This window comes from Pseudoalteromonas sp. CR1 (genome assembly GCF_019392235.1).
GTDB lineage: Bacteria > Pseudomonadota > Gammaproteobacteria > Enterobacterales > Alteromonadaceae > Pseudoalteromonas.
The window spans coordinates 115,344-230,686 of record NZ_JAHXRM010000003.1; the positions used below are offsets into that span (position 1 = coordinate 115,344).

115 protein-coding genes and 4 pseudogenes (2 of these 119 cut by a window edge) are annotated in these 115,343 nt (G+C 38.8%); 60 read left to right on the forward strand and 59 right to left on the reverse strand.

Features of this window, described 5'->3' with window-relative positions:
- Positions 1-647 carry the 5' portion of an alpha/beta fold hydrolase gene (locus tag KZZ04_RS04630; protein ID WP_219421971.1) on the reverse strand. Its footprint begins 121 nt before the window's first position, so 647 of the gene's 768 nt are visible here — the first part of the coding sequence; the start codon lies at positions 645-647; its stop codon lies beyond the left edge, outside the window.
- Positions 648-891: 244 nt separating this feature from the next.
- Here KZZ04_RS04630 and seqA point away from each other — a divergent pair, with 244 nt between their 5' ends.
- From seqA to KZZ04_RS04665, 7 genes are all read left to right on the forward strand, one after another.
- Entirely contained in the window at positions 892-1,485 is a 594-nt protein-coding gene (gene seqA / locus KZZ04_RS04635; protein ID WP_138529166.1) for a replication initiation negative regulator SeqA, read from the forward strand.
- 9 nt (positions 1,486-1,494) lie between these two features.
- Entirely contained in the window at positions 1,495-3,132 is a 1,638-nt protein-coding gene (gene pgm / locus KZZ04_RS04640; RefSeq protein WP_219421972.1) for a phosphoglucomutase (alpha-D-glucose-1,6-bisphosphate-dependent), read from the forward strand.
- 76 nt (positions 3,133-3,208) lie between these two features.
- Entirely contained in the window at positions 3,209-4,261 is a 1,053-nt protein-coding gene (astE, locus tag KZZ04_RS04645) for a succinylglutamate desuccinylase (RefSeq protein ID WP_219421973.1), read from the forward strand.
- Positions 4,262-4,527: 266 nt separating this feature from the next.
- A complete protein-coding gene (locus KZZ04_RS04650) occupies positions 4,528-5,742 on the forward strand; it encodes a thiamine pyrophosphate-dependent dehydrogenase E1 component subunit alpha (protein ID WP_058405574.1) in 1,215 nt (404 codons plus the stop codon).
- Positions 5,742-6,719: an alpha-ketoacid dehydrogenase subunit beta gene (locus tag KZZ04_RS04655; protein WP_219421974.1), complete on the forward strand. Its 978-nt coding sequence runs from the start codon at positions 5,742-5,744 to the stop codon at positions 6,717-6,719. The genes KZZ04_RS04650 and KZZ04_RS04655 overlap by 1 nt, the downstream gene beginning before the upstream one ends.
- A gap of 8 nt (positions 6,720-6,727) precedes the next feature.
- Positions 6,728-8,293 (forward strand): dihydrolipoyllysine-residue acetyltransferase, encoded by a 1,566-nt coding sequence (locus tag KZZ04_RS04660; RefSeq protein WP_219421975.1) that lies wholly within the window; start codon positions 6,728-6,730, stop codon positions 8,291-8,293.
- Between the two features lie 140 nt (positions 8,294-8,433).
- Positions 8,434-8,799, forward strand: a complete 366-nt coding sequence (locus KZZ04_RS04665) for a DUF805 domain-containing protein (protein WP_058405577.1) — start codon at positions 8,434-8,436, stop codon at positions 8,797-8,799.
- Positions 8,800-8,856: 57 nt separating this feature from the next.
- Here the strand turns inward: KZZ04_RS04665 and KZZ04_RS04670 are convergent, their stop codons facing one another.
- Both KZZ04_RS04670 and KZZ04_RS04675 read right to left on the reverse strand, forming a co-directional pair.
- Positions 8,857-10,029, reverse strand: coding sequence for a putative manganese transporter (locus KZZ04_RS04670; RefSeq protein ID WP_219421976.1), 1,173 nt, complete (start codon positions 10,027-10,029; stop codon positions 8,857-8,859).
- A 119-nt stretch (positions 10,030-10,148) separates the two neighbouring features.
- Positions 10,149-11,774, reverse strand: a complete 1,626-nt coding sequence (locus KZZ04_RS04675; protein ID WP_219421977.1) for a M28 family metallopeptidase — start codon at positions 11,772-11,774, stop codon at positions 10,149-10,151.
- Positions 11,775-11,892: 118 nt separating this feature from the next.
- Here KZZ04_RS04675 and KZZ04_RS04680 point away from each other — a divergent pair, with 118 nt between their 5' ends.
- The 3 genes from KZZ04_RS04680 to KZZ04_RS04690 are packed head-to-tail and all read left to right on the forward strand — an operon-like array spanning position 11,893 to position 14,691.
- On the forward strand, positions 11,893-12,705 hold the full coding sequence (locus KZZ04_RS04680; protein WP_219421978.1) for a DUF3025 domain-containing protein: 813 nt from the start codon (positions 11,893-11,895) through the stop codon (positions 12,703-12,705).
- Positions 12,702-13,490 (forward strand): ABC transporter ATP-binding protein, encoded by a 789-nt coding sequence (locus KZZ04_RS04685; protein WP_058405581.1) that lies wholly within the window; start codon positions 12,702-12,704, stop codon positions 13,488-13,490. The genes KZZ04_RS04680 and KZZ04_RS04685 overlap by 4 nt, the downstream gene beginning before the upstream one ends.
- Positions 13,483-14,691, forward strand: coding sequence for an ABC transporter permease (locus tag KZZ04_RS04690; protein ID WP_219421979.1), 1,209 nt, complete (start codon positions 13,483-13,485; stop codon positions 14,689-14,691). The genes KZZ04_RS04685 and KZZ04_RS04690 overlap by 8 nt, the downstream gene beginning before the upstream one ends.
- Positions 14,692-14,790: 99 nt before the next feature.
- Here the strand turns inward: KZZ04_RS04690 and KZZ04_RS04695 are convergent, their stop codons facing one another.
- The 6 genes from KZZ04_RS04695 to KZZ04_RS04720 all read right to left on the reverse strand — a co-directional run bounded on the left by KZZ04_RS04695 (position 14,791) and on the right by KZZ04_RS04720 (position 21,520).
- A complete protein-coding gene (locus KZZ04_RS04695; protein ID WP_219421980.1) occupies positions 14,791-15,630 on the reverse strand; it encodes a UDP-2,3-diacylglucosamine diphosphatase in 840 nt (279 codons plus the stop codon).
- A gap of 160 nt (positions 15,631-15,790) precedes the next feature.
- On the reverse strand, positions 15,791-17,515 hold the full coding sequence (locus tag KZZ04_RS04700; protein WP_219421981.1) for a proline--tRNA ligase: 1,725 nt from the start codon (positions 17,513-17,515) through the stop codon (positions 15,791-15,793).
- Between the two features lie 88 nt (positions 17,516-17,603).
- Positions 17,604-18,308, reverse strand: coding sequence for a tRNA (N6-threonylcarbamoyladenosine(37)-N6)-methyltransferase TrmO (tsaA, locus tag KZZ04_RS04705; protein WP_219421982.1), 705 nt, complete (start codon positions 18,306-18,308; stop codon positions 17,604-17,606).
- Between the two features lie 178 nt (positions 18,309-18,486).
- Positions 18,487-19,056 carry an outer membrane beta-barrel protein gene (locus KZZ04_RS04710; RefSeq protein WP_058405586.1) on the reverse strand — a complete coding sequence of 190 codons (570 nt, stop codon included), beginning with the start codon at positions 19,054-19,056 and terminating at the stop codon, positions 18,487-18,489.
- A 251-nt stretch (positions 19,057-19,307) separates the two neighbouring features.
- Positions 19,308-19,772: an acyl-CoA thioesterase gene (locus KZZ04_RS04715; protein WP_058553217.1), complete on the reverse strand. Its 465-nt coding sequence runs from the start codon at positions 19,770-19,772 to the stop codon at positions 19,308-19,310.
- A 101-nt stretch (positions 19,773-19,873) separates the two neighbouring features.
- On the reverse strand, positions 19,874-21,520 hold the full coding sequence (locus KZZ04_RS04720) for an electron transfer flavoprotein-ubiquinone oxidoreductase (protein ID WP_219421983.1): 1,647 nt from the start codon (positions 21,518-21,520) through the stop codon (positions 19,874-19,876).
- Between the two features lie 220 nt (positions 21,521-21,740).
- Between KZZ04_RS04720 and KZZ04_RS04725 the strand changes: the two genes are divergently transcribed.
- Together KZZ04_RS04725 and KZZ04_RS04730 are read left to right on the forward strand one after the other, a co-directional pair.
- The gene (locus tag KZZ04_RS04725) at positions 21,741-22,490 is read left to right on the forward strand and encodes an electron transfer flavoprotein subunit beta/FixA family protein (protein ID WP_058405589.1); all 750 of its coding nucleotides are present in this window, start codon (positions 21,741-21,743) and stop codon (positions 22,488-22,490) included.
- Complete coding sequence (locus tag KZZ04_RS04730) at positions 22,491-23,417, forward strand: electron transfer flavoprotein subunit alpha/FixB family protein (protein WP_219421984.1); 927 nt, start codon at positions 22,491-22,493, stop codon at positions 23,415-23,417.
- A 139-nt stretch (positions 23,418-23,556) separates the two neighbouring features.
- Here the strand turns inward: KZZ04_RS04730 and asnS are convergent, their stop codons facing one another.
- Positions 23,557-24,954 (reverse strand): asparagine--tRNA ligase, encoded by a 1,398-nt coding sequence (gene asnS / locus KZZ04_RS04735; RefSeq protein ID WP_058405591.1) that lies wholly within the window; start codon positions 24,952-24,954, stop codon positions 23,557-23,559.
- 297 nt (positions 24,955-25,251) lie between these two features.
- Here asnS and KZZ04_RS04740 point away from each other — a divergent pair, with 297 nt between their 5' ends.
- Positions 25,252-25,686, forward strand: a complete 435-nt coding sequence (locus KZZ04_RS04740) for an ATP-binding protein (RefSeq protein WP_008131176.1) — start codon at positions 25,252-25,254, stop codon at positions 25,684-25,686.
- 2 nt (positions 25,687-25,688) lie between these two features.
- On the opposite strand, the gene KZZ04_RS04745 is transcribed toward KZZ04_RS04740, so the two are convergent.
- The 6 genes from KZZ04_RS04745 to bioA form a co-directional block, all read right to left on the reverse strand.
- Positions 25,689-26,318: a Vat family streptogramin A O-acetyltransferase gene (locus tag KZZ04_RS04745; protein WP_058405592.1), complete on the reverse strand. Its 630-nt coding sequence runs from the start codon at positions 26,316-26,318 to the stop codon at positions 25,689-25,691.
- Between the two features lie 30 nt (positions 26,319-26,348).
- Positions 26,349-27,359, reverse strand: coding sequence for an ABC transporter ATP-binding protein (locus KZZ04_RS04750; protein WP_219421985.1), 1,011 nt, complete (start codon positions 27,357-27,359; stop codon positions 26,349-26,351).
- Between the two features lie 13 nt (positions 27,360-27,372).
- Positions 27,373-28,872: an iron ABC transporter permease gene (locus KZZ04_RS04755; protein ID WP_219421986.1), complete on the reverse strand. Its 1,500-nt coding sequence runs from the start codon at positions 28,870-28,872 to the stop codon at positions 27,373-27,375.
- Complete coding sequence (locus KZZ04_RS04760) at positions 28,872-29,912, reverse strand: extracellular solute-binding protein (RefSeq protein WP_219421987.1); 1,041 nt, start codon at positions 29,910-29,912, stop codon at positions 28,872-28,874. Before KZZ04_RS04760 ends, KZZ04_RS04755 begins: the two co-directional genes overlap by 1 nt.
- A complete protein-coding gene (locus KZZ04_RS04765; protein ID WP_219421988.1) occupies positions 29,912-30,724 on the reverse strand; it encodes a hypothetical protein in 813 nt (270 codons plus the stop codon). Before KZZ04_RS04765 ends, KZZ04_RS04760 begins: the two co-directional genes overlap by 1 nt.
- Positions 30,725-30,911: 187 nt before the next feature.
- Positions 30,912-32,222 (reverse strand): adenosylmethionine--8-amino-7-oxononanoate transaminase, encoded by a 1,311-nt coding sequence (gene bioA / locus KZZ04_RS04770; protein WP_219421989.1) that lies wholly within the window; start codon positions 32,220-32,222, stop codon positions 30,912-30,914.
- A 95-nt stretch (positions 32,223-32,317) separates the two neighbouring features.
- On the opposite strand from bioA, the gene bioB reads away from it, so the two are divergent.
- From bioB to htpX, 5 genes are all read left to right on the forward strand, one after another.
- Positions 32,318-33,358, forward strand: coding sequence for a biotin synthase BioB (gene bioB / locus KZZ04_RS04775; RefSeq protein ID WP_219421990.1), 1,041 nt, complete (start codon positions 32,318-32,320; stop codon positions 33,356-33,358).
- 13 nt (positions 33,359-33,371) lie between these two features.
- On the forward strand, positions 33,372-34,523 hold the full coding sequence (locus KZZ04_RS04780) for an 8-amino-7-oxononanoate synthase (protein ID WP_219421991.1): 1,152 nt from the start codon (positions 33,372-33,374) through the stop codon (positions 34,521-34,523).
- Complete coding sequence (locus tag KZZ04_RS04785) at positions 34,520-35,353, forward strand: methyltransferase domain-containing protein (protein ID WP_219421992.1); 834 nt, start codon at positions 34,520-34,522, stop codon at positions 35,351-35,353. The genes KZZ04_RS04780 and KZZ04_RS04785 overlap by 4 nt, the downstream gene beginning before the upstream one ends.
- A gap of 26 nt (positions 35,354-35,379) precedes the next feature.
- A complete protein-coding gene (gene bioD / locus KZZ04_RS04790) occupies positions 35,380-36,063 on the forward strand; it encodes a dethiobiotin synthase (protein ID WP_219421993.1) in 684 nt (227 codons plus the stop codon).
- 141 nt (positions 36,064-36,204) lie between these two features.
- Positions 36,205-37,068 carry a protease HtpX gene (gene htpX / locus KZZ04_RS04795; RefSeq protein WP_219421994.1) on the forward strand — a complete coding sequence of 288 codons (864 nt, stop codon included), beginning with the start codon at positions 36,205-36,207 and terminating at the stop codon, positions 37,066-37,068.
- A 72-nt stretch (positions 37,069-37,140) separates the two neighbouring features.
- Here htpX and gloA read toward each other — a convergent pair whose 3' ends face one another.
- Entirely contained in the window at positions 37,141-37,668 is a 528-nt protein-coding gene (gene gloA / locus KZZ04_RS04800; RefSeq protein WP_219421995.1) for a lactoylglutathione lyase, read from the reverse strand.
- Between the two features lie 379 nt (positions 37,669-38,047).
- Here gloA and KZZ04_RS04805 point away from each other — a divergent pair, with 379 nt between their 5' ends.
- The 11 genes from KZZ04_RS04805 to KZZ04_RS04850 all read left to right on the forward strand — a co-directional run bounded on the left by KZZ04_RS04805 (position 38,048) and on the right by KZZ04_RS04850 (position 44,051).
- Positions 38,048-38,653 carry a hypothetical protein gene (locus KZZ04_RS04805; RefSeq protein WP_219421996.1) on the forward strand — a complete coding sequence of 202 codons (606 nt, stop codon included), beginning with the start codon at positions 38,048-38,050 and terminating at the stop codon, positions 38,651-38,653.
- Positions 38,654-38,754: 101 nt separating this feature from the next.
- Positions 38,755-39,225, forward strand: a complete 471-nt coding sequence (locus KZZ04_RS04810; RefSeq protein WP_219421997.1) for a hypothetical protein — start codon at positions 38,755-38,757, stop codon at positions 39,223-39,225.
- Between the two features lie 79 nt (positions 39,226-39,304).
- Positions 39,305-39,634 (forward strand): hypothetical protein, encoded by a 330-nt coding sequence (locus KZZ04_RS04815; RefSeq protein ID WP_219421998.1) that lies wholly within the window; start codon positions 39,305-39,307, stop codon positions 39,632-39,634.
- 754 nt (positions 39,635-40,388) lie between these two features.
- Positions 40,389-40,607: a hypothetical protein gene (locus tag KZZ04_RS04820; protein ID WP_219421999.1), complete on the forward strand. Its 219-nt coding sequence runs from the start codon at positions 40,389-40,391 to the stop codon at positions 40,605-40,607.
- A 99-nt stretch (positions 40,608-40,706) separates the two neighbouring features.
- Positions 40,707-41,117 (forward strand): cytochrome c oxidase assembly factor Coa1 family protein, encoded by a 411-nt coding sequence (locus KZZ04_RS04825; RefSeq protein WP_219422000.1) that lies wholly within the window; start codon positions 40,707-40,709, stop codon positions 41,115-41,117.
- 62 nt (positions 41,118-41,179) lie between these two features.
- Complete coding sequence (locus KZZ04_RS04830; RefSeq protein ID WP_219422001.1) at positions 41,180-41,578, forward strand: hypothetical protein; 399 nt, start codon at positions 41,180-41,182, stop codon at positions 41,576-41,578.
- 248 nt (positions 41,579-41,826) lie between these two features.
- A complete protein-coding gene (locus KZZ04_RS04835) occupies positions 41,827-42,138 on the forward strand; it encodes a hypothetical protein (RefSeq protein ID WP_219422002.1) in 312 nt (103 codons plus the stop codon).
- 164 nt (positions 42,139-42,302) lie between these two features.
- The gene (locus KZZ04_RS04840) at positions 42,303-42,656 is read left to right on the forward strand and encodes a hypothetical protein (RefSeq protein ID WP_368735883.1); all 354 of its coding nucleotides are present in this window, start codon (positions 42,303-42,305) and stop codon (positions 42,654-42,656) included.
- 21 nt (positions 42,657-42,677) lie between these two features.
- Positions 42,678-43,232: a GNAT family N-acetyltransferase gene (locus KZZ04_RS04845; RefSeq protein WP_219422003.1), complete on the forward strand. Its 555-nt coding sequence runs from the start codon at positions 42,678-42,680 to the stop codon at positions 43,230-43,232.
- A 35-nt stretch (positions 43,233-43,267) separates the two neighbouring features.
- Positions 43,268-43,396, forward strand: coding sequence for a hypothetical protein (locus tag KZZ04_RS21170; RefSeq protein WP_257903546.1), 129 nt, complete (start codon positions 43,268-43,270; stop codon positions 43,394-43,396).
- Positions 43,397-43,742: 346 nt separating this feature from the next.
- Positions 43,743-44,051, forward strand: coding sequence for a DUF6419 family natural product biosynthesis protein (locus tag KZZ04_RS04850; RefSeq protein WP_219422004.1), 309 nt, complete (start codon positions 43,743-43,745; stop codon positions 44,049-44,051).
- Between the two features lie 214 nt (positions 44,052-44,265).
- Here the strand turns inward: KZZ04_RS04850 and bktB are convergent, their stop codons facing one another.
- The 4 genes from bktB to KZZ04_RS21175 all read right to left on the reverse strand — a co-directional run bounded on the left by bktB (position 44,266) and on the right by KZZ04_RS21175 (position 47,979).
- Complete coding sequence (bktB, locus tag KZZ04_RS04855; protein ID WP_219422005.1) at positions 44,266-45,456, reverse strand: beta-ketothiolase BktB; 1,191 nt, start codon at positions 45,454-45,456, stop codon at positions 44,266-44,268.
- Between the two features lie 367 nt (positions 45,457-45,823).
- The gene (locus KZZ04_RS04860; protein ID WP_219422006.1) at positions 45,824-46,447 is read right to left on the reverse strand and encodes a thiamine biosynthesis protein ThiC; all 624 of its coding nucleotides are present in this window, start codon (positions 46,445-46,447) and stop codon (positions 45,824-45,826) included.
- Between the two features lie 200 nt (positions 46,448-46,647).
- Positions 46,648-47,349: a metal-dependent hydrolase gene (locus KZZ04_RS04865; protein ID WP_219422007.1), complete on the reverse strand. Its 702-nt coding sequence runs from the start codon at positions 47,347-47,349 to the stop codon at positions 46,648-46,650.
- Between the two features lie 75 nt (positions 47,350-47,424).
- Positions 47,425-47,979 carry a diguanylate cyclase gene (locus KZZ04_RS21175; protein ID WP_368735884.1) on the reverse strand — a complete coding sequence of 185 codons (555 nt, stop codon included), beginning with the start codon at positions 47,977-47,979 and terminating at the stop codon, positions 47,425-47,427.
- Between the two features lie 155 nt (positions 47,980-48,134).
- Here KZZ04_RS21175 and KZZ04_RS04875 point away from each other — a divergent pair.
- A pseudogene (locus KZZ04_RS04875) lies at positions 48,135-48,485 on the forward strand (TonB-dependent siderophore receptor); the annotation flags it as partial.
- A 68-nt stretch (positions 48,486-48,553) separates the two neighbouring features.
- Here KZZ04_RS04875 and KZZ04_RS04880 read toward each other — a convergent pair.
- The 3 genes and pseudogenes from KZZ04_RS04880 to msrA all read right to left on the reverse strand — a co-directional run bounded on the left by KZZ04_RS04880 (position 48,554) and on the right by msrA (position 51,141).
- The gene (locus KZZ04_RS04880; RefSeq protein WP_219422008.1) at positions 48,554-49,297 is read right to left on the reverse strand and encodes an ABC transporter substrate-binding protein; all 744 of its coding nucleotides are present in this window, start codon (positions 49,295-49,297) and stop codon (positions 48,554-48,556) included.
- Positions 49,298-49,451: 154 nt separating this feature from the next.
- Positions 49,452-50,365, reverse strand: a pseudogene (locus KZZ04_RS04885) (2OG-Fe(II) oxygenase family protein).
- A gap of 176 nt (positions 50,366-50,541) precedes the next feature.
- Positions 50,542-51,141, reverse strand: a complete 600-nt coding sequence (msrA, locus tag KZZ04_RS04890; RefSeq protein WP_138527629.1) for a peptide-methionine (S)-S-oxide reductase MsrA — start codon at positions 51,139-51,141, stop codon at positions 50,542-50,544.
- A 214-nt stretch (positions 51,142-51,355) separates the two neighbouring features.
- Between msrA and KZZ04_RS04895 the strand changes: the two genes are divergently transcribed.
- Positions 51,356-51,550, forward strand: a complete 195-nt coding sequence (locus KZZ04_RS04895; RefSeq protein WP_058404027.1) for a CPXCG motif-containing cysteine-rich protein — start codon at positions 51,356-51,358, stop codon at positions 51,548-51,550.
- Between the two features lie 57 nt (positions 51,551-51,607).
- On the opposite strand, the gene KZZ04_RS04900 is transcribed toward KZZ04_RS04895, so the two are convergent.
- Complete coding sequence (locus KZZ04_RS04900; RefSeq protein ID WP_008133044.1) at positions 51,608-51,808, reverse strand: hypothetical protein; 201 nt, start codon at positions 51,806-51,808, stop codon at positions 51,608-51,610.
- A 91-nt stretch (positions 51,809-51,899) separates the two neighbouring features.
- Here KZZ04_RS04900 and KZZ04_RS04905 point away from each other — a divergent pair, with 91 nt between their 5' ends.
- Both KZZ04_RS04905 and KZZ04_RS04910 read left to right on the forward strand, forming a co-directional pair.
- A complete protein-coding gene (locus tag KZZ04_RS04905; RefSeq protein ID WP_219422009.1) occupies positions 51,900-52,394 on the forward strand; it encodes a GNAT family N-acetyltransferase in 495 nt (164 codons plus the stop codon).
- Between the two features lie 8 nt (positions 52,395-52,402).
- Positions 52,403-53,284: an alpha/beta hydrolase gene (locus KZZ04_RS04910; protein WP_219422010.1), complete on the forward strand. Its 882-nt coding sequence runs from the start codon at positions 52,403-52,405 to the stop codon at positions 53,282-53,284.
- 213 nt (positions 53,285-53,497) lie between these two features.
- Here KZZ04_RS04910 and KZZ04_RS04915 read toward each other — a convergent pair whose 3' ends face one another.
- A complete protein-coding gene (locus KZZ04_RS04915) occupies positions 53,498-54,706 on the reverse strand; it encodes a porin (RefSeq protein WP_219422011.1) in 1,209 nt (402 codons plus the stop codon).
- A gap of 518 nt (positions 54,707-55,224) precedes the next feature.
- Here KZZ04_RS04915 and KZZ04_RS04920 point away from each other — a divergent pair.
- The 5 genes from KZZ04_RS04920 (at position 55,225) to KZZ04_RS04940 (ending at position 62,652) form a co-directional block, all read left to right on the forward strand.
- A complete protein-coding gene (locus KZZ04_RS04920) occupies positions 55,225-56,814 on the forward strand; it encodes an ABC-F family ATPase (protein WP_082653593.1) in 1,590 nt (529 codons plus the stop codon).
- A 204-nt stretch (positions 56,815-57,018) separates the two neighbouring features.
- Positions 57,019-57,501 (forward strand): 5-(carboxyamino)imidazole ribonucleotide mutase, encoded by a 483-nt coding sequence (gene purE / locus KZZ04_RS04925; protein WP_058404023.1) that lies wholly within the window; start codon positions 57,019-57,021, stop codon positions 57,499-57,501.
- Between the two features lie 2 nt (positions 57,502-57,503).
- Positions 57,504-58,652, forward strand: a complete 1,149-nt coding sequence (locus tag KZZ04_RS04930; protein WP_058404022.1) for a 5-(carboxyamino)imidazole ribonucleotide synthase — start codon at positions 57,504-57,506, stop codon at positions 58,650-58,652.
- Positions 58,653-58,870: 218 nt separating this feature from the next.
- Positions 58,871-60,031 carry an endonuclease/exonuclease/phosphatase family protein gene (locus KZZ04_RS04935; RefSeq protein ID WP_058404021.1) on the forward strand — a complete coding sequence of 387 codons (1,161 nt, stop codon included), beginning with the start codon at positions 58,871-58,873 and terminating at the stop codon, positions 60,029-60,031.
- A 119-nt stretch (positions 60,032-60,150) separates the two neighbouring features.
- Positions 60,151-62,652: a prolyl oligopeptidase family serine peptidase gene (locus KZZ04_RS04940; RefSeq protein ID WP_219422012.1), complete on the forward strand. Its 2,502-nt coding sequence runs from the start codon at positions 60,151-60,153 to the stop codon at positions 62,650-62,652.
- Positions 62,653-62,726: 74 nt separating this feature from the next.
- Here KZZ04_RS04940 and rrtA read toward each other — a convergent pair whose 3' ends face one another.
- Complete coding sequence (gene rrtA, locus KZZ04_RS04945) at positions 62,727-63,311, reverse strand: rhombosortase (RefSeq protein ID WP_219422052.1); 585 nt, start codon at positions 63,309-63,311, stop codon at positions 62,727-62,729.
- A gap of 96 nt (positions 63,312-63,407) precedes the next feature.
- Here rrtA and ggt point away from each other — a divergent pair, with 96 nt between their 5' ends.
- From ggt to KZZ04_RS04960, 3 genes are all read left to right on the forward strand, one after another.
- The gene (gene ggt, locus KZZ04_RS04950; RefSeq protein WP_138527646.1) at positions 63,408-65,186 is read left to right on the forward strand and encodes a gamma-glutamyltransferase; all 1,779 of its coding nucleotides are present in this window, start codon (positions 63,408-63,410) and stop codon (positions 65,184-65,186) included.
- 137 nt (positions 65,187-65,323) lie between these two features.
- The gene (locus tag KZZ04_RS04955; protein WP_058404018.1) at positions 65,324-67,018 is read left to right on the forward strand and encodes an NAD-dependent malic enzyme; all 1,695 of its coding nucleotides are present in this window, start codon (positions 65,324-65,326) and stop codon (positions 67,016-67,018) included.
- A 153-nt stretch (positions 67,019-67,171) separates the two neighbouring features.
- Positions 67,172-67,900, forward strand: a complete 729-nt coding sequence (locus KZZ04_RS04960; RefSeq protein WP_219422013.1) for an SIMPL domain-containing protein — start codon at positions 67,172-67,174, stop codon at positions 67,898-67,900.
- Between the two features lie 27 nt (positions 67,901-67,927).
- Here the strand turns inward: KZZ04_RS04960 and KZZ04_RS04965 are convergent, their stop codons facing one another.
- A complete protein-coding gene (locus KZZ04_RS04965) occupies positions 67,928-69,280 on the reverse strand; it encodes a DUF2254 domain-containing protein (protein ID WP_219422014.1) in 1,353 nt (450 codons plus the stop codon).
- Between the two features lie 159 nt (positions 69,281-69,439).
- Between KZZ04_RS04965 and KZZ04_RS04970 the strand changes: the two genes are divergently transcribed.
- From KZZ04_RS04970 to KZZ04_RS04985, 4 genes are all read left to right on the forward strand, one after another.
- Entirely contained in the window at positions 69,440-69,814 is a 375-nt protein-coding gene (locus KZZ04_RS04970; protein WP_058551958.1) for an MAPEG family protein, read from the forward strand.
- Positions 69,815-70,444: a sulfotransferase gene (locus KZZ04_RS04975; protein WP_058404014.1), complete on the forward strand. Its 630-nt coding sequence runs from the start codon at positions 69,815-69,817 to the stop codon at positions 70,442-70,444.
- A 75-nt stretch (positions 70,445-70,519) separates the two neighbouring features.
- Positions 70,520-71,092: a tRNA-(ms[2]io[6]A)-hydroxylase gene (locus KZZ04_RS04980; protein ID WP_138527656.1), complete on the forward strand. Its 573-nt coding sequence runs from the start codon at positions 70,520-70,522 to the stop codon at positions 71,090-71,092.
- Between the two features lie 276 nt (positions 71,093-71,368).
- Positions 71,369-72,145 (forward strand): DNA/RNA non-specific endonuclease, encoded by a 777-nt coding sequence (locus KZZ04_RS04985; protein ID WP_058404012.1) that lies wholly within the window; start codon positions 71,369-71,371, stop codon positions 72,143-72,145.
- Positions 72,146-72,425: 280 nt separating this feature from the next.
- On the opposite strand, the gene KZZ04_RS04990 is transcribed toward KZZ04_RS04985, so the two are convergent.
- The 6 genes from KZZ04_RS04990 to KZZ04_RS05015 form a co-directional block, all read right to left on the reverse strand.
- Positions 72,426-73,385 (reverse strand): sugar-binding transcriptional regulator, encoded by a 960-nt coding sequence (locus KZZ04_RS04990; protein ID WP_058404011.1) that lies wholly within the window; start codon positions 73,383-73,385, stop codon positions 72,426-72,428.
- Between the two features lie 169 nt (positions 73,386-73,554).
- Positions 73,555-74,565, reverse strand: a complete 1,011-nt coding sequence (locus KZZ04_RS04995; protein ID WP_219422015.1) for an ABC transporter ATP-binding protein — start codon at positions 74,563-74,565, stop codon at positions 73,555-73,557.
- Positions 74,566-74,575: 10 nt separating this feature from the next.
- On the reverse strand, positions 74,576-75,406 hold the full coding sequence (locus KZZ04_RS05000) for a carbohydrate ABC transporter permease (protein WP_219422016.1): 831 nt from the start codon (positions 75,404-75,406) through the stop codon (positions 74,576-74,578).
- Between the two features lie 2 nt (positions 75,407-75,408).
- Complete coding sequence (locus KZZ04_RS05005) at positions 75,409-76,281, reverse strand: carbohydrate ABC transporter permease (RefSeq protein WP_219422017.1); 873 nt, start codon at positions 76,279-76,281, stop codon at positions 75,409-75,411.
- Between the two features lie 139 nt (positions 76,282-76,420).
- A complete protein-coding gene (locus KZZ04_RS05010; protein ID WP_219422018.1) occupies positions 76,421-77,728 on the reverse strand; it encodes a sugar ABC transporter substrate-binding protein in 1,308 nt (435 codons plus the stop codon).
- A gap of 93 nt (positions 77,729-77,821) precedes the next feature.
- A complete protein-coding gene (locus KZZ04_RS05015) occupies positions 77,822-79,150 on the reverse strand; it encodes a hypothetical protein (RefSeq protein ID WP_219422019.1) in 1,329 nt (442 codons plus the stop codon).
- Between the two features lie 664 nt (positions 79,151-79,814).
- Here KZZ04_RS05015 and KZZ04_RS05020 point away from each other — a divergent pair.
- Genes KZZ04_RS05020 through KZZ04_RS05040 form a run of 5 tightly spaced genes read left to right on the forward strand, consistent with a single transcriptional unit; the run spans position 79,815 to position 85,405 of the window.
- Positions 79,815-80,198 (forward strand): response regulator, encoded by a 384-nt coding sequence (locus KZZ04_RS05020; RefSeq protein ID WP_058404006.1) that lies wholly within the window; start codon positions 79,815-79,817, stop codon positions 80,196-80,198.
- Between the two features lie 12 nt (positions 80,199-80,210).
- The gene (locus KZZ04_RS05025) at positions 80,211-81,116 is read left to right on the forward strand and encodes a MoxR family ATPase (protein ID WP_058404005.1); all 906 of its coding nucleotides are present in this window, start codon (positions 80,211-80,213) and stop codon (positions 81,114-81,116) included.
- Positions 81,117-81,121: 5 nt separating this feature from the next.
- Complete coding sequence (locus tag KZZ04_RS05030) at positions 81,122-82,114, forward strand: DUF58 domain-containing protein (protein ID WP_219422020.1); 993 nt, start codon at positions 81,122-81,124, stop codon at positions 82,112-82,114.
- Complete coding sequence (locus KZZ04_RS05035; protein ID WP_219422021.1) at positions 82,107-84,083, forward strand: DUF3488 and transglutaminase-like domain-containing protein; 1,977 nt, start codon at positions 82,107-82,109, stop codon at positions 84,081-84,083. The genes KZZ04_RS05030 and KZZ04_RS05035 overlap by 8 nt, the downstream gene beginning before the upstream one ends.
- Positions 84,084-84,091: 8 nt before the next feature.
- Complete coding sequence (locus KZZ04_RS05040; RefSeq protein WP_219422022.1) at positions 84,092-85,405, forward strand: Na+/H+ antiporter family protein; 1,314 nt, start codon at positions 84,092-84,094, stop codon at positions 85,403-85,405.
- A 176-nt stretch (positions 85,406-85,581) separates the two neighbouring features.
- On the opposite strand, the gene KZZ04_RS05045 is transcribed toward KZZ04_RS05040, so the two are convergent.
- The 3 genes from KZZ04_RS05045 to KZZ04_RS05055 are packed head-to-tail and all read right to left on the reverse strand — an operon-like array spanning position 85,582 to position 87,687.
- Positions 85,582-86,013, reverse strand: coding sequence for an acyl-CoA thioesterase (locus KZZ04_RS05045; protein ID WP_058404001.1), 432 nt, complete (start codon positions 86,011-86,013; stop codon positions 85,582-85,584).
- 5 nt (positions 86,014-86,018) lie between these two features.
- Positions 86,019-86,837 (reverse strand): M23 family metallopeptidase, encoded by an 819-nt coding sequence (locus KZZ04_RS05050; RefSeq protein ID WP_219422023.1) that lies wholly within the window; start codon positions 86,835-86,837, stop codon positions 86,019-86,021.
- Positions 86,830-87,687, reverse strand: a complete 858-nt coding sequence (locus tag KZZ04_RS05055) for a 6-carboxytetrahydropterin synthase (RefSeq protein ID WP_219422024.1) — start codon at positions 87,685-87,687, stop codon at positions 86,830-86,832. Before KZZ04_RS05055 ends, KZZ04_RS05050 begins: the two co-directional genes overlap by 8 nt.
- A gap of 203 nt (positions 87,688-87,890) precedes the next feature.
- Between KZZ04_RS05055 and fabA the strand changes: the two genes are divergently transcribed.
- Positions 87,891-88,406, forward strand: coding sequence for a bifunctional 3-hydroxydecanoyl-ACP dehydratase/trans-2-decenoyl-ACP isomerase (fabA, locus tag KZZ04_RS05060; protein WP_058403998.1), 516 nt, complete (start codon positions 87,891-87,893; stop codon positions 88,404-88,406).
- Positions 88,407-88,492: 86 nt separating this feature from the next.
- Here fabA and rmf read toward each other — a convergent pair whose 3' ends face one another.
- Positions 88,493-88,663 (reverse strand): ribosome modulation factor, encoded by a 171-nt coding sequence (gene rmf, locus KZZ04_RS05065; protein WP_004586522.1) that lies wholly within the window; start codon positions 88,661-88,663, stop codon positions 88,493-88,495.
- 399 nt (positions 88,664-89,062) lie between these two features.
- Here rmf and KZZ04_RS05070 point away from each other — a divergent pair, with 399 nt between their 5' ends.
- The 3 genes from KZZ04_RS05070 (at position 89,063) to KZZ04_RS05080 (ending at position 91,226) form a co-directional block, all read left to right on the forward strand.
- Entirely contained in the window at positions 89,063-89,695 is a 633-nt protein-coding gene (locus KZZ04_RS05070) for a TetR/AcrR family transcriptional regulator (RefSeq protein WP_058403997.1), read from the forward strand.
- Between the two features lie 49 nt (positions 89,696-89,744).
- The gene (locus tag KZZ04_RS05075; protein WP_219422025.1) at positions 89,745-90,737 is read left to right on the forward strand and encodes an MDR family oxidoreductase; all 993 of its coding nucleotides are present in this window, start codon (positions 89,745-89,747) and stop codon (positions 90,735-90,737) included.
- Between the two features lie 72 nt (positions 90,738-90,809).
- Positions 90,810-91,226: a VF530 family DNA-binding protein gene (locus KZZ04_RS05080; protein WP_219422026.1), complete on the forward strand. Its 417-nt coding sequence runs from the start codon at positions 90,810-90,812 to the stop codon at positions 91,224-91,226.
- 157 nt (positions 91,227-91,383) lie between these two features.
- Here the strand turns inward: KZZ04_RS05080 and KZZ04_RS05085 are convergent, their stop codons facing one another.
- Positions 91,384-91,815: a DUF3859 domain-containing protein gene (locus KZZ04_RS05085; protein ID WP_219422027.1), complete on the reverse strand. Its 432-nt coding sequence runs from the start codon at positions 91,813-91,815 to the stop codon at positions 91,384-91,386.
- Between the two features lie 162 nt (positions 91,816-91,977).
- On the opposite strand from KZZ04_RS05085, the gene KZZ04_RS05090 reads away from it, so the two are divergent.
- Positions 91,978-92,982 (forward strand): YHYH protein, encoded by a 1,005-nt coding sequence (locus KZZ04_RS05090; RefSeq protein WP_219422028.1) that lies wholly within the window; start codon positions 91,978-91,980, stop codon positions 92,980-92,982.
- A 3-nt stretch (positions 92,983-92,985) separates the two neighbouring features.
- Positions 92,986-93,507 (forward strand): hypothetical protein, encoded by a 522-nt coding sequence (locus KZZ04_RS05095; RefSeq protein WP_219422029.1) that lies wholly within the window; start codon positions 92,986-92,988, stop codon positions 93,505-93,507.
- A gap of 6 nt (positions 93,508-93,513) precedes the next feature.
- Here KZZ04_RS05095 and KZZ04_RS05100 read toward each other — a convergent pair whose 3' ends face one another.
- On the reverse strand, positions 93,514-95,325 hold the full coding sequence (locus tag KZZ04_RS05100; protein ID WP_219422030.1) for a phosphotransferase: 1,812 nt from the start codon (positions 95,323-95,325) through the stop codon (positions 93,514-93,516).
- Between the two features lie 223 nt (positions 95,326-95,548).
- Here KZZ04_RS05100 and KZZ04_RS05105 point away from each other — a divergent pair, with 223 nt between their 5' ends.
- Complete coding sequence (locus tag KZZ04_RS05105; RefSeq protein ID WP_219422031.1) at positions 95,549-97,564, forward strand: TonB-dependent receptor; 2,016 nt, start codon at positions 95,549-95,551, stop codon at positions 97,562-97,564.
- A gap of 142 nt (positions 97,565-97,706) precedes the next feature.
- On the opposite strand, the gene KZZ04_RS05110 is transcribed toward KZZ04_RS05105, so the two are convergent.
- Positions 97,707-98,381, reverse strand: a complete 675-nt coding sequence (locus KZZ04_RS05110) for an NADPH-dependent FMN reductase (RefSeq protein ID WP_219422032.1) — start codon at positions 98,379-98,381, stop codon at positions 97,707-97,709.
- A gap of 182 nt (positions 98,382-98,563) precedes the next feature.
- Here KZZ04_RS05110 and KZZ04_RS05115 point away from each other — a divergent pair, with 182 nt between their 5' ends.
- Positions 98,564-100,081, forward strand: a complete 1,518-nt coding sequence (locus KZZ04_RS05115) for a leucyl aminopeptidase (RefSeq protein ID WP_219422033.1) — start codon at positions 98,564-98,566, stop codon at positions 100,079-100,081.
- Positions 100,082-100,125: 44 nt separating this feature from the next.
- Here KZZ04_RS05115 and KZZ04_RS05120 read toward each other — a convergent pair whose 3' ends face one another.
- From KZZ04_RS05120 to KZZ04_RS05165, 11 genes are all read right to left on the reverse strand, one after another.
- A complete protein-coding gene (locus KZZ04_RS05120; RefSeq protein WP_219422034.1) occupies positions 100,126-100,710 on the reverse strand; it encodes a lipoyl domain-containing protein in 585 nt (194 codons plus the stop codon).
- A 136-nt stretch (positions 100,711-100,846) separates the two neighbouring features.
- Positions 100,847-101,860: a DUF5924 family protein gene (locus KZZ04_RS05125; RefSeq protein ID WP_219422035.1), complete on the reverse strand. Its 1,014-nt coding sequence runs from the start codon at positions 101,858-101,860 to the stop codon at positions 100,847-100,849.
- Positions 101,861-102,182: 322 nt separating this feature from the next.
- Positions 102,183-102,356: a hypothetical protein gene (locus KZZ04_RS05130; protein ID WP_219422036.1), complete on the reverse strand. Its 174-nt coding sequence runs from the start codon at positions 102,354-102,356 to the stop codon at positions 102,183-102,185.
- A gap of 253 nt (positions 102,357-102,609) precedes the next feature.
- Entirely contained in the window at positions 102,610-103,038 is a 429-nt protein-coding gene (locus tag KZZ04_RS05135) for an Imm63 family immunity protein (protein ID WP_138527700.1), read from the reverse strand.
- Between the two features lie 121 nt (positions 103,039-103,159).
- Positions 103,160-103,528, reverse strand: coding sequence for a helix-turn-helix domain-containing protein (locus KZZ04_RS05140; protein ID WP_219422037.1), 369 nt, complete (start codon positions 103,526-103,528; stop codon positions 103,160-103,162).
- Positions 103,529-103,744: 216 nt separating this feature from the next.
- Entirely contained in the window at positions 103,745-104,011 is a 267-nt protein-coding gene (locus KZZ04_RS05145) for a hypothetical protein (protein ID WP_138527704.1), read from the reverse strand.
- Between the two features lie 377 nt (positions 104,012-104,388).
- On the reverse strand, positions 104,389-104,556 hold the full coding sequence (locus KZZ04_RS21405) for a transposase (protein WP_349303968.1): 168 nt from the start codon (positions 104,554-104,556) through the stop codon (positions 104,389-104,391).
- A 115-nt stretch (positions 104,557-104,671) separates the two neighbouring features.
- On the reverse strand, positions 104,672-104,965 hold the full coding sequence (locus KZZ04_RS21180; protein ID WP_257903548.1) for a transposase: 294 nt from the start codon (positions 104,963-104,965) through the stop codon (positions 104,672-104,674).
- 29 nt (positions 104,966-104,994) lie between these two features.
- On the reverse strand, positions 104,995-105,510 hold the full coding sequence (locus KZZ04_RS05155) for a hypothetical protein (RefSeq protein ID WP_219422038.1): 516 nt from the start codon (positions 105,508-105,510) through the stop codon (positions 104,995-104,997).
- A gap of 118 nt (positions 105,511-105,628) precedes the next feature.
- Positions 105,629-106,021 (reverse strand): hypothetical protein, encoded by a 393-nt coding sequence (locus KZZ04_RS05160; RefSeq protein ID WP_257903549.1) that lies wholly within the window; start codon positions 106,019-106,021, stop codon positions 105,629-105,631.
- 176 nt (positions 106,022-106,197) lie between these two features.
- Entirely contained in the window at positions 106,198-106,572 is a 375-nt protein-coding gene (locus KZZ04_RS05165) for a TonB family protein (RefSeq protein ID WP_219422040.1), read from the reverse strand.
- A 275-nt stretch (positions 106,573-106,847) separates the two neighbouring features.
- Here KZZ04_RS05165 and KZZ04_RS05170 point away from each other — a divergent pair.
- Positions 106,848-107,506, forward strand: a pseudogene (locus KZZ04_RS05170) (integron integrase); the annotation flags it as partial.
- A 267-nt stretch (positions 107,507-107,773) separates the two neighbouring features.
- Positions 107,774-108,019, forward strand: a pseudogene (locus tag KZZ04_RS05175) (tyrosine-type recombinase/integrase); the annotation flags it as partial.
- A 283-nt stretch (positions 108,020-108,302) separates the two neighbouring features.
- Here the strand turns inward: KZZ04_RS05175 and KZZ04_RS05180 are convergent.
- From KZZ04_RS05180 to KZZ04_RS05210, 7 genes are all read right to left on the reverse strand, one after another.
- Positions 108,303-109,073, reverse strand: a complete 771-nt coding sequence (locus KZZ04_RS05180) for an SDR family oxidoreductase (protein ID WP_138527712.1) — start codon at positions 109,071-109,073, stop codon at positions 108,303-108,305.
- Positions 109,074-109,082: 9 nt separating this feature from the next.
- Positions 109,083-109,982, reverse strand: coding sequence for a 3-hydroxyisobutyrate dehydrogenase (gene mmsB / locus KZZ04_RS05185; protein WP_219422041.1), 900 nt, complete (start codon positions 109,980-109,982; stop codon positions 109,083-109,085).
- A gap of 10 nt (positions 109,983-109,992) precedes the next feature.
- On the reverse strand, positions 109,993-111,144 hold the full coding sequence (locus KZZ04_RS05190; protein ID WP_219422042.1) for an enoyl-CoA hydratase/isomerase family protein: 1,152 nt from the start codon (positions 111,142-111,144) through the stop codon (positions 109,993-109,995).
- Entirely contained in the window at positions 111,144-111,929 is a 786-nt protein-coding gene (locus KZZ04_RS05195) for an enoyl-CoA hydratase (protein ID WP_219422043.1), read from the reverse strand. Before KZZ04_RS05195 ends, KZZ04_RS05190 begins: the two co-directional genes overlap by 1 nt.
- Before the next feature lie 10 nt (positions 111,930-111,939).
- Complete coding sequence (locus KZZ04_RS05200; RefSeq protein WP_219422044.1) at positions 111,940-113,097, reverse strand: acyl-CoA dehydrogenase family protein; 1,158 nt, start codon at positions 113,095-113,097, stop codon at positions 111,940-111,942.
- A gap of 136 nt (positions 113,098-113,233) precedes the next feature.
- Positions 113,234-114,724, reverse strand: coding sequence for a CoA-acylating methylmalonate-semialdehyde dehydrogenase (locus tag KZZ04_RS05205; RefSeq protein WP_058403980.1), 1,491 nt, complete (start codon positions 114,722-114,724; stop codon positions 113,234-113,236).
- 91 nt (positions 114,725-114,815) lie between these two features.
- Positions 114,816-115,343 carry the end of an acetyl-CoA C-acyltransferase gene (locus KZZ04_RS05210; RefSeq protein ID WP_058403979.1) on the reverse strand. The gene runs 654 nt beyond the window's last position, so 528 of the gene's 1,182 nt are visible here — the last part of the coding sequence; its start codon lies off the right edge, out of view; it ends in the stop codon at positions 114,816-114,818.

The following is a 115,343-nucleotide window of genomic DNA, read 5'->3' on the forward strand; positions in this document are numbered from 1 at the left end:
GCTGTACGGTGCTCGGGTAAAATATAGTCAGAGTCATTTCCTTTAATGAAAAGAGTATTACATAAACAAGAATTGTTTTCATTAACGTTTGAGAGTATTTCTGAATATTTTTTATCAATAACAGGTAAGTTAAATCGCCACGTCAAGTTTCCGGCTGTATTTTTAGCTAAGCTTTTTAGTAAAAACTGACGAACTCCTAGCTCATCTATAAAAGGCTGCATTATTACATCTGCATGCTTTCTGTCTTCAATATTTTCAGAGGCAACTGCGTTAAGTGCCTTCAATATCTCAGTATGTCGTGGCGGGTAGGTAACGGGTGCAATATCCAGTACAACTAATTTTTCAATCAATTGCGGTTGAGTTAATGCAAGTTCCATTGCCACTTTACCCCCCATCGAATGGCCAATTATATGTGCTTTGTCTATATTTAAGTGTTGTAGTAACTCCACAATGTCTTTTGCCATAGCAGGGTAATTCATCTCGTCACTGTGAGGTGATAGGCCATGATTACGCAAATCTACATTAGTGACTGTAAAGTTTTCACTTAAAGGCTTAGCAATTACGTTGAGGTTTTCTAAAGAACCAAAAAGTCCATGTATTAAAATAACATTTGGACCTTGCCCAAGTTGCTTATAATTTAGCTTCATACATTGCTCCTACAAATATTGACTTAGTTTGCCGAGCTATACATAAAAAAGCAAAAAATAGTGCCTTTTAAACCAATTTATCAGATAGATCTGCTAAAACTTAACCTATCGATCTAGTAAAACAGGCTTAATCGGGTATGTATGCTTGAAATGATTGGGAGTGCTTGTTGTAACTCGCATTTATTATTGGATTGGGTATAATCAGGCGTGAGAAAAAAATGTGACCCGTAATGACAGGAAGACCATGAAACAAATCGACATAGACGACGAGTTATATCAATACATTGCCAGCAACACGCAAAGTATTGGTGAAAGTGCATCCACAATTTTGCGTCGTTTATTAAATATGAGCGGCGAAAAACAATTAACCGCCGACGTAGAAATAATAAAAAATCAACAATTAACCACTGCATCTGCGGCATCTTCAGTATCTGTTGAGCCAGAGCTTCAACAAGCGGACACTGAGACCCCCAAAACTGTCACACCAGTGAAGCAAAAAAATGCTAACGTTTTTAATGTACTAAATAAAGAAGAACTGGCAATGCAGAAAGGCGTTGTGGGTCGTTTTTTGTTTATTTTAAGTGCATTTTATCGCACTCATAAATCTGATTTTTCGGCTGTGCTTGATATTAAAGGCCGCGACCGTGTTTACTTTGCAACAAGTAAAGAAGATTTAGTAAATAGTGGAAGTAGCATGAATCCAAAAAATATCACCGACAGTGAATATTGGGTTATGACTAACTCTAATACAACACGCAAAAAGATGATGCTTCACGAAGTTGCGCTTTGCCTAGGATACAGTGCAGAGCAAGCTGAAAAAATTCGCGATTACCTGTAAGGAAATATAATGGCTATTCACTCAGGCGCAGGCAAAACTGCACCACAATCGGCACTTGTTAATGTTCCTAAATTAGTTTCGGCCTACTATTTAAATGAGCCAGATTTAGAGCAAAACCCAGAGCATTGTGTTGCCTTTGGTACATCTGGACACCGCGGTTGCTCATATGATGTGAAATTTAATGAATCCCATATTTTAGCAATTACCCAAGCAATTTGTGATTACCGTAAGCAAAACGATATTTTTGGACCGTTATTTTTAGGTAAAGATACACATGCGCTTAGTGAAGCTGCGTTCAACTCTGCAATAGAAGTGCTTGTGGCTAACGAAGTACAGGTAATTACTCAGCAAGACGGCGACTTTACACCCACTCCTGTTATTAGCCACGCGATAGTTTGCCATAACAAACTTAATCCAAATGAATTGGCTGATGGTATTGTTGTTACGCCTTCGCATAATCCTCCTGAAGATGGTGGCTTTAAATATAACCCACCTAACGGCGGGCCTGCTGATACAGACGTAACAAACTGGATTGAAGACAGGGCTAACAAATTATTACTTGAAGATTTAGTTGAGGTTGAATTATTTCCATTTGCTAAAGCTTCTCGTTCAGGTTTTATTCGCTACGAAGATTTAATGACGCCGTATATTAACGATTTAGAAAATATCGTTAATCTTAAAGCGATTAGTGATGCAGGAATTAAAGTGGGCATTGACCCACTAGGTGGTTCAGGAATTAATTTTTGGCCTGTAATTGCACAAAAATACAATTTAGATTTAACCGTAGTAAACGACAGTGTCGATCCGCGTTTTGCATTTATGCCACTTGATAAAGATGGCAAAATCCGTATGGATTGCTCATCACCTTACTCAATGGCTAACTTAATTAAATTGAAAGATGATTTTGATATAGCGATTGGCAACGACCCTGATTACGACCGCCACGGCATTGTTACTCCAGATGGTTTAATGAACCCTAATCACTTCTTAGCTGTCGCTATTGATTACTTATTAAAACACCGCGAGTGGGATAGCAGTGTAGAAATAGGTAAAACACTCGTTTCGAGCTCGATGATTGATCGTGTCGTTGCGCGTAATGCGCGTAAAGTAAAAGAGGTGCCAGTAGGCTTTAAATGGTTTGTTGAAGGCCTTAACAAAGGAAATCTTGCTTTTGGTGGCGAAGAAAGTGCAGGCGCTGCGTTTTTACGTTTTGATGGCAGCGTATGGTGTACCGACAAAGACGGATTTATCATGGGGCTACTTGCAGCTGAAATACTTGCAGTAACCGGTAAAACACCATCAGCGCTTTATAAAGAGTTAGAGCAAGAGTTTGGTTCCCCACTTTATAAGCGTTTAGATGCACCAGCAAGCAGCGCCCAAAAATCGCGCTTAAAAGCATTAAGTGCAGACGATGTAAAAGCCGATACATTAGCTGGCGAGCCTATTTTACAAAAGCTAACTCATGCTCCTGGTAACAACGCAGCGATTGGCGGCTTAAAAGTTGTTACAGAAAACGGCTGGTTTGCTGCTCGCCCATCGGGTACTGAAGATATTTATAAAATATACCTAGAATCGTTTAAAGGCGAAGCACATTTAGCCCTTTTAGAAAAAGAAGCTAAAAAGTTAGTTGACTCAGTAATTAGCTGATACCGATTAAACTATGTAAAAACGGCTGAATTATTCAGCCGTTTTTTTGTCTCTCACACTATAAAGGGCTTTTATTATGTCAGCCACACCCGATTATTTAAATTTATTACAATCAACCGGTGATTTTCTAACCATTAGCCGAAATAACGAATGGCATTTAGCGCCTAGCCACTTTACGCTTAACAATGGTACCCAAGTTAATGTTCACGATACGGGCGTTATTGAGTTTCAGCCTGCGCTCACTACATCAAAAGATATTGTGTTATCAAGTGCCGTACACGGTAACGAAACAGCGCCTATTGAAATTTGTGATGAGCTAATAAAACAAATTATTTTGCAAAAGCTTGAGCTTAAACAAAGAGTGCTTTTTATATACGGTAACCCTAAATCTATTAATATTGGTTTGCGTTTTGTAGAAGAAAACCTTAACCGTTTATTTAATGGCCACCACACAGTTGAAGGTATTGAAATGAACGACGAACGTGTTCGAGCGGCAAAACTTGAAGGTTATGTAAGTGACTTTTTTGCTAGAGGCGAAAAGGGCAGTGAGCGTAGTCATTACGATTTGCATACGGCTATACGCGGGTCTAAAAATGAAAAGTTTGCCGTGTATCCATTTTTGCATGGTAAACCATGGAAAAAATCACAGCTACAGTTTTTATTAAGCTGTGGTGTAAATACCGTTTTAATGATGAAGTCGCCAGCAACCACATTTAGTTATTATTCATCGTTTGTACATGGTGCAGATTCGTTCACAGTTGAGCTTGGGCAAGTAAAACCATTTGGGCAAAACGACATGACTCGTTTTGAAAAAACCAAAAAAACGTTAATTGCATTAATTAGTCAAAGTGAAGTTGAATATCCGCAATTTAATGCAAAAGACTTTGAGCTGTTCGCTGTTCACCGTACAATTAATCGCACTCAAGATGATTTTAGTTTCCCTTTTTCTGATGATGCAGAGAACTTTACTGGTTTTGCCAAAGGAGAACTCCTCGCAACAGACGGTGATACTCCCTATTATGCAGACGTTGAAGGCGAGGCTATTATATTCCCAAATGCAAAAGTAGCATTAAGACAACGTGCATTATTAACAGTTGTTCCAATGGAAATAGACAGTAACTTTGTATAATTAAACTCATTAGACCTCTTTAAGCCGCAAGTTAACTCACTGATTACTATAAATTTAAGTAGCTGTATTGTTAACTTGCCACATATTTAACCAATATTTACTTTTGTTTCGTCACAGATTTGTTGAATAACACTTTACGTTAACGTAAAGTGTTGGCAGCTTTAATTAAATATAGTGCAGATATTGCAAAGTTTATTCAGCAATAATCACCCATAATAATAATGTAATAGGGGCACTATGTTACTGACAACAACAGAAGGTAGGTTATGAGTAATCCAAATAACGTATCGCTGAATATTAACCATACGCTTGAATTTATTGACGGCAATGCGCTTAATATTCCAACCCTTAGTATTTTAACTGAGGATGGCGACATTCACCCAAGTGCGACAGCACCCGCTATTTCAAAACATACTGCAATTAAACTTTATGAAACTATGCGTTTTATACGTTTATTAGATGAGCGTATGCAAGGTGCTCAACGTCAAGGGCGTGTAAGCTTTTATATGCAATGCTTAGGCGAAGAAGCTGCCGTTACGGCATCTGCTGCTGCGCTTGATCAAGAAGACATGATAATGGCGCAATACCGTGAGCAAGCTGCACTTCATTACCGCGGTTTTACGCTAGACCAATTTATGAACCAAATGTTTTCAAATGAATTAGATTTAGGCAAAGGTCGTCAAATGCCAATTCATTATGGTTCTAACGAATTAAATTATATGACAATTTCTTCTCCACTTGGCACACAAATACCACAAGCGACAGGGTATGCATATGGACAAAAAGTAAAGCATATAGATGCAAAAACAGGCGAACTTGCAAGCACCATTGACAACGTGACTATTTGTTACTTTGGCGAAGGCGCTGCATCTGAAGGTGACTTTCATGCCGGATTAAACATGGCTGCAGTGCATAAAGCACCCGTGATATTTTTTGCACGTAACAACGGTTATGCTATTTCGACCCCAGCAGATGAGCAATTTAAAGGTGATGGTATTGCTTCGCGTGGCGTGGGTTATGGCATAAAAACAATTAGGGTAGATGGTACAGACGCACTAGCTGTGTTTGCAGCAACGCAAAAAGCCCGTGAAATTGCCTCTACACAAGGCGAACCTGTTTTAATTGAATCAATAGCTTATCGTTTAGGTGCGCACTCTACGTCAGATGATCCAAGTGGCTATCGTTCAAAAGACGAAGAAGCGAATTATAAAACCTGCCCAATAGAAAAATTTAGAAAGTGGCTAGTAAAACAAGAGTGGCTTAACGAAGAAGACGATTTAAAAGCGAAAGAGTCTATACGTGAAGATATTTTAGCCGCCCTAAAGCGTGCAGAAGTAGTACAAAAGCCTGCTTTAGAGGAATTGGTGTCAGATGTTTACGACACACCTATCCCATCACTTGTTCGTCAATATAATGAACTAAAAGAACATATACAAAAGCACCCAGATGCTTACCCAGTTACTGCAGGGAGAATTAAGTAATGGCTAAAATGAACATGCTACATGCAATTAATTCTGCTCTTGATATAACCATGAATGAACACCCGCAAGCGTGTATATTTGGCGAGGATGTCGGGTATTTTGGCGGTGTATTTAGAGCAACCTCAGGTTTACAAGAAAAATACGGTAAACACCGTGTATTCAACACGCCTCTAACAGAGCAAGGTATATTGGGTTTTGCCAATGGTTTAGCAGCTTTTGGTGCACCAGCACTAGCAGAAATTCAATTTGCAGATTATATCTTTCCAGCATTTGACCAAATAGTAAACGAGTCGGCTAAGTTTAGATATAGAAGCGGAAACGAGTTTAATGTTGGTAACTTAACTATACGTACCCCATATGGTGGTGGTATTGCAGGTGGTTTGTATCATTCGCAATCACCAGAAGCTTACTTTGCACATACGCCTGGTTTAAAAATAGTCGTACCACGTAATCCATATCAAGCTAAGGGATTACTGCGTGCAAGTATTAAAGATGATAATCCGGTTATATTTTTTGAGCCCAAACGTTTGTACCGTGCATCGACGGGTGAAGTACCTGAAGAAGATTATTCAATAGAGTTAGGTAAAGCTGAAGTTGTGCAAGAAGGCACTGACATTACAGTCCTTGCTTGGGGTGCTCAAATGGAAATTATTGAAGACGCTGCAAAACAAGCAAGCGAGCAAGGCATACGTTGTGAGGTTATAGATTTACGTAGTATTTTGCCGTGGGATATAGATACGATTGCTAAATCAGTGACTAAGACAGGTCGTTTGGTAATAAGCCATGAGGCACCTATTACAAATGGGTTTGGCGCAGAGATTGCAGCTTCAATTCAACAAGCATGCTTCCTTCATTTAGAGTCGCCTATTCTACGTGTGTGTGGTTTAGATACACCATACCCACTGGCACTAGAGAAAGAGTATGTGCCTGATGCGCTCAAAGTGTTAGCCGCAATTAAACAATCAATGGATTTTTAGGGGATACCATGGCTAAAGATTTTATATTACCCGATATTGGTGAAGGCATTGTTGAGTGTGAAGTGGTTGAATGGCTGGTACAAGAGGGTGATAGCGTTTGTGAAGATCAACCTATTTGCGATGTAATGACTGATAAAGCACTGGTACAAATACCTGCTGTGCACGATGGAGTAATTACAAAGCTCTACCATCAAAAAGGCGAAATTGCCAAAGTACATGCACCCTTGTTTGCAATGAATGTAGCTGGCGAAGAGGCCAGTGTTGAAAAACAACAGCCCAGTAATGCACCACAAAGCAACAATGGTACAACTGAGCAATTAGAAGATTTTATTTTACCAGATATTGGCGAAGGGATTGTCGAATGTGAAATAGTCGACTGGTTAGTCGCCGAAGGCGATGAAATTGAAGAAGATCAGGCTGTTTGTGATGTAATGACTGATAAAGCCCTTGTGCAAATACCAGCAAAATACACAGGTACTGTTCAAAAGCTGTATTATCAAAAAGGTGAAATAGCTAAAGTACATAGCCCATTGTTTCAGATGACTATTGCTGGAACTGCACCTAAACAAAATATAGATGTAAACCAAGCCGTAGTAAAAGCGCAAACAAATGCAGCAGAGCAAGCAGCACCAGTAAAAGTGAATAAACCAGCAAAAGTGGTCAACACAAAAGCGGTTGCATCACCGGCTGTTAGACGTAAAGCCCGTGAGCTTGATGTTGATTTAACACAAGTACCGGGTAGTGGTAAAAATGGACGTATCTATAAGCAAGATATAGAAGAGTTTATTAAAGGTGAAGTACCAAACAGTATTGATACCTCACCACTTAATGTCAGTGTAGTAAACACACGAAGTAAAACGCAGACCTCTGGTGTGCGTGTCGAGCCAATTAAAGGCATAAAAGCGGCGATGGCAAAACAAATGGTTGCTTCTGTTTCAACGATTCCACATTTTACATTTTGTGATGAAATAGATTTAACAGACCTTATTGCACTAAGATCTTCAATGAAGGAGCAGTATAAAGCACAAGGCGTTAAACTCACTATGATGCCTTTCTTTGTTAAAGCCCTTTCGCTTGCGATGAAAGAATTCCCCGTTCTTAATTCTAAAGTAAATGAAGATTGCTCAGAACTTACTTATTTTGACGATCATAATATTGGTATAGCCGTCGATTCTAAAATTGGCTTGCTGGTACCAAATATTAAGTCGTGTCAAAGTAAAAATATTGTTGATGTGGCCAATGAGCTTACACGGCTAACTGAGTCTGCTCGCGAAGGGCGAGTACCACCTGAAGACTTAAAAGGCGGTACTATTAGCATTTCAAACATAGGTGCAATAGGCGGCACAATTGCCACGCCAATTATTAATAAACCTGAAGTTGCCATTGTAGCGCTTGGGAAATTGCAACACCTACCACGCTTTGATAAAAACGGCCATGTTGTAAGTAAGGCAATAATGCAAGTTAGTTGGTCTGGCGACCATCGCGTTATTGATGGCGGAACAATTGCTCGCTTTAATAACCTATGGAAATCGTACTTAGAAAATCCGTCGGCAATGATGATGGCAATGAGTTAAAAATTAAACTTATAAAAAACCAGCAGTTTGCTGGTTTTTTGTTTTAAAAGAGCCTGTTTTTATTTAAGATACAAGTGTTACTAAAAAGTAATAAAACTAACCCCGTTAGGGAATATAAAAAATAACACTAAGGAAATATTATGGAACATTATATGAATGCACTGCGTAGCTACGCAGATTTTTCAGGACGTAACCGCCGCAAAGCATTTTGGATGTTTTACTTAATCAACCTTTTGATATCTATAGCTCTGGGCCTGGTTGATGAGCTGATGGGCGTAGCTGTGATTGGCACTATTTATAGCCTAGCATTGTTAATACCTCAATTAAGTGCTGGCGCACGTCGTTTACACGATACTGGTCGCTCTGGCTGGTGGCAGTTACTTTGGTTAGTGCCAATCATAGGTTGGATTGTATTAATTGTATTCCTTGCACAAGACTCACATGAAGGCGAGAACGATTATGGCCCTAATCCAAAAGAGTTAGCTGCAGAACCTGCTGCTGTATAAAGTAAAGTTTTAACCTAAAAAAGCTCAGTGTTCGCTGAGCTTTTTTATGCCTAAAATTTAATACGAAATAAAATATAAACCATAGCCAACCCCCAGAGCAGGAAGTGCTGTATATAAAGTGGCTATTATTGCGGCTTTTGGGGCTAACGCAATTGCAGGAAATAACGCATCTCCGTCGTTTGAAATTGCATTGGCTGTTAAAGCACTAAATGGAATGATGCCCTGTATATAAAGCGTGGTGACAATTATTTGCAGCCCACAACCTGGTAAAAAACCAATGAATACAGCAATCAGCGGTGCTAAATAAGCGTAATGGGCAAACCATGTTTTTAAATCAAGTCCGGCTACATTTACGAGTATTTCAAATAACATAAATGATGCTACTACCCATGCAGTCACAAAGTGTGTGTCTTGGAGCACTTTAATCACTTTAGAGGGTGGATTACACTCATCCTCCTCACTGGTAATTTGTTTATATGTTTCGCCTTTAGACGAGTAAGCCCATACCGTGACAATAAACAGAGCCATGCCCGCACCAAAAAAATGTATACCAGTGTTTGTGTACTCTCCAAATTGATTAAAGTCCACGTTAAATGCGATTAAAAACGCGATGATTAAACTTGGAAAAATCGCCAACATCCAAATAGGCTTACTGACTCTGATAATGTGGGTAGGCAATATTTTAACTTGGCGCGTTTGTTCTGTTAAAGAAGGGCGTAAAAAGTCGTGTTTATGAACTGTATTAACAACAGCACCACATATTGTTCCAACAACTAATCCTATAGTCATTATTACAGCGCCCTCAGAAGGGCGTGTAGCTAAAAGTAAAAATGCAGCATCGCCCATTGTCGCTGTTAGTACGGCAACAATTGCACCAAAGCTTGCTTGGCCTTTGGTAAATTGTGTAACCACTATTATAGCGCCCCCGCAGCCGGGTAAGGCACCTAGTAAAGCCGCAAAAAAGACCTCTAATGCCGGTGACTTGGCACTTAGATAACTAAGCTCCAATTGAGGTAAACGCTCAATAGCGAAGTAATAAATCAGTAACGTAGCAGCAACAAATACACTGACTTGAAAAAACGCGTCGCTTAGTGCGGTAATGGCAATATCACGAAGTGATGGCACAGCAAAGCATACCAACAAAAAAAGAGGGAGTAATAAACGTTTATTTTGGCTAACAAAGCGTTTTGAAGCGGGCGTAATTAGTCCTATTTGTACTATCGAGGTCATACAGTGTTACCAATTTAATAAACTGGGTAACACTGTATATTTTTAGTAAATGATAATCAATATCATTTGCTTATTTAAATCGATTACTCACTTTGAGTTTTTCGATGTTAAATTTTAGGCTATTTGCGTTGAAATTCTGAGTTTGTATTCCAAGTAGGCCATTGCTTTTGCTCAGAAATATCAAAACCGACTTTATAAAATAATTGTAAGTCTTGAACAGCGCCCGATAAATCCCACTCATCGCGGTAACGGTCACAAGGCTGGTGGTAACAGCCGCGTAATACTAAGCTCATTCGTTTACGATAATTGGCTGTTTCTTCATCCGCTGCTTGTGTACCACCACCAGCGTACATTGCAGGTATGCCCATGTTAGCAAACGCAAAATGATCAGAACGGTAATAACCACCCGACGATGGTTTAGGATCGCCTGATAAAGTTCTGCCTTGATCTTTTGCTGCATTAGCTAAAAACTCATCCATTTGAGATTTACCAATGCCTACCACACTCATATCTTTTACTTTGCCTAATAAATTTAAGCTGTCCATATTAATGTTAGCAACCGTCTTGTTTGCGGCAATAACAGGATTTGCGGCGTAATACTTAGAGCCAAGTAACCCTTGCTCTTCTGCGGTTACTGCTAAAAATGTCATCGAGCGGCTAGGGTGCTTAGGTAATTTAGTAAATGCCTCTGCAACTTCTATTAAGCCTGCAGTACCCGTTGCGTTATCGTGAGCACCGTTATAAATTTGGTCACCTTTTCGGCTTGTATCTGTGCCTAAGTGATCCCAATGCGCTGAATATATTACATGCTCATCTGGCATTTCGCTGCCCGGTAATGTCGCAATAAAGTTGTAAGACACTGACGTTTTAATTGTATTGCTCACATTAACAGATGCGGTTAAATTACCCATATCAACATTATAAGCACCTTTAGCAGCATTTTGTTTAACGGTATCAAAATCTAAACCAGCTTTACTGAAAAGCTCTTTAGCTACATCAGTTGTTACCCAGCCTTCAACAGCAACGCGATCCATATTGTTGTTTTCTTTTTGAAAACCAAATTGCTCGCCACTCCACGAGTTCTCTACAACCGACCAAGGGTATGAAGCGGGGGCTGTTTCGTGAATAATAATAGCGCCTGCAGCACCTTGGCGACTTGCCTCTTCATATTTGTATGTCCAACGACCATAATAAGTCATGGCATCGCCGGTAAATAAAGCCGGATTCTTAGTTGCAAAACCAGGGTCGTTCACAAGCATGACGACGGTCTTACCTTTCACGTCAATCCCTTCGTAGTCGTTCCAGTTATACTCTGGTGCATTAACGCCGTAGCCTACAAACACAAGCTCAGAGTTTTCAATGCCTTCTTTTTCACTAATGCGGCTACTGCCCATAACCATGTCTTTTTTGTATTGGTAATCTTTGCCACCAATTGATAAAACCATATTTGAATCAGCTTCAAGTGATACAAGTGGTACTTCTTGTAAAAAGCTATCGCCATTGCCAGGCTCAAAACCCAATGCTTTAAATTGATTTGTTAAATAATCTAATGTTAGCTTTTCGCCCGGTGAAGAAGGTGCACGACCACCAAATTCGTCTGATGCCAATACTTTTATGTGTTTTGCTAACTCATCGGCTTTAATACTGTTATAGCCATTGGTAACATCTGATGGAGTAATGCTTGTTGCTGCACAGCCAGCTAAAGCAGCGCCAGCAAGGAGTGTAAGAGAAAAATTGCGTTTCATATTAACTCGATTATTGTTTTAAGATTAAATTAGTATATTAACTTCTATTAAGTAGGGCTAGTTTTTGCGGTAAACTGTTACAAAATTAAAGGCCTATACAAGTTAGAAAGTTATAATAATGAAGCGTTTTACTCCTCCTGAACAATGGCAACCCAATTGCCTAAGAACGGGTGCATTTGATCACCTAAACAGCTTGTTTAAACTTAGCGAGCAAACTCAATGGCCTTCACCAAAATGGTTTACTCCTTATTTAAACGCAACGAACGAAAATAATTTACCCATACAGTTTGTTGACGACGCCAAAATAGACTTTGCAGATCGCTACTACGAACAAGTTATTTTTGAAACCGGTGAAGTCCCCACTCGTACAGAAAATTGGCACGACCTATTTGGTGGATTTATTTGGTGCTTATTTCCTAAAACCAAATCACTTATAAACCAACGGCATGTTCAAGACATTGCCGAATATGGTTTAACTAAGCGCACAAAACATCGAAACGCACTAACTCTATTTGATGAATGTGGTGTTGTACTTGCCATTAGCAACAGTAAGTGGCAAACCTGGCTACGTGCCCACGAATGGCAAAAAGCATTTGTAGAGCACCGCCACGAGTGGGGGCAGTCAATTCAGGCTTTTATGTTTGGTCACGCAAATTACGAAATGCTTACTCGGCCCTATATTGGGCTTACAGGAAAAGCATTGTTTATAAATGTGCCCGATGAAATATTTTGTAAAGATTTAGCAACGCAATACCAGTACCTTGATCAAGTACTTTATGAGAAGATTAAAGTAGATCATTGCCTAGCCGATAACTCACAGCTTTCGCCATTACCATTGTTAGGTGTACCTGGCTGGCATGAAGACAATGAAAACGACACATTTTACAATAATACGGATTACTTTAGACCCAAACGAAGGACATGCGCATGATAGAAGTTGCCGGGCTTAAAAAACGTTTTAAGCTAACCAAAGACCATAAAAAAAATAAAGTAGATGATATCGATCCGCGTGAAGATAAAGACTACTTTCATTCAGTCCGAGACGTGAGCTTTCGCTGTGCTGAAGGCGAAGTATTAGGGTTGTTAGGCCCTAATGGCGCAGGTAAAACAACCACGTTAAGAATGATCTCAACGGCGTTAAAGCCTGATGAAGGCTCTATTACTATTGCTGGCAACGACATTGTTAAAAAACCTCTTTTAGGACGCAAGTCTATCGGCTTTTTATCAGGCTCTACCGGTTTATACGGGCGTTTAACTGTAAAAGAAAATATTGAATATTTTGCTAAACTCCACGGGATGAAAAAAAGCGATATAGCCTCACGTTGTGATGAGCTTTTCACGTTACTTGATATGCATAAATTTATAGATAAACGTGCTGAAAATTTATCAACAGGTATGAAACAAAAAGCAAATATAGCCCGTGCAGTTGTTCATCGCCCAGCGGTGGTTGTGCTCGATGAACCTACAACAGGTCTAGACATCATGACCACACAAACAGTGATCGAATTTATCAAAGGTTTAAAAGCACAAGGTACACCGGTGATTTTCTCAACTCATCATTTAGATGAAGTTGCATTGTTATGTGACCGCGTAGCGGTAATTAACGAAGGCATAAGCTGCTTTGATGGCACCGTTGAAGCGTTTAAACAAGCCGGAAACAGTGAAGAGTTAAACCAAGCGTTTATGAACATATTAACGGAGAAGCATAATGTTTGAAGTATATAAAAAGGAATTAAAAGAGCTCCTTCGCGACAAGAAAACGCTGATGTTTGTTGTGTTATTGCCAGTACTTATTTTTCCAGTCATTTTTGCTATTGTAGCATTTATTGGTACGCAAGCAGCTCTTGATGCCGATCAAAAAGTGAATACATACGTAATTATTAACGGCGAATACGCACAAGAATTTACCGACAAAGTGTTTTACCACAAAAGCTTTGAACTTTATAAAGGCAGTAAAACCTTTAATACAATAGAAGAGCTCAAAGCAGGTGTTACTGCCGGTGACATAGATATGGGTATTTACTTGCCAAGTAATGCCGTAAAAACGCTCGACAGCGGCGAGCAAAGTAAATGGCAAGTTGTATTTAACGACGCTAAATCAATAAACTTTTTATTTGATCGGGTCAAAGAGCTAGTGCAAGAATACAGCGACGTATTGCAAGCCGAAAAATTAAAAAGCTTTGGGATAGAAGAGTCTGCGCATAAATCTATTCTTAACCCTATTGAAGTTGTGAAAGTAGATACAGCGGATAAACGTGAAAACTTAGGCGAAAAAATAGGTGCCTATTTACCTTATTTACTTATCCCATTGGTTTTAATGGGAGCTACTTACCCAGCAATTGACCTAGGGGCAGGTGAAAAAGAGCGCGGAACATTAGAAACATTGTTACTTACACCCATAACACGCACAGAGCTAGTACTTGGTAAGTTTATTACATTACTGACTACCTCTATTGCATCAACCACTATTACGGTTGTGAGTATGGGGTGTTGGGTTGCAGTGGCACTGGCGTTTGCAGACTTAGACTTTATTAAAACGGCCTTTAGTACCTTGGCGGTAACTGATTTACTGATGATTTTTGTATTATTACTTCCACTGGCTGCCATATTTTCTTCTTTAGCGTTAGCTATCTCAATTTATGCGCGAACGTTTAAAGAAGCACAAAATTATATGGCTCCGTTAAGTATGGGTGTGTTTTTCCCTATCATTATTTCAATAATGCCAAATATGGAATTGACAGCTAAAACCGCATTTATCCCGGTCACTAACGTTGCATTAGCAATTAAAGACATCATTAAAGGCACAGTTGACTACACCTTTGTAGGGCTAATATTTTTAGCAACCGTACTTATTGCAGGGGCGCTACTCGCATTTTGTGTTAAATGGTTTAACCGAGAAGATGTACTATTTAGATAGTGTTTCTGTTTGTAAAAAAGCATCACTTAAGTGGTGCTTTTTTGTTTTAGAATCAAGGTAAGGATTAAAACGTATTACGTGTACTAAAGTCAGCAGTTATTATGCTGCTGACTTATTGGATTTTGACGTGTTATCACTCATTAGTGGCGATGATATGTTAGAGATGTCGGCGCTGTCTAAAATTGCATGTGTGTCTGACCAGTGAAGTAGTTCTATTTTACCGTCAGCTTGTTCTACTAATGCAGTGCAGTTTTCTATCCAGTCTCCGTCGTTGCAATACACTATGCCGTCGCACACTTTTATTTTAGGGTGGTGTATATGCCCACAAATAATACCATCTACATTTTGCTTTTTAGCTTCATGAATAGCGGCGTCCTCAAACGCATTTATTGCTTCACGAGCTTTATGAACCCGTGCTTTTATCCACGACGCTAACGACCAGTAATTACCCCCAAACAACTTTCTTATTTTATTGCTCCAACGATTTAAAAATAAAAGTAAATCGTAGCCTGCATCGCCTGCAATGCTAATAATTTTGTTATAGCGAGTTGCGCTATCAAAATCATCTCCGTGGACAAGTAAAAAGCGTTTATTGGCTTGAGTTACATGAATATACTGCTGGTGGACTTCTATGCCTAACAAGGTTTGATTTATATAATTTCTAAACGTTTCGTCGTGGTTTCCCGGTATATATATTACCTGTGTTCCGTTGGCTGCTTTTTGTTGAATGCAATTAAGTACTTGATTGTGAGAAGGGTGCCAATAAAAATGGCGCTTCATTGACCATAAATCAATAATGTCACCCACTAAATATAAAACATCAGTGTCGACAGAGTTGAGAAAGTTGAGTAAATAATCAGCTTTACAATCTTTATAGCCAAGGTGAACATCTGATATCCATATAGCAGGGTACTTAGCTTGTTGTTCAGCGCCTTTCATAGTGTCCCTCATTAGTTTTGTTAACTAGAAATTACTTTAGAGAGAAAAAATGACAGTTACACGACACTTTTAGTAAAGCTATATGACACAAAATTCAGCCATAAAAAAACCGCTAAAAAAGCGGTTTTTATATTAACGTTATTGAATGACGAGTAAGTATTTAGGCCTGCATAGCCGCTTTAATGCTTTCGATTGCGGTATCTATGTCGATCATAAGTTTTTCACCTGTGCGACGGTTTTTAAGCTCTACTTTATTTTCGTCTAGGTTACGCTCGCCAATTACGAGCGTGAAAGGCACGCCTACAAGTTCCATGTCGTTAAACATAACACCAGGTCGCTCTTTACGGTCGTCAAATAATACATCTACACCAGCATCTTTCAAACCTTGATAAAGGTTGTTAGCAATATCAGGAATACGATGCGATTTATGCATGTTCATTGGTACAATTGCTAGATCGAATGGCGCAATAGACTGCGGCCAAATAATACCGTACTTATCGTTGTTTTGCTCAATAGCAGCAGCCACAATTCGCGATACACCCACACCGTAACAACCCATGGTCATTACTTGGTTTTTGCCATCTTCGTTTAATACGCCTGCTTTCATGGCGTCTGAGTATTTAGTACCAAGTTGAAATATATGGCCTACTTCAACACCACGTTTAATTTGTAATGTGCCTTGGCCGCAAGGGCTAGGGTCGCCTTCTACGATGTTTCGAATATCAGCAACGTCGTAGTTTGTTACATCGCGGTCCCAGTTAATACCACTAAAGTGTTCATCGTCTTTGTTGGCGCCGGCGACAAAATCAGCCATTACGTTGGCTGTGCGGTCAACAATAATTGGCATTGTTAATCCTACAGGGCCCAGTGAGCCTGGTTTTGCACCAATTGCAGCAATAATATCTGCTTCTTTTGCCATTTCAAGGGGTGAGTCAACGAGAGGGTGCTTTTCTGCTTTTAATTCGTTTAACTCATGATCGCCACGGATAACAAGCGCAACTAAACCACGTTGTTCGTTTTCATCTGGCGCACCATAAACAATTAAAGTTTTAACACTACGATGTGGTTTAACACCGTAATGCTTTTTAAGCTCTTCAATTGTTTTAGCATCTGAAGTAGGGAACGCTTTTAACTCTTTTGTCGCATCAGCACGTGGCTCTGTTGGCGCAAGGGCTTCGGCTTTTTCAATGTTAGCCGCATAATCGCTACCATCACTAAATGCGATAGCGTCTTCGCCTGATTCGGCTAAAACATGGAATTCGTGAGATACACTGCCACCAATAGAGCCTGTATCGGCAATTACAGGGCGATAATCTAGGCCTAAACGTTCAAAAATATTACAGTATGCTTTGTGCATTGCTTGGTAAGTATTATTTAAACATTCTTCGCTTAAATGAAACGAATAAGCATCTTTCATGGTGAATTCACGTGCGCGCATTACACCAAAGCGAGGGCGTCGTTCGTCACGTACTTTAGTTTGTACTTGGTATAAAGTAAGCGGTAACTGCTTGTAGCTATTCACTTCTTTACGAACAAAATCAGTGATCACTTCTTCATGTGTTGGACCAAGGGCAAATTCACGATTATGACGGTCTGTAAAGCGCATGAGCTCTGGACCAAATTCGCTCCAACGCCCCGACTCTTCCCATAAATCAGCAGGTTGAATAACAGGCATCAGCATTTCTATTGCGCCTGCTTTGTCCATTTCTTCACGAACAATGTTTTCAACTTTACGCAAAACGCGTAAACCAGAGGGTAACCAAGTGTATAAACCCGAAGCGACGCGGCGGATCATACCGGCTCTAAGCATTAACTGATGCGATACAATTTCAGCATCTGAAGGCGTTTCTTTAAGTGTTGCGAGTATATATTGACTGGTACGCATTATTTTTCCGAAATAGAGTAATATGTTCTTTTAATAGAGCTTAAGTTTACCAGCGGTTGCTTTTACACAAAAGCGCTAAGTGAGTTATTTAGCTTTTTTCTATATTTGTTACAAGGTTGTGCTCGCCATTAACGTGCCAGCGAATATTGTAATCATACAATGTCATTCCATAGCTCTGCTCGCCGTCTTTTTGTTTTTTGTAAGCAGGGCGTGGGTCTTGTTTTAAAACATTACTAATAAAATTCAATAAATCAGGGTATTGAGTTTGCTGCTCAATGAATAAAGTCACCTCGGGGGTAAACTCTACACTCATTTGTGTTTCTGGGCGTGTATCTGCAAAGCCAGCACTAGCGTCAAGCATGGCATCTGAGTAAGGCAAGTAGGGCTTTATGTCGATTATGGGCGTGCCATCAAGTAGGTCTATTCCGGCAAGTAATAAACTTAGTTGGCCATTTTTATATTCTATACCCTCAAGCTTTACTGCGCTCATACCAATGGCGTTTGGTCTGAAAGTAGCGCGGGTTGCAAATACACCTTTGCGTTCATTACCGCCTAAACGAGGTGGTCGCACCATGGCTGAGTAGCCTTTATCTGCGGTTTCATGAAAGCGAAACAATAACCAAATGTGTGTAAATTCATCAATGCCGCGTACAAATTCTTCGCGATTAAAGTCGGGCGCAAAAATAAGTTTGGCTTTAGCTTCAGGCACTAAACGCGGCTGTCTTGGAATGGCAAACTTTTGTTTATAGGGAGATTGTATATGGCCAACGGCCGAAATGCTGTAGTCGCTCATGTCACTCAAGTACAAATAGAATAGAGATTTATTCTACCTGTATTTAGATGCTATCGCATTAATACAAAGAATTTTATTTAGACCCAGTGGTTTAAAAACGCTTTTAGACAGAGCGGTTTATATTTAATGAAAAAAAGGTAAGCTTTAGCTTACCTTTGTTAACTATAGTGTTTACAGTTTAAAACATGTATTGCAACGATACAGATGCTACATCCATATCAGGATCAATATCGTCGTCTAATTTGTAACGTTCGTATTCTAAACGCATTTGTACATTGCTTGAAAAGGCAAACTCTAAACCTGCACCATAAAATGCATCACCACCATCTTGCGATGTAGAGATGCTTCCAATTGGGAGTTCTTGTTTTATATCAGCATCCCATTCTAACCAACCACCTTTAGCGTACACCGAAAAGCTTTCAGTTAGGGGAATACCCAAGCGCGCGGCCAATGACACACCATCAATCTCTGCTTTACTGTCAATGTCGCTAACTTCATCAAAATTTTGATAAGCCAGCTCTACACTCAAATACTCATTAAATTGTGTACCAATGTATCCTTTTAGCATTTGCGCATCATCATCAAAGTCAGTATCGTTTTCACTGTCTTCAAATTCAAAAGAATATTGTCCGTAGCCTATACCGGTATAAATACGCGGAGAATCAAAATCGGAAATATCTGCTTGTGCTGCAGAATTAAAACCAAGCGTTGCAAGCGCTAGTGCTGAAAGAGAAAGTGATTTAATCATTAAATAGCTCCTTTAAAAAAATAATATGGTTTGATTTATTCAAACTTCAATTACTTAGTTGCAGTGAACATGCCAATGATTAAATAGACCAATAAACCAGCAGGGCTAGTTGTTTAGTATTAGGTTCTTGGGTCGGTTAGGTTTTTTATTAAACAAATCGCTAAATAGTGACACTTAGCGATTTTAAATAAATTGTATTTTTTACAATGCATTAGGATTTTTTTACAGTACAAAAATTAGCTAACGCGTAACTATACTTGATGAAGTAAGTTTTCTGTTTCTATCGCAATTTCTTTCATCTTAATTGCGTAATTTTCTAATTTTATATCTTCATTGGTAATCGCTTTAAACTCTGGCACTGCAACGGGGTAACCCGTTTCATCCATGGCGACAAAGCTTATTACACAATGGTTGGTTTCAACCATGTTTTGTGTTTTTGGGTCGCCGCATCGAACTTGTATAAATATTTGCATACTTGTTTTACCGGTATGCGCTATTTTTGCTTCTACTTCTACTATTTGCCCAACCAAAATAGGGCGTCTGAATTTAACACCCGCCACCGATACGGTTACACAATAATGACCACTCCAGCCAGCGGCACAGGCATAGCCAGCTTGGTCAATCCACTTCATAACCACACCACCATGCACTTTTCCTCCAAAATTAACATCGGTGGGCTCTGCTAAAAAACGAAAAACAACATTTGACGACGGCATAAACTTTACTCTTTTTATTAATTATATAATCAGCATAGCGCAAAAAAGGGGCCGAAGCCCCTGCAATTTAGGATATGTTTATAATTTATATGTAAAATATATTACATATTGGGATAATTTGGACCGCCAGCACCTTCAGGTGTAACCCATGTTATGTTTTGGCTTGGATCTTTAATGTCACAGGTTTTACAGTGCACACAGTTTTGTGCATTAATGACAAACTCGTTTTTACCTTCTATTTCTTGAACTTCATACACACCTGCTGGGCAATAGCGCTGTGCGGGTTCATCATATTTTACAAGATTAACGTGTATTGGTATTGCTGCGTTTTTAAGTTTTAGATGACAAGGTTGAGACTCTTCATGGTTAGTATTTGATAAAAACACACTTGAAAGTTTATCAAAACTCAGTGACCCATCAGGCTTGGGGTAATGTATTTTTTCAGCAATGTTAGCATCAACAAGAGTAGAGTAGTCTGGTACGTTGTCTTTAAAGGTAAACGGTAAAGCACCATTAAATACATTCTGATCGAGTGTGTTATATGCACCCCCTAAAAACTTACCTAGTTTATGCATTACCGGGCCAAAGTTACGCGACTGGTAAAGTTCTTTATAGGCCCAAGATTGTTCAAATCGTATGCGGTAATTTTTTAAGTCAGTATTTGCTTGTTCATTTTGAAGTGCTTCAAAAATGACTTCAGCAGCCACCATACCTGATTTCATTGCTGTGTGATTTCCTTTAATTTTTGCAAAATTTAAAGTACCAGCATCACAGCCTACTAATAACCCCCCAGGAAAATGCATTTTAGGTAAAGAATGCAATCCACCTTTTGCAATAGCACGCGCCCCATAAGCAATTCGCTCACCGCCTTCAAGCACCTGTTTAAAAACAGGGTGATGTTTCATTCGCTGAAATTCATCAAACGGGCTTAAGTGTGGGTTTGCGTAATTTAAATCAACAATTAAGCCAACAACGACCTGATTATTTTCGCTATGATACATAAATGCACCACCACTTGTATCACCATTTAACGGCCAACCCGTGCCATGGACCACTGTACCTTCTTGGTGTTTCGATTCATCTACTTGCCATATTTCCTTAAAACCTAAACCGTAATGTTGAGGCGATGAATCAGCATCAAGCGCAAATTGGTTTATAAGTTGTTTGCCTAAATGTCCACGGCAACCTTCAGCAAAAATAGTGTATTTAGCTCTTAGTTCCATGCCTGGCATGTAACCGTCTTTTTCGTTTCCGTCTTTATCAACACCCATGTCTCCTGTAATAATGCCTTTTACAGTGTCGTCTTCAATAATAAGTGAATGTGCACTAAAGCCTGGAAATATTTCTACGCCCAAACTTTCAGCTTGCTCTGCAAGCCAACGGCATACGTTACCCATTGATACAATATAGTTGCCATTATTATGAAACGTTTTAGGTGTAGCAAAGTGGGGGATTGACGTTGCTTTTTCTTCATTATTAAACCAATAAATTTCATCATTGGTTACTTTTGTAGTGACTGGTGCGCCTTGCTCTTGCCATTTGGGCAGTAACTCATCTAAAGCTTTGGTTTCAAAAACAGCACCCGACAGAACATGTGCACCCACTTCAGAGCCTTTTTCAACAACACAAATCATGCATTCTTGTTGTTTTTCTTGTGCAAGTTGTGCGAGTTTTATTGCACTGGCAAGTCCTGCAGGTCCAGCGCCTACAACAACTACATCAAATTCCATGGTTTCACGTTCGACCATAATAACCTCTTTATTTATGACGGACTCACTCAATACTGCATCAGTATTTGAATAAGGTGTTCAGCCTATTTATTACAATGCAAATTTTTCGTTACAGGCTGTGAATAGTTAAAGGTTATTTTAGGTTGACGTTTACGTCAACAGGAAGTAGTCTGATTTCATAAAATAAATAGGTTGACGTACACGTTAGGTTGTAGGTTTAAATAATTATGGAGTTCCTATGAAAGTTCTTGTACCAATAAAACGCGTTATAGATTACAACGTAAAAGCGCGTGTCAAAAGTGACAACAGCGACGTAGATTTAGCCAACGTCAAAATGGCGATGAACCCGTTTTGTGAGATAGCAATAGAAGAAGCCATCCGTTTAAAAGAAGCGGGTACTGCCACTGAAGTGGTAGCTGTTACTATTGGCGCTAAAACGTCGCAAGAACAATTACGTACAGCGCTTGCACTGGGTGCAGATAAAGCAATTCACATCGAAACCGATGAAAAATTAGAGTCATTACACATTGCTAAATTACTTGCAAAAATAGTAGAGCAAGAAGCACCTGAGCTTGTAATTTTAGGCAAGCAATCGATAGATTCAGATAATAATCAAACAGGGCAAATGCTTGCAGCTTTGACTAATCGTGGCCAAGGTACGTTTGCTTCTAAGGTCGTTGTCGCTGATGGCAAAGTAAATGTAACGCGTGAAGTAGACGGCGGTTTGCAAACGGTAGCCCTTTCATTGCCTGCCATTGTTACGACAGATTTACGTTTGAACGAGCCTCGTTATGCATCACTACCTAACATAATGAAAGCAAAACGTAAGCCCCTTGATGTAATAGCAGCAGATACTTTAGGCGTAGACCTAACACCGCGTGTTCAGCTTGTTAGCGTAGAAGAACCCGCTAAACGCAGTGGCGGTATTATTGTAGAAGACGTTGCACAACTTGTAGAAAAATTAAAAACAGAGGCAAAGGTGATTTAAATGAAAACACTTGTAATTGCAGAGCACGATAACGGTGCCTTAAAACCAGAAACCTCAAAAACAATTAACGCCGCTGTTAAATTAGGCTTAGACATAGATGTACTTGTTGCAGGTTTAAATATAGGCGCTATGAGCGAAAAGCTAGCGAGTATTGCAGGTGTTAATGCGGTACTTACAGCAGACAACGCTGTTTATGAGCATCAACTAGCTGAAAGCATGACAGACTTAGTATTGAGCCTTGCTGATAACTACAGTCATATTGTGGCAAGCGCCACTACCACGGGCAAAAATTTTATGCCACGCGTTGCAGCGCTTTTAGATGTAGCGCAAATATCTGAAATAATTGCTGTAATCGATGCCGATACGTTTAAACGCCCAATTTATGCAGGTAATGCTATCGCCACAGTAAAATCACTTGATAGCAAGAAAGTTATTACTGTTCGTGCAAGTAGTTTTGATCTTCAAGGTGATCAAGCTCAAGCGCCTGTTACTACTGTAGAAATGGTGTCTGCTTCACAGTTAAGTCGTTTTGTAAGTGTTGAACAAACTGAATCTGAACGCCCTGAACTTACTGCAGCTGATGTAGTTATATCGGGTGGCCGTGGCATGCAAAATGGTGAAAACTTTGCATTACTGAATGGTATTGCAGATAAGCTGGGGGCTGCTATTGGAGCATCGCGTGCAGCAGTGGATGCAGGCTTTGTACCTAATGATATGCAAGTGGGGCAAACAGGTAAAATTGTAGCGCCTAACCTGTATATTGCTGTGGGTATTAGCGGTGCTATTCAACACCTTGCGGGAATGAAAGACTCAAAAGTGATTGTCGCAATTAACAAAGACCCTGATGCGCCTATTTTTCAAGTTGCAGATTACGGGCTCGTTGCCGATTTATTTGATGTGTTACCGCAATTAGAAAGCGCACTATAGCCATTTATTAAAACTATTCTGGTTGAAAGCCGTGGTGCCTTATGCGTGCTGCGGCTTTTTTTATACGCTAAGTTATTGTTATAAAAAAACCAGCCAATTGGCTGGTTTTTAATATTAAAACAACTTATTAATTAAAAATTTAGTACGTTGCGCTGCCTTTTGTACGAGGGAAGGCAATTACATCACGTACGTTGCCCATACCTGTTACATAAGCAACTAAGCGCTCAAAACCTAAACCAAAACCTGAATGCGGTACGCTACCGTATTTACGTAAATCGCGGTACCAGCTGTAGTCTTCTTTGTTTAAGCCCATTTCTTCAAGGCGCGCATCAAGCACATCTAAACGCTCTTCACGCTGAGAACCACCAATAATTTCACCAATTCCCGGTGCAACTACGTCCATAGCGGCAACGGTTTTGCCGTCTTCGTTTTGGCGCATGTAAAATGCTTTAATATCACGTGGGTAGTTTTTAATTACTACAGGTGCTTTAAAATGTTCTTCTGCTAAGTAGCGTTCGTGCTCTGATTGTAAATCTACACCCCATTCAACAGCGTACTCAAATTTTTTACCACAGGCTTTAAGTATTTCTACTGCGTCAGTGTAATCAACTTGGGCAAAGTCTTTTTCTACAAATTCTTCTAAACGACTAATGGCTGTTTTTTCAACACGTAGTGCAAAAAACTCCATATCGTCACGGCGCTCTTCAAGTACCGCTTTAAATACGTACTTAAGCATGTTTTCTGCAAGTTTTGCGATGTCTTCTAAATCAGCAAACGCAACTTCTGGTTCTACCATCCAAAATTCAGCTAAGTGACGTGAAGTATTTGAGTTTTCTGCACGGAAAGTTGGGCCAAACGTATAAATTTTTGACATTGCAGACGCGTAAGTTTCGCCGTTTAATTGGCCAGATACAGTTAAGAATGCTTCTTTACCAAAGAAGTCTTCGCTGTAATCAACATCGCCTTTATCTGTACGTGGAAGGTTTTGCATATCGAGTGTCGATACACGGAACATTTCACCTGCGCCTTCACAGTCACTTGCTGTTATAATCGGTGTGCTGATCCAATAATAGCCTTGCTCGTGATAAAAACGATGGATAGCTTGTGCTAAACAGTTACGTACACGTGTGACAGCGCCAATCATGTTAGTACGAGGGCGAAGGTGCGCGTGTTCGCGTAAGTATTCAATGCTGTGGCGCTTTGCCGACATTGGGTATGAATCTGGGTTTTCTACCCAACCTAAAACTTTTACTGAATTAGCTTGAATTTCAAATGATTGACCTTGGCCAGCAGATTGAACTAAAACACCAGTAACCGATACAGAACAACCGGCTGTTAAGCTAGTAACTTCATCATAATTATTTAGTGAATTAGGAACTACCGCTTGAATAGGATCAAAACACGAACCGTCATGAACGGCTAAAAATGATATTCCTGCTTTTGAATCGCGGCGAGTACGGATCCAGCCCTTAATTGTTACTTGGCTGTCTACCGCAACATTGCCTTTTAATAGCTCTGAAATCGCTAAATGGCTCATCTTCACTCCAATGATATAAGTTGCCTAACTTTATTTATTTAAATATGTACAACACATACGCTCTATTTTATTAATAGAAGGTGCTGTACTAGAACCCTGTATCTTACCTAGTAAAGTAAAATAAAAAAACTGTTGCGGGCAACTCTTTAAAAGTTTTTATCAATGCGGTTTATTTTTAGTCGATTTTAAGGCACAAATGACTAAGTTTGTTATTTGCTGCTCTGAAGTTTAACGATTTTGTGGCATTATATATTTTTTGATTACTCAATAATGACCATTACTTTAGAAATGGATGCTATGAAACAAGTTTTTATTTTACGTGGACTACCTGGAAGTGGTAAGTCGTATTATGCACAAAATTTAGCAGACGAATTAGCGACTGCAGATGAAAGCCAATATTTAATTTGCTCAACAGACGATTACTTTTTAAACGAGCAGGGTGAGTATCACTTTGATAAATTTAAATTACCCCAATACCATAATTTAAATTTAGCCCGTTTTATACAGGCCCTCGCACAAGACATTCCGCTTGTAATTGTAGACAACACCAATATTAAAAAATGGGAATTTGTGGCATACACTCAAGCAGCTGTTGCCTTAGGTTATCAAGTAAAAGAAGTGATTGTGGGTGAAGTTAAAGATAAATCTATGCAGCACCTATACGCTAAACGTAACTCGCATAATGTGCCGCTTAAAACGATAAGTAAAATGGCGTATATGTTTGAGTGGTAGTGCTAAAGTTTAGACAGTACATCTAAATTATTGTGAGTTATAGCATCTAAATGAGTAGTGATTTTGTCACTGCTCCAGTCCCACCATGCTATGGATAGCAGTGCACTAATCGTTTTATCGTCAAAACGCTGTTTGATTATTTTTGCTGGATTCCCACCAACGACAGCATAAGCAGGTACATCGCTGGTCACTACCGATTTACTGGCAATGATTGCGCCACTTCCTATTTTTACCCCAGGCATGATGGTGGCGTTATAGCCAATCCACACATCATTACCTATTTCAGTATCGCCTTTAAAAGGTAAATCACCTGGTTGGGGTGCAGACTTTTCCCACCCGTTACCAAATATAAAAAAAGGGTAGGTAGAAAAACCAGCACTTTGATGATTTGCCCCATTCATTATGAAGGTCACATCTTTGGCTATCGCACAAAACTTACCTATGATGAGACGATCTCCAATAAAATCGAAATGATAAAGGACATTTTTTTCAAAATGTTCAGGCCCATCAGGGTCGTCGTAATACGTGTAATCACCTACTTCGATATTAGGTGAAGTAATAAAATTTTTTAAATAACCTACTTGAGGAAACCCTGGCATTGGAGATGGGTTATTTGGGTTTGGTCCGTTCATAGTTTCCTTCAAAGTAACATGGTTAATCCGCTAGCTTTTAAATGCCGCCAGTGGATGAGAAGTGCTTAGCGAAACATGCACGTTATCACCAGGGTGAACAACCACTTCATGACTCACACGGCTTGTGACTATAGTACCACAGGCGAGTTTAATTGCGCATAATCGGCTTCCGCCTTCAAAACGTACCCAAATAACTTCGCCATTATTACCTACACTGCTTTGCACTAATAAAACATCGTCTGGACGCAATAATACATCAACATCGCCTTGAGCGCAGTCAACACCGTGAGCGGGAACATTACCAATGTCGGTAAGCGCTTGGCCATTATTTAACGTGCCTTTTATAAAGCTAGCTTCACCCAAAAAACGTGCAACAAAACGATTAGCGGGGGTACTAAAGCATTTTTCGGGAGTGTCAATTTGTTGTATTTTTCCGCCTTTTAAAACACCAACACGGTCACCAACAGATAGGGCTTCTTCCTGGTCATGTGTTACCCAAATAGCTGGCACACCCGCATTTTTAAGTGCATTTCGTATATCCCAACGCAACATGTCTTTTAAAGCTGCGTCTAAATTTGATAGCGGCTCATCGAGTAATACAAAATCGGGCTGGTGGGCAAGGGTACGTGCTAGAGCAACGCGTTGTTTCTGGCCGCCAGACAGAGTCGCTGGTTTTTTTGTTCTAAATTCATCTAGACCAAGTAAGTTGATCCAATGATTCGCAACGCTGTTATCTTTTAATTTAAAACAAATATTTTGCTCAACCGTCAAATGCGGAAATAACGCAAAATCTTGAAAAACCATACCTACACTTCGCTTTTCAGGGGGCACTGATTTATTAGGAGTTGCACGCCATTTATCTGCGTTTATATCACCCTCAGAGATAGGTATTAACCCTGCGAGTGCTTGTAATATTGTACTTTTACCACAACCGGTTGGACCAACAAGCATTAGGATTTCGTTTTCACCCAGCGTTAAATTTAAATCGCTCACAACACGATTACTGCCATAATCTATAGACAACTGACTTACAGATAGCATTTACTTCAAATCCTTAATGTTCAAACTGGTTACGTTTTTCGCCAGACATCATAATAGCTAAACCACAAGCAGAGATCACCACTAATAACAGCCCAGGTATGGCAGCTCGGCCAAAATAGCCAGCTTCGTATACACGCCATAAATAAGTAGACAGAGTTTCAAACCCTGTTGGACCCAATAATAAAGTGGCTTCAAGTTCACGCATTGATTCTAAAAACACCAATGCGCCACCAGCCACGATACCGCGCATGGTTAAAGGCAAGGTAATACGCGTGAAGGCTTCACGCGGGCTTGCGCCAAGGACGCGAGCAGATTTAACCAAGCTTGGATCTAAATGTTCGGTGCTGGTGCGAATTGAACCAACCGCTAGAGGTAAAAAACGTAGCATATACGCTATGATTAATAGCCCTAAAGTTTGATATAAAAATGGTAATTGTAACCCGCCATAAACGAGCGCCGTGCCCATCACAATGCCAGGTATGCCAAAGCCAAAGTAGGTTACTCGCTCCATAATTCGACCAGCTTTACCACTGAGGGCTGCATGTGCAACTGGCACAGCTACAATAACTGCCACCATAGCAGCAAGCGCAGACGCATAAGTAGAGTGCCATGCAATTGTAAAGTCAAAATTACTTACGCCATCTCGTGCAAGCCATATAAAAAATATAGCCAATGGTAAACCTATAGCCAGTAGTAGGACAGGAGCGAACAGAGTAAATATAGCACCTAGTTGTAGCTTATTTGGAAATAAAATAAGAGGGCGGCCATGGCGCTCAGTAGCCGTTTTTATTTGTGATTCTATAAGTAGTAAAAAACCTACAATAACCATTAACTGAAGCGACAGCATCGCTGCGCGACCCAGTGCAAAGGCGTTGTATTCAACATAAATAACACGTGTAAAAGTATCAAGACGCATCATGGCTGGGGTGCCAAAGTCAGATAAAGTATAAAGTGCCACTAATAACGACCCAGCAGCAATGCCATTCACTACACGGGGTAAAATAACGTTGAATACACTTTGGGTCATCGACATACCCAATGTACGTGCTGCGTTTACCATGCTTGCATCTAAACTTAATAACGATGATCGGGTCGTCATCATTACAAATGGAAACGTATACAGTGTCATAACTATTGCAGCACCTGATAACCCATACATAGGGGGTGTTTCAAATCCCAATAAATTATTTATTTCACCCCCAGGGCCAAATGCCGCGTAAAGCGTAAATGCACCAATATAACTGGGAATAGCAAGCGGGGCTGCAAACAATACAAGCCATGCTTTTTTAAAGGGTAAATGAACATAGGCACTTATAAATGCCAGTGGCACGCCAATCAAAATAGAACCCAAAACAGTTAAGCCCATTAAAGCCAGTGTATTGCCTAAAATGGCCAAGTTATGGCTATCAAAATAAGAGCTTGAGTCGCTTGCAAGCACCATTAATATACAAATAGGAGCAAGCGTAATGAGCGCTGCAAGCAGCGCCATTGGATAAGATGGAGGTATTCGCATTATAAAACGCCGTTGCTGCGCATTAAGTCAATAGTAGGACGTAAATCTGCAAGTTGTGTTAAATCAATTTTAGGTGGTAAAACACTTGAAAGCGAAGGTAAACCGTCTGGCTGCTCAATACCGTTTACTAGCGGTATTTCGTATGCTTCACGTGCTAAATAACCTTGCACTTCTTTACTCAGTAAATAACGCATAAAGTTAGTTGCAAGCGGATCACTGTTAAGCGTTAAAATGCCAGAAGCATTTACCAAACAGCCTGCGTCGTTTTGAGTAAACGCTAAATCAAGTTTTGCATCAGGCTTGCCTGACTTCAATCGCAAGGTGTAGTAATGATTGGCAAAGCCGATATCTACTTCACCCCGTTCTACACCCATAACAACACCTAATTCACCAGCGTAGGTTTTTGCACGCTTTTTAACTTTTTTGAGCCATTTAGCTGTTTTATCATCACCTTCTAAAATACGCATTGCAGTAACAAACGATTGAAAAGACGCATAGGCAGGCGCCCAACCTATACTCAAATCGCTTTCAGCAATTTCCATAATACTCGTTGGAATTTGATCTTTCGTTAAACGTGATGTGTTATAGGGCAATGTACGTATTCGGCCAGTTACTGGTGCCCACTCTTTGTACTTAAATTGTGGCTGCAGTTGCGCTGATAAATCGTTTGGCAGTGGCTTAGCAAGTCCTGCATCAGTTACTAGGCCAATCGCACCAGAGTCAACAGCCCAAAATAAATCAGCGCGTTTAACGCCAGCTTTGGCTTCTGCAACAATTGTGTTGGCAAGCGCAGCGGTGGGTCCGCGGCGAATAGCTAAATTAAAATCAGGGTTATTTTTTTGAATAGCTTGTAATACATTTTCGTACAAACCGCCTTCACCTCGGCCTAAATATAAGGTTAAATCACCTTTAAGCTTTGGTAAATCGTCAACCGACACGGGGTTATTTACCGTATTGGCAAAAGCCTGCGATAGAGGTAATGGCAATGAGCCCATTACCCCTAATGCAGCCAACCCTTGTATAAAGGTTCTGCGTTCCACTAAAAAACGTCCTTACGATTTTTTTCGGCTTTTTCAATTAAACCCTTAGCGCGGTCTAATTTTGTTTGCATGTCAGTTATTACATCACGCACTTCATCAACACTTTTGTTGTCTGCAATCGCTTTTGGAAGCGTTACGTTAAAATCTTTTTCAAGTGCCTCCACTAAATTGGCATCTTGCTCAATAAGTGTTCCTTCAACGCCTTCGAATAAGTGTAGGTAGGTGTCGTGTACAATTTCAGTTGCTTCGTCTTGAAGGCGTTCAGCAAGTTTTGCGATAACGCGGTCTAGTTTGTGCTTTATTTCGTCTATTGTTGCACTTTGTGTCATTTCTTTGCTTGCTGTGGCTGTAACCGTCTTTAACAAGCCTTTTTGTTGAAATTTAGCCGCTAGTTTAACTGCACCTAAACCTTGCCATAAGGCAGTGTTCATAGCGTGTTGTTGTGTACGTACTTCAGCTGCTGATTTACCAGCATCAATTGCCATTTTTACACCGTACAAACCTTGCCAAATAGAGGCATAAACAGGTACTAAGTTAGTTTCAATTGCACTGTGAAATTTTACCGATTCCCAATATTCAATTAAATCGTCGGTGTTTACAGCTTTAGCGCCTTTACTTTCGTAGGTGCTAACAAGCGTGTCCACTTTACCTACCATCCACTCAACTTCTTCATTATAACTTTTAAGGTTAGCTTGAAGGTGATTTACATGCTCGCCAATAGGGCCGTTAGCAAATAAAGGTTGTGAAATAAATGCAGACGCGATTAAAAAAGAGGCACCTAATGCTTTGGCTGGTTTAAAAAATAAGTTCATGTAAGACGTCCAAAAGGTAATTGTAAATGATAGGTATTATCATATCCGTAAATATTACGAAGAGCAATATACTAAAACCGCTAATCACATTTTTGAAGGCTTGAAGACGAATTTAATTAATATAGATGATCTACATCAAGTTAAATCCGTCTTTGGCTAATTAGCATCACTTTTAGACCGACAATAATTAACAAGCTTCAGCGTAATGTTTGCCTTTAATTGCACTGTAAATTGCATTGCAAAGCGTTTTAATACTTTTTTCGTCACTTATATACGGTGGCATAAGATAAATTAGTTTACCGAAAGGGCGGATCCATACGCCTTTTTCTACAAAATAAGCTTGGATAGTGGCAACATCAATGCTTCCCACTTCATCAGATAATTCTACAACGCCTATTGCACCTAAGGTTCTAACATCAGCAACATCTTTGAGCTCCATACATTGATGTAATTGCTGGAGTTGGTCATTTATATCAGCTACACGCTGTTGCCAGTTTTGCTCAAGTAATAAATCTATGCTGGCACACGCAGCTGCACACGCTAGCGGGTTACCCATAAAGGTAGGACCGTGCATCAAAACACCGGCTTCACCTTCGCTTATGCCTTTGGCAATTTTATCGCTAGTCAGTGTGGCAGACAAAGTCATTGAGCCACCCGTTAGTGCTTTACCTATGCATAAAATATCGGGTTCGATATTGGCGTGTTCAACCGCAAATAATTTACCTGTTCGGCCAAATCCAGTGGCTATTTCGTCGCATATTAAAAGTACATTATATTGCGTGCATAGCTGCCTTACACAGGCTAAATAGTCTGGGTGGTAAAAATTCATACCACCTGCGTTTTGTACAATAGGCTCAATGATAAAAGCGGCTACGTGTTGGTGATTATTTTTAAAATAATGTTCAAGTTCAATCGCTTCACTTTTTTCAAAAGTACCAGAAAACTTACTGGCCGGGGCAGGTACAAATATGTGATCAGGTAAAAAACCTTTATATAGGCTATGCATAGAGTTAACAGGATCGCATACACTCATTGCAGCAAACGTATCGCCATGATAGCCCTTATAAGGCGTCATTAATTTTTGTTTTGTTCTAATACCTTGGCTTAACCAATATTGCAGTGCCATCTTAATAGCTACTTCAACACTCACTGAGCCACTATCAGCTAAAAATACTTTGTTTAAGCTGCTAGGTGTAATCTTGACGAGCTTTTTGCACAGCTCAACTGCACTTGAATGCGTAATACCCCCAAACATTACATGGCTCATGTCATTAATTTGTTCAACCATTGCCTGGTTAATAGCAGGGTGGTTATAACCATGAATAGCACTCCACCACGATGCCATCCCATCAATTAGTTGTTCGCCTGTTTCGAGGTAAATTATATTGTGTTTAGCATGGGTGACAGGGTAAACAGGAATAGGCTGAGTCATTGATGTGTATGGATGCCAAATGTGTTCACGATCAAAATTCAAATCAATTGGTTGTTTTTTATTCATATGTAAACTTTAACTGGGTGGGCTTCGTTGACAATGGTACGTGAAGTTTTAGACTAATCCAACATCACCAATATGAAAAAAATAAAGAGAGAATTATGGAACGTGCACCTGTTCGTCACGATTGGACCCATAGCGAAGTTAAAGCATTATTTGAAATGCCGTTTAACGATTTACTGTTTAAAGCTGCGTCGGTTCACCGTGCTAACTTCAATCCAAATGAAGTACAAATTTCTACTTTGTTATCAATTAAAACAGGCGCTTGCCCAGAAGACTGTAAATATTGCCCGCAATCGGGGCATTATAAAACCGACCTTGAACGCGAACGCCTAATAGAAGTAGAAAAAGTAGTAGAGCAAGCACGCCTTGCTAAACAAAAAGGCGCTACACGTTTTTGTATGGGTGCTGCCTGGTCGGACCCCAAAGACAGAGACATGCCGTACATTTCAAAAATGGTTAAAGAAGTAAAAGAGCTTGGCCTTGAAACCTGCATGACGCTGGGCAAACTCACAAACGAAAAAGCCCATGAACTCAGCAGTGCAGGGCTTGATTATTATAATCATAATTTAGACACATCACCTGAATACTACGAGCAAATTATATCAACCCGTACGTTTGAAGACAGATTAAATACCATAGATCACGTTCGTGATGCAGGTATGAAAGTGTGTTCAGGCGGTATAGTCGGTATGGGAGAGCAAGCCGCCGACCGTTATGGTTTACTAATGCAGTTAGCTAACTTACCACAGCATCCAGAAAGTGTGCCTATTAATATGCTGGTAAAAGTAAAAGGTACCCCGCTTGAAAACGTGGACGATTTAGATCATTTTGAATTTATACGCACCATAGCAACTGCACGTATAATGATGCCGCACAGCTATGTACGTTTGTCGGCAGGGCGTAATGCCATGAATGAGCAAATGCAATCAATGTGCTTTTTTGCGGGCGCTAACTCTATATTTTATGGTGATAAACTACTTACTACAGAAAATCCAGAAGCCGATGCAGACATGAACCTTATTAAAAAGTTAGGTATGAACCCAGAAACGCGTGAAGATTATTCAGACGAAGCCGTAGCTGCGTCGCTTTCATCGCAAGTAGCTGATAAAGCCACATCTGAATTGTTTTACGAAGCCTAATTAAGTCTTACTCATGCCATTTGAATTTATTAGCACACATCTTAATGAGCGGGCAGAGCAATCGCTTTTACGAAAACGCCACGTGGTGCAAAATGCCACGGCACGCACTATTGAGGTTGATAATAAAACGTATTTAAATTTTGCTAGTAATGACTATTTGGGCTTTGGTGATATAGCTATCCACAGTGAAAATGTTAACACGCTAGGTAGCCACAGCTCTGCTTTAGTAACAGGGTATCAAATACAGCAGCAAGCATTAGAGCAGTACTTATGCACTCAGTTTGGTTATCAAGCTGGGCTGCTTTTTAATTCTGGCTTTAGTGCTAATAGCAGTGTAATTAAAGCGTTGTTTCAGGATAAATCAGCAGCGCAAAGCAGTGCTATTTTTCAAGACAAGTTAAACCACGCCAGCTTAATAGATGGGGCGCTTCAATCTAATGCAGCATTAATACGTTTTAATCATAACGATTTAAACCATTTACGGTCTCGGCTCGAAAAGTCAAAAGCACAAAACAAGTTAATTATTAGCGAAGGCGTTTTTTCGATGGATGGCGATACGGCCCCCATAAAAGATTTACTGCTCCTTGCAAAACAACATAATGCTTGGTTGATGATAGATGATGCGCACGGCTTTGGCGCTTTGGGTAAAACAGGTCTTGGTAGTTGCGAAACACTTATTGGCGATACTGTGCCCGACATACTCGTCATTACATTTGGTAAAGCGGTTGCCAGTAGCGGCGCGTGTGTATTGGGCCCACACTTATTTATAGACTACATGCTGCAATATAATCGCGATTACACATACTCAACAGCTATGTCGCCGTTAATGGCAAACAATACCTTAGCGCGTATAAAGCACATTAAAACAGCTGATACGCAACGCTCAACATTAAATAAAAACATAGCGGCATTTAAACACCTTGCACAACAGCATAATATAGCGGTAATGGAGTCCGATACGGCTATTCAACCTATTGTTCTGGGCTGTGCAGAGCAAACAATAAAAGCGGCCAATAAACTCAAGCAGCAAGGAATTTGGCTTACCGCAATTAGACCGCCCACGGTTGCATACAATACTGCGCGCTTAAGAGTGACTTTAACAGCAGCGCATACCCTTGATGATATTACTTATCTTGTTAAACATTTAGCAAAGGCACTACTATGATTGCCCACGCACTGGATATTGAGCCGGTTACAAAGGCCGCTGCAACAACCCAATTAAAAAGGCTTAACCCGGCACTTAAAAAAGGAGCGCAAGTTAACTTTTCAAAAGCGGCAGGTAATTACAATACACATGCGCATGTTCAAAAAAAAGCAGCCGATGATTTATTCAAACTAATAAACCCACTAGCTTGCAATAAAAATAAGGTGTGCGTTGATTTAGGCGCAGGCCCACTTGTAAACACCCAGCAACTTCAACGCCTTTACGGTACCGTGTTATCAATGGATTTAAGTTTTGATATGCTCAAAACCTGTAATGAAGGTGATTACAAAATTTGCGCAGATATGGATAACTTGCCACTGCAAGCAAACAGTGTTGATATAATTTTTAGTAACTTTGCAGTGCAATGGTCGGCCAATTTTAAGGCGCTTTTACAGTCACTTTATGGGGTGTTAAAACCGGGTGGGCAGGCTTATATTAGCACTGTAGTTGAAGGCTCACTTAACGAAATACAAACAGCGTTCGCTGCGGTAGATAGCCACAACCATATTAATACGTTTAACGCGGGTGATTATATAAACCAATCGGTCCAAAATTCTGGCTTTCAGGTAAACAGGGTAATCTCTAAAATTTATACAGACGAATATGCGTCTGCATTACACGCTATTCGATCAATAAAGGCTATTGGCGCAACCACCCAAAACACAGCTAATACGCGCCAAGGGTTATTAACAAAGTCGGCATTAAAAAAAGCGTGTGCAGCATATCCTTTAATAAATCAAAAAGCGTGTGTTTCTTACCATGTAGTATTGTTATCATTAAATAAAGCGTAAATAACGTCTGTTTAAAAGGCACGGCCATGAAAGAATTTTTTATTACCGGTACCGACACCGACGCCGGAAAAACTCATGTAACTAGTTTATTGTTAAAGTTACTTGCTCAACACAAAAAAAAAGCAATTGGGTATAAACCCCTAGCTGCTGGGTCTGAAATGGCGTTTGATCAACTTGTTAATGCCGACGCACTTATGCTGATGGAAAGTGCAACGGTGAGTGCAAAATACGATGTGGTAAATCCCTTTACTTTTGCACCACCTATAGCCCCCCACATAGCCGCAGAGCAGGCTGGGGTAAGTATAAACGTTAGCAAGCTTACCGCAGCTTATAAAACGGTAAAACAGCAAGGCGCTGACTATATACTTACAGAAGGAGCGGGTGGCTGGGCTTTACCTATTAATAATACTGAGTATTTATACGACTGGGTTAAAACAGAACAACTACCAGTTATATTAGTCGTCGGTATGAAGTTAGGTTGCTTAAATCATGCGCTATTAACCGCGGCACATATGCAAAGCTTAGGCATTAACTGTATAGGATGGATAGCCAACCAAGTTGATGAGCATATGGATGAGTACCAAGCAAACCTAGATAGTTTAAAGGCGCGGCTACCATTTCCTATTCTTGCTATCAGCCCTTACAGCGAGCAAACGCCAAAATTACAAATTTATAAAACACTTCTTGAAAATTTATCAATAAATCCATAAATACTACTTGTGTTGTGACATAGTTTGTCACAAAATAACACTACCCCTATGACATAGTGTGTCATAGGGGTAGTGTTGCTCATAGTCGATCAAATTTTAGAAAAGTCGCACAGCAATAAATGTTATTTTTGGAGAACTCGAATGAAACGTGTATTTTTGTTTTTATTAACTAACCTCGCGGTTATGTTGGTATTAGGTGTGGTGCTTTCAATTATAATGAGCGCGCTGGGCTTAAGCCATCGTAGCCTAGGTGGAATATTACTTATTGCAGCCGTATTTGGATTTGGTGGATCGTTTATTTCACTATTTATGTCTAAATGGATTGCTAAAAAATCAACAGGTGCGCAGGTTATTACTCAACCAAGTAACGAAACCGAGCAGTGGTTAATAAACACTGTTGCTGCGCAAGCCAAAAAAGCGGGTATTGCAATGCCTGAAGTGGCAGTTTACAACAGCCCCGAAATGAACGCGTTTGCAACAGGCCCAAGTAAAAACAACTCACTAGTCGCTGTAAGTACAGGGCTAATGCAAAGCATGACCCAAGATCAAGCAGAAGCCGTGCTCGCTCATGAAGTGTCACATATTGCTAGTGGCGACATGGTAACGCTTACGCTTATTCAAGGTGTGGTTAATACTTTTGTGATTTTTGCTGCAAAAGTGTTGGCAAATATTGTAGATAACTTTCTTAATGGCGATGAAGAAGAGGGCGGAATAAGCTGGACCTACATTTTATTCGACATGTTATTCCAAGTACTGTTTGGTGTGTTGGCAAGTATAGTTGTGGCACATTACAGCAGGCAGCGTGAATTTGCAGCCGATAGCGGTGCAGCAAAATTAGTTGGCGCCGACAAAATGCGCTCCGCTCTTGAACGTTTAAAGCAAAACCATCCTTCGCAGTTACAAGGATCTATGATGGCGTTTGGTATTGCGGGTGGTAAAAGCATGGCTGAGCTGTTTTCATCGCACCCGCCGCTTGACTCGCGTATAGACGCTTTACGTCGTTAAAAAATTCAAGTTTTTCACAGCACTTGTAAACAAAAAGCCTGCATTTGCAGGCTTTTTTATGTTTAATGTTTTTTATTGCGATTGAATAATGTCAGTAATACCCTCCGGCGAGAGTATTTCAATCCAGTAACCGTCAGGGTCTTTAATAAAGGCAAGACCTTTCATTGAACCACCATCTGGCTTTTTAACAAACTCTACATCGTATTTAGCAAAGCGCTTACAGGCAGCGTATACATCGGGTACGCTAATCCCAATATGGCCAAAGCCTTTTGGGTCTTCATTACCACTGTGATAACCGGTAAAGCTGTCGTCGTTTTCAGTACCCCAGTTATGGGTAAGCTCAATCAGCGCAGGGCGTCGAAACACCCATTGTGTTTTTTCTTTATCATCGCCCTTTGGCATGTCTTGCTCGTAGCCTAAAAAGTACAAAGTAAACTCCATACTAGGAAAGTCGTATTTTCCTAACAGTTTCATGCCCAGTACGTTTTCATAAAATGCAATCGACGGTTTTGGATCTTTAATACGCAACATAGTTTGCTGCATCACATAGCCCTCGGTGGCTTGTGCAATTTGCTCTGGAGATTCGTTATAGTGAGTCATACGCTAATCCTTAATAAAATGACTGAAAAACCTTAATGGATTTAAAAAGCCAGGGTGAAAGCTCATCATAATAAACAGCGGTAAAAATTAAAACCACTTAGCTAAATTACCAGGCAGTGAGTTGAGTGTTTTATAAGCGAGAAATGAAATATTTACCGACACTGTTTATTTGTACAGTACCTATGTTTTGTCCCATAACATTATTAAAAGTCGTTTTGGTGTATTTTAATAACGGGTGTTTTAAAGCCTACGTAATTACCTGTTTACATTAAAGTTGTTTAGTGGAATTATTAAGCAGTGTAATATACGCCGTTTTGGGGTGTTATAACCCCCCAAAGTGGTGTTCAATAAATTGTTATAAACCTTAAAAGGATGTACCGTGCAAAAAATCATAAAACTAACATTTGTCATTTTAACCTTTAGTTTTTTAGGAGGATGCGCCTCTACTTTAAAACCTACAGAACTCCAATCAGTTAAAACTGTTGGCATTATCAATCAATTTCCAGACACGCCCAACTTTGTAACTATTGGAACCACAATCTTTAATAATGAATATGCTCAAATAAATGATCCAAATTTTTCTAAGCTTTTAACTGACACTGTTGTTAAAAGGTTAGAAAATAAAGGATTTCAAGCTCGACTGATTGACGAGGCTCAACGACCAAACTTTGATATGATTATTGAACTTATCCCTCGCGATGTTTATGCAACCCCAGGCACTTACGGCTATGGGGTCAATCAACGGTCTGCGTTTGGAAATGCGATGCAAGCAAACACTTATATGGCGCTGAATATTGCTCCATATATTGAGGGTAAGAAAAAGTGTAGTGCTTGTTATCTGCAAAAGTTGATGCCTATTAACATTGAAGAATTACCAGCTACGTGGAATGAACTCTCTGACGCTGATAAACAGCATGTTTCTGAGGTATTAAATAAAAATATAGAGTTATCTATTAACGAAATATTGATGCAAACAGGTTTATAACAAACTGTTCAAAGTGGACAAAATTCAGTTGGCTGGTTTCGCTCCGCTTCACATTATAGCCAACCAAATTTTGCTCATTAACAGGGCGTTAGCTGTACAAAATGAAATTCAAACTAATTAAGTATACTGATCTGAATCGGAACAATTTCGATGAATCACTTACCTGGGCTCAATATTATGAGCCTAGTGATATTGATACTCTCGAAGAGCTTGGATTTGACCGTGAAATAGTAACGAAGGAATTTGAAAAAGTTGGATGGTCAGACGAGTATTGGTTCGCCGTCCCAGAAGAAACTGAAGATGGCTCTTTTATGTTTGAGCACCGAAAGGCCAGCTTTACAACTAAATCAGGAAAATTATTAAGTGGCTATGTAGTTAACTCGGGACATTGTGTTTGTATATTCGGTGCAGAAGAGGAATGGAGCATTAATATCAGCCTTCTTGATCTCTTGGAAGAAGAAATCGGTGACCTCAAAGCTGATATAGGTCTAGCGGAGAGCGAAGAACTGTTGCCTTTAAAAGTAAGTATTCCGTTTAAAGGTGTTCAATTTACATTCGCAGAGGGTAGCTAACAAAGCTATGCATTTGACGTCAAAATGCTTCGTTCGTTTCACTCACTGCACATTTTGCCGCAAATGATAGCGGCGTTATATGCAAATGGAGCTTGCAACTATTACCACTCCCAATAAAAAGCTTTTCATTCTCCCTATATTAGGTTTAATAATCGGTTTGTATCCGCCATTATTTATCTTCCCTGTTAACTTTGTAGCAGAGAATTTACTAGGGATTTACGAAACTCATCTTTCTATAGGTGCGTTGTGGGCGTTGTTTAGTCTTCCCATATTTGCGGTTTACGACTTTGTTTTAATTCTATATTTAGTATTTTCTTTAAAATATAAAGGTAAGGCTATATTGTTAATGCTTAGTATTTTTAGTATACAAATTTTACTTATTTTTAAAGAGCTTGGTGCTTTCGGATAAATTGCATATAACAAGCCATTACAGTAACGGGACTGCTAACAGCTTGCTCGGTTCCGCTTCGCTACACATTTTAGCAAGCTATTATCAGCCCCTGAATGGGGCGTTAACCATCAAATATGATATCGAGCAAAGTCACAATAAATGATGCAGAAATCAAGATCGAGCATGAACAGTGCTCTGATCCAAGTTGGTGTCGAGATAAAGGTATATTCATAGAGTCGTGTAGCTCCGATAACAATACTTTATCCACTATCACCTTCAATGATTATCTGACTATCTATATTTTCTGGGAATCATGCTCATCTGACGTTTCTCAGGAAATATTGTATGTGCCAGAAACAGGAATCTTGTTCTTAGGTTGCGGTTCTATTAGTGCAAGAGTATCCACACGAGAGATCAAGCTCATAGATATTGATAATGTGTGTCTCTTTTGGAGTTTAAGTAGGCACAAAGAGTATGTGCTAGAAACTGGTGAGCTTGAGTGCTTCCTTTATTCCTTATCTGGGGAGAAAGTTTCAAGTACAGCTGTAGATCCACCGTATGAAATGGAAGTAACGGATAATGGAATCAAATTCGAGTCCATTGTTCTTGGTAGTACTTGGTTAAGGTACGAGAGCAATGGTTAACAAATCAAAGCACACGGACTTGGTAAAGCTGTCACCTTTTTAGCTTGCGCAAAAAAGCCGCCAACTTCACCAAGCCGGTGTTTGAGGCGTTATGTGATTTGTGTTGAAAACTAAAAAGGAGTTTAATAATGAAATTATTTAGAATTAAAACTGCGAGTTATATTACTAAGAAGAATATCTCATCCACTTTTATGTTATTTATAGCCTCTGTAATTCCAGTTACTTTTGTAATTCAAAGAGAGATTTTTATTGGCTCAATGTTAATGATAATTGTCGTGGGTGTTTATTTGTCGCTATTAATTGGTAAAGGTTTGTTTAAGTCTAAAAACAAAAGCACTGGTTGTTAAATTGTAATCACATATCAACACAATTATTCCGATCTCAATTCGCTGAGCTCGTTTCGTCGGCATATTGGGCCGTTATGTGCCAAGGGAGTATAGAGTTAAATGTCATTTATTGATGTAGGATTCGCATGGTGGAATAGTAAAAGTAAATTCCATAAACGAGTAATGTTCTTTTGTGTTTTTATCATCATATTTACAATAATAATGGCTTCCGTAATAGCTAAATTTACTGACAGCCGAGCATTCAAGATGGCAGTAAGTAAACTATCTACTAATCCTATTGTTCAAGCTAACTTTGGCCAATCCCCAGATTTTTCATTTGATTACGCAAATGGATTTGAAATTTCCGATAGTGGAGTTAAGGGTGAAGCAAATTTTGCTATCAAAATAGTAGGTAATGATAAATCAGGACTCGCATATGTTGCAATGTACAAATCTGCAGGTATCTGGAAAATCGAAGAACTAAACTTGCTCATGGATAACGAAGAACCAATTGTGCTAATTGGCATATAACAACTAATTGTAGCAAGACAATGTTCCTCACCCATTTTGAGTGGTAATTATTAAGGGGTTTCATGAAGATAGTTATACCTTTTATTTCTCTTTTTTCTTCTCTTGTTTTAGCTAGTGATTGCTCTTTTGAACATCTACGAAATGACTTTGTTATTGAACATGCCGGCGCTGATGCAAAACAAAGTTTTGAGGCTAAAGGCGTTTCTTTTATTGCCGTCGCTAATGGTTTAGCTCCTGCACGTCCGGGGTTTGAACATATCCAAATGTCTGCTTGTATCATATTAAAAACTAAATGGGATGTTTTGTGGGTTGGTGCAGACACCAGTAATTGTTCTGCATACATTGAGCTGGAAGAACATGCTATTGCTTATTCACGTGTTTTTAACGAGAAAATGATTGGGCTCGCTAAATTAAGTGAAAAATACAATTGTACTAATGATTTACAAAACAAACTTTATTAGGGCGAGTACATGTTTTTATATTTGTTTTTGCTTAGACACACCTGTTATTAAACAATATAGGTAAGCTAAACACGTCATTATGTTTGCAATTAATGTTTTAGCCTAAATTAAACAAAAGAGAGTAAATAAGGCATTGGCTTTAGGTCAAATATTAAGGTTAACTAATAAGTAGTTACAAATTACAGTTGGTTTTATTACCGTAACTCGTTTAATTTATTGATCAAAATTTTATGTAAAAAGGACTTTGTATGAATAATTTATCAACAAGAGAACAAGTAGCGTTTACGCTATGTATTAGTTTTGCTTTTTTGTTATTAATTAGCGGTATTTACGACTTTTTGATTATCGAATTTAAAGCCGAAGATCTAATAATGAGTATTGGGGCCTTTTTAATGCTGCTTAGTTTATCGTTAATGCCGAAAATATTTTTCTCACCTTTTGCAGATATTTTTAAATCAAAAAAAACACCAACTATAGGTATTTCCAGAGTACAACAATGGCTTATGTTTTCAGGTGGATTGCTATGCGCACTTGGATTTACCTTGAGGTTATTTTTATAAAAACGGGATATTAAAAATTACTTAAAAACCATCTTAAAAATTAAATTCATAGTGATTATATGAAGTTTACTGTTAGATACAATAGTATGTTTTTAGCTAATAAGTTTGCTTTATTACTTGCTATTAATTAGCAAGGAGAGGATTCAGCTATAAACATATTACACGTGGATGGCGCGGCAGGTTTTAGCGTGGGTGTATTGTTATTTGCTTTATTAGAGTGGGTTTCGGTTTTGTATAATCTACCTGTAAATATTGTTGTTTTACTTGCAAGTGCCAATGTTATTTATGGAATTTACGCTTTAAACCTTGCTTTTTTAGTTGCTAAGCCTGTTTATACAATCACTGTATTAGCAATAGGTAACGTTGTATGGGCCTTTATATGCATTGCTATACTTTTATATTATGTGCAAACAGCCAGTTTAATTGGCATTATGTTTATAGTACTCGAGGCCGGGTTTGTAATCATTTTGGCATATTACGAATTTAAGTTAAGGTTTGTATTAGCAGACGTAAAATAATGGATACTGAATAGGAATGAAATGGATTTTCCAAAATTAAACACCTCACACATTTTTCTTGACCAATTAACACCTGCAGATTCTATGGCTCTGTTTGAGCTTTTTTCAAACCAATCGGTTATAAAATATTACGATTTAGAAGCAATGACTGACTTAACCCAAGCTAGCAATTTAATTACGTTATTTAATTCTCGTTTTAATGAAAATAAAGGAATTCGCTGGGCTATTCGGTTAAAAAAATCTAATAAACTAATTGGTACGTGTGGATTTAATTCATGGAACGCCAAAATTCAAAGTGCTGTTATTGGCTATGACCTGCACCCGGATTATTGGGGTAAAGGGTATGTAACAGACGCTGTAAATTGTATTGTAAAAGCAGCTTTTGCAGGTAAATTGGCGTGTAACATACACAGAATACAAGCCGATACTGTTTTGGGTAATGCCGCGTCTGAAGCTGTATTATTAAAAGTAGGCTTTAAAGAAGAGGGTATAAGGCGCCATAGCGGTTATTGGAAAAACCAATTTCACGATCTTAAATGCTTTGGGTTGTTAAAAACTGAATTTAAATATCAATAACAGCTTGATATAAAAAGAAATAATAAGGGAAAAACATGCTTTTTAAGTTAAAAAACATTATAGCCAAAGGAGTTTGGCAGTCGTTAGCTTTAGTCATTGTGTTTTTTATTGCAGGCCCAGAAATTATGTTAGGGCTTGAAATGATGGCGATGGTTGAGTTTTAAGGGCTTCTACCTTTGTGTTGGTTTACACGTCAGGGATTAAACTTTTTATATTCAAGTTAATTAATAAATTTAAGCGTTTTGAGCGTTACTCTATGCTGTTTTTGCCGCCTTTATCGGTATTAAAAAAAATGACATCTATTGTGATTCACGCAATACCTGAAAGAACGCTAGTTTTGCTGTTTTTAGGGTCTTTAGTCACTGTTATGTTGTTAAATTATAGGCTTTTTATCTAGGTGACTTATATATTTTAGGAAATTACAGCCCTAGGTCACTTAGCAGGTCTAAAACTTCTCAATTTAAAAGTTAAAACTACTTGGATTAAAAGCCATTCACCATGGAGGTTGTTATGTTTAGAGTAATAATAGGATGTGCTGTTATATTTTCGTTTGCTTGTATGTTACTCGCCGCCGCACCTTTTACGCCTGCAATATCAGGTTCATTTATTATGCTGTTGTTTGCAGGGGGGATAGGCTACAAAGGCTACCTGCAATCAAGTTTAATATTGCTACTAATTAATACGCTGGCAGTTATTGGATGCCCAGCTATAAATATAGACAACACCAATGCATTACTGTTTTTACCGATTTTATTTATAGTCTCATTTGGCGGTATTTTTTTTGGGGTTAGAAAGTTAACTTTAAAACATGTTGTGTAGATGAGATTGGCTCATGTTTTATAGCTAACTTATATGTTGAAACAGCGCTTATTTTCTTTGTAAAAAAAGGTTAAAAGCGGTTTTCACAAACAGATATGCAATAGGTGGTATACGCAAAATATAGCCCATACGTTTTTACCTCCTCTATAAGCAAAGCGCTTCTAAACTCTCTTTGTGAAAAAAATTTTAAGGTTAAACCTAATGAGGCCTAAAATTAAAGCGCTTCAAAAATGGCTGCTATTCCTTGCCCGCCGCCAATACACATTGTGACTAAACCGTACTGACCATTTATACGCTTCAGCTCGTGAAGGCATTTTGTAGTTAATATAGCGCCTGTTGCGCCAACCGGGTGGCCTAAGGCAATGGCGCCGCCATTCGGGTTCACCTTGTGTGCAGGAAAGTTTAACTCATTTGCTACGCATAAGGCTTGGGCTGCAAAAGCCTCATTAGATTCAATTATATCCATATCGTTGATTGTTAGGCCGGTTTTTTCAAATACTTGCTGTACAGCAGGAATAGGTCCGGTTCCCATTAATGAGGGTTCAACACCAGCACGAGCATAGCCAATGAGTCGTCCAATTGGTTTAAGCCCTTGTTCTTGGGCTTTTTGTTCAGACATAAGTACAAGTATGGCTGCGCCATCGTTTATACCTGATGAGCTTGCTGCGGTAACGGTGCCATCTTTTTTAAAGTAGGGCTTTAAAGTGGCAAGTTTTTCGGCTGTAGTATCGGCACGAACATGTTCGTCGGTATCAAAAAGGTGCGTGCCCTTACGTGATGTAATTTCTATTGGCACTATTTGCGACTTAAAGTGACCTTGTTCAATCGCTCTGGCTGCTTTAAGGTGACTTTGCGCTGCGTAATCATCTTGTTGTTTGCGGCTAATTGCATATTTTTCTGCAACGTTTTCTGCGGTTATCCCCATAGGATTGTTATCCCAAGGATCTTGTAATGTTGTTGTGAGCTCGTCAAGCATTACGCTGTTGCCCATTTTTTGCCCCCAGCGGTTACTTTGAAGTGTATAAGCTGATGTGCTCATACTTTCTGTTCCACCAGCAAGGGCTGCATCTACATCACCTAATTGAATTTGTTGCGCTGCTTGTATTATGGCTTCAAGGCCTGAACCACATAAGCGATTTAGTGTAACTGCATGGCTGTTTATAGGCAGCCCGGCATCTATGCCTATAACCCGTGATAGGTAAGCATCTTTTGGGCCATTATGTATTACCTTACCAATAACGGTTGAACCTATTTGGTTTAAAGGAATATTTGCTCTTTTGATTGCTTCTTTAGCGCAAAGGGTACCAAGCTCTGCAGGGGAAAAGTTTTTTAGGGTTCCGCCAAAACTACCAATTGCTGTTCTTACAGCACTCAATACAACAACACCGGTGTTAGATTTTGTCATTTTTTCTCTTTATTATTAATTTATTAGTGTAGTAGGGTAAGCTAAATCATTAAACTTAGTCTTTTTAAAATACTCTAACATATTAACAAGGTGGGTATAAAAGGCTAAGTCATAATGAATAAGTATTGTTACCCATTTGAAGCCTGTGGAAGGACTGCTTTGTTCACTCGCTCTTTATATTTAATAGATTGAAGCTCTTATTTTACAAACAAATTAAATAAAAATGGGGTCGGTTCTATATTTTATGATTACGTAAATAGCGTTTGAACTTGTTAGTTGGAATATGTACGGCGAATGCTTTAAACGTAAAAAAATCGGCGGATAGAGTATATTCGCCGATGTTGATAGATCCTTTATAAACAGATTATCACTCGTGTGATATTGAGCCTTGATCTGCTTTACGGTTAAGACTAAATAAACAAATTGCTAAAAGTAATGTTGCAATCATGCCCGAAGCACCGGCAACGCCTGATGGCAGAAATCCATCACGGCCAAATATAATTAATATAGCATTGGCAAGCATTGCAACACCGCCAGCAAGGGCTGTAAGGCTACCAATGGCTTTGCCGCCTTTGGCAATAAAAGAGAGGCCGAATACAAGTGCTGCTAAGCCTAATAATAATTTAGCTGCGTAGTAAATCATGAATGATAAAGACACTACACCACCAATTAAAGGTTGTGCGCCTTCTACTGCACCTGCAACTTTGCCAAATGTTGAAAATAAAGTTAGGCCAATACTTACTTGTATTATGTTAAGAACTGCGCTAAATGTGATTGCCGACCAGCCTAATTGAGCGTTTTTTGCTTGCACCATAGCAGCACTTGCAAAGGCAACAAGTACAGTGAAAAGCACCGCTTCTAAACCCCATGCATACTGTCTTGAAAAGCTAATTCCGCCACTGTAAAGCGCTGTAAAAATAGCCTGTGTTATCGCTAATGCCAATAATAGAGATGCTGCAATTAGTGGGGTGCGTTTATTCGTAAATTCCATTATGGACCTCTTATAATTTTATGTTTGACGCTTTAAGTGATGCAAAACTTTCGAACTTGCAGGTATAAGACAGGTGAAACTATTTAATTATTTCGTTTAAAATTATAAAAATATTTTGTACCAAAGAGTGCCAAGCACTTTAGCAATGTTGTAGTCAGTTTGAGTTACCAAGGCACTAAAGGAGCCCAAGATTAAACTGACTAAGATATAAGCTTAAAACGAGACCAATCACTTAACAAAGTGATAGTTTGCATTGTAGGTGGGGCTGCATAGATTAAACCTGCAATGGCAATAACAGACGCCAACGTAATTAATTTATTATCGAAATTAGCTATTTTTAAAGCGGTTCCGAAAGAGCGTTTAATTTCTACATTACTTAAATCGACACTGTAAATTTCATCGAGTAATAAATGTATTAACCCGCCGAGTACAATAAAGCCACCTGTTAACCAGGCAAAGGTGGCTGAATATATGGTTGATTGGTCATTCAATTGCCAGGTTACTTGTGTTGTTAACAAGGCGCATAACAGTATAAATAATAAAGAGTGGCAGCTACCTCTGTGTACTGTGAACCACTCAAAAATGGGCCTGATAACGTATTTCATAAATCCGTATACTAATAACGGCACTACAACTAACTCTACAAAACTAATTTGGATGATTAGCTCGGTGGTTATGTAATGCATTACTATTAATACAGCACAAAGAGCAAATAAGTTAAAAATAGTATCGAGTGATGTGGAGTTATCAGAATCTATGTCGGGTAATAGGCCGCCAATTGAGCCTAAAAACCATAACCAAAGTGCGCTGTTTAAATCGATATGGCCTGCCGATAAAAGAGCGGCTGAGCTTAAGCCGGTGATGATAACAGCAGTATTAAGATGAGTATTGAAGTTTGCCATTGTATATCTTGATAGGAAAATAGGTTGGCATTTTAGCAATTGAAAACTTAATTGTTCAATTTACTTTAGAGCATCTTATTTTTTTAACTCGTCATAAAATGCAACATTTCCGCGGCCTGTTTCTTTTACGTGGTAGATCATTTTGTCAGCGTTGAACATCAATTCAAGTAGTTCATTGCCATCGTTAGGGGCTACTGCAATACCTATGCTTGCACCGACTGCGCATTTTTTAGTTTGAGAAATACTAATGTCCTGCTGTAGCTCATCGAGCAGGGCTATGGCTTGGTTCTGTGTTGCGGTTTTATCGTAATTATTAATTTGCTGCGCAACAATGAATTCGTCACCGCCTAGGCGGATACATATGTCAGTATTGTTATTGAATCGTTTTTTAAAGCGGTTTGCTATCTCTATCAACACTTTATCACCGGCTTCGTGACCATAGGTGTCATTAATGGGTTTAAATTTGTCTAAATCAATCATAATAAGCACAAGATGTTGACCATGTTTAGCGCATTCACGTAGTGCTTTTTTTAGGCGCTTTTCGCCTGCACGGCGATTAAATAGATCAGTGAGTGGATCGTGATCGGCTTCAAATTGGGTTTGAAACTCGCGCTCTGCGCGTTCGGTCACGTCATGTAAAATTACTTCTACTAATTGTTCTTGCTGGGGACTTCGGTTGGTTTGTCTTTGGTCAGTTAACCTTACAAATAAGCAGTGAAACCAAACCGTTTTGTATCCGACTTTACACTCACATCTAATGTTGTTTGAGGTGGGTTTTTATCACAGCGAATTTTGGTTACACAGTAGAAGCGGGCGCATCACTATTAAATGTGCCAGTGCAACAGCTTAGCTTACAGTTAGTGCAATCAACAGCGCTTTACGGTAAAGCCATTAAGTTTGGTGGTGGTTTATTACATGTGGGCAAGCGTAACGGCTTTTTTGGTACCGACTTTGAACTACCAAGCTACACAACAGCCCGTGCTTTTGTAAATTACGATGTAACAGACGCCATTGGTATTACGGCTGAGGTAAATAACCTGTTTGATGAAACGTATTACACAAACTCGTTTGCCGATGCATGGGTACAACCTGGTACACCAAGAAACGTTAAGTTTTCTGCATCCTATAAGTTTTAAACGTATCCATGAAAACGATATAAACAAATAGGCTGCTTATATAGGCAGCCTATTTGTTTTTAAATTAATTATTTTAAGTATCCATCAAAAATTTGCTTGTACTCGCCGGATTCTTTGAGTTTTTGCAGTTGTAAATTAAAGTCATTGCGTACTTTTTTAGACTTAAATAAATATCCATTAGGGCTTTTTCCAAATAAAGGGAACCTATCAATTTTTTGTGTTGTATCAATATCTTTTATATTTGCGCGAAAGTAGTCAAAGCTTTGTTTATCCATTTGTATAACATCTACCTTGTCTAAGTACAAAAATTTAACTTGAAGCGATTGGTCGTGTATTTCGTTATACAATGGATTAGCTTTAGCCATATTTGCATACTCATCTCCTAAGTGAATGGCAGCACTTGGCCATGACAATAGACTATAATTTTTCAAATCGGCTATTTCACTCAATTTAAAGTTGTTTTTACTTAAAGCAAAAGCTAGATTTTCGTATGTATAAGACGCATATGATAAATAACCTTTTAGGCTGTTTCCGTTTGCAGTATTTAAATTAATATCTGCTACTACATCGATATTTCCTTTTTTATACTCTTTTACACGCCGAGTGTAAGGATAATATCGAGACTCAATTGTGTAGCCTAAAGGTGTTAAAGCCGCTGTAATAATATCTACTGTTAGACCACTATTTGAATCAGGGAATACGAAAGGGGGAAGTTTTTCACCAAAACCTACTACGAGCGTTTGCTCAGTGATTGATGCATTAACGATGGGTGGTAATAACAATGCGGCTATTAAAATGCTGTTTAACGTCATTTCTACTGTAATAAATTAACTATTAATGTTTAAAAGATAGTTATTAACGTGTAAAGCAACAAGTAAAAAGCCCATTAAACTAATTATTAATTAGCTTTAATTAGCTTTAATTAGCTTTGATGGGCTGATTGATATCAGTTTTATACCGGGGTATTTAAAATGGTGCGTAGCCATCGGGTGTTGTTACTGGAGTAGTCCAGCGCTTTGTAGCCTCTATTACTGGGCGTTGTGCGCCTTGAGCTGGTAAACGCCCGCTGTCGCCAAACAACCACAGTACAAAGTTGGTTCTATCGCCACTGGTTATGGGTTTAGCAGCATGTGCCACACTTCCTCTGTGGATCATCGCGAAACCTGGCGTAAAACTAAGTTGAGTTACTTTACCTGTAACTTGGTCGTAAAAATCAAGCTCAGAACCGGTAAACTCCTCACCCGGTAAATTTAAATTAATATTTAACGTTACCGCTGATGCATCAGTATGTGGGCGAATAGACGCATCTGTACTTGGGTCATAGTAAATAGAAAAACCAAATGTTTGCGTGTCGTAACCTGTAATTTCAGGAAATAATAAACGCGAAATAGGGCGCATATAAGTGTTTAGCATTTCGTTATAAAATGCTTGAAAACTTGGCGCTGCTAAATAGCCCTCTGATCGTTTATCGAGCATAACGCCGCGGCGGTTTAATACAATACCGTAAGGTGGGCGCATAGGAATATTAGAGTTCCATACTTGTTCAAGGTAGCCACGTAAAACGTTAGGCGCTCAGGATCAAAAAATTGAAACTGAAACACATCAGGTGCCACTTCCTCTAAAAGCGCTTTTACTAAATGCTCTTTAGATGGATTTTCCCATGCTTGTTGTACGGCTTCGCGTAAATTTTTATCGAGTAACGAATCGTCTAGCGTAAAGGTAGAAGCGTCAACTTCGCTTGCTTCCCATTCTTTCCAAGCGTCTGAAATTAGGTCGTCGTTGCTTGCCCAAAACTGCTGTACCGAGTGATCACGGTTTAACATTTCTTGGCGTGTTGGTAAATCTAGAGCACGGGCTAATTGTAATTGTTTGGTTTTCATACGATGTAACTCCAGTTATTTAATACAGGTTTAACAATCTAGGAGTTAAGTTTATTGTGGAGTTAATTATTAATAAACTGGACAATAAAATAAACAGTATTAATAAAAAATTAATAATAGCATCGTTTAATGCCTTTTTAAGCGTTAAAAAGCTGCATTAAATGCAGCCTTTTATTTTAATGCGTAACTCTGTCGCCCCAAATATCTTCTAGGCGACTGTCTCGTCCGCATCGCCAGCGATAAGTGTTATAACGGATAGGGTTATTTTTGTAGTAATCTTGATGGTAACTTTCTTTTCCTTTGATAGGGTAGAACACCGTTGTATTTAAAATTGGCGTAACAACGGTTTGATTAGGAAACTCTTTAATAACACGTTGTTTGGATTGCTCTGCTAATTTACGTTCTTCATCATTAGCAACAAATATAGCACTGCGATAACTGGGGCCTTTGTCGCAAAATTGGCCTTTCGGATCAAAAGGGTCAATATTAACCCAATAATGATTGAGTATTTCTTGATAGCTTACAATGCTAGGTTTATAGGTGATTTCAACCGCTTCATAGTGTCCTTTATGATTACCGTTATATGTAGGGTTTTTAATTTTACCCCCCGTAAAGCCAGATATTACGTCGGTTACGCCTTCAAGTTTCTCAAAGTCTGATTCCATACACCAAAAGCAACCTCCTGCAAGCACTGCTTTTTTTGTCTCTTCTGCGTAAGAGAGTGTGCTAAATAAAACGAGGGTAGACGCTAACGTTAATGAGAGTGTTTTTTTCATAAAAATATCCACCTTTAGAATTAATTTAACTATACGTTTAATTAGACCTATCAAGTACAAAAGGTATTTCATATTTTTAGCTAACAAATTTGGTTTTGGTCAAAAGTGTCTAATTTATATTTTAATACTATGTATGCCACTAAAAACGCAGTTGAAAAGTTTAACCGTGTTGATTAAGGTTAATTCATTGATGATGTAATTTACCTGGTGTTAGATGAACCAATTAACTGAGGAATCAATTAGCTGCCCGTATTGCGGTGAAGTTATAGAGGTATTACTAGATGCTGCAGATATTGATGAGCAATACATAGAAGACTGCCAAGTATGCTGTAAGCCTATTTCGTTTGTTGTATTTGAAGAAGACGGCGAGCTAAAGGTAAATGTATACAGTGAAGACGATACATTTTAAATTGGCGTAAATTATAAAAAAGGCTGCATAACTGTAGCCTTTTTTATTGATGGGGCGTTACTTATTTTGTTCTCGAGCTAGCTGGTTAGGGAGTAGCTCTTCCACTATTTCACGTGCGGGTAGAGTGTAACGTGTGCCATCAAACATGACTGAGGTAAACTCATTTATATTAGTAATGCCGGTTAGGGTCCAGCCCTCGCCGCGCTTAGGACAATACACAGTTGTGGTAGGTTGTATTACTTTAAATTCGTCACTCATACTTGTGTGCTCGTTATATAATGCTTGTTAATGCACTATGGTAAGTTAATAATGCAGGTTCATAAAGAGCAATTTGCCCTGTATTTAAATCATGTTTGAAAAAATAAATACGCCTCGTATATCGCTGCGTTTAATATCTCATAAAGATGTAACTAGTTTACATGCTATTTTAAACAACCCGTTGGTTAGTAAATTTAATGACTATTTAACCCCGCTATCTAAAAGTGATGTAAAGCAATTAATACAAGATGATATTAGCGGCTACTATGAAGGGGAAGTTATACGTTTAGCGATTACGCATAATACTCTAAACAAAGTGATTGGTAGTTGTGGCCTATATAAAATTAATGAACAAGTAAGCTGTGCTTTTTTAGGTTTTGAGATGGCGCCGGATTTTTGGGGTAAGGGTTACATGAAAGAGGCGCTTGTAGCGTTAATACCTGAATTAGTGATGATTTTTAAGTTAAAAACTATTTATGCCGAGGTAGACAGTCGCAATATAGCCTCGTGTAATTTGCTAAATGGGCTAGGGTTTCAACTTAGCGAAAATAAAAGCAGCGTTTGGTTTTGTCATTTTAATACATAGAGAAAAATATGGCTATACACATAAATAAAAATTACTTAGTAAACTTAGTATTTGCTGTGATTGCATTGAGCTTAATTATTTTAGGCAGCCGTTATTATAACCATTATGTTTCGGCCTATACAGATGTAACAATCGATTCAAAAGTATTAAATGAAACGCGTAAAATTTTTATTAGATTACCGAGTAATTACGATGCTAATAAAACGTATTCTTTAATTATTAAAACAGATGGTAATTTTAACCTAGATAAATGGGATGAGTCTTTAACTATGCTTGCTAAAAAACAAGGTGGTAAGCAAGCAATACTAGTGGCTATTCCAAACTTATTTTTTGTATCTTCTCGTAATCGCGACCTAGTGCCGCCTTACGCACGCCAAGAGGTTAATACTGAAGCTAGATTAGATGATGGAACGCAGCCTAATGGTGAGGCTGATAAGTTTTTACAGTTTATTGAAATAGAGCTTCTGCCTTATTTATCGAGTAAATTTAAGCTAAACAATAACCGTGTCCTAAGTGGGTTTTCTGCTGGTGGAAGTTTTGTGTTGTATGTATTTCATACAAAAACCGAATTATTTAATGGCTATTTTGCGTTTAGCCCTGCTGCTTGGTACGACGATATGACAGTAGTAAGTAAGGTTGATACGTTTTTAAAATCAAATAAGGAGGCGTTTAAGCAGCCAACCTATTTGTTTTTGTCGGTAGGTGGGGATGAGCACCCGTTAATGTTAGAGGCATATAATAATTTAGAGCAGACATTTAAAACCAACCATAATAACAACTTACTGTGGGAATCTATTATTAACCCCAATGCCGAACATAACGACAATCCACTATTGAGTGTTGCTGATGCGCTAGGCGGATATCAAAGGTTTTTAAATAAAACACCTTAATATGTCGCTCAACTTAAAGTAGTAAGTAATTGACGAAATAGCTCTTGTGATTAAGGCTATTCCTTTTTAATTTTATTAAAGAACACATCATACTATATTGGTTAAAGTTAATCTTAACTAAGAGTTTAAAAGATATGATTATTGTCAAAGAGTAGGTAGTGTCTCAGGTAAAACGCCCTAACTTAGTAGGGCATGAAAGGGCAAATTATAATTTTATAATTGGTATCTAAATCCAAATGCGATTCCGTCATCTTCCGACTGTTCCATTTGGGCTTGCTGATCTTTATTGTTGCTTTCAAAGTCACTAAAATCTTTACGGGCCTCTATATACGCAATCGTGTCTTCGTCAATTAAATAATGAAGGCCAATAATAGCAAATTGACGTTTAAATACATCGTTAGGATCGGTATTAAAGTTAGGTTGAATGACGTAATCATCACCAGCGTCAAATACGTTGTAGGCGATAAAAGGGCGAAAATCATTATCAAAGCGGTACGATGCAAATGTTTCTACACCCATTGCGTCTTTAATTAAGCGACCAAGGTTATCGGTATCGTGATTTTTGTTTTTATTAATATTAGCGGCAACATAAAAACCTTTTTGATCTACGCAGCCCCACATAATACCTGCACCGTATATTAAATCTTCAACATTTTGTGTAGAGCCATCGCCGTAAGTTAAATCAAACTCACCTCGGTTTACACCGGCTGTAAGCGTTAACATGTCTGTAGGGGTGTAAGTAACCGAGGCACCAAAGGTGTAGTTAAACTCAACTTCCTGTGCAGCGCTATCGCCAGTGTTCCACAATGTCTCGCATTCATATTCAGTTATATCGCTTACATCACAGGTGAAAAATTCGCTGTTTTTAAGCTGTGCTTGCAGTGTAAAACTTAAATCGTTGTAGCTGTTACGATATTGAATAAGTTTATCGCCACGGCCGGTGCCGTTTACTGCGCCATCGTCTTTGTTGTAGGTATATACACCAGCTGCATTACCATCCCATACAAAGCTGTTGTTGGTGCCATAAACAACGTCGTACCATGCCCCCCATTGCTTACCAATAGTAATTTTGCCATATTTTTCGTGCGAAATGCCGGCATAACCTAAGCGATTATATAAAAACTCATCTTGAATTGATTCAAAGCGGTTGTTGTAAACAATATTGCTGCTACCTACAGGGTTTACACCCCATTCTACACGCCCTAATGCAGTCCAGCCTTGCTTAAGTTCGCGATCAAATTTAAAGTTTATACGCGATGTACCGTTTACAACTTCTGTTTGATTTTGTGTATTTATAATCCTTACGTCGATAAAACCACCCACGCTCATTGAATTACGCTCGTCCTTGTATACGTTTACTTCAGAGAATACCGAAGGGCTAATCATTGTTGCTATCAGCATTGATGTTAATTTCAATTTCATTGTGTACTGCCTTGTGTACGTCGGTAAAATGGTAAGTGCAAGGCACACTAACAAACACCTTTATTGGTAAAAAGTGAAAAAACATCATCGAAATTATTCATATATTATGTAGACATTCACGGTGGGTTAATTGTGTTTTTAAGTTGTTATTAAAGTGTATTTTTATAGTAAATACATAAGCAGTCTGAAAATTTACAACCTTAAAAATAATTAATTATTATGATGTTTTTTCACGTTAGCTATAAATTAATTTTTAGTGTAAAAGCTCTAATCTTGTTGTTTTTCAGTGGAATAGCATCACCGTGATGAGTATTCAAAAATCTGCGTAATCAAGTTTTATTGGGTTTTAAATTCACTTCAAATCATAAGTTAAATATAAAAATAAAATAAGAATTGCACACCCTTAATAATTAAGTTTCAGTGCTTGTTAAGTTCGATTTTTGATAGAAAAAATGCCCTTTTTGATATAAACTGCGCGCAAATTAAATACATCACAAACTCCTTTGGAGGGTAGCGCTATTATTAGTACAGCTAATATCACCATGCAATTTGGTGCTAAACCATTATTTGAAAATATCTCAGCAAAATTTGGCGATGGAAACCGCTACGGTTTAATCGGTGCAAATGGTTGTGGTAAGTCAACGTTTATGAAAATTTTAAGCGGTGAGCTTGAACCATCTTCAGGTAATGTAAGCACAGATCCAAATGAGCGCGTTGCTAAACTAAACCAAGACCAGTTTGCTTACGAAGAATACTCTGTAATCGATACAGTGATAATGGGTCACAAAGAGTTATGGGATATTAAACAAGAGCGGGATCGTATTTATTCTTTACCAGAAATGAGTGAAGAAGATGGTATGAAAGTAGCCGATCTTGAAACAGAATTTGCTGAAATGGACGGTTACTCTGCCGAATCTAAAGCCGGTGAGCTTTTATTAGGTGTTGGTATTGCTACTGAGCAGCATTACGGGCCCATGTCTGAAATTGCGCCTGGTTTTAAATTGCGAGTACTACTTGCTCAGGTGTTGTTTTCTGACCCAGATATAATGCTACTTGATGAGCCTACCAATAACTTGGATATTTACACGATCAAGTGGTTAGAAGATGTATTGAACCAGCGCGATTGTACTATGATCATCATCTCGCATGACCGCCACTTTTTAAACTCTGTGTGTACGCACATGGCTGACATAGATTACGGCGAGCTTCGTATTTATCCAGGCAACTACGACGAGTACATGTTTGCAGCAACGCAGGCACGCGAACGTTTATTAAGCGAAAATGCCAAAAAGAAAAGCCAAATTGCAGAGCTACAACAATTTGTATCACGTTTCTCGGCTAATGCCTCTAAAGCTAAGCAAGCTACATCGCGTGCTAAGCGTATTGACAAAATTCAGTTAGACGAAGTAAAAGCCTCGTCTCGTCAAACACCATTTATTCGTTTTGACCAAGAAAAACAACTGTTTCGTAACGCACTAGAAATGACAAGCCTTAGCCAAGGTTTTGAAGACAATACGTTATTCACAGGCCTAGAAGGTTTAGTAGAAGTAGGCGAGCGCATTGCCATAATTGGTGAAAACGGCGTGGGTAAAACAACGCTACTTAATACGTTGGCAGGAAAGCTTGCGCCAAAAGCGGGTGAATTTAAGTGGTCTGAAAACGCTAACATTGGCTACTACGCACAAGATCATGCCGACGAATTTGAAAAAGACATGAACTTGTTTGAGTGGATGGAGCAATGGCAGCAAGAAGGCGATGATGAGCAAGTTGTTCGTAGCTTTTTAGGTCGTATGTTGTTTTCGCAAAACGACATTAAAAAGTCAGTAAAAGTAATATCTGGTGGTGAGCAAGGACGTATGTTGTTTGGCAAAATCATGATGCATAAACCAAACATATTATTAATGGATGAGCCAACCAACCACATGGATATGGAATCAATTGAAGCGCTTAACTTAGCCCTTGAAGCTTACGAAGGCACGTTGTTGTTTGTATCGCATGACCGCCAATTTGTATCTTCTGTTGCTACCCGCATATGGGAAATTAAAGACGGTAAGATAATCGACTTTAGAGGTAATTACTCAGAGTACCTAGCAAGTAAAGAAGCCTAGTTACTTTGTAATTACAGAATTAAAAAAGCCATGTTTAACATGGCTTTTTTTGTTTTTGTTTTATGTTTATTATTTATAAAAAATTAGCCGTTAATCTTCATTTAATATCATTCGAACCTCGCAAATTAAACGTGTTTGGGTATAATACCCGCCTAAAACCGGACATAAGTCCGCTATTTTAAAATACATTACTGAGGAGTATTTATGACTGTTGGCATTATTATGGGTTCTAAATCAGATTGGCCAACCATGGAACACGCTGCGCTTATGCTAGAGCAGTTTGGCATTAAGTACGAAACCAAAGTTGTATCTGCACATCGCACTCCTCAATTACTTGCTGATTATGCAAGCTCAGCTGCAGAACGCGGCATCAAAGTTATTATTGCAGGCGCAGGTGGCGCTGCCCATCTACCGGGTATGGCGGCTGCTTTTACATCGGTTCCTGTTTTAGGCGTGCCAGTAAAGTCTAAAGCGCTTAATGGCGTTGACTCGCTACTTTCGATTTGTCAAATGCCTAAAGGCGTTGCAGTAGGGACTTTGGCCATTGGTGAGCCTGGCGCTGCAAACGCAGGTTTGTTAGCTGCGCAAATTTTAGGTTGCTATAACCCTGAGATTTTTGAAAAAATCGAAGCATTTCGTAAAAATCAAACCGACACAATATTAGCTAACCCAAATCCTGCTGAGTAACGATGAATATTTTAATTTTAGGTGCAGGACAACTTGCACGTATGATGAGCCTTGCAGGCGCACCACTTAATTTGAATGTAGTTGCTTACGATGTTGGCAGCCAAAAAATTGTTCACCCGCTAACGGGTGAAGTGTATACAACAACGCTTGAACAAGCTATTGAATCAGCTGATGCAATCACGGCTGAATTTGAGCACATTCCTGATGATGTTTTAACGCTATGCTGTAATAGCAACAAGTTTTATCCGGGTAAAGCCGCAATTAAAACAGGTGGTGATAGAGCACTAGAAAAAGCGTTACTTAATAAAACAGGGGTTGAATGTGCGCCTTATCAGCTAATTACTGAAAAAGCACATTTAGAACTTGCTGCTAAAAACCTAGGTAAGCCACTTGTAATAAAAACCTGCCAAGCAGGCTACGACGGTAAAGGGCAATGGCGATTAAAATCAGATGATCAAATAGAACAAATTTGGTCAGAAATGGCTGATTTTATAGCATCAGGGTCACAGGATGCGCCGCACACGATTATTGCAGAAAAAATGATCCCGTTTGATCGAGAAGTCTCTATTATTGGTGCGCGAGATAAACACGGTAATGTTGCTATTTATCCGTTAACAGAAAACGAGCATACCAACGGTGTGCTAACGCTTTCTGTTGCTGGTAAAAATAATAAACAGGTAGAAGCACAAGCAAACGACGCATTTACTAAAATTGCTAACGAACTTAACTATGTGGGTGTATTGGCCATAGAGTTTTTTGATGTAATGGGCACACTATTAGTTAATGAAATTGCACCACGAGTCCATAATTCAGGTCATTGGACTCAGCAAGGTTGTCATTGTTCGCAATTTGAAAATCATATGCGTGCCGTTGCAGGTTTACCACTTGGAAATACTGAGCTAAAACATATTACGGCTATGATCAATGTGCTTGGACAAGCAAGCATCCCTGCTGAGGTACTTACATTACCTGACGTAACAAGCCATTGGTACGGTAAAGCGGCGAAGCCAGGTCGTAAAATGGGTCATATTAATGTATCGGCTCACAATATGAATGACCTGTCAGACAAGTTAAGTCAATTAACTGATTATTTACCAGAGCACGATTACCCGGGTATTTTAAAAACGGCAGAAAAACTAATTTTAGGCTAGGGGCCTTGAGCAGGACGGATGAGCCTTTTCTCAGTTAAATAAGCAAGACGCTTTATGCCGCATTTACTCAGAACTTTAGGTGAAATACCTCGAGCCAAAATTAAATTGCACCTTAATTAAAAAATGCTGAGTTTACTCGGCATTTTTTGTCTGTAAAAAAACAAAAACGCACTACATTATGAAATAATAAAACCAATTATTTCAAGGTGAGTGTTTAAATGAAATCTAAACTAATTTATGGCGCGTTAGTCGCCACGTTTTTGAGTGTCAATATTCATGCGACAGAGTCTATTCGTGTTGCCACATTCAATGTCAGTATGGATGCTACAAATTACACTGCCAAAGGCGAGCTTATTAAAAGTGATGCCTTAGTCAAAGCTCTTACCTCAAACACACAACAGATTAAAAATATTGCAGAAATTATCCAGCGCGTTCGCCCAGATATTATTTTACTAAACGAGTTTGACTTTGTTCCTAAAGAACAAGGTATTGATTACTTTAAAACACATTACTTAAACGTAAGCCAAAACCAGCAAACCGCCATTGATTACCCTTATTCTTATATAGCACCCGTTAATACGGGCCTTGCGACAGAGTTTGACCTAGATAACGATGGTAAAAAAAGTAAAGTAATGGGTGATGCCCAAGGCTTTGGCTTTTTTGAAGGGCATTATGGGATGGCCATACTATCTAAGTACCCAATCGATTTTGACAAAATTAGAACTCTTCAAACCTTTAAATACAAAGATATGCCTAATGCCCAAATGCCGTTAATGCCAAAAACAGGTGAGAATTGGTATAGCGCTCAAGAGTGGCAAGCTCTTAGGTTAAGTTCTAAATCGTTTTGGGATGTACCGGTTGTTATTAATAACAAAGCAGTGCATATATTAGCCTCGCATCCTACGCCTCCGGTGTTTGATGGCGAAGAAGATAGAAATGGCAAACGTAACCATGACGAAATTAGATTAATTGCTGACTACGTAGCAAATGCTAACTATTTATACGACGATAATGGACAAAAAGGCGGGCTAGAGACGCAGTCTCGTTTTGTTATTTTGGGTGATTTAAATGCAGCACCCGAAGGTGACAAAGCGCGTTTAGAAACAACCGATCAATTACTTAATAATCCATTAATCAATGCTCGCTTTTTACCTCAAAGTGAAGGTGCTAAGCAGCAATACGAGTTTTCCTATGCAAAACGCTTTACTGCCAATTGGCAGGCACGTGTTGATTATGTATTACCATCGACTTATGGGTTAGAAATAAAAGATGGCGGGGTATTTTGGCCAGTTGAATCAAGCGAGCAATATCGGTTAATTAAAGATAGAACGGCATCAAGCGATCATCGTTTAGTGTGGCTTGATTTAGCAATTAAATAATTAAGGAATGAGTAAACAGAGCTTTACCCTGTTAATTGGCTATTTATCTTAAAAAATTGCATTAACTTTGGTGCTTCTGCTTAAATACGTGTTAATTATAATAACGGTATAGAAGCACTATGATCTTTAATTTTTCCTCATCTAAAACGTTAGTCGCATTGGCTGTTGCCTCAAGTGTTATGCTTGCGGGTTGTAGTGCAACTGCAAACACATCATCTAAAAATAATATTTCGGTAACAAATAAAGTTGAGGCGGTGGTAAGTACACCTGCCGATGTTGGCTCTGAAAAAATTACATTAAAACAAGCAATGGCTGATCCTGATTGGATAGGTAACCAACCTCAAAATGCTTTTTGGGGTACTGATTCAGCAACAATTATTTATGCTCAAAAGCAACAAGGTAACACCTTACATGATTTATTTAGCCAGTCATTAACGTCTCAAACAGCTGAACAAGTCGCATTGAGTAAGCTACATACACTGGGCGCTAGAAACGCAGTTTTTTCAAACAATAAAGCAATGCAAGCCTACGTGTTTAAAGGCAATGTGTTTGTTAAAAATGTAAAAACTGACACAATTCGCCAAGTAACCCATAGCTCGGTTAATGAATCCAATCCACAGTTTTTAAATGATGGCGCATTGGCTTATCGTCAAGGGAATGTGTTTTTTAAAGTCGATTTAGTGACGGGGTTAACGCAAGAAATTGCTAACTTAAAGCTTGCTGATAAACCAAAAGGAATTAGCGAGCCAAGTTCGTACATTGCAAAAGAACAACACAAACTTATTGAATATATTGCCCTTGAACACAAAAATAAAAAAGATAAGCACGCGCGTAATACACAAATAAACGAGCAAAATACCTCTATAGCGGATACAAGTTACTATTTAGGCAAAGGCAATAAAGTTGATAAAGTAGAACTTTCTCCAAACGGTGATGCGTTATTGGTGGTTGTGAAAAAGCAATCTAGCTGGCGCAGTGACACCGATATAATGCCACATTATGTGACTGATGACGCAACCATAGCCCCTAAAAAAGTTCGTCGTCGTATTGCTGATGCAACAGAAGAAACATCACAACTTATATACATAAATTTAAATGATAAAACACAAAACACGCTAGCGTTTGATACGCTGCCAGGTTTTGATGAAGATGTATTAGCCAGTGTCAAAAAAGAAAATTATGCACGACTAGGCAAAACCTATGAATCAAAAAAATCACCCCGCGCTATTAATTTGATCACTGGGTGGGGATTAGGTCAAAGCCCAATAGTGTGGAACAACGATGGTTCGCAAGTTGCTATTATGCTTGAAGCGTGGGACAACAAAGATCGCTGGATTGCAACCGTAGACTTTGAAAATAATACACTCGTGTCGCAGCATCGTTTACATGACGATGCATGGATTGCTTATGCATTTAATAATTTTGGCTGGTTAAATAACACAAATACTCTTTATTACCTTTCAGAAGAGTCAGGTTACAGCCAACTTTATAAAAAACCATTAAACGGTAAAGCCATTGCGTTAACTCAAGGTCAGTTTGAGGTATCAAACCCAACAGTTACAAGTGACGATTCTGCTATTTATTACAAAGCAAATGTTGAACACCCAGGCTTATACGAAATTTTTCGTGTAAATCCACAAACAGCTGTAAGTGAAAAAATTACTGATTTAAATGGCATGACCGACTACACGTTAAGCCCAGATGAAAGTAAATTATTGCTAGTACACTCTAAAATTACCATGCCTGCTGAGCTATATGTAACAGATGCTAAAGCTAATGCGACGGCAACACGTTTAACTAATACGGTATCTAACGCGTTTTTAGCTAAAAAATTAACGGCACCTAAAATAGTTGCAGTGCCATCAAGCCATACAGATCAGCCAATATACGCCAAGGTATACTACCCAGCTGATTACGTAGAAGGCGAAAGTGGTAAAACCCGTAAAGCGGTGATTTTTAATCACGGTGCAGGGTATTTACAAAACTCACACATGGGTTGGTCTGTTTACTTTAGAGAGTTTATGTTTCATTCGTTATTGGCTGATGAAGGTTACGTGGTAATGGATATGGATTATCGCGCATCTAAAGGGTATGGACGCGACTGGCGTGCAGCAATTTATCGCCAAATGGGCACGCCAGAAACACAAGATTTAGCGGATGGTGTTAAATGGATGGCTGAAAATGCTAACGTGGATACTAAGGCAGTAGGCACGTATGGCGGGTCTTATGGTGGCTTTATGACCTTTATGGCGTTATTTACGGCACCAGAGTTATTTCAATCAGGTGCAGCGCTTCGCCCGGTAACCGATTGGGCACACTATAATACAGCATATACGGGTAATATATTAAACCACCCAGATGTGGATCCCATTGCATACGAGCGCAGCTCACCTATTTACTTTGCTGAAGGGTTAAATAAGCCGTTATTAATAAATGCACCAATGGTAGACGATAACGTATTTTTTCAAGACTCAGTGCGTTTAGTACAGCGCTTAATTGAGCTTGAAAAAGAAAACTTTGAAACGGCTATCTTCCCCGTTGAACCGCATGGTTTTGTGCAGCCTTCAAGTTGGTTAGATGAATACCGCCGTATTTATAAGCTATTTAAAGAAACGCTTTAATCTTAAATTTTTAAATTTAAGTATAAAAAAACGCCGCGTTTACTAACGCGGCGTTTTTATTAATATTGGAAAGCCTAATCGTTATTTTTTAAGTATGCAATTGCCAAAGGTATGCCAAGCAGTGTGCCACCTATAGCACCTATTAAATGTGCATCTATTGCAACAGTAGAGTTTATTAACTTACCTATGTCGGCATTTGGACCGCTAAATTGCTCAAACGCTATTTTTACCCATACACCTATAAACAACAAATAACCCGACTTTAGCCCCAACGTGACATCTTTCACTGCCCCCCAAATAATTACACCGTGTAGTAGGGCGCTGAGCCCTGTATAAATATGTATATTAGGGCAAAACCAATAAACACCGAGTCCACACCAAAGAGCAAGCAAACATATATTAGTTGTATAATGTGTAGGTGTCGTATATTCGCCGTGCAATAGCCAAATTAGAAATATCCCCCCGCAATTTAAACCTAAATGTGCCCAATTAGCGTGCACAAACTGGCTGGTGAACACTCGCCATACTTCACCTTGTTCAACAAAGTTGCGGTTAAATTCAAGTAAATAATTTAAATCAAATGCAGCAAAAACAGTGCTAAAAAGTATCAGGCAAAGGGGCGGTAAAATATAACGAGGCTGAATAGGTAAATTAAGCATTTTATTGTATTTTTTAGTGTTAATTTTTGCATATTGTGCCTGTTTAACTTTAAGATGCCAATTACCCATTGTAATTAAGTGTTTTTAGTATTTTTTATGCATTTTAAACTTAACTCATTATTTGCTATTGGCTTAGGTGTTTTGTCTTTGCCGGTACTGTCAAAAGAGCCCACCAAAATAGAAGTTCGTGAACCAGAAGCCACTACCTCAATCAATGCTAAGCAAATTGTTAAAGGTGATAAATATATGGTGGCAGCAGCCAATCCGTATGCGTCACAAGCGGGGAGGCAAATATTAGCAAAAGGCGGCAGTGCCGTTGATGCAGCAATCGCCACTCAACTTATTTTAACGCTTGTTGAGCCACAATCATCGGGTATTGGTGGCGGTACATTTATGATGTACTACAACAAATCAAATAATAAGTTAACCAGCTTTGATGGACGAGAAACGGCCCCTAAAAATGCTGATGAGAACTTATTTTTAAATAAACATCGTAAAGCGGTTAAATGGATTGAAGCCGTTGTTGGCGGACGTTCTGTAGGTGTGCCAGGCGTGTTACATGCCTTTGCTAATGCGCATAAGCAATATGGCGTATTGCCTTGGGATGAGCTATTTAAACCCGCTATTAAACTTGCCCAAGAAGGTTTTGTGGTATCGCCTCGATTGCATGGTTTATTAGCGCGTCAATTAAATCCAGGTGTTATTAGTATGCCGGTGATACATGAATATTTTTACCCAAAAGGTAAACTCATTGAAGCGGGTAGCATTAAAAAAAACCAGCCGCTTGCTGATTTATACAAAGCCATCGCTCATAAAGGAATAGATGCGTTTTATAAAGGCGAAAATGCTAAACAAATAGTTAAAGCAGTGCAAAAATCAAAAATTGCACCCGGCACATTAACGCAGCAAGACCTAGCACATTATAAAAGCAAAGAGCGTGACGCGGTATGTATAAAATACCGCGTATACAATGTGTGTTCTATGGCACCACCTAGTAGTGGTGGTGTGGCTGTTTTGCAAATGTTAGGTTTACTAGAGCATACAAATATTTCGGCTCTAACACCTAATAGCGAACAGGCTGTTCATTACTTTAGCCAAGCGTCACGCATTGCGTTTGCCGATAGGAATGTATATATGGGTGACCCAGATTTTACTCAGGTACCTACACAAGAATTATTAAACAAAAACTACATTAAATCACGTGCAAAACTCATAACCGAAAAAGATCAGCAAGCGGTTGCTGGCAACCCTGTTAATTTTTTAAGTTACGCACAAGATGATTCGTATGAACTGCCTTCTACATCTCATGTATCTATTGTTGATAGCTTTGGTAATGCGGTATCAATGACCAGCTCAATTGAAATGGCATTTGGCTCAACGGTGATGGTTAATGGATATATTTTAAATAACCAACTCACTGACTTCTCACTTTCACCTCGTAAAAACGGCAAATTAGTTGCTAACCGTGTAGAGCCAGGCAAACGACCGCGTAGTTCTATGTCACCTGTTATGGTGTTTAATGAAGATGGCAGCTTACGTTTAGTTGTAGGGTCTCCCGGTGGCAGCCGTATTATTGATTACGTTGCTCAAGTCGTTGTTGGCGTTTTAGATTGGAACTTATCTGTGCAAGAGGCAATAAACCTGCCGCGTACGACTAATCGTAATGACTACACCAGTCTTGAAAAAGGCACCGCTCTTGAATCACTTGAACCAGCACTTTCTGCTCGAGGTCATAAAGTACGTGTGTTAGATCTAAACTCGGGTTTGCATGGCGTAGAAGTAAAAAATAATAAGCTGTATGGCGCAGCAGATCCGCGCCGCGAAGGCGTTGCGCTCTCTGATTTATCTGATAATAACGCCACTTTCAAATTTTAAATTATGTATAATACAAACACGACCTATGTGCGTGTTTGTATTCTCAATGGTCTGACAAGTACTATGTTCATTGCATTTAAATTCTGAGCATTGATAATGACAGATCATAACTTAAGACTCCATTAAAGCCTGGAAATATGACAACAAATACTGATCCTAATTACCTATATATTCATCACTCTGGCCCTGGCCTTATTGAAACGCCTTTACTGAATAAGGGCAGTGCATTTAGTAAAAAAGAGCGCGAAAACTTTAACCTTGCAGGTTTACTTCCCCCACGCTTTGAAACAATTGAAGAGCAAGTTGAGCGTTGTTATCAACAATATTCAAGCTTTACCGACAATCTTAATAAGCACATATATTTACGTGCAATTCAAGATAACAACGAAACGCTTTATTACCGCCTAGTGCGCGATCACCTTGAAGAAATGATGCCAATTATTTACACCCCAACGGTGGGCGATGCCTGTGAAAAGTTCTCCGATATTTATCGTAGCGCACGCGGTTTGTTTATTTCGTATGAAGATCGTTACCAAATTGACGATATTTTACGTAATGCGACAAAAGGTAAAGTAAAAGTAATAGTGGTAACTGATGGTGAGCGTATTTTAGGCTTAGGCGATCAGGGTATTGGTGGCATGGGTATTCCTATTGGTAAATTATCGCTTTACACCGCATGTGGGGGTATTAGCCCAGCATACACCTTACCTGTAATGCTTGATGTAGGTACCAATAACGAAAAACTGTTAAACGACCCAATGTACATGGGCGCACGCCATAAGCGTATTGCGCAAGACGAGTACGATGAGTTTTTAGATCTATTCATCAAAGCGGTTAAGCGCCGTTGGCCAAGTGTTTTACTTCAGTTTGAAGATTTTGCACAGCCTAATGCAATGCCACTTCTTAAGCGCTACCGTGAAGAAATTTGTAGCTTCAATGACGACATTCAAGGCACAGCGTCAGTCACGGTTGGCTCTTTATTAGCCGCCTGTCGTGTTAAAGGCTCAACATTAAGCCAACAAAAAGTGGTGTTTGTTGGGGCTGGCTCTGCCGGTTGTGGTATTGCTGAGCAAATTATTAGCCAAATGGTGTTTGAAGGTATCTCTGAAGAGCAAGCACGTAGCCAAGTATTTATGGTGGACCGTTTTGGTTTATTAACGAATGGAATGGAAGGTTTGCGAGATTTCCAGCAAGCTTTAGCACAGCCAACTAATGCGTTAAGTGATTGGACTTACAGCGGTGAATATGCGTCGCTACTGGATGTAATGCACTGTGCAAAACCAGATATATTGATTGGTGTATCGGGTCAGCCAGGTTTGTTTACAGAGCAAGTAATACGCGCAATGCATTCAACGTGTGAACAACCTATAATTTTCCCATTAAGTAATCCGTCTAAACAGGTAGAAGCACACCCGGAAGATGTAATTAAATGGACCGATGGTAAAGCATTAGTTGCAACAGGAAGCCCGTTTGATCCTGTTCAATACAATGGTGAAACTTACCCTATTCCACAGTGTAACAATAGTTATATTTTCCCTGGTATTGGTTTAGGCGTTATTGCTGCTAAAGCAACACGTATTACCGATGCTATGCTTAGCGTGTCGAGTGAAATGCTTGCTGAGTCTTCACCGCGTGCAAACAGCGGAAAAGGTAGTTTACTACCCGCGCTAACAGAAATTGAAACGCTAAGTAAACGCATTGCATTTGCTATTGCTAAAAAAGCGATAGAAGAGGGCGTAGCATTAGAAATTTCTGACGATGCTCTTTGGGCAGCAATAGATAAAAATTACTGGTTGCCAAAATACCGCAACTACAAACGTTGCAGTGTTTAATTACGGTACTCGTAATTTAAAGTAACTCAGGCTGTACGTTAAGTTACAGCTAATAACAAAAAACAGGCAATTGCCTGTTTTTTTGTGCTTGTTCATTTTTTGTTAACCACGTAGGCTCTTTAATAGAGTTAATTAAATACAATGGATAACGCTATGAAATCACTCACACTCTTTTTAGGCAGCGCTTTAGCTTTAACAGCTGTTAGCTTTAATACGCTTGCGGCCTCAACACCAAACGCCCCCCATATTTATGTTAAAGGTGAAGCAACCTTAACGACAATGCCAGACTATGTTCAACTAAGCGTTGGTATCACGGAAATTGATAAAAACCTAATTGCAGCTAAAAACAGAACAGATACCGCAATGGCTAAAGCAATTAAGCTCGTTAAGGAAGTGGGTGTAAAGGAAGGGGATATTAATGCAGGCCATATTTCAATAAATCGTGAAAGCCAGTATAACCGCACATCGGGGTCGCAAGAATTCAAAGGCTTCAGAGTGTCGCGCACACTTACCTTAAAACTAAGTGATATAAAAAAATACCCAGAGCTATTACAAAGCTTAGTAAACAACGGGATTAACGAAATTAATCACACACAATTTTTAGCAAGTAATTACAACGAGCTTCATAAAAAAGCGCAAAAGCTTGCTATTAAAGATGCCCGCGATGCAGCAAAAGAGTTTAGTGAAGATTACGGGGTGGAACTTAAAGGGCTTTATACAGCTTCGCTTAGCCCAATGAATGTAACATCTCAGCCTTATATGCGCGCCGAGCAAACAATGATGAAAGCAGATAGTACACCAGGTAACTTTGTACCCGATGCCTACCATGCCGGAGAAATAAAAGTGACTGCTTCAAGCTATGCAATATACTTTATAGAGTAACTATATTAACGGTCGCTAAAATTGTGATTAATCTTGGTGGCGCTCAAAACGCGCCACTAATTTCTCACCTTGTTGCTCACTTATTCGGGTAATAGAATTAAGCATATTTTTAATTTCGCGCCTGTCGTACTCATTCGTCACTTGCTCATTAATGTCATCGACTATGGCGTTTAAGTAGTTAAACAAACTATTGCGCGCATCTTCATCGTCATGAGCCACAAACAAAATGTTTTTAAACGCTTCAAGTACGTTAGTCATTACATAAGCATCGCTTTTAGCGTAATTACGCAGTGGCGTAAAATTATCGTGTAATAGCTCATCAAAACTTGTTTCGTGTATAAATAACAGCGGTTCGTTATCTGTGTGCTTAAACGAGTAATTTATGTCGCTTATTTCAAGGCGCTTAATAAGCAAAATACTCAGCATATCAATAGATTTAACCGCAGTTCCCGGATCGTTTATCCCTGGGCTCATTGCTTTAACTGCTATTTCAGAAATTTGCGTTAAGCCATAACGATAATGGTCGCTAATATACTCTTCTATATAAAAAATAAAGCAATCTAAAATTTTAGCTATTAGCGCGTCATTGGCTGATATGTCTTTATCGCACTTTAAAAACGGATACCCTTTAACTGTAAAGTAACCTTGATTTACAGAGATATAAATACGGATGTTTTCTTGCTCTAAAAGCGCACACAGTTTGTCGGTGTGAACGCCTTTGTAATAACCCTCTGTTGTACTTTTAATTGAATGCCACTGCGTAAAATCTGGAAAGTCATTAAAAGGACACTCTGCTTGCCTAGTTTGTATGCTTTTTATCTCTGCTTTGGTTTGTCTAAACAAGCCATTTAAAACGTTATCAACCTGTATTGCTTTAGAAATAGAGTGGATAAAAAATACAAATAACCCCAGCGATATCAAACCAAATACGAGTGCAAATAAAACCCCCAAAGAGGGGATAGCTGTATCGCCACCTTCAAGCTTATTAATATTTATAAGCATAATAATTGAGTAAACTATGCTACCTAAATAAAAGCCAAGCACCATTTGGTGAGATTTACGGGTAATAAGTCCAGGCACAACACGTGGCGATAAACTTGCACTAGCGGAGTTTAAAACCACCATAACCATAGAAAAACTAAACACGGTAAGCGATATAATACTGCCCGCAAGGGTACTTAAAATGGTACGTGCGTTTTCAGCACTATCAACTAAAACCACCGATATAAATGATTTTATTTGTTCAACCGGCGCTACATATTCAAGCGACATAGTAATAATGGCAAACAGTAAAAAACCAATCGAAAATAACGAGGGATAAAAACCAATACTGTTTATCATTTCACGATAACTATCGGCTACTTTACGAGGTACAAACATAAAATCCTTATGTGAGCTTAAAATCTATTTAACTACATTAGCATAGTTGAGCACTAAACTTCTGATAATGCTTATCAAAATATATGTTATTATTCCAAATTAAAATTACGTGGCTAACGGCTAATGTAATATTCAAATAATAAATGACAGGAATACACTGTGATCATTTCAACTTATGCTGCTTTACTTGCGTTTTATTACATTTACCTGAGCTTTAATGTAATTAAAGTGCGTAAAAAAGAGCAAATATCACTCGGTGATAACGGTAATGTTAAACTACAGCGTGCAGTTCGCGCTCATGCAAATTTTATGGAATATGTACCTTTTACAATTATTTTGCTTTTTTTAGCTGAATACCAAGGCCTCGCTAGCCATTACTGCAACATATTGGGTGCCGCGCTGTTAATAGGGCGCGTGTTTCATAATTTAGGCATAGTAGAGGCAAAATTAAAGTATCGTCAAATAGGTGCTGTAGCCACATTTTTAGTCATGGTTATTAGCGCATTTATACTGCTTGTTACCCGTAATAGCTAAATGAGTAAACTATTTATAATCGGCCTTCCGCGTACTGGCACAACAAGTGTGTGCCATGCGTTTTTAGAACTGAGTATTGCAACGGCGCATACTGCCTACACACAAACGTGTTTTAAAAATGCAACGGCGATCGCCGACACCCCCATATTTAACGACTACCAAGTACTTGATAAGCACTACCCAGATTCTAAATTTATTTACCTAGAGCGCGAACTAAGTGCATGGTTACCTTCTATTAAACAGCTTTTAACGCGTATGCATACTAATTTAACGCGCGGCGATGGTGGTTTTAATATTCATATAAAGCGCTGTTATTTAAATACCTTTAGTGAAATGTCGCTTGAAAATATTAACGATGATAGTTATTTAGTAAATTGTTACACCAGCCATTTTGAATCAGCCAAGCGCTACTTTAAACACCGCCCGCAAGATTTTTTATCTATTGATATAGCTAAACCTGCAAGTTATAAAGCACTGTGTGATTTTTTAGAATTAACAAGCGATAAAACAGGTTTTGAAAAAATGAATATGGGCGGAAAAGTCACTGCGTGGAATGATATAAAGCACGCCTTAAAAATAGAGTCGACAGCGAAAGGGCGTATAGATAAACATTTGCCTTATCAGATTTAATTTTAGCGACTCCATCAAGATTTTTAATACAAAATACGCTAAAATCCTCGCATTATTTTTTAAGTAGTACTTATTATGTTTGAATTAAAATACCATACTCCATTTGAATGGACCGAAGCGGTACTTGCCGACTTTAATACCTTTTTACAAGATCACGCTGCTGCAGAAAAAAAAGCATCGGGCATGGCTATTTCTATGCTTTCGCACTATCCAGACAAGCGTAAACTTGTTAAAGCGATGACAGACCTAGCGCTTGAAGAACTAATACATTTTAAACAAGTACTTAAACTATTAACTGAACGCGATACAACGCTAGGTGATGACCAAAAAGACCCGTACATAAAACAAATTCGCGCTTTATTTAGACACGGTCGTGATGGTTTTTTAATGGATAGGTTATTAGTGGGCGGCGTAATTGAAGCTCGTGGGCATGAGCGTTTTTCATTAGTTGCCCAAGCATTACCAGCTGGTAAAGAAAAAGATTTTTATGTGGCCATTGCTAAATCAGAAGAAAAACATAAAAACCTTTTTGTTGAATTAGCTTACGAATACTTTGATAAAGAAGAAGTAGACGTACGCTTGGAAGAATTACTAATTGCTGAAGCTGAAATTTGTAAAAGCATCCCATTTACAGCCGCACTGCATTAACTATATTTTATGTAATCACAAAACGCAGGCATTTGCCTGCGTTTTTTTTGTTTGTAAGTTAAGATCTAAGTCAAACGCGTTAATAGATATAATAGGGGGCTTAGCGCATTTTTATTAAGCGATTAAATAGAACTAAAGTTTTAACATTAAAACATAATGATTAAGTCTTAAATGCATGATTTCTATTTAACTTATTGAATATATTTATAAATTTACATATATCTGTAACAAAGGCTTGTTAGTTTTTTATCCTCATTTATACAGGATAAAACAACAATGAAAGCATTATTAAAAATATCATTAACCGTATCAAGCTTATTTATCGCTTCAACAGCCGATGCAGCAAATTGCTTAGAAGGTTGCCCAACAGGATTAAATAACGGCAAAACGATTGAACGTAGTATTTATACCCTAAAAAATAATCGTTATACCAAATTTGCAGACTGGGTAGCATACCAAGTTACACCCGATACAATGAGTGGCCCATCAAGATCAAGAAGTTGGAAAGCAGACCCAGATTTATATTCACATTACACACTTGAACCCAGTGATTACACAGATGCATACGCAACAATTAATACCGACCGAGGGCATCAGGTACCATTAGCATCTTTTAGTAATACAGCTGATTGGCGTTTAACAAATTTGCTTTCTAATATCACACCTCAATCTTCTGCATTAAACCAAGGTCCATGGGTTAGGCTTGAAACTGCTGTAAGAAATCATGTTGAGGATGGTAATAACCTTTATGTAGTAACAGGCCCAATGTACGAATATTACTTTGCAGATTTACCGCGTGCTAACGAAAACCACACAATACCCAGTGGTTATTTTAAAATCGTAATGAAAAAATCTGGTAGCACTATTAAAGTATCAGCATTTATTATGCAGCAAACTGCAGGCCGCAGAGACAATTTCTGTAACACCCAAGTCAGTATTGATGAAGTTGAGAGTAGAACTGGAATTAATGTATTACCTAATTTAACGAGTAATCAGGCGCAAACGATAGAGTCATCTTTATTTGGTTTATCAAACGAGCTAGGGTGTAACTAAAAACTCATTAAGGTTAGCGGTATATTGGATACCGCTAATTACCACTTGAAACCAAATTATAGTTAAATAGAGCGTTATATACGTTAAATAGGTAAGTACTTTACCTTACTAACTAAGTAAATTAACCTATTTAACATAATATAAATTATAGGAAGTAATATATTAAATAATAAGAGCGCATAATTGCACTCTTACTATGTCCAATACTAGACGGTATCGGACATTATATGGTTTTATTTAACTTAAATCTTTTTAAATAAATAGCCTATGTATTAATTGTTTAATCAATACTAAGTAAGCGTTCTGCTGTGTATTCGTTCGTTATTAAACCACTAATCATATTAGATCTCACTGCACCTAATATTGCCAACACTTTTTCTTCACCTGCAGCTATAGCATAAATTTGTTTGTTTTCATTGGTTACTAATGGCGTGCTGGCAACGCGTTGGTTTACAGTGCAATCTAATAATTGACCATTTTTATCGTAAACCCAACTTATCATTTCTCCAACGGCACCTAAGCCTTGCAGTTCTTTTAATTCTTCTGCGTCAACAAACCCATCTATATGTAATGGTGACTTTTCACCTAAGCTACCAATGCCAACAAAGGTTACGTCTGCATTTTTAGCGAGTTTTAAATTGGCTGTTATATTATGTTGTGCATGGAGTTGGTTTTTTTCTTCAATACTACGCGGTAAAACTGGTAGTGGCATTGGATAATGTTTTGCATTAGTGTGTTCGGCCATTCTTACAACAACATCATAAGGCGAAGCTGAACCATCTAACGCCATGTTACCTAACATAGCAACTATTTTATGTTGTGGGCAATCAAGTGTTGGTAGTTCATCAACAACAGCTCGCAAAACTCTGCCGGTTCCCATCGCTAATACTTTAGGTGTTTCTGATTTCAAATGACGTTGTATTTCTGCTGCGCCAGCTTGTGCCAAGCCGACTGTCGACGAAGGCTCTGAAGGATCGCTTGGTACAACTTCACACGAAACTAAACCAAATCGACTTTTTAACTTTTGCGCTAAATCCATGCATTTGGCAATGGGATGATCAAGTCTTACTTTTATTAATCCTTGGCTAACTGATAAAGCCACCATTCGTTGTGCTGATTGACGCGATACATTAAGCTTTTTTGCTATTTCATCTTGGGTTTTCCCCGCAACGTAATACAACCACCCTGCTCTTGCTGCATCATCGAGCTTTCTAATTTCTGTGTTCGATAACTTTGCCACTTAAACCTCTTTTATTTAAGGAATAACATTTATTTTTATAATTTAAAGGCTTAAACCTACGACTTTAATATAAATATATCATTTATTTATATAATGCCGAAGTCAATAATATGAAATAACGGATGCCTTATACTATATTCATAGTACAAGGCATTGGTAAGCCTACAATTTAGTTGTTAACTTTAATAGTATTCCCATTAGTATCAAACGTGTGCACTTTATTTTTTTGTGCAGTTAAAAATACCGAATCGCCGTATTGTAGCGGACAATCACCATCGGCTTTAACTGTTACAGTGGTGCCATTTGTCAGTGTTACGTGTAAAAAACTTTCTGATCCTAAGTGCTCAATTACTCCAACTTTACCTGCCCATGTGCCTGTATCTTGTGAAATTATAAAGTGCTCTGGCCGAACACCTAAGCTTTTTGTTTCGTTAGTCTCGGTGTTTGGAACCTCAATAAAATTCATTTTTGGTGAACCAATAAAACCTGCAACAAATTTATTTACTGGGTGTTGATAAAGCTCTAATGGAGTGCCGACTTGCTCAATAATGCCACCATTAAATACAGCAATTCTGTCGGCCATTGTCATGGCTTCAACTTGATCATGTGTTACATAAATCATTGTAGTAGCTAAGCTTTTATGTAACTCTGAAATTTCAAGACGCATATTTACACGCAATGAAGCGTCAAGATTTGATAATGGTTCATCAAATAAAAATGCCGATGGTTGTCTAACTATTGCACGCCCTATTGCTACACGTTGACGCTGCCCCCCCGATAACTGGCCCGGTTTACGGTCTAAATAATCTGTTAAATTAAGAATTTTAGCGGCATTTGCAATTTTAGACTCTATTTCAGCTGGACTCACTTTTGCACGTTTTAGTGGAAAAGCAATGTTATTACGCACGCTCATATGCGGGTATAACGCATAAGATTGAAATACCATCGCCAAGCCTCTTTTGGCTGGCGGTGTATGTGTTGCATCTTGCCCGTCTATCTCTATATTGCCGCTTGTAGTGTCTTCAAGCCCAGCAATCATGCGTAGTAATGTTGATTTACCACAACCAGATGGCCCAACAAATACAATAAATTCACCATCTTTAATTTCTAAATCTAACGGTTTAATAACGTTTACGTCATCAAAGTTTTTAGTTACTTGTTTTAGTGTGATGCTGCCCATGTGTGTTCTCCTACTTTACTGCGCCGAAGCTTAAGCCACGTACTAATTGTTTTTGACTAAACCAACCAAGAATTAAAATTGGCACAATGGCCATAGCAGATGCTGCCGATAATTTGGCGTAAAATAACCCTTCTGGGCTTGAATAACTGGCAATAAATGCGGTTAAAGGTGCAGCATTTGCTGCTGTTAAAATCAGGGTCCAAAATGCTTCGTTCCACGATAAAATAACGTTTAATAATAGTGTTGAGGCAATCCCAGGCAAGGCTATAGGTAATAGCACGTGGAATATTTCTTCGCCAATAGTTGCACCATCCATGCGTGATGCTTCTAAAATTTCACCGGGTATTTCTCTAAAATAGGTATAAAGCATCCACACCATAATGGGTAAATTTATTAGGGTCATCACAATAACTAAACCTAATTTTGTATCGAGCAAACCAAAGTCTCTGAATAAAAGGTAAATAGGTATTAACACCCCTACTGGCGGAAGCATTTTGGTAGAAAGCATCCACATTAAAAGGTTTTTCGTTTTTTTACTTTGTACAAAAGCCATAGACCATGCTGCTGGCACAGCAATTAATAAACCGACTAAACTTGACCCTAATGAAATAACAACCGAGTTCCAAAAATGAGTAAAGTATGGTGATCTCGACAGCACATCTGAGTAGTTTATAAGCGTCCACTCGAATGCAAATAGAGTGGGTGTGGCTGAAATAGCTTCAGATTCTGTTTTAAAACTAGTGATTAACGTCCATAAAATTGGGAAGAAAATCATTGAGCTAACAGTCCATGCAGCTATGGTATAAATAAGTGTTGAACGTGTGTTATTTTTAATACTCATTCTTACCCCTCCAAGTTTTTGCCAATTAAGCGCATTAAAAATATGGCGACTATATTTGCAATGATCACGGCAACAATGCCACCTGCCGAACCACCGCCTACATCAAACTGCAGTAATGATTGGGTATAAATTAAATAGGTAATGTTTGTCGATGAGTAACCTGGGCCACCGCTTGTTGTAACCAATATTTCAGCAAATATAGAAAGTAAAAATATAGTTTCTATTAATATAACCGCTGTAACAGCGCGTGATAAATGCGGTAAAACAATATAGAAAAATTTGCTAAAAGGACCTGCGCCATCTAAATCTGCCGCTTCTAATTGTTCGCGGTCAAGTGATTGAATCGCCGTAAGCAAAATAAGTGCAGCAAAAGGTAACCACTGCCAAGAGACAATGATAATGATTGAGAACAGCGGCATTTGGGCAAAAAAATCTATTGGCTCGAACCCTAACCACATAGCAAAGTGAGCAAATAAACCATTAACAGGGTTCATAAGCATATTTTTCCAGACTAATGCAGATACCGTAGGCATAACAAAAAATGGCGCAAGTACCATAATGCGAACATAGTTACGGCCCCATATTGCTTGATCTAATAAAATAGCCAAACCTATGCCACCGCAAATGGTAATTAACAGAACGCCAGTTACTAAATACAGCGTGTTAAAGAAAGATTCAAAAAATGCCGGGTCGGTAAGAAAAAACTCATAGTTTAAAAATCCTACAAATTCTTTATCACCCGGAACTAATAAATTGTAATCAATGAATGAAAAATACAATGTCATACACAGCGGAACAATCATCCAAGCGAGTAACAATGTTACGCTAGGAAGAAGCATGAACCGAGCAAGCGTACGCGAGTTAGTTGTTGCCATAACGGTGACCTTTAAAAAGCCAATTCTATTTACTAACTATTAAGTGAAAATCAGAAACCCTTAATAATATATTTAAGAACATAAGTAGAATTGGCATAAAATATAGGGCAAGTTGAGAGCTTGCCCACCATATGTGATATTACTTAGGGTAGCGTGCTTTACGCATTGCTCTTTCTACTAAACGCTGAGACGAGTTTAACGCTTGTTTAACGGTCATTTGCTCAGTTAAAGCGGCTGAAAATTGTTGCCCTACTGCTGTTCCTATCCCTTGAAACTCAGGAATAGCAACAAACTGAATACCAACATAAGGAACTGGTTTTACGGTTGGGTTTTTCGGATCGGCTGTTTGAATAGAATCAAGCGTAATTTGTGCAAATGGTGCGGCTTCAATATACTGCTGATTGTTATATAGAGATTTACGTGTACCTGGCGGTACTTTTGCCCAGCCTTTTTTATCGGCTACAAGTTGTGTGTATTCTTTAGATGTTGCCCAGCTGATAAATTTCATTGCAGCATTCTGTTTTTTACTGCTTGAAGGAATAGCGAGTGTCCAAGACCATAACCAATTGCCGCGTTTACCTAAGCCGTTATCTGGTGCGAGTGCAAATCCTACTTTATCCGCTACTTCAGAGTCTTTTTTATTCGTTACAAAAGCACCGGCTACGGTCGCATCAATCCAAATACCACACTTACCAGTTTGAAATAACGCTAGGTTTTCGTTAAATCCATTCGCTGATGAACCCGCAGGACCCGATTCATTCATAACATCAACATAGTATTGCAGTGTTGCTTCCCACTCTGGAGTATTAAATTGAGGCTTCCAGTTTTCATCAAACCAACGTGCACCAAAAGAGTTTGCCATTGAAGTAATAAGAGCTATGTTTTCACCCCATCCTGCTTTACCTCTTAAACACAATCCATAAACACCGTCTTCTTTGTTTGTCATGGCTTTAGCCGCTTTGCGGATAAAATCCCAAGACGGTGCTTTCGGCATTGTTAAACCGGCTTTTTTCATCAAATCAGTGCGATACATTACCATTGAGCTTTCACCATAAAAAGGAGCAGCGTATAACTTATCGTTTACGGTAAGCCCACTTCGAATAGCGGGTATTAAATCATCTAAATCGTAATTTTTACCTAGGTTATCTAACTCTGTTAACCAGTTTTGTTTGCCCCAAATTGGTACTTCATAAGTACCGATGGTCATAACATCGTACTGCCCCCCTTTTGTGGCAACGTCGGTTGTTACTCGCTGGCGAAGTATATTTTCTTCAAGTGTTACCCACTTTAAGTCGATATCAGGGTGTTGGCTTGTGAACTCGCTACTCAGTTCTTTCATGGTGATCATGTCACCATTATTCACAGTGGCTATTGTAATAGTTTCTTTAGCGTACGCGTTGCTCATTGCCATGATGCCGCAGGCAAGCATTAATAATTTGTTTTTCATCGTAAATACCTTATTTGTCACGTTAAATAGTGTGCTTGTACCTAATTAACAGATTAAACTAGTTGAATTAAGTACAAAGCCACTGAATAAAAGTTAAAACTTAACTGAAATCTCAGATGTGAAACCGTGAAAACCTGCGCCTATTTGGCCAGCAGAATTAACGCCCTCTTCTTGATTTACATATTCAACTTTTAATAACGTCTTATCGTTAAACCAGTACCCTGCAGCAACTTGAATACGCTCTACTGTATTGTCTGTTTGCGCTATTAATTCAGATGTGTTTTCTGCTTCTGAATAACGAGCTGCTACATATAACTGTTTAGGAATAAGGTATTGTTGTGCTTCAAACACAAAATATTCTACTGATGTATCGCCTTTTATCACACTGTTTGAATCGTACGTTGTGCCATTAGCGTCGGCTACGCCATCGGTACCAAAGTATGTAATTCCTGCAACTGCATTGCCCGCTGCATCTGCAAATGTGTAATCATCTGATGATTTACCAACCATGAACACTAGGCTTGTTTCATCAGATGGTTGGTATGCTAGGTTTAGCTGTACTATTGACTGCTCAAGTCCAGGCATTGCGCCTACATGCGTGTCACGCTCATTTGATGGTGAGGCAGAAAAGTTATAGTTTTCACCATCGCCAAAACGATAGTTTGTTGTAGTTACTCCATCTAAACTAGCTACGCCATTTTCAAAATTCAATTGGTCGCCTTGATTGGCTTTGAAAAAATTTAAACCAGCTTTGAAGCCACCTTCAAATTCCAAAGTACCTTGAAGACGATAATTATAACCACGGTCTTGCTGAAACGCTTCGCCAAAACTAGAAGTTGTTATATGACCCGCAACATTATATGAACGAAGCATACCGCTATCGTATGTTTTAGTGTAACTAAGCTGCGCGCCGTTCTCCGCAGTTGCGTAGTCGGTTATGCCATTACCAATGAGTGCATTACCTTGGTTATCTGCACCATCTTGAAAGCCTTTAAACTGAAATGGCGCTGCACCAATATTGCCTAATCTAAGCGTTAGATTTTCATCATCTTTTGGTGTGCCATATAAGCCAAGTAAATCAAACTCTACACCTGCAAAGTCATTATGAAATGAAAAGTCTCGATCGCCACCACCAAAATCATTTGGTTCTTCAGCTATATCTATATCGGCCGTGATAAACTCATTAATGTGAAATTTAAGCTGTAAATTTGCTCTTATACGCCCAAAACCAGACTCTTGTACTTCATCTTCTGGACGAAATGCACCGTCTTTAGCTTGAATAGACTGAAAGTTTTGCATTAATAGAAAATCAACATCAATGCGGTCTAAATAGTCAGACATGTCAGCGTGTGCCGGCATAGATGAAGCCATAGCGGCAGTTAAAAGTGAAATTGCGAATTTTGTATTTTTGTTTTTTAACATAATAAGCTCTTCGTTTGTGTAGTGTTTAGTGTGAGTGTGTAGAAAAGCCATGCGAGCATTAAGTTAATTTACTGTAACAAATTTCACTAATGGGCATAAGCTCAACTGGTGAGCATAATCACAGAATGAAATTAATAGGTCAACGGTTTTTTATTACAAAACATTTACAAATTTAAAATTGTTAATTAAATGTATTTATATCAATAGTTTGTGTAATAAAATTAATAAGTGAAAAAAGTATGATTAAACATGTTTTTAAATTTAATGACGATAAAGGTAGGAATATAGTATTGATTTTATACGGGTTGTTAATACTTTTTATATGCAGGGCCTAGGGTCTGTTGTTTTTTGCGGATTAAAAATCGTTCAAACTGGGGCTGTTTAATGGTGGCGCGAGCTTTGTAACCAAGTGGGCTCGATAACTACTTCTGTGTTATGGTCAATTTATGGGTAATCCCCACACCTTTTAGACTCTAACTTGCCTGAATACCAAATAGACTGATGAGATTAAATCTTGAAAGATCAACAGACCCTCATTATTAAACACATATAGTTTGATTAAAGTAGTGTTATAGAGTGATTTTTTGTGCAACATTCTTGAGGTTATGTAAGCCTTAGCTTAATATTAAAATACTTGAGAAGTATTAAAAGAAGTAACTTACATATGGAATTTGTTCGCCCACTAGAGCCTATCCTCATCATTGACGATGTAAAAGAAATTCGAGATTATCTAAATCAAATTTTAACCGAACTGGGTTATGAAGACATTTTAGAAAGCACTGATTTTAGCTCTGCAAAACCGGTTATCGATAAAAAATCCCCTAATGTTATATTTTTAGATGTGGATTTACCCGACTCTGATGGGACTGATATTTTAGAATTTATTAATATAACCTACCCTCACGCTCATGTAGTTATGTGCTCTGGACATAACAGTTTGGAAAATGTACAGAATACATGGGAGCTAGGGGCTAAAGGATTTATAGCAAAACCTTTTAATGCCAAAAAAGTAGACACAGTAATGAAACGTCTCGAACTCATAGAATAATAAAAGGTTAGCATGCAAAGCACCGTTACCGCGATCATAGACGACTTATCAAATGTTATTTTTGGAAAACAAAAGCAGATAAAATTAGCGCTTACTTGCCTGTTTAGTCAAGGCCACTTATTAATTGAAGATTTACCCGGTATGGGCAAAACAACATTGTCGCATGGGTTAGCTACTGTACTTGGCTTATCTTACCAACGTATTCAATTTACCAGCGACCTGTTACCTGCAGATATACTTGGAACAAATGTTTTTAATAGTAATGAACATAGTTTTACTTTTCATAAAGGCCCTATTTTTAGCCAAGTTGTATTAGCTGATGAAATAAATCGTGCCGGTCCTAAAACACAAAGTGCTTTACTCGAAGCGATGGAAGAACAACAAGTCACGGTTGATGGTAAAAAGTATAACCTCCCCGATCCATTTTTTGTTATTGCTACCCAAAATCCACTTTATCAGTCAGGTACATACCCGCTACCAGAATCACAATTGGATCGTTTTATGATGCGTATTAGCTTGGGCTTTCCAACAAAAGAAGCAGAAAAACGTTTAATTTTAAATTTACAAAAACGTGACTATAGCCAATTACCTAAGCGAATTGATGAACAACAATTAAAACAAATTCAAACACAAATTAACGGTGTAACACTGAGTATACCTATTGTTGATTACATTATTGAATTGGTAAACTTTACGAGAAACAGTCATTCATTTGCGGCTTCATTATCACCTCGTGCAAGTATTGCATTAGCCAAAGCCGCTAAATCATGGGCGTATATAGATGGCCGTGACTTTGTAATTCCTGAAGATGTGCAGGCGGTGTTTTCAAGTGTTTGCCTACACCGTTTGGGATTGCATAGCGACTCGGGCGAAGCTCAAGTAAGAGAGCTGTTACAAGCAGTGCCGGTTCCGGTATAGCCTTTATGCCAGCTAAAAAAGCAAAACGAGTTAGTTTATTTACATCTTTTAAACGGATAATTTTTGAAAAGTTTCTAAAAAACAAACACCTTAAAAATTCTATTACGCTTGAACACAATACAATTTATGTACTGCCGTCTTCCTTAGGGTGGTATTTTGTTATTGTTGCTATTTTAAATTTTGTAATGGGTATTAACTATCAAAATAATTTAATTTTGGTAATGTCTTATTTAATGTTTGTAGTCATTGTACTGGCTGTTTTTATGGGGTACAGCAACGCAAAAGGGTTAACAGTTACTTTTGATAAAGTATTGCCGAGTTTTTCCCCACAAAAACCAATTTTAAAATTGAGTTTACAAAGTTACTCTATATGTCAGTCGGTTTCTATTACCTACAACAATGAATTAAAAGCACATACTCATTACGATACAATTTCAAATAAGTCGATTAGTAGTAGTTTGCCACTTCCTTATGAAAACCGAGGCTGTTATGAACTCCAACGAATAAAAATAGCCAGTAATTATCCTTTTGGTTTGGTAACTGTGTGGAGCTACTTACAAATACAAACTAAAACCTATGTTTACCCAGCCCACGAATATGTGCTTAGTGATGCGCATATTTCTTCGCAAGACGAATACGCACAAAATGGAATGGCAAAAAAGCCTGGTACAGAAGAATTCGAAAACCTATTAATTCATCAGCCTGAAATGGGCTTAAACAGAATATCTTGGAAGCACTATGCCAAAACCAAACAATTATTAGTAAAAGACTTTGTTGATTTTAAAACAACGAATGCATTATTTGATTTTAATCTAATGACTGGCGCCACTGAGCAACGTTTAAGTCAGCTATGTTATTTAGTGTGTGAAGCCACTGAACACAACACCCCTTTCATGTTAAAATTGCCAAACACATTAATTAACATCAACACTGGGCAAGCGCATAAGCAACAATGTTTAGAAAGCTTAAGTTCTTTTGCTGGTGATAATAATGATTGAACTTAAAAACGAAAAAGTAATTAATTTATCGTTATGTTTTATTTACGCCTGCTTAGTTATATTTTTTACATCCCACTTGCCGCTTCCATTTATTAGTGTGTTGGCTGGGTTATGCCTTTGGAATGCATTTATAACAGGAAAAAACATAGCAAAGCCTAATGCATGGCTGGCAAATATACTTGCCGCAGGCGCATTGGCCTTAATGGTATTTACAATCGGAATGTCCGATACTGTAATACTGTTTGTTGCTATGCTTTTGTTATCAAGTTTATTTAAATTACTACAAGCAAAAAACAAAAAGCACTATCATGTTATAACCACACTGACGTTTTTCTCTTTGTCTTCTGTTTATTTATTTAGCCAAACAATAGTAACTACGTTAACGGTAAGTGGCTTATATATATTAAACTTTGCTGTTCTTGGACTACTTGAGTCTAAACATAATCTAAAAATAAGCGCTAAACAAAGCTCAAAATTGTTATTAATGGCATTACCGCTGGCCATATTTCTACTTTTGTTTTTACCAAAAATGCCTGCTTTTTGGCAGTTGCCCGGCCCAAAACTAGCTAAAACTGGACTTTCTGAACAAGTCGACCCTTTTGACATTGCAAAATTATCTAATTCAGATGAACTTGTTTTTAGAGCAACGTTTAGTAAACAACCTCCTCTAACGCCTTACTATTGGCGTGCAATTATTCATGATGAATTTAATGGTAATGCATGGCTTACGTCTGACTTTTTAAAATATAATAATCAACAATCAAATCAAAATTTAGCAACCGAGCAAAACACGCCTATTGCCAACTACTCAGTCATTGCAGAGCCTGCAACACAAAAGTGGCTTTATGGATTAACCTACTCAACTAGTAACAGTAAAAATGTAGACGCTAATGCGCTTGGTTTGCTCAGAAAACAAAGTTATCAAGCCAAAAGCCTGCAATACAATGTAGCAAGCTATCAATTTTCAGTGAGTCCCCTCAATGAGTTTGAGCAAAACAGGTACACTTATTTAGGCTTTAAGCAAAATATTAAAACTAATAAACTTGCCATGCAGTTAAAAGAGCAAGTAAGCAATGAACAAACATTTTATAACGCGTTACTTAATTACTTTGTAGAGCAAAATTTCACCTATACGTTAACCCCTACCCCAATGTCGGGCAATAACACTCTTGATCAATTTTTATTTGAAAATAAACGTGGCTTTTGCGGTCATTATGCCAGTGCTGCTGCGTATATATTTAGATCTGCAGGTATTCCTGCTCGTGTAGTGAGTGGTTATTTAGGTGGTGAATATAATAACGACAACAATACGCTCACTGTTCGCCAATACGACGCCCATGCTTGGGTAGAAGTTTATTTACAAAATAAAGGCTGGACTATTTTTGATGCCACGGCGGTTGTTGCTCCAGAGCGATTAAATGGATCGCTTTCTCAAAACCAAGAGTTAAACGAAGAGTTTAAAAATAATTTAGACTTTGGCTTAGTCAGCTTAAGTAACTTTGCCGCAATAAACTGGTTAAGGCTGGAACTCGAGCAATTAGATTATCAATGGTCAAGCTGGGTACTTGGTTTTGATCAAGAAAAACAAAATGATTTTTTAAAGTCGCTATTCGGTAATAAAACAAGTTGGTTGGTTCCGTTGTTTGTATTAATAACCGCAGCACTCTGTTTTGCTGTTTATTTTATTTACTTAAACTGGCCAAAAACAAAAACGGCTAAACTGCCACCCATTGTTAAAGCGTATAACGAGATTTTGCATTGGGGAAATAAAAAAAATATTACATCGACCGACTCTCTCAGTCCATCACAACAACTTGAGTTTATGGCAAAGAAAAAGCCAAGCGCCTCTAAAGAGCTAATAGAATTTAAACATTTGTTTGAAAACAGTCGCTATGCTAACAAACCATTTACCAAAGAGCGCAAAACTCAAGCTAAAGATCTGATAAAATTAATTAAAAGTTCAAAATAGAGAAAACTATGAATGCTGTTGTTGTTGGCGTTATTTTAATGCTTGCGCTTACCTTAGTTCGTGTCAATGTGATTGTGGCAATGACTTTATCCGCTATAGTGGCAGGATTAACTGCTGGCTTAGGAATAAAACAAAGTTTAGATGCGTTTAATTCAGGTTTATCCGCAGGCGCAGAAATTGCACTGAGCTATGCCATGTTAGGCGCGTTTGCAGTGGCAATATCAAAGTCTGGACTAACTCGCATATTGGCTGAAAAACTCTTAGCCAAGGTTGATGCCAAGAGTGAAGGAAGCCAAACATTATTGAGTTATTTTATTTTGATGATTATTTTAGCCTGCGCTATCTCTTCACAAAACTTAGTGCCTGTTCACATAGCATTTATCCCTATTTTAATTCCGCCTTTATTAGTTGTATTTAATAAATTAAAACTGGATAGACGCGCTATTGCATGCATTTTAACATTTGGTTTAGCAACGTCTTACATGGTGTTGCCATATGGCTTTGGTGGGATATATTTATACTCGATTTTACATAAAAATCTTATAGATAATGGACTTGAAATTGTAAATACCAGTGTACCCATCGCAATGCTTATTCCCGCGTTAGGTATGTTTATTGGCCTACTGATTGCTGTGTTTGTCACGTATAAAAAGCAACGACATTATACAGCGAGCACGATGAATAATCAGAGCAAAGCTGAGCCTATCAAAAATCCTAAAAAGGTAATGGTGGTTGGGTTATTCGCTGTGCTCACTTCATTAATTGCACAAAATATTAGTGGTTCAATGATACTTGGCGGCTTGGTAGGTGTCATGATATTTAGCCTATTTGGTATTGTTAAATGGGAAGAAAATGGCGACGTATTTAGCAAAGGCGTTGCCATGATTGGTTTTATTATGATATCGGCCCAAGGCTTTGCATCGGTTATGCAAGCGACGGGTGATGTACAAAGCTTAGTTAACAGCGGCGCAAATTTATTTGATGGAAATAAACCCATTGCCGCGGCGGTAATTTTATTAGTAGGTTTGCTAATCACAATGGGAATCGGTAGTTCTTTTTCAACGGTACCAATTATTGCAACTTTATTTGTTCCCTTGTGTTTAGAACTTGGCTTTTCAGTGATGGCAACTGCTGCACTTGTAGGGACTGCTGGCGCTTTAGGCGATGCAGGCTCTCCTGCTTCTGACTCTACACTTGGACCCACCTCTGGTTTAAACGCTGATGGTCTGCATGATCATATTTGGGATTCGGTTGTGCCAACCTTTTTACACTTTAATATTCCATTATTAATATTCGGCTGGATTGCAGCAATGGTACTTTAATCATTATAAATCATTCATATAGGGTTTATTTCTTAATAAGCCCTCTTACCTGGTTATTAGTTACCCTATTAACATAGCCAATGCAAAGATAACATTAAAACAAAATTTAGTATGATGTGTTCTTTATGTGTAAAATAATAAGCACCTTAATAGATGCTTATCTTTATTTATAGCTTTTACTTAAACCCGTTAATCATTTTATCGCATACTACGGGGGTTGGCCTATGATTATCATCTACAGCTACAAACGTAAAACTACCACTTATTGCTGAGTGTTTATCATCTTTATGCATTGTTTCTAACAGTATGTCTACGTCTACTTTTAAACTCGTATTACCAACATGCACTACTTTAGCTATTAGTTCAGCAAAAGTACCTGCAGGAATAGCTTCTTTAAAATCTACCCTATCAGACGAAATAGTAACCAAAGGCTTGCGGCAAAAACGAGTAGCAGCAATAAATGCAACTTCGTCCATCCATGCTAATGCATCACCACCAAACAATGTATTGTGGTGATTAGTGCGCCCTGGAAACACTGTTTTTGTAACTGATGTAGTTGAATCTTTTATACGCTGAGCAATAATTGCATCGCGATTTACGTCTGTCATAGTCTCTACTTTTTGTTTGCTAACGTATCTTGCATTAATAAACCCGGATCTAGGCGTTCACCCTTCCAGTTAAAACGCCAGTCTAAATGCGGACCAGTTACACGGCCGGTTGCACCAATTTCAGCAACTTTATTACCTTGTTTAACTGTGTCACCCACGTTTACATCTAGCTTACTTAAATGAATGTAAGTAGAGGTAATTCCATGGCCATGATCTAAAATAAGCGTACCGCCTGAATAATATAAATCAGGTTCTGCAAATACAACGGTGCCACCAATGGGTGCATACACCGGAGAACCTGTTTTGTTTGCTATATCTAAGCCAAAATGAGGGCGACGTGGTTCACCATTAAAGTATCGCTGGCTACCATAAACACCAGATATTCTACCTTGCGCTGGTTTTAATACAGGGTCTAAAAAGAAGGTAAGATCTGAATTCACAGCACGCGCTTTTCTTACAGCAACCGCTTCTCTGCTTATACGCTCACTTACAGATTTAGGCGGAGAAACATACTTTTTTGCAACGCCCGTAATTTTGTCAATGTTGTAATCACGTTTAGTAATCACTAATTCCTGAGTATGTTTTTTTCCATTTGCATCAACCCAGCTAAGTGTATGATTTGCTTTTGCGTCGCGACCAAAACCAAATACAAAATCACCATTTTCTGACAGCTTTAACTGTGTATCGTTTAAACTAACAGACTGTACATCACTCAGCTTCCCGGTCACTAAACCGCCTTGAGTAAGGTGCCCTTTTAGTTCAACAGCAAACGAATTTACACTCACTAAAGCGACAACCAACGTAGATAAAAGTGACTTAAGCATAACTGATTGCTCCTTTGCCAACCCCTTCATACGCTGTTATTTTTACATTTTGTTCAGGGTATTTGGCTTTAACTTGCCCAGCAATATAATCAGCAATACATTCAACGGTTGTATCAATAGGTAAAATATCACAGCGTGCTTCACTAATTGCCATTTCAAAATAACCTTGAGCTGATGTGTATGCAAAACAAACATCATCGGCTTTTGCAGTAATATATTTTAAACTTTCCGATGTTATTTGGTCTTCACTTGTTGCTAGGTATATGTCTTCCCACTGAATAGCCCATTCTTTTTGTAAACGAGGCATAGATATACCATCTAGGCTAATACCTATTTGAGAGCGATGACCATGAATTATCCGCTGGCAGTTACCATCGTGCTTTTTAAGACCATGGCTATAATGGTAATAAAAGCTTTGGCTATGTTCTGGTTTTAGTGCTAACTCTATTTTTTCAATATTTGAAGGCAACTTATGCAAAATAGTATCAACTAAAAATGCAGTTACCGACTCTACATTAATTTCATTAGCATCAATCATGCAATAGGCTTGATGTGGTGCACTCATTGCTAAATGGTGGTTGTCACCGAAGGTACAATCAAGTGTTTTATACTCATCAAATTCTGTCACTGACCCATTTATGCTATTAGGAATAGCTAAACGGTGATCTATACATTCATCAATAATGCCTTTAATTTGTTTTTTAACTAATCCAAAGTCCAACACCATCGACTCATCATTTAGTTTACCGTGCAAAGTTAAATCAACAATCCAGCTTTCGCCAACGGCGCCGCGTTTGTTACATAAGTAAGAAAAATCTATCACAGTAAGTGAGTTAACAAAAAGGATCATAAACTTCCTTTAGACTAGTTATAAGACAGCGGTAATTATAATGATTTTTGATTGTAATTGCGCGGTTTTATAAAGCAAAAAGCCAAGCCATTGTTTGATTGATGATTTAATACGCAATATAGTGGATATTTAACTGCTCCGAGTTGTTTAGCGTACAAGTGTACGCTAAAGTACTGGCAATTTCTAAGCGAAGATAATGAGTTATGGAACCTAAAAACAGCTATACAAAAGAAGAACTGATCCTATGTGGTCAAGGTGAAATGTTTGGTGAAGGCAATTGTCGTTTACCTAGCGATAACATGTTAATGATGGACCGCATTACCTCTATAAATGCTGATGGTGGAAGCCACGGTAAAGGCGAAATAATCGCTGAGCTTGATATTGACCCGAGCCTTTGGTTTTTTGATTGCCACTTTAAGGGTGACCCGGTAATGCCTGGATGTTTAGGCCTTGACGCGATGTGGCAGCTTGTCGGTTTTTATCTTGGCTGGTCAGGCGGTCCTGGTCTTGGCCGTGCTTTAGGTGTAGGTGAAGTTAAATTTACAGGCCAAATACTCCCAACATCTAAAAAAGTAACGTACCGCCTTGAAATGAAACGCGTAATTAAACGTAAACTCTTTATGGGCGTTGCAGACGGTACAGTAGAAGTCGATGGTCGCGTAATATACGAAGCAAAAGATTTAAAAGTAGGGTTATTTCAAGACACCACGTCTTTTTAATCTACTTATATACAGTTTTACTTTCAGAAACTGCATACAAAAAGGCCTCCAATATGGAGGCCTTTTTGCTTTAATTTGTTTATAAATTAGGTTTTATACATATTGCGATTTTCTATCGCTTCTCGCCATCCACCTAACCACTCTGATTTTGGATCTATTTGTTGATAAGGGCATAGCTCTTTAGAACGACCTGCTAAACCTGCTTTGAAACCTTGAGAATGAGCTCTTTCTAAACGATCTCTTTTCTGTCTCTTCATCGGTATTATCCTCACCTTTTTTAATTATATATTTTGTAGCATAAGTGAAATCTACAATTAATGAATAGTTAATAAAAATGTAAAGTTCAAATAACAAAAGCAATTAAATTGTTTGACATTAACTAAGCTGCTGATGCAAAAATGAATTAACATTTAAACAATTCACCTGGTCATACCACGCTGATATGTAACCTACTTATCGATTTAAAATCATAACTAACTAATTCGCACAATTTGTGTATTAACCTCAATTATTGACTAATAAAAATAAGTGAAGTTCAAACATAAATTTAATTTCACAAATAGTAGCCATTACATAATCAGAAAAAGTCGGTATTATTTTTAAACAAACGAATTTAATACTTGCACATTAAAAGCCGATCGGTCTAATATAGTTTAATGAACAAAAATACAACAACCGTACGACGTGGCCGTCCACCCAAAATAGCCAGAGATAACGCCGATACTAAAGCGTTACTTATACGCACGGGGTTAGAAACGTTAACTGAGTTTGGCTTTAGTGCTACAGGACTCGATACAATATTAAAAAAAGCCTCGGTACCTAAAGGCTCTTTTTACCATTACTTTAAAAGTAAAGAAGCTTATGGCATTGCTTTAGTCGATGCCTACGACAGTTACTTTATTGCAAAGCTAAGCCATTACCTTGAGCAACAAAATACTCCACCGCTTGAACGAATAGTCAATTTTACTCAAAGTGCCATTAAAGGCATGAGCAAGTACGACTACAAACGCGGTTGCTTAGTTGGCAATTTAAACCAAGAACTAAATCACTTAAGCGATGAATTTAAAGATCGATTAATGAAAAGCTACACCTCTTGGCAAATACAAATTGAAAAATGTTTAAACCAAGCTAAACAGCAAGGCACAATTGCTAAAACGGTTAATACACAATTAATGAGTGAGTACTTTTGGATTGGTTGGGAAGGCGCAGTAATGCGAGCAAAGCTCACTAAATCAAGCACACCGCTTACGTTGTACACTGAAATGTTTTTACGTGCATTATTAACTTAATGCACTTTTATTTACCAATTAAAAGACGATCGGTCTAAAAGGATATATTATGAATAACCCAATTAAAGCCATTGTTATTAATAAAGAAGATAATAATTATAGCGCTTCTTTATCGCAGCTTAACGAAAATGACTTACCTGAAGAGAACACCCAAATAGATGCCCTATACAGCACATTAAACTATAAAGACGGCTTAGCAATTACAGGTAAAGGGCCAGTAGTAAGAAGCTTTCCTATGGTGCCAGGTATAGATTTAGTGGGTACTGTTACAACCTCCACCAGCAATGAATTTAAAAATGGCGATAACGTTATTTTAAACGGTTTTGGTGTTGGCGAAAAACATTGGGGCGGCCTTGCACAAAAAGCAGCGCTAAATAGTGACTGGTTAATTCCTTTACCTGCTGCTATCAGCCCAAAACAAGCAATGCAAATTGGTACTGCGGGTTATACCGCTATGCTCAGCGTTATAGCACTTGAAAAGCAAGGCATTACACCAGACGCAGGTGAAATTTTAGTTACAGGGGCAAATGGCGGCGTTGGTAGCTTTGCTATATATTTACTTAATCAACTTGGTTATCAGGTCACAGCAGCCACAGGTCGAGTTGATCAAAGCGAATATTTAAAAGAACTCGGCGCAACAGAAATAATTAACAGAGATGAGCTTTCAAACCCAGGCAAACCATTACAAAAAGAGCGCTTTGCTGCCGCTATTGATTCTGTTGGCAGCCATACGCTTGCTAATATTTGCGCATCACTCAAATATGGAGGCGTTGTAACCGCATGTGGCCTTGCCCAAGGTATGGACTTACCCGCATCAGTTGCGCCATTTATATTACGTGGTGTATCGTTAATTGGTATTGATAGTGTAATGCGACCAAAAGCGGATAGAGTTGAAGCATGGAATAGATTAGCCACTTTAGTAAAAGCCGACTATTTAGATAAAATTTCAACTGAGATAAGTTTAGAAAATGTAATCGATAACGCTAACTTATTAATGGAAGGCAAAATTAGAGGCCGTGTTGTAGTTAATTGCCAACGTTAAGCTATTTCCCCTATTAAAGCCTCGTTATTAAATTTATAATACAGTTTGTATTTAAATAACGAGGCAACACCTATGAGCAACCAAGAACTTTTCAGTAATAACCCACTGCAAGGCGTAAAATTAGAACAAGTGGTTGAAGAGCTGGTTGAGCAATATGGGTGGGAACTCCTACACGCATACCTGCAGCTTAATTGTTTTAGAAATAATCCAGATATTAAATCCGCAGTAAAATTTTTGCGTAAAACCCAATGGGCTCAAGAAAAAGTAGACAACTTTTACCTTTACCGCCTTAAAAACTTACCTAAGCCAGACGATGTTCAGTACGAGCTTCCTCCTCGTGATAGAGTGATCCCAGAGGATCATAAACCAGGTGAACCCTGTGAGCTAAGTTTTAGTGATGCAAAACGTATCAAAGAAAAGAAAGAAACTAAACAACGTGCCCGTGATCGTAAGCAACGTTCTAATGCAAGCAACCCTTGGGGTAACTAAATTTTAGTTAAATACTTTCACAAAAAGCCAATCTACATTGGCTTTTTTTGTAAGCAAGCGTTGCTTGATTTTTATTGTGAAAAGTACCTAACCGCTGTATTAAATGCACTAATTCTAGCGAGGGGTTATTTATTTTCTACTCGGTTAGCTAATCTATTTAATAACCTCGGCTTTTCCAAAAATCAATTTCTGTTTTTTGTGCTTCTATTTCAACATTAAATGTCTTATCTGCAATTATTTTATTATTAAGCGTTAAGGTCATGCGCCAAGGGCCGAGTTTATTGTGAATGGGTTCCCACAACGTGTCGCCTAAATAAAACTGCCACTCGTTATCCTTTACGTATTCAACACCTTCGAAGGGTGGCATTATCTCACCCTCTTCATTAGGTATATCCGGATGATAAATACAAAAATGTAATTTCTCACCTTTTGCTTTTTTTATATTAATTATTAGCCCAAATTCGACGTCTATTTTAGCTATTACATCGGTAGTAAATTGCTCAATTTGTGGCAGCGCTTTGCTACTACTATCCCATGTTGAATAAATACCATAGCTTTGTAATGTAACAATGGGTTTTGACTTAGCCATATAACACACCTGCCCTTGCTTACTTTTAATTGCATTTGATTATAAAGCGTTGTAAAAACATTTTATACATACCCTTCAATTACATATTCTTCATTTATATTTGCACACTGTTTGCACAATTTCAGAATATTATTTTAATCTCTTAGATAGTGAGATTAAAAAATGCACACGTTAAATTTAAACCTAAGCGCTAATAATTTGGTTAAACAGTTAAACATTATTGCCTGTTTTATTATAACTACCACGTTGATTGCATGTGGTGGTTCTGAGCAGAGCGGCACGCAAACGGAAATAGCAACCGAAAGTCCTACTGGCGACAATAGCAATGTAGAAACAAATGGTTCTACACAAAATGTTTTATGCGATTACTTTTATAGTGAATATAATGATAGTGACTCTGTACAAACTACCAGCTTGGCTGATTGGACATGCACAGGAACAACACGCGATATAATTGCAAATGGGATACCAGACCACGATGTAGGCACCTTTCCCAATCCTGCAAACCCCAACACCATTGCTGAGCAATCAGTGAATGAAAGCCTTACATTAACACCCATACAAACCTCAACAGCCACATTGATGGGCGGTCCTCGCGGTATAACCGGACTTGTATTAAATGGCGTTAAAATTGATGCGGGCACAGGTGGCAGTTGTGATGATTCAGGTGACAATTGCGATTTAGCCAATAACAGCGGAAACTGGAATATAGAAGCTTTAAGCCAAACCACGTTTAGCTTTGGAACAGATAGTAACAATGCGCATGTTCAGCCGGACGGTACCTACCATTACCATGGGATGCCAGAGGGCTTTATAACCATACTAGGCGGCAATGCAACAACAATGACCTTAATAGGTTGGGCGGCCGATGGTTTTCCTATTTATGCACGTTATGGCTATTCAAATTCAACTGATGCAAACTCTAACCTAGTTGTAATGACTGGTAGTTATCAACATGTTACCTCTGTCAGTGCTAATAGACCCTCTACCGACATTTACCCACTAGGTACATTTGCACAAGACTGGGAATATGTTGCAGGCTCTGGAGATCTAGATGAATGTAATGGCCGTTTTGGCGTAACCCCTGAATTCCCTGATGGTATATATCACTATTATGCAACCGACACCTACCCGTTCTTTCAACGGTGTGTAAAAGGAGCGTTGTGAACTATGCGACTTTTAAAATCAATCAAAAGCATCAGCTTAATTAGTTTATTATTTAGTACATCGCAAAATGCACATGCCCATTTAATGGTTGCTCAACATGGCACACTTAACATAGTAAACAACCATGTATTTGTAGTGCTATCTATTCCTGCGTCATCAATAAAAGGAGTAGACGATAACACCGATGGATTAATATCACTCGCTGAGTTTACAAAATACCGTAAACACATTAGTAAACAAGTTAAACAGCACGTGTACATGTCTGATCAGCAATATCGTTTTAATATTGATGGCTTACTATTAAATCCAGAGTTTGCGCATTCGGTTAATAGCAAAATTGTTGATCAAATTACTATTACGGGTAGATACACACCAACGGTACTTGAAGGGATAAAATTTAATATTAATTTATTTAGTCATGACGAAAGTAAGCAAACATATAAAATTACGGCAACCAACAAACAGCAACAACGTGTTCATCAATTTGAGCTAAAACCGTTATCTCCGTTCATTAAATTATTTTAGTTACATTTAAACAAGCTTGGGGTTTTTAGGAAAGTATTGCTCTGCTTGTTGTGCACACAATTCAAACTCGCGGGTATTTTTGTATGGAAGTTTCATAAAGCCCGCAACACCTACATCAGTGATATTTACAGCATATTGCATTAGTTTGTTTAACAGACGTTTAAAATCAGCTTCTTTTGAAGAGTCGAGTAGCCTGTAGTAGTGGTGAATTTTCATTCTATCGGGTAAGGCTTCAAAAATAATACACCCAGTATGGTGTATTTGGTTTAACTCAAATACACATTTAATCACTTTTTTAGGCAACTGTAATTGTTCATCAGGGTCTTTTCCATCTTCAAAATAAGAGTGAGGTCGTGTTATTTCGTTGGCTTTAACGCTCACCACCTCGTAATCAAGCTCTGGTAAGCTGTCAAACTTAAATGCGCCGGTGCCGTCTCGCTCTAATTGAATCGTTTTACGTGCGTCAAACAAACAACATTTAAACAGCCCTTTTTGATTAATAGCTTGCGCTAACATAACAGTATTATTTATTGCATCACTGAAGGCATCGCCTAGTGACTCATCATGCATTATTAACGACGACTCAATAAATAACGATTCATCCTTCCAATGAAAACTAAGCCCGCCTACTGCTGGATATTTTGCAAGTCGGCTTATAGAGGCTAAAAATGCTTTTTCGGTGTCGCCAGTATCAAATAAAAATTCTTTGTAGTATCGGTCTAACTGGGCATCGTTTACATCTAGGAGCTGCTGGTTATGGTCAGCTTGGCGTAAAAACTGTTTGCGCGAGCTATATACAACCGTATCTGGAGCTTCATCACTACCGTACCAAAATGGAATAGCTGCTTTAGGCTGTTTTAAATTTAGCTCTGGCAAGTAAGCTTTAGCCATTGTGGTTATATTGCGCATAAAATAATCGCCAGCAGCATCACGAACTACCTTAGACTTACTGAGCATGCCGTCTATAACTTTAGCAAGTTCTCTAGGTAACCCTAAAGAACTTGCAGGAATCGCCTGCGCCCCAAATCGGCAAGACTGTGCAGACGCTAATGCATATAAAGTAGCAGCAACCCCCTGCTCATCAAACCGTGGAGACGATTGCTCACCCGACATTTGCGCTTCACCTATAAAATACACATCCCCCATTCGCGCATTAGTCGTGCTTAAATCCCCCGACATTAGATCCATAAAATTACTGGCAACAGGCTCACCTTTACTATCTAACTGGGCATACACCGAACTCCCCCAATCAACTAAGGATAAAGCATCTGTTTGTGCATCCCACACCAAGTTTGAAGGCTTTATATCACCATGCACTATGGGCTGTGCGCTTAAACCATTTTTATGGTTACTTAAATCAAGTAACACATTTCGAAGCCTAACGGCTAATGCCATTATTTTTGCCGCGCTAAATCGCCCCTCTTTAAGCGACACTTTTTCAAGGTCTTCTCCCATGGCGCGCGCCATCATTAAAATACCTTGTTTTTTAATACGCTCAAAGGCATAAAATTTAGGCACCAGTGGGTTGTCAATTTGTGACAGCATGTACGCCTCGTCTTCAAGGCGATCACGTACACTTTGGGCAAGTGTAATACGTGAAAACTTAAAAACCCAAGGTAAGCCTTTGTCGTCCTCACCGGCAAATACAAACCCAAAGGCTCCAGAGCCTATCATTTCTACATTTTTATAACCAAGCAGCGTTAATTGTTTAATACAAATGTTAAGCCATTGACGGTGCTTTTTAGCATCGCGGTGCGAGAGCAAATACACAGATTGCTCTTCGTTAATGTAAAAATTGCGAATTTCTTTGGCTTTCAATACAGGCTCGCTAATAGAGTGATGTGCGGTGAATTTTTTAAAACACGCTGATTATTAGTTTTATATAACGATATTACAATAGCGCCAACGTAGTTTTTCAAATTACAAACTTAAGCCCTTATTTAAATAATTAAAACACTAAATGTTGCATCCAATAGATTTACTTAGCCGTATTTAATTCAACTGCACTAAATAGCAAACATAATAAATAGGAACTTTAAGGATGAAAACATTAGCAATTTTAACTGTCGGCACATTATATAGCGGCTATGGTCATGCAAACATAGAAAAGTTAACTGTATATGGCCACCGAGACGGCTTAATAGGCGAAGCCATCAGTGCATCAAGCGGTATTATTGGCCAAGGTGAAATTGACCAACGGCCGATGTTAAGAAGCGCCGAAATGTTAGAGCTAATACCCGGTATGGCGGTAACTCAGCACAGTGGTTCAGGTAAGGCAAACCAATACTTTATTAGAGGGTTTAATTTAGACCATGGCACCGACTTTGCCACCAGCATAGACGGTATGCCCATAAATATGCGAAGCCATGGCCACGGCCAAGGCTATACCGACCTAAACTTTATAATTCCTGAGTCTATTTCCACAATTAATTATAAAAAAGGCTCCTATAGCGCAAGCCAAGGTGACTTTTCATCCGCAGGTAGTGCACAGTTTAAATTGGCTGATAATCTAAAGCATCAACAAATAGAACTCAGCATAGGAGAGGACAACTATAAACGTGCTGTTGTCTTGGGCTCTACTAACTTAACAAAAGGCAAAATTATTGCAGCAGCAGAATGGCAAGGTTACGACGGCCCGTGGGATGACATAAACGAAGACGTAAATAAAAAAAATGCCCTGCTACGCTATGTTGGTAAAGCCTTTAATGGTGACCTATCACTAAGTGCTATGGCATACGACAATACATGGAATTCTGCAGACCAAATTCCACAGCGTGCCGTCTCGCAAAATTTAATAACACAATTAGGATCTCTTGATACCACACTGGGGGGCAACTCTAGCCGTTATAGCCTATCAAGTAATTGGCAAGGAGAACATGTTAAAGCCAGCGCATATGTAATTAATTACGATTTAAACCTGTACTCAAATTTTAGCTATTTTTTAAATGATCCTATTAATGGCGATCAATTTAATCAACAAGATAGCCGCAATATTTATGGCACCAATATAAGCTATCAGTTCGAAACTAAAACATCTGATATAAACATGCAACACACCACAGGGATTGAGATTCGACACGACAACATAGACAACGTAGGGCTTTATAACACGCAAGCAAGAGAGCGACTCAGCACGGTAAGACAAGACGCACTAAAACAAACAAGCTACTCAAGCTTTTGGGAGTCTAAATTTTTATTAACCCCAAAATTAGAGGCCACTGCTGGTGTGAGGTACGACTACTTTGATACAAACGTGACCAGTAATACTGGTGCAAACTCAGGTAAAGCAAACGATGATTTAGTCAGTTTTAAAGGGAGTGTAAATTATCGCTTTACTGATTTACTAGCCGCATATGCTAATTGGGGGCAATCTTTTCATTCAAATGATGCGCGTGGCTCTACAATTAATGTTGACCCAGTTACAGGTGAGCTGGCTGAGCAAGTAGATTTATTGGTAAAAAGTGAAGGTGCTGAAGTAGGTTTGCGTTTTGCCGATGATCGCAACTTTAATTTATCCGCCGCTTTATGGTGGCTAACACTCGACTCAGAATTATTATTTGTAGGTGATGCTGGTAACACAGAACCCAGTGATGCGTCTAAACGCTATGGCTTAGAAATGAGTGCGTATTACTGGGTTAACGACCAATTTAGTATTGATTTAGAAGCCTCGTTTACACATTCGCGCTTAGATATAAATGACAATAATAATTATATAGAAGGCGCTGTACCTGTTGTAGCAAGTGCTGGTTTAAATTGGCACTTAACTGAACAATGGCAATCATCAATTAGAGTCCGTCATATTGGCAAGCGTACATTAACTGACGACGGAGATAAACGATCAAACCCTTTAACGGTTGTTAATAGCTCAGTAAGCTATAAGCAAACCCATTGGAAAGTAGACTTTGAATTACTTAATCTTTTCAACAGTACCGACCACGATATAGACTATTATTACGCATCGCGTTTACCCGGTGAGCCCGCACAAGGCGTTGAAGATAATCACTTTCACCCAATAGAACCTAGAACAACGCGATTAACACTCAGTTTATTGTTCTAGTATTTATTAACGCTATACCGGTACTGTATATAAATACAGTACCGGTATAATTGGGGTCTTATTTGCTACATTACGCCTAACCGGCTTCTCTACTCTTTGATGAACCTAACAGTAAAAATATAACAATTGAAATTACAACAACTTAATTAGTAGTTGCTTTAGGCGCATTTCGCTGCGCGGGATCTGTTTTAAAGCTTTCAATCATTTTATGGGGGTTTTTACATTCAGCCTGTATTTTAGCGGCTTCAGCCCACCATATTAATTGATTAAATGTACGAGAAAAATAGTTAAACCACGATGTCTCGTCATCTTCAGTAGCAGACTCACCAAGTTCGTTAAACACATCCTGTGCCTTTGGAACATGAATCATCGACGATACTGGCAAACACCCAAGTTCTGATAAAAAAGTGCGCATACTAATCGCAGCTCGAACCCCACCCCACTGCCCAGCAGAATAAGAAACAATAGCACTGGGTTTATATGAAAACAGTGAACTACCAAAATGATTGAGTAGATCAGCTAATGCAGGGCTCATCGAGTGATTATATTCTGGACTGATCATTATGTAGCCATCAGCAGATTTAATTTTATCGGCCAAATTGTTAAGTTTAGCCGGTGCGTTTTGCTGTGTATATGCAAAGTGAGGTTTGAATACAGGATCGTTTGGGTAATCTAACGCATCAATTATTTCAAATTCATGTTCACTAAAGTGTGACTGGAAACACAATAAACAAGCTTTACTTACTCTATTTCCAAGACGCACTGGTTTAGGTGGTGAGCTCTCACGCACAGTACCCAAGAACAATAAAAACTTCATAATATAACTCCATGTAAACACTTTGTTTTACATTAAGCCTAGTATCATTCACATGCAAACATATTTATAACGTATTTTTGATGCCGTTATACGTCGCTCTTAATTGCCGTTTCAGCTTATCGCACTTAACTAAACAGGCAAAAATAGGTAAAAAACAGTTTTAAATTAATCTTAGGTGAACAATGAAACACATAATTAAGGCCTCTCTCTTAACACTGGCGCTAAGCGCTAGTTTAAATACACAAGCAGCACAGTTTTCGTTTTCTTCTAAAGTAGACAGCGACGCACACACATTAATTGTGTTTTATAGCCAAGATGGAAAAAACAACCAATTTAAAAATCTCGACAAACAATTCAATGGTCAACTACAACGCATAATTGACGTTGAAAATTTTGAAGGTAAATACGCTAAAACAGCACAGCTTATTGCCCCACTAAACAGTAACTACAAACGTATATTAGTTGTTGGCACAGGCAAACAAAACGAGTTAAACAAAGCTCGCATAGCTAAACTAGGCGGAAACATTCACGCTCAGTTAGTTAAATACAAAGCCGATACCGCCAATGTACTATTTGACGATGTAACGGGTGTAGATGCAAACCATTTACTTGCGGCAAACTTTGCACACGGTGCAAACCTGCGAGATCATCGCTTTGAAAAATACAAACAAACTCCCAACACACAAACAGTGACTTACACGTTTGATGTCGACAGCACAAAAAAAACAACTGCAACGTATAAACAGTTAGAAAGTATTCAAGCAGGTGTATTTTTGTCACGCGACCTTACCTCTGAAGTCGCCACCGAAATGACGCCTGTTGATTTTGCAAATGCCGCAAAAGAACTTGAATCGTTAGGTGTTACCATTACAATTTTAAAACCAGAGCAACTTAAAGAGCTTGGTATGGGCGCACTAGAGGCCGTTGGCCGCGGAAGCGATCAGGGTGCTCGTTTGGTAGTTGCTCATTATAAAGGCTCTAACGACGACCCTATTGCACTGGTAGGTAAAGGAATAACATTCGACTCGGGCGGATATAGCATTAAAACAGGTGCGTCTATCGCACGTATGAAATCGGACATGGCAGGCGCTGCTGCAGTGCTTGGAACAGTTAAAGCAATGGCCATGGCCAAAGCCGACAAAAACGTTGTAGCAGTAATGGGCATGGCGGCAAATATGGTTTCGCAGTTTGCAGTAGCCCCTGGCGATGTTGTTCGCACCGCAGAAGGTTTAAGTGTTGAAATACTCAACACAGACGCCGAAGGCCGTTTAGTTTTAAGTGATGCAATGTGGTATGCACGTAAGAACTTTAACCCTAGCATTATGATTGATGTAGCCACGCTTACCGGTTCTAAAATTCGTGCGGTTGGTAACGAGTATGCGGCCGTGTTCTCAAAAGACGACACACTCGTAAATCAGTTAACACTTGCTGGTAAGCAGGTAAACGAAAACCTATGGCGTTTACCACTAGGTTACAAAGATATGCTTAAATCAGACATAGCCGATATAACAAACGTAGGCTCTGGCGGGCCAGGCGCAACCACTGCAGCAACATTTTTAGAGCATTTTGCAGGGGAAACGCGTTGGGTTCATATTGATATTGCCGGAAATGCATTAGTTAAAAAAGGCAAAGGCGAACTATCACCAGGCGGTACAGGCTATGGTGTACGCTTGTTAAGCGAATGGTTATTAGCTAACTAATTGTATCAAAACGCCAAAAGTCCATGCTTTTGGCGTTTACTCCACTAATTAAATAAAAACCGGCTCGCTGTTACACCAATAACAATACCTATCACTAGTACAGCAACCGTATAAAACACTCCCTTACTCTCATCACTAGGGCTGGCTATGTTAGAAAGCTCTGCACCTGCATCTATTGAAGATTTTGTCTGTGTCGTATCATTGTGTTTAACCAAGCAAGCCTGTTTGGGTTCATCAATAGTTGGGGCTGGACTTTTTATTTCATTATGAATGGGTGTTTCAGTGACTAAGCTCTGAATATCATGGGTGCTAACTTGGTCTGTGTTGCTGGTGTTATTTTGAAATTCTGGTTTGTCATTTAAAGGGGCTTGTATTAACACCTCGTATATGTCGTCATTTTCAAACAGCATAACCACTTGATTTGAGCTAACCTGTTCACCTTCATTTATATTTATCTTAGTGACAACTCCGTTAGCCGTGGCAACAATTTCGAGTACTATCTTGTCCGTTTCCACATCAAGTAATGTGTCATCTTTTTTTACGTGTTGCCCCTCAGTCACATATATTTTTGTAACTAAAGCTGACATTGTTGGTTCGGGTAAATGAGGTATTAAAACATCACTGTTCATCGTTCTTCCTTGCTTAATAAATATAATAAATTTACCACTACAGCCTATCAACCCCTTTGATAGTTAACAATAATTTTTTAATACACACTGACTCAATTAATTATTTATGCTTTAGCCCATTTTTATTTAACTTGGTTTAAGGCGTCACCCTAAATTTAGTTAAACCAATTAGCTGGCCTGATTCAGTCATAACCTTAACTTGCCACTTTCCTACCGCGTTATGTGGAAAATTTACTTTGTGTGTCCAGGCTCTATAACCACTTTTACGACCTCCACTGATATTAAGCGCTATTTTGTCTACCTGCTTTTTATTGTGTGTCCACACATGAAATATCTTTTCGTTTAGCCCTCGTGGTGCTTTAACCGCTGTCCATGTATAAAGCCCTTTTGCATGTAAGGAGCGTACATTTAACGTGTTAATATTTCCTATCGGTTTTTTACTTTGCTCATTTACCTCATGCGCTAATGCAATGCTTGTTAAGTGCAGAGCAGCCGGTGGTACAAAGCTTTTTAATTGCCATACGCCTGCACTCAAACTAAATAAAATAATCGCTAAGATAGGTAAACGCCACCACGGCGCATTAGGCATTAAATTAGTAAGACTAGGTAATGTTAACACCACGGCTATAACTAGCGCAGCAGCTAAACTTTGGCTGGTTGTTAAGCTAAACAAAATAGGCAATGTAACAAGTAAAACTACAAACAAAGCAAAATTGTGAAACACCGTAAATAGCGTTCTATTTTTAGCTAATTTTTTGTAGTAAAACGGGTCAATAACTGATGCGACCGCACACAATATAATCAGCGATGTAAATACTGCTTGAGGGTGATCCCATTGGGTCACAACTAAAAAAAATGGCAGTGCAAAAAACAAACTCTCTTGCTGAATCATTTGTAATGCAAAACGGGTTACATTGGGTGAAACGCTTACACCAAATCGTTCTTCAACTTTATCACGCAGCCAATTATCTACAATTAACCACAACCAGCTTATAAGTAAAACAACAGCAACAACCTGCGCAAACGACTCCTTTCTATCAACAAGCACATAACTTGCAACGCCTGATAAAAACGCTAAAACAGCCAATAACCCCGGGCGTTTTTGCATTGCATTAATAAATTGTGTAATCAAGGATTTTAATTTGTTCATTTGCCTGCTTTATAAGTACCAAATGCACTTTATTATTATGAAGTTAGTTACAACAGCTTAGCCAAACAAAAATGAACAGAGCATAGATACCCTAATAGTATTATTAATATTTAGTAACTAAATAAGAACGCGGGCCTGTTTTTGGTAATTTGTTTATGCGACATAATAAAAAATTATGCAAATAAAAATCTTTAAGCACTCACAAAACAAATAAAGTTTATAAGGACGTTAATAATACTAAATACGCAAGATAAATATAAAGCGTTCTAAATAAGGCCTTTGAGCAATTTAACGGTAAGTGTGTTTAAAAACAAAGACCCAATTAAAAATAAAGTTCGTTATTGGCTTGTTCGACTTCCCTCCTAGCTGAGGCCTTAATGAGTGACAACACCCTTTGCTCTTTCATTCGAGCAAGGTCATTTCCAAGCATCACTTCCGCACCAAAAATCCCTCCTGAAATATTAAGGCCAAAAAAGTGATGGGCAATCTCATCCAAAGTACTATCCCCACCTCAATATGAGCTTCTTCCCCGTGAGCTTTCAATAGCTGATATATCTCTATAGCTCTATCTGGATATGCATGATCATCAATCGATATCCACGCCTCATGAAGCTCTTTAATACTGTATTTAGAAAAATCAATACTCATATTTTATCCTTGAAACATTATCCCTTTGTACTGGGCATAATTGCTATCTAAAAAGTTGAATAACGTAAAAAGTAAACTGTATTCGTCAAACTGATTGCTTGTTAAGTTGCCTTAAGCAGCTGTATAAGCTCATCGTCGTATGGGGACTTTTCTAGCACATTTGAAAGATATCGCTCTGCCTTTTTACCGAAGTCAGGGCTTAAAGTATGCATTAACTCAATTTGCTTTGAAAAAGCTATTCGCCTGCTATCTTGACCTTCAATTCTATTTTTTAGTTCGAAGTTGCCCGCAATATCGCTAGTAGCATCAAAGAAAATGTAAAACAAAAGTTCATCAAATTCAGCCATTGATCTTCTTGCTAACTCTTGCCCACGCTCAACGGTAACCAAATGATATGAGAGTTTATCTACCTCAACATGTGAGTAACCAAGATCACGACTTTTGCCGTATGTTGGTAATTGATCCTGGTTTGCCCCAATTAATTTTCCTAACTCTTCGACTTTGGCTCTAATTTCAGATAATTGGTACATGCTATCCTTTGCAAGTTATCGCCCGCATAGCAGGCTAATAGAGCTTGGCTAAAATTGGTGACGCACGAACCAAGCCAAGCTTTATTAGTCCATGCGTTGATGCGTTTGTTAGGCGAACCTACTACTGCTGAAATTTATTAAGTAAACTTTTCCCGTAATCTACAGCCTTACGCTCAATTTTAGTTAAAGGATCTGAATGACCTTTTCTAGGTGATTGAAATAAAGACTTACCATATTTAATTGCAGATATTTCCATTGCATTAAGTTGTAACTGTTCCAATTTTTCTTCATGCTTTACTGTGCTCATATTCTTCTCCTGAATTATATTGTTAATTGACGTTTCAAACACAGCAGCAAGACACTTTAAAGATTCCGAACCAACACTTTGTCCACTCTCGACTCGTTGAATAGTACGAGCACTTAAGCCTGAATGAAGAGCAAGCTCTTCTTGAGTCCATCCTTTATCTAAACGACGCTGTTGAATACTCATCACTTTTTCTTTTGCTGTTTGATGCCAATTTATGGCAAACTTACAAGAGAATAAACACGACGAAATAGCGACATTTATAGTTTTGTCGACGACAACCAGACATTATGGTCGCCTAACGCCCCAATCAGCCGCGGAGTAATGTGGCCCGTTTTTGCTGTGTTTTTTTGGCAAAAAAAGGGCGACGTTGTGGAGTCGGCTGGATTAGTTTGTTATGTTCTAATGCGAATACTTAGAGGTAACTTTAACACTTCCAATGTACCACTTCTCGTTTCTTTTGGTCATTGTGAAGGTGTGAGCGCGATAGAATAGGCTGTCATCTAAAAAACCACTTTGTTCTACCTCTACTTCAGCAACTTCGAAGCGCTCAGCTTCAGACAACATAGAGATCTCAGTGTCTACGTTATCGACATAGTCCGAGGTAGGATTACTTTCACTAAACTGGATAAAGTGGATCGCAACGTTGATTGGGTGCTTACGGTCCACACTCAATTTATCGTTGAAACGGTTGATTTCGTTACTCGAAACTAACTCAGTAGATTTGTGTCCAGTTAGCAGAAAATACCCCAGAGCAGCAGAACCAGAAAAGCCAATCAGAGCGAATAGAACAACTGCAATTCTTATAGATAATTTGATGGAGACATCCTCACTACGATTGATACATAACGAGCCTGTAGGTTAACTCGTTTTAAAGTTATTTTTATTGATGAATCAACCATAGCCGAGTTCCTATTTTGATTCAATCAGTTATCGCTATTTCACGTAAAATAGAAAAAGAGAATGTACGGTTGTTTTAATGGCTATTTTAGAGGGAGTTACAGGTGCTTGATTGGCATATTTTGGCTTAAAAGGGCTCCCCTTTTTTAATGCAGCCTGTTTTGCAGCTTTTCTATGTTATGAACAAGGCAGTACAGTTGCCATTGCGCATTCACTTTCGTTTGCCCCCGCAAGGTCAGTTTATTCATGCCTTTGTTCACTGTAATATTCCTCCTTTTATTTAAAGGAAAGCAGGCTCTATACAACCTAGTCATTTGCCATTCCTTCAATAAAAAGCTGTCGTCGCCCCATCGGGCTGTCTATTTTGACCTTCATTTTGTCCATGTATCTTAGCTTTTTACGCGATTCATCATTTTTAAACTGAACTTGTCACCCCGTTTTTATCGGTAGCTTTCGCATGCACTGCTGTTGCAGTGGGCATACTTTACAGTCTCTTAAGTAACAGCAGAATCGGGTGTATTGTTGGTTGTGGCTGTTTACATTAACTCCGCTTCGCCACATATCATTACCTGCGGGGCAGCGGCAGGTTTGGGTTGCTTCATCATAGTGGAAGTCGTTTGAGGTAAATAACCAAGGCTTGCCTTTACTGCGTTTTAATCGGCGTTTTTCTTGCTCTGTTTCATAGGTTTCACTCTTTTTTAGCGAAGAATGAGCGCAAGCCAAGCTTTTTGCGTCCTTTATTGACGGCCTTGTTAGAGTTTTACTGCCAGATCTTTATGTATCTTGGCATAAACCTTAGTAAGCCTTTTTATATGAAAGTTTACTTTCTTCCAATCCCAAAAGTTAGGCTTACCAAATTCAGGCAATGTATCTTCCCATTCTTTAGCTTCCTTTTCATTACGTGAATGTAAGCTAAATAAACCAAAATGATCTCCTTCAATAAATACGTTGAAGTTGATAACTCCCCAGCCATCACTGGTATATCTGTATTTAGCGCCATTGCATTTATTAGAGTCAAGTTCGTGTTTTTCAGTAAACACTTGCCCACAAGTATCTAAGTAATGTAGGGACAAATTAATATCTTTATGTAGATCTTTGTTTTTGTTGATTTTATGAGTGACATAATCCTTTAACTCATTTAGAGATGAAAACTTCTTTAGCTCAGAGTCAAAGTCAGAATAAGCTTCATAAACTAAAACATCATATTCAAAGATATGGTCAAAGAAATCATTAATTCTACTTATGCTGATTCCGCTCGTCATTCCCACAGGTATATCCTAAAACCTCTAACTTTTAAATAAGGGGCGCAGGCATGTGGTGCACAATGGCAAAGCCGCCCAGCATGTATGCTTCCCAGCGAACGAAGTGAGTGACTTAATTTTTTTGTTATGTGCTACTTCGTTCTTCAAAAGAGAACCCCTTAAAAACAACCTTGAAGATAGAGCCTGAACGCATTTCAATTGTATGGTTGTAAGCGTCGCCAGTAATATTAATGCGATGATCCAATATATCTCCATGGAAAGTGTCATTTGGGTTAAAACTATTTTCTGAACCTAAGAACTCATAGGCGACAACATCTGAATAGATTAACACTAGTGTTCTATCATGTTGTTGACCAAGTAGCTTTAATGTCACTCTTAAAGAGCATTCAAATGGCCGTGTATTGTTTCTAAGTTCTTCTGTACACAGCGAAGATACCCATGAATCGTGAAGTGATTGAGGGTGATTCAATTCGTAGTGGTCTTCGTTTGATGCAAAAGAAAATAGCTCTGGAGGCATAGACTTCCTGTTTGCCCTAATTGAATCCATATAATCGTCGAAGCTAATATTCATTACACAATACTTTCCTTGGCACATAACTTTTCAATAACGGGCGCAGACATATGGGGCATAATGGCGAAGCCGCCCCGCGTGTATGCGTCCCAGCGAACGAAGTGAGTGCGTTTATTGAGTTGTTATACGCGGTTGCCAAAATGGAATTCGGTAGTCACGTACACAGGTTTTTTATCGGTGTTTGATTGAGATGGCTCATACTCCATTTGCTTTACGGCTTTCAAACCTTGATCGTCCCAAACACCCTCTGGTACTGATTCAACTATCTCTGGATTAAATAGCTTACCATTCGAATCAATTAAGTACCGGACCTTTACATAGCCGTCAGGTCGCTTTGCTATATGTCTTGGGGAAGAGAAGCTAAAAGACTGTGATTTCATTTCCCAATGTTGGTTCAAATTTTCGGCTTGAACTTCAATTGGCTTGGTTGAAAGATTTGGCGTTGCAGAGCAACCGAAAAGAAATGTAGCAACAATAGTTACAATTGTTTTTTTCATAAATATCCTTATTTTTTGAACATTACGTAGCGTATAACAATTTTGTCTACGACATTTGTCGTTTTATTAACCGACAAATGTCCATATATTACAGTGCATTTATCTTAATCATCAAATAAACACCTGTAAACAATTAGTTAACTACGTCTAATTTTTTACAAATAAAAAAAACACCAAAATGGTGGAGATCAGTAATATTGGACAAAACAACAGGCACTGTCTATATATACAGTTATATTTCCTCGAGATTCATATCATGAAATCACTTTTTAATTATGATAACCGAACAGATGTATCTAAAGCGTTATGCTAAAAGTATCATTAAAGCGTATTTATACTGGATAGCTTCATTTATTCGTTTTAACTCTATGAGGCACCCAACAGCGATGGGAGATAATGAGGTCGAACTTTTTTTAAATCATTTAGTCAACCAACACAATGTTGCTCCCAACACTCAAACACAAGCCTTAAATGCGTTGAGCTTTATATTTAAAGAAATGATTAAAAAGCCACTTTCATTATCATTAAGTTTTATTAAGAGCAAACGAGCAACTAAACTACTGGTTGTTTTAACGCAACAAGAAATCAATAATTTTTTTAAAGTGTGCTCTGCGAAGCATTATTTACGCTGTGGATTACTTTATGGCAGTGGTATGCGATTAATGGAAGTACTGCGTTTAAGAGTACACGATATTGACTTTGACTATAACTGCATTCCAATTTGGGATGGCAAAGGAGGAAAAATCGTGTTGTAACGCTTGCCGTAGAACTCATACCGCAATTACGTTCTCAAATACAATTAGTTGATAGTTACCTACAATTAGATCTTAGAAAACCTTTGTATAGCGGTGCGTATATACCGCATTTATTACGAAAAAAATATCCAAACCATAATAAGCAGCTGGGCTGGCAATATTTATTTTCATGTTATAAAACTAGGGCCTGTTGACCTTTCAGGATTAAAATTTGTTCAATCTAGGGTCTATTTAATAGCGGCGAGAGGTTTATAACCTAGTGGGCTAAGTAAAAACTGAGCAACAAATGGTAAATTGCCCCTAGGCAGAACCCTTCGGGCAGCGCATGTTTGGCATTTATTTCACGTTATCGCCTATTTATGGGGAATAACCACACTACATAGGCTCTGCCTTGCCTAAATACCAAACACACTGCTGCAAATTTAACCTCGAAAGATAAACAGGCCCTGAGCCTTGATCCTGAGAATAAGCAATTAAGGCGCCATCATATTGATGAAAAGCAAGTACAACGCGCGGTTAAAAAAGCTGCTTTTGATGCACATATAAGTAAACACGTTGCCCCTCATACTTTACACCACTCATTCGCTACACATTTGCTGCAAAGCGGCGCTGATATACACACAGTACAAACACAACTAGGTCACAGCGATGTGCGGACTACGCAAATAATACCCTCTGTATTGAATTTGTGAGCAATTATAGCAACAGATAAATATCTTAGTAACAAGGCAAAAACTTGGTTATATAGTTTATCTATATTAGAAGTTTTTAACGCAGTTAATGAGTTATTTAGAATGCTAGAATGGCCTACGTTTTAATTCAGCGGGTATCAAACTCATTTACTACAACAAGGTGCTAAAGGGGTTATCAGCCCTTTTTCAAGATTATAAAGGTCCAAACTTAAAACAAAAAAAGCACAACCCAAAAGGCTGTGCTTTTTAATCACCTAACACTCATACGTTTATAAACATTAGTTTACAAACGTATACCGCCGTCTATCTCTACTACACGGCCAGTAAAAAAGTCGTTTTCGATAATATACTGGGCAGTATGAGCTATCTCAGTTGTTTCACCTAAACGTCCTACGGGTGTTACTGCTAGCATGCGTTGTTTGGCTTCTGGCTTCATTACGTCGGTCATAGCGGTGCTAATAACACCCGGTGCAATTGCGCCCACGCGTATACCAAAGCGACCAAGCTCTTTTGCCCATGTGGTGGTGAGTGCCACAACACCCGCTTTTGAAGCAGCGTAGTTTGTTTGGCCTATGTTACCCGCACGCGCTACGCTCGACATGTTTACAATTACCCCGCCTTTACCTGATTCTATCATGTGGCTTGCAGCTTCGCGCCCTGCCAAAAATACGCCAGTGAGGTTTACATCAATCACTGATTGAAATTGATCAAGCGACATTTTTTTAACCACTTTGCCGTCTTTGGCTTTTATAAACATGCCATCGCGTAAAATGCCGGCGTTGTTAATAAGTACACCAATGTAGCCAAAGTCGTTGTTGATGGTATTAAATACGTTTTCTACTTCGCTCTCTGCGGTTACGTTTGCAGCGTAGCCTTTTATAGTGCCAGATACACCTTCAAGCTGTGTTAGCTGCTCGCACGCTGTATTTAATAGATCTTGCGCCATATCAATTAACGCAATGTTAGCGCCCATTAAGGCAAACTTTTGCGCCATTGCAAAACCTAAACCTTGTGCGCCACCGGTAATAACGACGGTATTATTTTTGATTTCCACAATACTTTCCTACTTTGAAAACAATTTAAATATGGCACTAAAATCATCACTGCCTGCACCTTGGTGCTGGAGCATGGTGTACAAGTTTTTTGCCATAGAACCCATAGGGGTTGATGAATTACTTTGCTGTGCGGCTTCCATGGCAAGGCCTAAGTCTTTTGCCATTAAATCGACCATAAAGCCTGGCTTATAATTATTACTAGCCGGTGCTGTTTCCATTACATCAGGACACGGATTATAAAGCTCAAGCGTCCAGTTACGACCAGAACTTGCGGTCATAATGTCGCTAAGTACTTTTGGATCTAACCCATTGTTAATACCCATTTGTATTGCTTCACTTGTGCCTGCCATTAATATGCTAAGCAGCATATTGTTGCATATTTTAGCAACTTGGCCTGCACCAATATCGCCTGCATGGAATATGTTTTTACCCATATCTACCAATACGGTGTGTGCTTTTTTAAATGCTGTTTGTTCACCACCAACAATAAAGGTCAACGTGCCAGCCGCTGCACCTGCAACACCGCCTGATACTGGTGCATCTACAAAGCTAATGCCCTGCTCGCCAAGTGCGCTGCCAACCACACGGGCCGACTCTGCATCTATTGTGGAGCAATCAATCACTAAGGTGTTTTTACTAAGCACATTAATCAAGCCGCTATCGTCGTTATTGCCTAGATAAAGCGATTTAACATGCTTGCCCGCTGGCAACATACTAATAAGTATATCGGCATTGGTTGCGCATGCTTTTGCATTTTCAGCTACGTGTGCACCTTTGCTTGCAAGTTCATTTAAGACCGACTGGTTTAAATCGAATGCCGTAACACTGTGGCCGGCTTTAATTAAGTTAGCCGCCATTGGGCCGCCCATATTTCCTAAACCGATAAAACCAATGTTAAGTTTACTCATCGTCTTTCCTTTATTTTTGTGTTGCCGTGTCTAGGTCATCAAGTGGGTGGTTTTCGCCAAATCTGTTAGCAAAAAAGCTCTCTATTATTGTTTGTGGTACATCACTAAGTGTTTTGTATTGCCAATTAGGCGCGCCGTCTTTATCTATTAATAGCGCTCTTACGCCTTCCTGAAATTCGCCAACTTCACCGGCTCTAACCGACATACCTAGTTCCATTTTAAAACAATCTAAAAGGCTTTTATCTTTACTTGCTTTTAGTTGCTCACTGACTAACGCACAACTTAGTGGGCAACCATGTTTTAACGATTTTTGTGCACGTTGCAACCATTTATCGTCGGTGTTTAAATTTAATAAGTAATCTACTTGTTGTTGTAAAGTACTTAAATCACCTAACTGTTGAATGGTGTCTAAATTAGCCTTAACGTTGCCTTTTGGCATATCTGCAGACTTCGCATTTAACTGATTTAATAAATTAGTTAATACTCTGTGGTTGTCGCTTGGAGTACTAGCCCAGCTGGTGGCTAAAATAGTATTTAGCATAGTGTTATATAGACTGCTGTCGATAAAGTGATCGGCAAGCGATACAAAACATGCATCATCGCAATTAATAGACGCTGACGTTAAACCTAAAAACAAGCCAATACTTTTAGGCATGTTGTGCAAAAAATGGCTGCCGCCAACATCGGGGTATAACCCTATTGTTTGTTCAGGCATGGCTATACGTGAAGTTTCGGTAACAACACGGTGGCTTGCGCCAGCCATTAGCCCTAATCCGCCGCCCATTACAATGCCGTTACCCCAAACAAGAATAGGTTTAGCGTAGGTGTGTATTAGGTAGTCAAGCTTATATTCTTGTGTAAAAAAATCTTCAACTAAACTTGTGGGCTCACCTTGTGCCATTGCATGATATAAGCTCACTACATCGCCACCTGCGCAAAACGCTTTGTCCCCTGCGCCTTTTAAAATGACCATTGCGATGGCATCGTCGTTTGCCCATGCCTTTAGTTGAGGGGTAAGCAATTTGATCATGTTAAAATTAAGCGCATTTAACGACTTAGGTGCATTAAGTGTAATAAGCCCAATTAAACGGCCATTGGCCGCGGTTGCCGTCTCAAAAAGTACCGAATCATCCGCTTTATTTAATAAGGTTAAATTACTCATTAGCCATTGACCCATTTTGCTTTTCGTTTTTCTAAAAAGGCATTAACGCCTTCTTTTTGATCGTCAGTATCAAATAAACCAACAAACAGTTCGCGCTCAAATGGTAAAACGCTCGCCATGGGTTGGTGGCGCCCTTTTTGAATCAATGTTTTACATGCCGCAACCGAGCTAGGGCTTTGCTCACTCACTAGGTTTGCAAGATTAAGCGCAGCAGCAAAACTCTCACCTTGGCCAACAACCTCTTCGACTAAACCAATGTGTAATGCTTTATCAGCTTTTAATCGCTCGCCACATAAAATCATACGCTTTGCCCAGCCTTCGCCAACTAACCAAGCGAGATTTTGGGTGCCACCCGCACACGGTAATAAACCGACTTTTGCTTCAGGGAGTGCCATTTGTGCTTGTTGTTCAGCAATGCGTATATCACACGCTAAAGCGACCTCTAAACCGCCGCCCATGGCATACCCGTTTATTGCTGCAACCGACACACCTCTAAAGTTAGTCAATGCTTCAAATGCTTCGCCAAATACACGTGACATGTCTGCAGCGATGCCTTTATCGCCACTGGCAAATACATTAAGGTCGGCGCCTGCGCTAAAAAACTTCTCGCCTTCACCGGTTAGTACTAACGCATAAATATTTTTATCATTATTAAGCGCATCAACTTTATTTTTTAAATCAATTAAAGTGTCTTTTGTCCAGGTATTCGCTGGCGGGTTAGACATAGTTAAAATAGCAACATGGCCTTGGGTGGTTAATTCAATACTTGGTTTTGATTCAGACATACCGTGCTCCTTATAAAATTTCGCTTGCAGACTCAGCTAAAATTCGGCGCGCTATAATTACACGCATTATTTCGTTTGTGCCTTCCAGTATTTGATGTACGCGCACGTCACGTACGTGGCGCTCTAATGGGTATTCTTTTATGTAACCGTAACCACCATGTATTTGAAGCGCTTCATTACAAACTGTAAAGCCAACATCGGTTGCAAACCGTTTTGCCATGGCACAATAGGTGGTTTTTTCGCTGTCGCCCGTATCAAGTTTAAATGCCGCAAGCCTTACCATTTGGCGAGCAGCTACAAGCTCTGTATTCATATCTGCAATTTTAAATTGTAACGCTTGAAAAGCAGCCAGCGGTTTACCAAATTGTGAGCGTTCTTTTAAATATTCGCGTGCTGTATTTAAAGCGGCCTGTGCTGTACCAATTGAGCAGGTGGCAATGTTAATTCGCCCGCCATCAAGGCCTTGCATTGCAAACTTAAAACCTTCGCCTTCAGCCCCTAGTAAGTTATGTGCGGGAATACGCACATCTTCAAAGCTAATTAAGCGTGTAGGCTGTGCATTCCAACCCATTTTTTCTTCTGCTTTGCCATATTCAACACCTTTTGCATCAGCAGGTACTACAAACGCAGAAATACCCGCAGCGCCTTCGCCACCAGTACGCGCCATTACAATGAGCACTTCGGTTTCACCCGCGCCCGATATAAACATTTTAGAGCCGTTAATAACGTACTCGTCGCCATCGCGTACTGCTTTGGTTTTAAGCGACGCAGCGTCTGAGCCTGACCCAGGCTCGGTTAAACAGTATGATGCTAATAACTCACCCATTACTAATTGTTCTACGTATTGATCTTTTATTTCGTCGGTACCAAAACTGGCAACCATCCACGTAGCCATATTATGAATAGTAAGCATGGCGGTAGTTGCCGTACAGCCTAGCGCAAGCTGCTCAAAAATAATGCTTGAGTCTAAACGTGATAAACCAAGGCCACCGGCTTCTTCTGGTGTGTATAAACCACAAAAGCCTAATTCTCCGGCTGCTTTAATTGTGTCTTTAGGAAAAATATGCTCGCGATCCCATTTAGCCGCATGAGGTGCAAGCTCTGACTCGGCAAATTGGCGAGCAGTTTGTGCAAAGGCTTGTTGGTCTTCTGATAAGTTAAAGTCCATGGTAGACCTCTTTAGTTGTGTGTTGTCAGTTTTCCCGTAACGGGATTGTGAGTGAAGAGCGGCGAAGGCTTATTTATGTGTGTGTGAAAAACCTTCGCGCCCGTCTTTGTTATTATTTTTAGTGTGTGATTATTAATTATTTTAAGTTAATGCTCATATTAGGCCCTGAAGCGATATCGTCTTCAAACCAACGTGAGGTAATGGTTTTTGTTTCTGTGTAAAAACGAATACCTTGCTTACCATATGTATGAGTATCGCCATAAAAAGAGCCTTTCCAACCCGTAAATGAGAAAAACGGCAGTGGCACCGGAATTGGCACATTAATACCCACTTGGCCAACTTCAATTTCGTGCTGAAATTTACGTGCAACTGCACCGCTTGAAGTAAATAGTGAAGTACCATTGCCATATGGGCTTTCGTTAATTAGGGCGATGGCTTCTTCTAATGTGTCTACAAACATACACGCTAAAACAGGACCAAAAATCTCTTCTTTATATAAGTCCATTTCTTTTGTAACGTCTGTAAATAAAGTTGGGCCAACCCAGTTACCTTGCTCGTAACCTTCTACTGTAAAGTGAGAGCCATCTATTAAACAGGTTGCACCTTGTTCTTTACCGCTTTCAATAAGTGATAAAATGCGCTCTTTTGCCGCTTTTGATGTCTGCGGTCCGTAGGCAGCGTCTTTGTCGTCCCATAAACCTGGGCGTACTTTTTCAAAGCCTGCTTTTATTTCATCTACCCATTCACTCGCTTGACCAACAAATACAGCAACCGAAATTCCCATACAACGTTGCCCTGCAGCACCAACAGATGCACCAACCAAGTTATTGACAACATGCGACTTACTCGCATCAGGCATAATAACCATATGGTTTTTTGCGCCCACACACGCTTGTACACGTTTAAGGTTTTGTGTGCCTTTAGAGTAAATGTACGCACCTACACCACACGAACCTACAAACGAAATAGCACGAACGGCTTTATCTTCTAGTAAGCGGTCTACTTGTGGTTTTGTACCATGAACAATTTGTAGTACGCCTTTAGGTGCACCCGCTTCAATAAATAGTTCAGCTAAGCGCATTGGTGTTAGAGGGTCTTGCTCTGATGGTTTTAATATAAATGTGTTACCACACACAATTGCCAGCGGAAACATCCAAAGTGGGATCATCGCCGGAAAGTTAAATGGCGTAACACCCGCACACACACCTAATGGTTGCATGTATGAATACGTATCGATTTTACGCGCTACGTTTTCCATTGTTTCGCCCATCATCAGCGAAGGCGCATTTGCAGCTTGTTCTACAACTTCTATACCACGCCATACATCGCCTTTTGCATCTTCAAAGGTTTTGCCTAATTCGTGACAAATAATAGTGGCTAGCTCGTCATGGTGTTCTTTTAAAAGCGCAGCGTATTTCATCATGATGCGTGCGCGTTCTGTGATTGGAACATCTTTCCATGTTTTAAATGTTTCAGAGGCTGAAGCAATGGCTGCATCCATTTCTGCATCGGTGGTACAAGGAACCTGTGCTAAAACCTCTTGGTTTGCTGGGTTTATAACATCGATTAGCTCTTTGGAAGTTGATTTAATAAATTCGCCATCTATTAATAGTGGAACTTGGTGCATGGGTAAATCCTATTATATTAGTGTGTTAGTTTTAAAAATAACGCAGCTTTATTATTGTTATGTTGCTGCGTATTTTTAATGTGATTGGTACTTAGAAAGCTTCTACTGCCATTGCAACGGCTTCACCGCCACCAATACATAAAGAAGCAACCCCTTTTTTAAGGCCACGATTTTTAAGTGCATGAATAAGCGTAACTAAAATACGTGCGCCACTGGCACCAATTGGGTGGCCAAGTGCACACGCTCCACCGTTTACATTCACTTTGCTTTCGTCAAGCTTAAGCTCGTTAATAGCAAGCATTGTTACCATGGCAAACGCTTCATTAATTTCCCAAAGGTCAACGTCATCCGTTGTCCAACCGGCTTTATCAAGCACACTATTCATTGCGCCTACAGGTGCTACGGTAAATTCGCTAGGTTTTTGAGAATGTGTGCTGTGAGCAACAATTCTACAAAGGGGTGTTAGGCCCTCAGCCTTGGCTTTTGATTCGCTCATGAGTATGAGTGCGGCACCACCATCTGAAATAGATGATGAGTTAGCCGCAGTGATTGTGCCGTCTTTTTTAAATGCGGCACGTAAGCTTGGGATTTTTTCAGGACGTGCATTACCCGGTTGCTC

Coding starts and splice junctions, on each gene's coding strand:
- pgm (WP_219421972.1), top strand. CDS start 1,495: ATGGCTATTCACTCAGGCGCAGGCAAAACTGCACCACAATCGGCACTT.
- KZZ04_RS04980 (WP_138527656.1), top strand. CDS start 70,520: ATGTTTGAATTAAAATACCATACTCCATTTGAATGGACCGAAGCGGTA.
- KZZ04_RS04845 (WP_219422003.1), top strand. CDS start 42,678: ATGGATTTTCCAAAATTAAACACCTCACACATTTTTCTTGACCAATTA.
- KZZ04_RS05045 (WP_058404001.1), bottom strand. CDS start 86,013: ATGACAGACGTAAATCGCGATGCAATTATTGCTCAGCGTATAAAAGAT.
- KZZ04_RS04785 (WP_219421992.1), top strand. CDS start 34,520: ATGATTGCCCACGCACTGGATATTGAGCCGGTTACAAAGGCCGCTGCA.
- KZZ04_RS05080 (WP_219422026.1), top strand. CDS start 90,810: ATGAGCAACCAAGAACTTTTCAGTAATAACCCACTGCAAGGCGTAAAA.
- KZZ04_RS04730 (WP_219421984.1), top strand. CDS start 22,491: ATGAAAACACTTGTAATTGCAGAGCACGATAACGGTGCCTTAAAACCA.
- KZZ04_RS05000 (WP_219422016.1), bottom strand. CDS start 75,406: ATGAGTATTAAAAATAACACACGTTCAACACTTATTTATACCATAGCT.
- KZZ04_RS04725 (WP_058405589.1), top strand. CDS start 21,741: ATGAAAGTTCTTGTACCAATAAAACGCGTTATAGATTACAACGTAAAA.
- KZZ04_RS05160 (WP_257903549.1), bottom strand. CDS start 106,021: ATGCCTCCAGAGCTATTTTCTTTTGCATCAAACGAAGACCACTACGAA.
- KZZ04_RS05075 (WP_219422025.1), top strand. CDS start 89,745: ATGAATAACCCAATTAAAGCCATTGTTATTAATAAAGAAGATAATAAT.
- KZZ04_RS04755 (WP_219421986.1), bottom strand. CDS start 28,872: ATGCGAATACCTCCATCTTATCCAATGGCGCTGCTTGCAGCGCTCATT.
- rrtA (WP_219422052.1), bottom strand. CDS start 63,311: ATGCTTAATTTACCTATTCAGCCTCGTTATATTTTACCGCCCCTTTGC.
- KZZ04_RS04765 (WP_219421988.1), bottom strand. CDS start 30,724: ATGAACTTATTTTTTAAACCAGCCAAAGCATTAGGTGCCTCTTTTTTA.
- KZZ04_RS21170 (WP_257903546.1), top strand. CDS start 43,268: ATGCTTTTTAAGTTAAAAAACATTATAGCCAAAGGAGTTTGGCAGTCG.
- KZZ04_RS04820 (WP_219421999.1), top strand. CDS start 40,389: ATGAAATTATTTAGAATTAAAACTGCGAGTTATATTACTAAGAAGAAT.
- KZZ04_RS04930 (WP_058404022.1), top strand. CDS start 57,504: ATGAATATTTTAATTTTAGGTGCAGGACAACTTGCACGTATGATGAGC.
- KZZ04_RS04700 (WP_219421981.1), bottom strand. CDS start 17,515: ATGCGTACCAGTCAATATATACTCGCAACACTTAAAGAAACGCCTTCA.
- KZZ04_RS04655 (WP_219421974.1), top strand. CDS start 5,742: ATGGCTAAAATGAACATGCTACATGCAATTAATTCTGCTCTTGATATA.
- KZZ04_RS04905 (WP_219422009.1), top strand. CDS start 51,900: ATGTTTGAAAAAATAAATACGCCTCGTATATCGCTGCGTTTAATATCT.
- KZZ04_RS05040 (WP_219422022.1), top strand. CDS start 84,092: ATGAATGCTGTTGTTGTTGGCGTTATTTTAATGCTTGCGCTTACCTTA.
- bioD (WP_219421993.1), top strand. CDS start 35,380: ATGAAAGAATTTTTTATTACCGGTACCGACACCGACGCCGGAAAAACT.
- KZZ04_RS05115 (WP_219422033.1), top strand. CDS start 98,564: ATGAAACACATAATTAAGGCCTCTCTCTTAACACTGGCGCTAAGCGCT.
- bioB (WP_219421990.1), top strand. CDS start 32,318: ATGGAACGTGCACCTGTTCGTCACGATTGGACCCATAGCGAAGTTAAA.
- ggt (WP_138527646.1), top strand. CDS start 63,408: ATGCATTTTAAACTTAACTCATTATTTGCTATTGGCTTAGGTGTTTTG.
- KZZ04_RS05125 (WP_219422035.1), bottom strand. CDS start 101,860: ATGAACAAATTAAAATCCTTGATTACACAATTTATTAATGCAATGCAA.
- KZZ04_RS04810 (WP_219421997.1), top strand. CDS start 38,755: ATGAAATTCAAACTAATTAAGTATACTGATCTGAATCGGAACAATTTC.
- KZZ04_RS21405 (WP_349303968.1), bottom strand. CDS start 104,556: ATGACTAGGTTGTATAGAGCCTGCTTTCCTTTAAATAAAAGGAGGAAT.
- KZZ04_RS04720 (WP_219421983.1), bottom strand. CDS start 21,520: ATGGTCGAACGTGAAACCATGGAATTTGATGTAGTTGTTGTAGGCGCT.
- KZZ04_RS04825 (WP_219422000.1), top strand. CDS start 40,707: ATGTCATTTATTGATGTAGGATTCGCATGGTGGAATAGTAAAAGTAAA.
- KZZ04_RS05205 (WP_058403980.1), bottom strand. CDS start 114,724: ATGCACCAAGTTCCACTATTAATAGATGGCGAATTTATTAAATCAACT.
- KZZ04_RS04910 (WP_219422010.1), top strand. CDS start 52,403: ATGGCTATACACATAAATAAAAATTACTTAGTAAACTTAGTATTTGCT.
- msrA (WP_138527629.1), bottom strand. CDS start 51,141: ATGAAAAAAACACTCTCATTAACGTTAGCGTCTACCCTCGTTTTATTT.
- KZZ04_RS05110 (WP_219422032.1), bottom strand. CDS start 98,381: ATGAAGTTTTTATTGTTCTTGGGTACTGTGCGTGAGAGCTCACCACCT.
- KZZ04_RS05095 (WP_219422029.1), top strand. CDS start 92,986: ATGCGACTTTTAAAATCAATCAAAAGCATCAGCTTAATTAGTTTATTA.
- purE (WP_058404023.1), top strand. CDS start 57,019: ATGACTGTTGGCATTATTATGGGTTCTAAATCAGATTGGCCAACCATG.
- KZZ04_RS04740 (WP_008131176.1), top strand. CDS start 25,252: ATGAAACAAGTTTTTATTTTACGTGGACTACCTGGAAGTGGTAAGTCG.
- KZZ04_RS04975 (WP_058404014.1), top strand. CDS start 69,815: ATGAGTAAACTATTTATAATCGGCCTTCCGCGTACTGGCACAACAAGT.
- KZZ04_RS05035 (WP_219422021.1), top strand. CDS start 82,107: ATGATTGAACTTAAAAACGAAAAAGTAATTAATTTATCGTTATGTTTT.
- KZZ04_RS04865 (WP_219422007.1), bottom strand. CDS start 47,349: ATGGCAAACTTCAATACTCATCTTAATACTGCTGTTATCATCACCGGC.
- KZZ04_RS04850 (WP_219422004.1), top strand. CDS start 43,743: ATGTTTAGAGTAATAATAGGATGTGCTGTTATATTTTCGTTTGCTTGT.
- KZZ04_RS05105 (WP_219422031.1), top strand. CDS start 95,549: ATGAAAACATTAGCAATTTTAACTGTCGGCACATTATATAGCGGCTAT.
- KZZ04_RS05085 (WP_219422027.1), bottom strand. CDS start 91,815: ATGGCTAAGTCAAAACCCATTGTTACATTACAAAGCTATGGTATTTAT.
- KZZ04_RS04830 (WP_219422001.1), top strand. CDS start 41,180: ATGAAGATAGTTATACCTTTTATTTCTCTTTTTTCTTCTCTTGTTTTA.
- tsaA (WP_219421982.1), bottom strand. CDS start 18,308: ATGAGCGACTACAGCATTTCGGCCGTTGGCCATATACAATCTCCCTAT.
- KZZ04_RS04650 (WP_058405574.1), top strand. CDS start 4,528: ATGAGTAATCCAAATAACGTATCGCTGAATATTAACCATACGCTTGAA.
- KZZ04_RS04955 (WP_058404018.1), top strand. CDS start 65,324: ATGACAACAAATACTGATCCTAATTACCTATATATTCATCACTCTGGC.
- KZZ04_RS04780 (WP_219421991.1), top strand. CDS start 33,372: ATGCCATTTGAATTTATTAGCACACATCTTAATGAGCGGGCAGAGCAA.
- KZZ04_RS05020 (WP_058404006.1), top strand. CDS start 79,815: ATGGAATTTGTTCGCCCACTAGAGCCTATCCTCATCATTGACGATGTA.
- KZZ04_RS04680 (WP_219421978.1), top strand. CDS start 11,893: ATGAAGCGTTTTACTCCTCCTGAACAATGGCAACCCAATTGCCTAAGA.
- KZZ04_RS04880 (WP_219422008.1), bottom strand. CDS start 49,297: ATGACGTTAAACAGCATTTTAATAGCCGCATTGTTATTACCACCCATC.
- KZZ04_RS05190 (WP_219422042.1), bottom strand. CDS start 111,144: ATGAGTAATTTAACCTTATTAAATAAAGCGGATGATTCGGTACTTTTT.
- KZZ04_RS05120 (WP_219422034.1), bottom strand. CDS start 100,710: ATGAACAGTGATGTTTTAATACCTCATTTACCCGAACCAACAATGTCA.
- KZZ04_RS04695 (WP_219421980.1), bottom strand. CDS start 15,630: ATGAAAGGCGCTGAACAACAAGCTAAGTACCCTGCTATATGGATATCA.
- KZZ04_RS04665 (WP_058405577.1), top strand. CDS start 8,434: ATGGAACATTATATGAATGCACTGCGTAGCTACGCAGATTTTTCAGGA.
- KZZ04_RS05015 (WP_219422019.1), bottom strand. CDS start 79,150: ATGTTAAAAAACAAAAATACAAAATTCGCAATTTCACTTTTAACTGCC.
- KZZ04_RS04960 (WP_219422013.1), top strand. CDS start 67,172: ATGAAATCACTCACACTCTTTTTAGGCAGCGCTTTAGCTTTAACAGCT.
- KZZ04_RS04860 (WP_219422006.1), bottom strand. CDS start 46,447: ATGGAATTTACGAATAAACGCACCCCACTAATTGCAGCATCTCTATTA.
- KZZ04_RS04670 (WP_219421976.1), bottom strand. CDS start 10,029: ATGACCTCGATAGTACAAATAGGACTAATTACGCCCGCTTCAAAACGC.
- KZZ04_RS04710 (WP_058405586.1), bottom strand. CDS start 19,056: ATGATTAAATCACTTTCTCTTTCAGCACTAGCGCTTGCAACGCTTGGT.
- KZZ04_RS05140 (WP_219422037.1), bottom strand. CDS start 103,528: ATGAGTATTCAACAGCGTCGTTTAGATAAAGGATGGACTCAAGAAGAG.
- KZZ04_RS04965 (WP_219422014.1), bottom strand. CDS start 69,280: ATGTTTGTACCTCGTAAAGTAGCCGATAGTTATCGTGAAATGATAAAC.
- KZZ04_RS04985 (WP_058404012.1), top strand. CDS start 71,369: ATGAAAGCATTATTAAAAATATCATTAACCGTATCAAGCTTATTTATC.
- astE (WP_219421973.1), top strand. CDS start 3,209: ATGTCAGCCACACCCGATTATTTAAATTTATTACAATCAACCGGTGAT.
- KZZ04_RS04995 (WP_219422015.1), bottom strand. CDS start 74,565: ATGGGCAGCATCACACTAAAACAAGTAACTAAAAACTTTGATGACGTA.
- KZZ04_RS04900 (WP_008133044.1), bottom strand. CDS start 51,808: ATGAGTGACGAATTTAAAGTAATACAACCTACCACAACTGTGTATTGT.
- seqA (WP_138529166.1), top strand. CDS start 892: ATGAAACAAATCGACATAGACGACGAGTTATATCAATACATTGCCAGC.
- KZZ04_RS04675 (WP_219421977.1), bottom strand. CDS start 11,774: ATGAAACGCAATTTTTCTCTTACACTCCTTGCTGGCGCTGCTTTAGCT.
- KZZ04_RS04835 (WP_219422002.1), top strand. CDS start 41,827: ATGAATAATTTATCAACAAGAGAACAAGTAGCGTTTACGCTATGTATT.
- KZZ04_RS04660 (WP_219421975.1), top strand. CDS start 6,728: ATGGCTAAAGATTTTATATTACCCGATATTGGTGAAGGCATTGTTGAG.
- KZZ04_RS04940 (WP_219422012.1), top strand. CDS start 60,151: ATGATCTTTAATTTTTCCTCATCTAAAACGTTAGTCGCATTGGCTGTT.
- KZZ04_RS04935 (WP_058404021.1), top strand. CDS start 58,871: ATGAAATCTAAACTAATTTATGGCGCGTTAGTCGCCACGTTTTTGAGT.
- htpX (WP_219421994.1), top strand. CDS start 36,205: ATGAAACGTGTATTTTTGTTTTTATTAACTAACCTCGCGGTTATGTTG.
- gloA (WP_219421995.1), bottom strand. CDS start 37,668: ATGACTCACTATAACGAATCTCCAGAGCAAATTGCACAAGCCACCGAG.
- KZZ04_RS04690 (WP_219421979.1), top strand. CDS start 13,483: ATGTTTGAAGTATATAAAAAGGAATTAAAAGAGCTCCTTCGCGACAAG.
- bktB (WP_219422005.1), bottom strand. CDS start 45,456: ATGACAAAATCTAACACCGGTGTTGTTGTATTGAGTGCTGTAAGAACA.
- KZZ04_RS04895 (WP_058404027.1), top strand. CDS start 51,356: ATGAACCAATTAACTGAGGAATCAATTAGCTGCCCGTATTGCGGTGAA.
- KZZ04_RS05010 (WP_219422018.1), bottom strand. CDS start 77,728: ATGAAAAACAAATTATTAATGCTTGCCTGCGGCATCATGGCAATGAGC.
- KZZ04_RS05195 (WP_219422043.1), bottom strand. CDS start 111,929: ATGTCTGAATCAAAACCAAGTATTGAATTAACCACCCAAGGCCATGTT.
- KZZ04_RS05055 (WP_219422024.1), bottom strand. CDS start 87,687: ATGATCCTTTTTGTTAACTCACTTACTGTGATAGATTTTTCTTACTTA.
- KZZ04_RS05165 (WP_219422040.1), bottom strand. CDS start 106,572: ATGAAAAAAACAATTGTAACTATTGTTGCTACATTTCTTTTCGGTTGC.
- KZZ04_RS04685 (WP_058405581.1), top strand. CDS start 12,702: ATGATAGAAGTTGCCGGGCTTAAAAAACGTTTTAAGCTAACCAAAGAC.
- KZZ04_RS05200 (WP_219422044.1), bottom strand. CDS start 113,097: ATGGACTTTAACTTATCAGAAGACCAACAAGCCTTTGCACAAACTGCT.
- KZZ04_RS05070 (WP_058403997.1), top strand. CDS start 89,063: ATGAACAAAAATACAACAACCGTACGACGTGGCCGTCCACCCAAAATA.
- KZZ04_RS04745 (WP_058405592.1), bottom strand. CDS start 26,318: ATGAACGGACCAAACCCAAATAACCCATCTCCAATGCCAGGGTTTCCT.
- KZZ04_RS05025 (WP_058404005.1), top strand. CDS start 80,211: ATGCAAAGCACCGTTACCGCGATCATAGACGACTTATCAAATGTTATT.
- KZZ04_RS05050 (WP_219422023.1), bottom strand. CDS start 86,837: ATGCTTAAGTCACTTTTATCTACGTTGGTTGTCGCTTTAGTGAGTGTA.
- rmf (WP_004586522.1), bottom strand. CDS start 88,663: ATGAAGAGACAGAAAAGAGATCGTTTAGAAAGAGCTCATTCTCAAGGT.
- fabA (WP_058403998.1), top strand. CDS start 87,891: ATGGAACCTAAAAACAGCTATACAAAAGAAGAACTGATCCTATGTGGT.
- asnS (WP_058405591.1), bottom strand. CDS start 24,954: ATGAGCCATTTAGCGATTTCAGAGCTATTAAAAGGCAATGTTGCGGTA.
- KZZ04_RS05005 (WP_219422017.1), bottom strand. CDS start 76,281: ATGGCAACAACTAACTCGCGTACGCTTGCTCGGTTCATGCTTCTTCCT.
- KZZ04_RS05090 (WP_219422028.1), top strand. CDS start 91,978: ATGCACACGTTAAATTTAAACCTAAGCGCTAATAATTTGGTTAAACAG.
- KZZ04_RS04715 (WP_058553217.1), bottom strand. CDS start 19,772: ATGCCGTCGTCAAATGTTGTTTTTCGTTTTTTAGCAGAGCCCACCGAT.
- KZZ04_RS04750 (WP_219421985.1), bottom strand. CDS start 27,359: ATGCTATCTGTAAGTCAGTTGTCTATAGATTATGGCAGTAATCGTGTT.
- KZZ04_RS05135 (WP_138527700.1), bottom strand. CDS start 103,038: ATGTACCAATTATCTGAAATTAGAGCCAAAGTCGAAGAGTTAGGAAAA.
- KZZ04_RS04915 (WP_219422011.1), bottom strand. CDS start 54,706: ATGAAATTGAAATTAACATCAATGCTGATAGCAACAATGATTAGCCCT.
- KZZ04_RS05030 (WP_219422020.1), top strand. CDS start 81,122: ATGCCAGCTAAAAAAGCAAAACGAGTTAGTTTATTTACATCTTTTAAA.
- KZZ04_RS04815 (WP_219421998.1), top strand. CDS start 39,305: ATGCAAATGGAGCTTGCAACTATTACCACTCCCAATAAAAAGCTTTTC.
- bioA (WP_219421989.1), bottom strand. CDS start 32,222: ATGAATAAAAAACAACCAATTGATTTGAATTTTGATCGTGAACACATT.
- mmsB (WP_219422041.1), bottom strand. CDS start 109,982: ATGAGTAAACTTAACATTGGTTTTATCGGTTTAGGAAATATGGGCGGC.